Source organism: Thermus sp. LT1-2-5 (assembly GCF_040363165.1).
Classification (GTDB): Bacteria; Deinococcota; Deinococci; order Deinococcales; family Thermaceae; genus Thermus.
Genome location: NZ_BSRG01000004.1, coordinates 1 through 107,890 on the forward strand (window position 1 = coordinate 1; position 107,890 = coordinate 107,890).

At 66.3% G+C, this 107,890-nt stretch carries 112 protein-coding genes, 3 tRNA genes, 1 pseudogene and 1 CRISPR repeat array (1 of these 117 cut by a window edge); of the genes and pseudogenes, 40 read left to right on the forward strand and 76 right to left on the reverse strand.

Annotation, left to right across the window (positions count from 1 at the left end; all coding sequences use genetic code 11):
• Positions 1–213 precede the first annotated feature (213 nt).
• From ABXG85_RS05000 to ABXG85_RS05010, 3 genes are read right to left on the reverse strand one after another with little or no spacing between them, the layout of a single operon-like run.
• Positions 214–1,005, reverse strand: coding sequence for a carbohydrate ABC transporter permease (locus ABXG85_RS05000; protein ID WP_353512629.1), 792 nt, complete (start codon positions 1,003–1,005; stop codon positions 214–216).
• Between the two features lie 26 nt (positions 1,006–1,031).
• Entirely contained in the window at positions 1,032–1,922 is an 891-nt protein-coding gene (locus ABXG85_RS05005; protein ID WP_353512630.1) for a carbohydrate ABC transporter permease, read from the reverse strand.
• Between the two features lies 1 nt (position 1,923).
• On the reverse strand, positions 1,924–3,219 hold the full coding sequence (locus ABXG85_RS05010; protein WP_353512631.1) for a sugar ABC transporter substrate-binding protein: 1,296 nt from the start codon (positions 3,217–3,219) through the stop codon (positions 1,924–1,926).
• Between ABXG85_RS05010 and ABXG85_RS05015 the strand changes: the two genes are divergently transcribed.
• Together ABXG85_RS05015 and ABXG85_RS05020 are read left to right on the forward strand one after the other, a co-directional pair.
• A complete protein-coding gene (locus ABXG85_RS05015; protein WP_353512632.1) occupies positions 3,220–3,795 on the forward strand; it encodes a GNAT family N-acetyltransferase in 576 nt (191 codons plus the stop codon).
• On the forward strand, positions 3,782–4,960 hold the full coding sequence (locus tag ABXG85_RS05020; RefSeq protein ID WP_353512633.1) for an SLC13 family permease: 1,179 nt from the start codon (positions 3,782–3,784) through the stop codon (positions 4,958–4,960). The genes ABXG85_RS05015 and ABXG85_RS05020 overlap by 14 nt, the downstream gene beginning before the upstream one ends.
• Here ABXG85_RS05020 and ABXG85_RS05025 read toward each other — a convergent pair.
• The 6 genes from ABXG85_RS05025 to ABXG85_RS05050 form a co-directional block, all read right to left on the reverse strand.
• Complete coding sequence (locus tag ABXG85_RS05025; protein WP_353512634.1) at positions 4,952–6,256, reverse strand: amidase; 1,305 nt, start codon at positions 6,254–6,256, stop codon at positions 4,952–4,954. The two genes, ABXG85_RS05020 and ABXG85_RS05025, sit on opposite strands and share 9 nt — an antisense overlap.
• On the reverse strand, positions 6,237–7,466 hold the full coding sequence (gene thiI / locus ABXG85_RS05030; protein ID WP_353512635.1) for a tRNA uracil 4-sulfurtransferase ThiI: 1,230 nt from the start codon (positions 7,464–7,466) through the stop codon (positions 6,237–6,239). The genes ABXG85_RS05025 and thiI overlap by 20 nt, the downstream gene beginning before the upstream one ends.
• Entirely contained in the window at positions 7,466–7,894 is a 429-nt protein-coding gene (locus ABXG85_RS05035) for a DNA mismatch repair protein MutT (RefSeq protein WP_353512636.1), read from the reverse strand. The genes thiI and ABXG85_RS05035 overlap by 1 nt, the downstream gene beginning before the upstream one ends.
• 9 nt (positions 7,895–7,903) lie before the next feature.
• Positions 7,904–9,943, reverse strand: coding sequence for a molybdopterin-containing oxidoreductase family protein (locus ABXG85_RS05040; protein WP_353512637.1), 2,040 nt, complete (start codon positions 9,941–9,943; stop codon positions 7,904–7,906).
• 4 nt (positions 9,944–9,947) lie between these two features.
• A complete protein-coding gene (locus ABXG85_RS05045) occupies positions 9,948–11,489 on the reverse strand; it encodes a carboxylesterase/lipase family protein (protein ID WP_353512638.1) in 1,542 nt (513 codons plus the stop codon).
• 655 nt (positions 11,490–12,144) lie between these two features.
• Entirely contained in the window at positions 12,145–13,095 is a 951-nt protein-coding gene (locus tag ABXG85_RS05050) for an IS110 family RNA-guided transposase (protein ID WP_353512639.1), read from the reverse strand.
• Positions 13,096–13,333: 238 nt separating this feature from the next.
• A CRISPR array of direct repeats spans positions 13,334–13,686; the repeat unit is 36 nt; unit sequence GTTGCACGAGATGCTTCCCCGTCAGGGGATTGCGAC.
• Positions 13,687–13,774: 88 nt separating this feature from the next.
• Here ABXG85_RS05050 and ABXG85_RS05055 point away from each other — a divergent pair.
• Together ABXG85_RS05055 and ABXG85_RS05060 are read left to right on the forward strand one after the other, a co-directional pair.
• Positions 13,775–14,401: a ribonuclease HII gene (locus ABXG85_RS05055; RefSeq protein ID WP_353512640.1), complete on the forward strand. Its 627-nt coding sequence runs from the start codon at positions 13,775–13,777 to the stop codon at positions 14,399–14,401.
• Positions 14,402–14,416: 15 nt separating this feature from the next.
• Positions 14,417–14,887, forward strand: coding sequence for a DUF4384 domain-containing protein (locus tag ABXG85_RS05060; protein WP_353512641.1), 471 nt, complete (start codon positions 14,417–14,419; stop codon positions 14,885–14,887).
• Here the strand turns inward: ABXG85_RS05060 and ABXG85_RS05065 are convergent.
• The 13 genes from ABXG85_RS05065 to ABXG85_RS05125 form a co-directional block, all read right to left on the reverse strand.
• Positions 14,884–15,936: a 3-dehydroquinate synthase gene (locus tag ABXG85_RS05065; protein ID WP_353512642.1), complete on the reverse strand. Its 1,053-nt coding sequence runs from the start codon at positions 15,934–15,936 to the stop codon at positions 14,884–14,886. The genes ABXG85_RS05060 and ABXG85_RS05065 overlap by 4 nt on opposite strands.
• The gene (locus tag ABXG85_RS05070) at positions 15,914–16,468 is read right to left on the reverse strand and encodes a shikimate kinase (RefSeq protein WP_353512643.1); all 555 of its coding nucleotides are present in this window, start codon (positions 16,466–16,468) and stop codon (positions 15,914–15,916) included. Before ABXG85_RS05070 ends, ABXG85_RS05065 begins: the two co-directional genes overlap by 23 nt.
• A gap of 19 nt (positions 16,469–16,487) precedes the next feature.
• Positions 16,488–17,639: a chorismate synthase gene (gene aroC, locus ABXG85_RS05075; RefSeq protein ID WP_353512644.1), complete on the reverse strand. Its 1,152-nt coding sequence runs from the start codon at positions 17,637–17,639 to the stop codon at positions 16,488–16,490.
• A gap of 54 nt (positions 17,640–17,693) precedes the next feature.
• On the reverse strand, positions 17,694–19,949 hold the full coding sequence (locus ABXG85_RS05080; RefSeq protein ID WP_486401642.1) for a secretin N-terminal domain-containing protein: 2,256 nt from the start codon (positions 19,947–19,949) through the stop codon (positions 17,694–17,696).
• Positions 19,950–19,960: 11 nt separating this feature from the next.
• Complete coding sequence (locus ABXG85_RS05085) at positions 19,961–20,893, reverse strand: competence protein (RefSeq protein ID WP_353512646.1); 933 nt, start codon at positions 20,891–20,893, stop codon at positions 19,961–19,963.
• A complete protein-coding gene (locus ABXG85_RS05090) occupies positions 20,890–21,492 on the reverse strand; it encodes a type IV pilus inner membrane component PilO (protein ID WP_353512849.1) in 603 nt (200 codons plus the stop codon). Before ABXG85_RS05090 ends, ABXG85_RS05085 begins: the two co-directional genes overlap by 4 nt.
• Complete coding sequence (locus ABXG85_RS05095; RefSeq protein WP_353512647.1) at positions 21,482–22,105, reverse strand: flagellar protein FliT; 624 nt, start codon at positions 22,103–22,105, stop codon at positions 21,482–21,484. Before ABXG85_RS05095 ends, ABXG85_RS05090 begins: the two co-directional genes overlap by 11 nt.
• The gene (gene pilM / locus ABXG85_RS05100) at positions 22,098–23,231 is read right to left on the reverse strand and encodes a type IV pilus assembly protein PilM (RefSeq protein ID WP_353512648.1); all 1,134 of its coding nucleotides are present in this window, start codon (positions 23,229–23,231) and stop codon (positions 22,098–22,100) included. Before pilM ends, ABXG85_RS05095 begins: the two co-directional genes overlap by 8 nt.
• A 186-nt stretch (positions 23,232–23,417) precedes the next feature.
• Positions 23,418–24,422, reverse strand: a complete 1,005-nt coding sequence (locus ABXG85_RS05105; RefSeq protein WP_353512649.1) for a homoisocitrate dehydrogenase — start codon at positions 24,420–24,422, stop codon at positions 23,418–23,420.
• 51 nt (positions 24,423–24,473) lie between these two features.
• Complete coding sequence (locus ABXG85_RS05110) at positions 24,474–24,992, reverse strand: DUF5317 domain-containing protein (RefSeq protein WP_353512850.1); 519 nt, start codon at positions 24,990–24,992, stop codon at positions 24,474–24,476.
• Positions 24,993–25,018: 26 nt separating this feature from the next.
• Entirely contained in the window at positions 25,019–26,401 is a 1,383-nt protein-coding gene (locus tag ABXG85_RS05115; protein WP_353512650.1) for an HD domain-containing phosphohydrolase, read from the reverse strand.
• Positions 26,402–27,098: 697 nt separating this feature from the next.
• Positions 27,099–27,174: transfer RNA gene (locus tag ABXG85_RS05120), tRNA-Phe, on the reverse strand.
• A gap of 1 nt (position 27,175) precedes the next feature.
• A tRNA-Asp gene (locus tag ABXG85_RS05125) sits at positions 27,176–27,252 on the reverse strand.
• Between the two features lie 65 nt (positions 27,253–27,317).
• On the opposite strand from ABXG85_RS05125, the gene ABXG85_RS05130 reads away from it, so the two are divergent.
• The gene (locus ABXG85_RS05130; RefSeq protein ID WP_353512651.1) at positions 27,318–27,683 is read left to right on the forward strand and encodes an SRA domain-containing endonuclease; all 366 of its coding nucleotides are present in this window, start codon (positions 27,318–27,320) and stop codon (positions 27,681–27,683) included.
• Here the strand turns inward: ABXG85_RS05130 and ABXG85_RS05135 are convergent.
• On the reverse strand, positions 27,646–28,404 hold the full coding sequence (locus ABXG85_RS05135; protein ID WP_353512652.1) for a type III pantothenate kinase: 759 nt from the start codon (positions 28,402–28,404) through the stop codon (positions 27,646–27,648). The genes ABXG85_RS05130 and ABXG85_RS05135 overlap by 38 nt on opposite strands.
• Entirely contained in the window at positions 28,405–28,827 is a 423-nt protein-coding gene (locus ABXG85_RS05140; protein WP_353512653.1) for an OsmC family protein, read from the reverse strand.
• A 48-nt stretch (positions 28,828–28,875) separates the two neighbouring features.
• Here ABXG85_RS05140 and ABXG85_RS05145 point away from each other — a divergent pair, with 48 nt between their 5' ends.
• Entirely contained in the window at positions 28,876–29,973 is a 1,098-nt protein-coding gene (locus tag ABXG85_RS05145; RefSeq protein WP_353512654.1) for an N-acetylmuramoyl-L-alanine amidase, read from the forward strand.
• Here the strand turns inward: ABXG85_RS05145 and ABXG85_RS05150 are convergent.
• Positions 29,970–30,734, reverse strand: a complete 765-nt coding sequence (locus ABXG85_RS05150; RefSeq protein WP_353512655.1) for a serine/threonine-protein kinase — start codon at positions 30,732–30,734, stop codon at positions 29,970–29,972. The two genes, ABXG85_RS05145 and ABXG85_RS05150, sit on opposite strands and share 4 nt — an antisense overlap.
• A 58-nt stretch (positions 30,735–30,792) precedes the next feature.
• Between ABXG85_RS05150 and ABXG85_RS05155 the strand changes: the two genes are divergently transcribed.
• The gene (locus tag ABXG85_RS05155) at positions 30,793–31,548 is read left to right on the forward strand and encodes a patatin-like phospholipase family protein (RefSeq protein ID WP_353512656.1); all 756 of its coding nucleotides are present in this window, start codon (positions 30,793–30,795) and stop codon (positions 31,546–31,548) included.
• Positions 31,545–32,351: a signal peptidase I gene (lepB, locus tag ABXG85_RS05160; RefSeq protein WP_353512657.1), complete on the forward strand. Its 807-nt coding sequence runs from the start codon at positions 31,545–31,547 to the stop codon at positions 32,349–32,351. The genes ABXG85_RS05155 and lepB overlap by 4 nt, the downstream gene beginning before the upstream one ends.
• Here the strand turns inward: lepB and ABXG85_RS05165 are convergent.
• The 24 genes and pseudogenes from ABXG85_RS05165 to ABXG85_RS05280 all read right to left on the reverse strand — a co-directional run bounded on the left by ABXG85_RS05165 (position 32,344) and on the right by ABXG85_RS05280 (position 55,296).
• A complete protein-coding gene (locus ABXG85_RS05165; RefSeq protein WP_353512658.1) occupies positions 32,344–32,907 on the reverse strand; it encodes a LutC/YkgG family protein in 564 nt (187 codons plus the stop codon). The genes lepB and ABXG85_RS05165 overlap by 8 nt on opposite strands.
• Positions 32,897–34,291 (reverse strand): LutB/LldF family L-lactate oxidation iron-sulfur protein, encoded by a 1,395-nt coding sequence (locus ABXG85_RS05170; RefSeq protein ID WP_353512659.1) that lies wholly within the window; start codon positions 34,289–34,291, stop codon positions 32,897–32,899. The genes ABXG85_RS05165 and ABXG85_RS05170 overlap by 11 nt, the downstream gene beginning before the upstream one ends.
• Positions 34,281–34,991: a (Fe-S)-binding protein gene (locus tag ABXG85_RS05175; protein ID WP_353512660.1), complete on the reverse strand. Its 711-nt coding sequence runs from the start codon at positions 34,989–34,991 to the stop codon at positions 34,281–34,283. Before ABXG85_RS05175 ends, ABXG85_RS05170 begins: the two co-directional genes overlap by 11 nt.
• Before the next feature lie 8 nt (positions 34,992–34,999).
• Positions 35,000–36,214: a cysteine desulfurase gene (locus ABXG85_RS05180; protein WP_353512661.1), complete on the reverse strand. Its 1,215-nt coding sequence runs from the start codon at positions 36,212–36,214 to the stop codon at positions 35,000–35,002.
• A gap of 35 nt (positions 36,215–36,249) precedes the next feature.
• Positions 36,250–36,645 (reverse strand): DUF302 domain-containing protein, encoded by a 396-nt coding sequence (locus ABXG85_RS05185; protein ID WP_353512662.1) that lies wholly within the window; start codon positions 36,643–36,645, stop codon positions 36,250–36,252.
• A 53-nt stretch (positions 36,646–36,698) separates the two neighbouring features.
• On the reverse strand, positions 36,699–36,932 hold the full coding sequence (locus tag ABXG85_RS05190) for an SHOCT domain-containing protein (protein ID WP_353512663.1): 234 nt from the start codon (positions 36,930–36,932) through the stop codon (positions 36,699–36,701).
• A gap of 21 nt (positions 36,933–36,953) precedes the next feature.
• Entirely contained in the window at positions 36,954–39,356 is a 2,403-nt protein-coding gene (locus ABXG85_RS05195; protein WP_353512664.1) for a heavy metal translocating P-type ATPase, read from the reverse strand.
• Positions 39,341–39,844 carry a DUF305 domain-containing protein gene (locus ABXG85_RS05200; protein WP_353512665.1) on the reverse strand — a complete coding sequence of 168 codons (504 nt, stop codon included), beginning with the start codon at positions 39,842–39,844 and terminating at the stop codon, positions 39,341–39,343. The genes ABXG85_RS05195 and ABXG85_RS05200 overlap by 16 nt, the downstream gene beginning before the upstream one ends.
• A gap of 11 nt (positions 39,845–39,855) precedes the next feature.
• On the reverse strand, positions 39,856–40,140 hold the full coding sequence (locus ABXG85_RS05205) for a metal-sensitive transcriptional regulator (RefSeq protein WP_353512666.1): 285 nt from the start codon (positions 40,138–40,140) through the stop codon (positions 39,856–39,858).
• Positions 40,141–40,142: 2 nt separating this feature from the next.
• A complete protein-coding gene (locus tag ABXG85_RS05210; protein ID WP_353512667.1) occupies positions 40,143–40,343 on the reverse strand; it encodes a CopZ family metallochaperone in 201 nt (66 codons plus the stop codon).
• A gap of 93 nt (positions 40,344–40,436) precedes the next feature.
• The gene (locus ABXG85_RS05215) at positions 40,437–40,739 is read right to left on the reverse strand and encodes a Rieske (2Fe-2S) protein (protein ID WP_353512668.1); all 303 of its coding nucleotides are present in this window, start codon (positions 40,737–40,739) and stop codon (positions 40,437–40,439) included.
• Between the two features lie 57 nt (positions 40,740–40,796).
• Positions 40,797–42,092: a Fe-S cluster assembly protein SufD gene (gene sufD / locus ABXG85_RS05220; protein WP_353512669.1), complete on the reverse strand. Its 1,296-nt coding sequence runs from the start codon at positions 42,090–42,092 to the stop codon at positions 40,797–40,799.
• A gap of 58 nt (positions 42,093–42,150) precedes the next feature.
• A complete protein-coding gene (gene sufB / locus ABXG85_RS05225) occupies positions 42,151–43,557 on the reverse strand; it encodes a Fe-S cluster assembly protein SufB (protein ID WP_353512670.1) in 1,407 nt (468 codons plus the stop codon).
• Positions 43,554–44,306 carry a Fe-S cluster assembly ATPase SufC gene (gene sufC / locus ABXG85_RS05230; RefSeq protein ID WP_353512671.1) on the reverse strand — a complete coding sequence of 251 codons (753 nt, stop codon included), beginning with the start codon at positions 44,304–44,306 and terminating at the stop codon, positions 43,554–43,556. Before sufC ends, sufB begins: the two co-directional genes overlap by 4 nt.
• 88 nt (positions 44,307–44,394) lie before the next feature.
• Entirely contained in the window at positions 44,395–47,157 is a 2,763-nt protein-coding gene (locus tag ABXG85_RS05235) for a hypothetical protein (RefSeq protein WP_353512672.1), read from the reverse strand.
• 88 nt (positions 47,158–47,245) lie between these two features.
• The gene (aceA, locus tag ABXG85_RS05240; RefSeq protein ID WP_353512673.1) at positions 47,246–48,562 is read right to left on the reverse strand and encodes an isocitrate lyase; all 1,317 of its coding nucleotides are present in this window, start codon (positions 48,560–48,562) and stop codon (positions 47,246–47,248) included.
• Between the two features lie 107 nt (positions 48,563–48,669).
• Positions 48,670–50,001, reverse strand: a complete 1,332-nt coding sequence (locus ABXG85_RS05245) for an FAD-dependent oxidoreductase (RefSeq protein ID WP_353512674.1) — start codon at positions 49,999–50,001, stop codon at positions 48,670–48,672.
• A 43-nt stretch (positions 50,002–50,044) separates the two neighbouring features.
• Positions 50,045–50,725 (reverse strand): ABC transporter ATP-binding protein, encoded by a 681-nt coding sequence (locus tag ABXG85_RS05250; RefSeq protein WP_353512675.1) that lies wholly within the window; start codon positions 50,723–50,725, stop codon positions 50,045–50,047.
• Positions 50,725–51,867, reverse strand: a complete 1,143-nt coding sequence (locus ABXG85_RS05255; RefSeq protein WP_353512676.1) for an ABC transporter permease — start codon at positions 51,865–51,867, stop codon at positions 50,725–50,727. Before ABXG85_RS05255 ends, ABXG85_RS05250 begins: the two co-directional genes overlap by 1 nt.
• Positions 51,868–51,911: 44 nt before the next feature.
• Positions 51,912–52,184, reverse strand: a pseudogene (locus ABXG85_RS05260) (NIPSNAP family containing protein).
• Positions 52,185–52,193: 9 nt separating this feature from the next.
• Entirely contained in the window at positions 52,194–53,543 is a 1,350-nt protein-coding gene (locus ABXG85_RS05265; RefSeq protein ID WP_353512677.1) for an FAD-binding oxidoreductase, read from the reverse strand.
• A gap of 9 nt (positions 53,544–53,552) precedes the next feature.
• Entirely contained in the window at positions 53,553–54,035 is a 483-nt protein-coding gene (locus tag ABXG85_RS05270; protein ID WP_353512678.1) for an MFS transporter, read from the reverse strand.
• Positions 54,036–54,082: 47 nt separating this feature from the next.
• Positions 54,083–55,042 (reverse strand): aldo/keto reductase family protein, encoded by a 960-nt coding sequence (locus ABXG85_RS05275; protein ID WP_353512679.1) that lies wholly within the window; start codon positions 55,040–55,042, stop codon positions 54,083–54,085.
• A 44-nt stretch (positions 55,043–55,086) separates the two neighbouring features.
• Positions 55,087–55,296, reverse strand: coding sequence for a CDGSH iron-sulfur domain-containing protein (locus ABXG85_RS05280; RefSeq protein ID WP_353512680.1), 210 nt, complete (start codon positions 55,294–55,296; stop codon positions 55,087–55,089).
• A 102-nt stretch (positions 55,297–55,398) separates the two neighbouring features.
• Here ABXG85_RS05280 and erpA point away from each other — a divergent pair, with 102 nt between their 5' ends.
• The 4 genes from erpA to ABXG85_RS05300 all read left to right on the forward strand — a co-directional run bounded on the left by erpA (position 55,399) and on the right by ABXG85_RS05300 (position 60,060).
• The gene (erpA, locus tag ABXG85_RS05285) at positions 55,399–55,779 is read left to right on the forward strand and encodes an iron-sulfur cluster insertion protein ErpA (protein ID WP_353512681.1); all 381 of its coding nucleotides are present in this window, start codon (positions 55,399–55,401) and stop codon (positions 55,777–55,779) included.
• 130 nt (positions 55,780–55,909) lie between these two features.
• Entirely contained in the window at positions 55,910–57,778 is a 1,869-nt protein-coding gene (locus tag ABXG85_RS05290; protein ID WP_353512682.1) for a peptide ABC transporter substrate-binding protein, read from the forward strand.
• A 74-nt stretch (positions 57,779–57,852) separates the two neighbouring features.
• Entirely contained in the window at positions 57,853–58,863 is a 1,011-nt protein-coding gene (locus ABXG85_RS05295) for an ABC transporter permease (protein WP_353512683.1), read from the forward strand.
• A 9-nt stretch (positions 58,864–58,872) separates the two neighbouring features.
• Positions 58,873–60,060 (forward strand): ABC transporter permease, encoded by a 1,188-nt coding sequence (locus ABXG85_RS05300; RefSeq protein WP_353512684.1) that lies wholly within the window; start codon positions 58,873–58,875, stop codon positions 60,058–60,060.
• 39 nt (positions 60,061–60,099) lie between these two features.
• On the opposite strand, the gene truA is transcribed toward ABXG85_RS05300, so the two are convergent.
• From truA to ABXG85_RS05325, 5 genes are all read right to left on the reverse strand, one after another.
• Positions 60,100–60,864, reverse strand: a complete 765-nt coding sequence (truA, locus tag ABXG85_RS05305; RefSeq protein WP_353512685.1) for a tRNA pseudouridine(38-40) synthase TruA — start codon at positions 60,862–60,864, stop codon at positions 60,100–60,102.
• A gap of 9 nt (positions 60,865–60,873) precedes the next feature.
• Positions 60,874–61,923 (reverse strand): ABC transporter ATP-binding protein, encoded by a 1,050-nt coding sequence (locus ABXG85_RS05310; RefSeq protein ID WP_353512686.1) that lies wholly within the window; start codon positions 61,921–61,923, stop codon positions 60,874–60,876.
• Complete coding sequence (locus ABXG85_RS05315; RefSeq protein ID WP_353512687.1) at positions 61,902–63,452, reverse strand: ABC transporter permease; 1,551 nt, start codon at positions 63,450–63,452, stop codon at positions 61,902–61,904. Before ABXG85_RS05315 ends, ABXG85_RS05310 begins: the two co-directional genes overlap by 22 nt.
• A 3-nt stretch (positions 63,453–63,455) precedes the next feature.
• A complete protein-coding gene (locus ABXG85_RS05320; RefSeq protein ID WP_353512688.1) occupies positions 63,456–64,457 on the reverse strand; it encodes an iron ABC transporter substrate-binding protein in 1,002 nt (333 codons plus the stop codon).
• Positions 64,458–64,519: 62 nt separating this feature from the next.
• On the reverse strand, positions 64,520–65,296 hold the full coding sequence (locus ABXG85_RS05325; protein WP_353512689.1) for a metalloenzyme: 777 nt from the start codon (positions 65,294–65,296) through the stop codon (positions 64,520–64,522).
• 71 nt (positions 65,297–65,367) lie between these two features.
• On the opposite strand from ABXG85_RS05325, the gene ABXG85_RS05330 reads away from it, so the two are divergent.
• Positions 65,368–65,958, forward strand: a complete 591-nt coding sequence (locus tag ABXG85_RS05330) for a DUF981 domain-containing protein (RefSeq protein ID WP_353512690.1) — start codon at positions 65,368–65,370, stop codon at positions 65,956–65,958.
• A 75-nt stretch (positions 65,959–66,033) separates the two neighbouring features.
• Complete coding sequence (locus ABXG85_RS05335) at positions 66,034–66,462, forward strand: OsmC family protein (RefSeq protein WP_353512691.1); 429 nt, start codon at positions 66,034–66,036, stop codon at positions 66,460–66,462.
• Here ABXG85_RS05335 and ABXG85_RS05340 read toward each other — a convergent pair.
• From ABXG85_RS05340 to ABXG85_RS05350, 3 genes are read right to left on the reverse strand one after another with little or no spacing between them, the layout of a single operon-like run.
• The gene (locus ABXG85_RS05340; protein ID WP_353512692.1) at positions 66,459–67,214 is read right to left on the reverse strand and encodes a zinc ribbon domain-containing protein; all 756 of its coding nucleotides are present in this window, start codon (positions 67,212–67,214) and stop codon (positions 66,459–66,461) included. The genes ABXG85_RS05335 and ABXG85_RS05340 overlap by 4 nt on opposite strands.
• The gene (locus tag ABXG85_RS05345; protein WP_353512693.1) at positions 67,202–67,825 is read right to left on the reverse strand and encodes an MBL fold metallo-hydrolase; all 624 of its coding nucleotides are present in this window, start codon (positions 67,823–67,825) and stop codon (positions 67,202–67,204) included. Before ABXG85_RS05345 ends, ABXG85_RS05340 begins: the two co-directional genes overlap by 13 nt.
• Complete coding sequence (locus ABXG85_RS05350) at positions 67,822–68,514, reverse strand: sulfurtransferase (protein ID WP_353512694.1); 693 nt, start codon at positions 68,512–68,514, stop codon at positions 67,822–67,824. The genes ABXG85_RS05345 and ABXG85_RS05350 overlap by 4 nt, the downstream gene beginning before the upstream one ends.
• Before the next feature lie 98 nt (positions 68,515–68,612).
• On the opposite strand from ABXG85_RS05350, the gene ABXG85_RS05355 reads away from it, so the two are divergent.
• Positions 68,613–69,077, forward strand: coding sequence for an Hsp20/alpha crystallin family protein (locus ABXG85_RS05355; protein ID WP_353512695.1), 465 nt, complete (start codon positions 68,613–68,615; stop codon positions 69,075–69,077).
• Positions 69,078–69,117: 40 nt separating this feature from the next.
• Here the strand turns inward: ABXG85_RS05355 and ABXG85_RS05360 are convergent, their stop codons facing one another.
• Positions 69,118–70,188 carry a cystathionine beta-lyase gene (locus tag ABXG85_RS05360; RefSeq protein WP_353512696.1) on the reverse strand — a complete coding sequence of 357 codons (1,071 nt, stop codon included), beginning with the start codon at positions 70,186–70,188 and terminating at the stop codon, positions 69,118–69,120.
• Between the two features lie 20 nt (positions 70,189–70,208).
• Positions 70,209–71,144, reverse strand: coding sequence for a tRNA (guanosine(46)-N7)-methyltransferase TrmB (gene trmB, locus ABXG85_RS05365; protein WP_353512697.1), 936 nt, complete (start codon positions 71,142–71,144; stop codon positions 70,209–70,211).
• Between the two features lie 51 nt (positions 71,145–71,195).
• On the opposite strand from trmB, the gene ABXG85_RS05370 reads away from it, so the two are divergent.
• Both ABXG85_RS05370 and ABXG85_RS05375 read left to right on the forward strand, forming a co-directional pair.
• Positions 71,196–71,432, forward strand: coding sequence for a hypothetical protein (locus tag ABXG85_RS05370; protein WP_353512698.1), 237 nt, complete (start codon positions 71,196–71,198; stop codon positions 71,430–71,432).
• Positions 71,433–71,441: 9 nt separating this feature from the next.
• Positions 71,442–72,389 carry an HD-GYP domain-containing protein gene (locus ABXG85_RS05375; protein ID WP_353512699.1) on the forward strand — a complete coding sequence of 316 codons (948 nt, stop codon included), beginning with the start codon at positions 71,442–71,444 and terminating at the stop codon, positions 72,387–72,389.
• Here ABXG85_RS05375 and ABXG85_RS05380 read toward each other — a convergent pair.
• The 3 genes from ABXG85_RS05380 to ABXG85_RS05390 are packed head-to-tail and all read right to left on the reverse strand — an operon-like array spanning position 72,386 to position 75,874.
• A complete protein-coding gene (locus ABXG85_RS05380) occupies positions 72,386–74,173 on the reverse strand; it encodes a menaquinone biosynthesis decarboxylase (RefSeq protein WP_353512700.1) in 1,788 nt (595 codons plus the stop codon). The genes ABXG85_RS05375 and ABXG85_RS05380 overlap by 4 nt on opposite strands.
• Positions 74,174–74,219: 46 nt before the next feature.
• Complete coding sequence (locus tag ABXG85_RS05385; protein WP_353512701.1) at positions 74,220–74,558, reverse strand: YraN family protein; 339 nt, start codon at positions 74,556–74,558, stop codon at positions 74,220–74,222.
• Positions 74,546–75,874: a PASTA domain-containing protein gene (locus ABXG85_RS05390; protein WP_353512702.1), complete on the reverse strand. Its 1,329-nt coding sequence runs from the start codon at positions 75,872–75,874 to the stop codon at positions 74,546–74,548. Before ABXG85_RS05390 ends, ABXG85_RS05385 begins: the two co-directional genes overlap by 13 nt.
• Positions 75,875–75,918: 44 nt before the next feature.
• Here ABXG85_RS05390 and ABXG85_RS05395 point away from each other — a divergent pair, with 44 nt between their 5' ends.
• The 15 genes from ABXG85_RS05395 (at position 75,919) to ABXG85_RS05465 (ending at position 88,425) form a co-directional block, all read left to right on the forward strand.
• Complete coding sequence (locus ABXG85_RS05395; protein ID WP_353512703.1) at positions 75,919–76,461, forward strand: NAD(P)/FAD-dependent oxidoreductase; 543 nt, start codon at positions 75,919–75,921, stop codon at positions 76,459–76,461.
• Between the two features lie 42 nt (positions 76,462–76,503).
• Positions 76,504–77,295 (forward strand): isoprenyl transferase, encoded by a 792-nt coding sequence (locus ABXG85_RS05400; RefSeq protein ID WP_353512704.1) that lies wholly within the window; start codon positions 76,504–76,506, stop codon positions 77,293–77,295.
• A gap of 144 nt (positions 77,296–77,439) precedes the next feature.
• Positions 77,440–78,570, forward strand: coding sequence for a homocitrate synthase (gene lysS / locus ABXG85_RS05405; protein WP_353512705.1), 1,131 nt, complete (start codon positions 77,440–77,442; stop codon positions 78,568–78,570).
• 113 nt (positions 78,571–78,683) lie between these two features.
• A complete protein-coding gene (locus ABXG85_RS05410) occupies positions 78,684–79,934 on the forward strand; it encodes a 3-isopropylmalate dehydratase large subunit (RefSeq protein WP_353512706.1) in 1,251 nt (416 codons plus the stop codon).
• The gene (locus ABXG85_RS05415; RefSeq protein ID WP_353512707.1) at positions 79,927–80,418 is read left to right on the forward strand and encodes a LeuD/DmdB family oxidoreductase small subunit; all 492 of its coding nucleotides are present in this window, start codon (positions 79,927–79,929) and stop codon (positions 80,416–80,418) included. Before ABXG85_RS05410 ends, ABXG85_RS05415 begins: the two co-directional genes overlap by 8 nt.
• A gap of 9 nt (positions 80,419–80,427) precedes the next feature.
• The gene (locus ABXG85_RS05420) at positions 80,428–80,748 is read left to right on the forward strand and encodes a TFIIB-type zinc ribbon-containing protein (RefSeq protein ID WP_353512708.1); all 321 of its coding nucleotides are present in this window, start codon (positions 80,428–80,430) and stop codon (positions 80,746–80,748) included.
• Positions 80,742–80,906 (forward strand): lysine biosynthesis protein LysW, encoded by a 165-nt coding sequence (gene lysW / locus ABXG85_RS05425; RefSeq protein ID WP_039455264.1) that lies wholly within the window; start codon positions 80,742–80,744, stop codon positions 80,904–80,906. The genes ABXG85_RS05420 and lysW overlap by 7 nt, the downstream gene beginning before the upstream one ends.
• A gap of 50 nt (positions 80,907–80,956) precedes the next feature.
• Positions 80,957–81,802, forward strand: coding sequence for a lysine biosynthesis protein LysX (gene lysX / locus ABXG85_RS05430; RefSeq protein WP_353512709.1), 846 nt, complete (start codon positions 80,957–80,959; stop codon positions 81,800–81,802).
• A complete protein-coding gene (gene argC / locus ABXG85_RS05435) occupies positions 81,795–82,829 on the forward strand; it encodes an N-acetyl-gamma-glutamyl-phosphate reductase (RefSeq protein WP_353512710.1) in 1,035 nt (344 codons plus the stop codon). Before lysX ends, argC begins: the two co-directional genes overlap by 8 nt.
• Before the next feature lie 10 nt (positions 82,830–82,839).
• Complete coding sequence (locus ABXG85_RS05440; protein WP_353512711.1) at positions 82,840–83,649, forward strand: [LysW]-aminoadipate kinase; 810 nt, start codon at positions 82,840–82,842, stop codon at positions 83,647–83,649.
• 4 nt (positions 83,650–83,653) lie between these two features.
• Positions 83,654–85,213: a 1,4-alpha-glucan branching protein gene (locus ABXG85_RS05445; RefSeq protein WP_353512712.1), complete on the forward strand. Its 1,560-nt coding sequence runs from the start codon at positions 83,654–83,656 to the stop codon at positions 85,211–85,213.
• Positions 85,214–85,217: 4 nt separating this feature from the next.
• Complete coding sequence (locus ABXG85_RS05450) at positions 85,218–86,093, forward strand: nitrilase-related carbon-nitrogen hydrolase (protein ID WP_353512713.1); 876 nt, start codon at positions 85,218–85,220, stop codon at positions 86,091–86,093.
• Positions 86,080–86,925 (forward strand): NAD+ synthase, encoded by an 846-nt coding sequence (locus tag ABXG85_RS05455; RefSeq protein WP_353512714.1) that lies wholly within the window; start codon positions 86,080–86,082, stop codon positions 86,923–86,925. Before ABXG85_RS05450 ends, ABXG85_RS05455 begins: the two co-directional genes overlap by 14 nt.
• A gap of 98 nt (positions 86,926–87,023) precedes the next feature.
• On the forward strand, positions 87,024–87,446 hold the full coding sequence (locus tag ABXG85_RS05460) for a CoA-binding protein (RefSeq protein WP_353512715.1): 423 nt from the start codon (positions 87,024–87,026) through the stop codon (positions 87,444–87,446).
• 1 nt (position 87,447) lies between these two features.
• On the forward strand, positions 87,448–88,425 hold the full coding sequence (locus ABXG85_RS05465; protein WP_353512716.1) for an A/G-specific adenine glycosylase: 978 nt from the start codon (positions 87,448–87,450) through the stop codon (positions 88,423–88,425).
• On the opposite strand, the gene ABXG85_RS05470 is transcribed toward ABXG85_RS05465, so the two are convergent.
• Both ABXG85_RS05470 and ABXG85_RS05475 read right to left on the reverse strand, forming a co-directional pair.
• Positions 88,342–89,040 carry an FAD-dependent oxidoreductase gene (locus ABXG85_RS05470; protein ID WP_353512717.1) on the reverse strand — a complete coding sequence of 233 codons (699 nt, stop codon included), beginning with the start codon at positions 89,038–89,040 and terminating at the stop codon, positions 88,342–88,344. The genes ABXG85_RS05465 and ABXG85_RS05470 overlap by 84 nt on opposite strands.
• A 38-nt stretch (positions 89,041–89,078) precedes the next feature.
• A tRNA-Trp gene (locus tag ABXG85_RS05475) sits at positions 89,079–89,154 on the reverse strand.
• 67 nt (positions 89,155–89,221) lie between these two features.
• On the opposite strand from ABXG85_RS05475, the gene ABXG85_RS05480 reads away from it, so the two are divergent.
• Positions 89,222–90,031: a C40 family peptidase gene (locus ABXG85_RS05480; protein WP_353512718.1), complete on the forward strand. Its 810-nt coding sequence runs from the start codon at positions 89,222–89,224 to the stop codon at positions 90,029–90,031.
• On the opposite strand, the gene ABXG85_RS05485 is transcribed toward ABXG85_RS05480, so the two are convergent.
• The 3 genes from ABXG85_RS05485 to ABXG85_RS05495 form a co-directional block, all read right to left on the reverse strand.
• Positions 89,985–90,905, reverse strand: coding sequence for a nitroreductase family protein (locus ABXG85_RS05485; protein WP_353512719.1), 921 nt, complete (start codon positions 90,903–90,905; stop codon positions 89,985–89,987). The genes ABXG85_RS05480 and ABXG85_RS05485 overlap by 47 nt on opposite strands.
• A 9-nt stretch (positions 90,906–90,914) precedes the next feature.
• Complete coding sequence (locus tag ABXG85_RS05490) at positions 90,915–91,418, reverse strand: DUF2939 domain-containing protein (protein ID WP_353512720.1); 504 nt, start codon at positions 91,416–91,418, stop codon at positions 90,915–90,917.
• Between the two features lie 78 nt (positions 91,419–91,496).
• Entirely contained in the window at positions 91,497–92,567 is a 1,071-nt protein-coding gene (locus ABXG85_RS05495; protein ID WP_353512721.1) for a prepilin peptidase, read from the reverse strand.
• 230 nt (positions 92,568–92,797) lie between these two features.
• On the opposite strand from ABXG85_RS05495, the gene ABXG85_RS05500 reads away from it, so the two are divergent.
• Positions 92,798–94,333 (forward strand): carboxypeptidase M32, encoded by a 1,536-nt coding sequence (locus ABXG85_RS05500; RefSeq protein ID WP_353512722.1) that lies wholly within the window; start codon positions 92,798–92,800, stop codon positions 94,331–94,333.
• On the opposite strand, the gene ABXG85_RS05505 is transcribed toward ABXG85_RS05500, so the two are convergent.
• The 4 genes from ABXG85_RS05505 to ABXG85_RS05520 are packed head-to-tail and all read right to left on the reverse strand — an operon-like array spanning position 94,330 to position 97,365.
• Positions 94,330–95,400 carry a YbfB/YjiJ family MFS transporter gene (locus tag ABXG85_RS05505; protein ID WP_353512723.1) on the reverse strand — a complete coding sequence of 357 codons (1,071 nt, stop codon included), beginning with the start codon at positions 95,398–95,400 and terminating at the stop codon, positions 94,330–94,332. The two genes, ABXG85_RS05500 and ABXG85_RS05505, sit on opposite strands and share 4 nt — an antisense overlap.
• A complete protein-coding gene (locus tag ABXG85_RS05510; protein ID WP_353512724.1) occupies positions 95,390–96,142 on the reverse strand; it encodes an ABC transporter permease in 753 nt (250 codons plus the stop codon). The genes ABXG85_RS05505 and ABXG85_RS05510 overlap by 11 nt, the downstream gene beginning before the upstream one ends.
• Positions 96,135–97,037, reverse strand: coding sequence for an ABC transporter ATP-binding protein (locus ABXG85_RS05515; protein WP_353512725.1), 903 nt, complete (start codon positions 97,035–97,037; stop codon positions 96,135–96,137). Before ABXG85_RS05515 ends, ABXG85_RS05510 begins: the two co-directional genes overlap by 8 nt.
• Positions 97,038–97,041: 4 nt before the next feature.
• On the reverse strand, positions 97,042–97,365 hold the full coding sequence (locus ABXG85_RS05520) for a nucleotide pyrophosphohydrolase (protein WP_353512726.1): 324 nt from the start codon (positions 97,363–97,365) through the stop codon (positions 97,042–97,044).
• A 22-nt stretch (positions 97,366–97,387) separates the two neighbouring features.
• Here ABXG85_RS05520 and mgsA point away from each other — a divergent pair, with 22 nt between their 5' ends.
• Positions 97,388–97,765 (forward strand): methylglyoxal synthase, encoded by a 378-nt coding sequence (gene mgsA, locus ABXG85_RS05525; protein ID WP_353512727.1) that lies wholly within the window; start codon positions 97,388–97,390, stop codon positions 97,763–97,765.
• On the opposite strand, the gene ABXG85_RS05530 is transcribed toward mgsA, so the two are convergent.
• Positions 97,762–99,246: a YifB family Mg chelatase-like AAA ATPase gene (locus tag ABXG85_RS05530; protein ID WP_353512728.1), complete on the reverse strand. Its 1,485-nt coding sequence runs from the start codon at positions 99,244–99,246 to the stop codon at positions 97,762–97,764. The genes mgsA and ABXG85_RS05530 overlap by 4 nt on opposite strands.
• 87 nt (positions 99,247–99,333) lie before the next feature.
• On the opposite strand from ABXG85_RS05530, the gene ABXG85_RS05535 reads away from it, so the two are divergent.
• The gene (locus ABXG85_RS05535) at positions 99,334–100,428 is read left to right on the forward strand and encodes a Fic family protein (RefSeq protein ID WP_353512729.1); all 1,095 of its coding nucleotides are present in this window, start codon (positions 99,334–99,336) and stop codon (positions 100,426–100,428) included.
• On the opposite strand, the gene ABXG85_RS05540 is transcribed toward ABXG85_RS05535, so the two are convergent.
• The 3 genes from ABXG85_RS05540 to ABXG85_RS05550 are packed head-to-tail and all read right to left on the reverse strand — an operon-like array spanning position 100,410 to position 103,247.
• A complete protein-coding gene (locus ABXG85_RS05540; protein ID WP_353512730.1) occupies positions 100,410–101,549 on the reverse strand; it encodes an MFS transporter in 1,140 nt (379 codons plus the stop codon). The two genes, ABXG85_RS05535 and ABXG85_RS05540, sit on opposite strands and share 19 nt — an antisense overlap.
• A 1-nt stretch (position 101,550) precedes the next feature.
• A complete protein-coding gene (locus ABXG85_RS05545) occupies positions 101,551–102,363 on the reverse strand; it encodes an EamA family transporter (protein WP_353512731.1) in 813 nt (270 codons plus the stop codon).
• Positions 102,360–103,247, reverse strand: a complete 888-nt coding sequence (locus tag ABXG85_RS05550; protein WP_353512732.1) for a DMT family transporter — start codon at positions 103,245–103,247, stop codon at positions 102,360–102,362. Before ABXG85_RS05550 ends, ABXG85_RS05545 begins: the two co-directional genes overlap by 4 nt.
• A gap of 179 nt (positions 103,248–103,426) precedes the next feature.
• On the opposite strand from ABXG85_RS05550, the gene ABXG85_RS05555 reads away from it, so the two are divergent.
• From ABXG85_RS05555 to ABXG85_RS05565, 3 genes are read left to right on the forward strand one after another with little or no spacing between them, the layout of a single operon-like run.
• Complete coding sequence (locus ABXG85_RS05555) at positions 103,427–104,554, forward strand: NAD(P) transhydrogenase subunit alpha (protein WP_353512733.1); 1,128 nt, start codon at positions 103,427–103,429, stop codon at positions 104,552–104,554.
• Positions 104,554–104,856 (forward strand): proton-translocating transhydrogenase family protein, encoded by a 303-nt coding sequence (locus ABXG85_RS05560; protein ID WP_008630585.1) that lies wholly within the window; start codon positions 104,554–104,556, stop codon positions 104,854–104,856. The genes ABXG85_RS05555 and ABXG85_RS05560 overlap by 1 nt, the downstream gene beginning before the upstream one ends.
• The gene (locus ABXG85_RS05565) at positions 104,856–106,208 is read left to right on the forward strand and encodes an NAD(P)(+) transhydrogenase (Re/Si-specific) subunit beta (RefSeq protein ID WP_353512734.1); all 1,353 of its coding nucleotides are present in this window, start codon (positions 104,856–104,858) and stop codon (positions 106,206–106,208) included. Before ABXG85_RS05560 ends, ABXG85_RS05565 begins: the two co-directional genes overlap by 1 nt.
• Positions 106,209–106,249: 41 nt before the next feature.
• Here the strand turns inward: ABXG85_RS05565 and ABXG85_RS05570 are convergent, their stop codons facing one another.
• Positions 106,250–107,356: an E3 binding domain-containing protein gene (locus tag ABXG85_RS05570; protein ID WP_353512735.1), complete on the reverse strand. Its 1,107-nt coding sequence runs from the start codon at positions 107,354–107,356 to the stop codon at positions 106,250–106,252.
• A gap of 20 nt (positions 107,357–107,376) precedes the next feature.
• Between ABXG85_RS05570 and ABXG85_RS05575 the strand changes: the two genes are divergently transcribed.
• Positions 107,377–107,890, forward strand: the 5' portion of a protein-coding gene (locus tag ABXG85_RS05575; protein WP_353512736.1) for an aminopeptidase. It continues 557 nt past the right edge of the window; only the first 514 of its 1,071 coding nucleotides appear in the window; the start codon lies at positions 107,377–107,379; the stop codon falls past the right edge of the window.

Below are 107,890 nucleotides of genomic sequence, written 5' to 3' on the forward strand. Positions count from 1 at the left end.
ACTGGTGGAGCTGGGGGGCAGGTGGTTCGTCCTCAACCTGGCTCCCCATCACGAGACCGCGGCGCGCCTCCTGGGGGCCGGGCGATATTACCTGCTGGAGTGAAGGGGGTGCGGAATGTGGGTTTAGGCGCTGGAAGGCTTCCGCCTCGAGGCCCGTGGCGCTTCCCCGGTGGGGGAGGCGGAGGCAAGCAAGTACCTCGGACAAAACCTCCTTCATCCCTTAAGGCCGGTCAACACCACCCCTTCAATGATCTGCCTTTGGAAGAAGAAGAAGACCAGGAGCACGGGAAGTACGGCTAGGCTGGATGCTGCCATGATGAGGTTCCAGGCAGTGCCTGCTTCCCCCGAGAACAAGGCAATGCCTACGGGGAGCGTACGCATTTCTGGCGTTTGGACCACTATGAGCGGCCAGAGGAAGGCGTTCCAGTTGCCCAGGAAGGTAAAGATCCCCAGGGCAGCTAGAGCAGGCCTTACCAGAGGAAGCCCAATGCGCCAAAAGATCCCGAACTCGCTAAGGCCGTCAATTCTCCCCGCATCGAAGAGATCTTGGGGAAGTGTTTCAAAAAACTGGCGCATTAGGAAGACCCCAAACGCGGTGATGAGACCGGGGAAAAGGAGGCCCCAATAGGTGTTTATCCACCCCCTCTCCGCGCTCATCACGTACCAAGGGATTACCAGCATTTCCGTGGGAACCATGAGGGTGGAAAGTATGAGAACGAAAATCACTTGTTTTCCAGGGAAACGCATTCGGGCCAAGGTGTAGCCCGTTAGGCTATCGAAGAAGAGCACCGAAAGCGTCGTTAGGGTTGCCACCAGAAGGCTGTTCCCAAACCAACGCAAGAAGCCGGTTTCTTCCAAAACGATGCGATAGTTTTCCCAAGTGAGTTCCCGTGGAAGGAGGCGCAGCTCGAAGATCTCAGGAAAGGGTTTTACGGAGGTGAGAACCATCCACACGAAGGGGAGGGCCATGACGCCGCTTCCCATGAGCAGAAGGAAGAGGGCCATTAGGCTGAGTAACCGTTGGCGAAGGCTCATAGCTCCACCCTCCGCGTGAGGATTTTGAGCTGCAACAGGGTGATGAACAGGATTATGGCGAAGAGGAGTACGGTAACGGCTGCGGCGTAGCCCAGCTGGAACCGGAGAAACGCCAGCTGATAGATGTAGAGGGCTAAGGTCAAGGTGCTGTTGAGGGGGCCTCCTTGGTCGGTGAAGTTTAGGTTGACCACTTGGGTGAAAAGCTGGAGGTACCCGATGGTGCCGATGACCACGGAAAACACCAGGACCGGATTGAGCAGGGGCCAGGTGATATAGCGAAAAAGCTGGAAGCCCTCGGCCCCGTCAATGCGAGCAGCTTCGTAGTACTGGCGTGGGATGCTTTCCAAGCCTGCCAGGAAGAGAACGATTTGGAACCCTAGGTTTTGCCACACCACCACCCCGGTGACTGTGGGAAGCGCCTGGGCAGGGCTCTGCAGGAAGGGCTGAGGAGGAATGCCCAGAAGGCTGAGGAGCTCGTTCACTAGGCCGAAGTGGGGCGAAAGCATCCAGCTCCATACCCAGGCCACGGCCACTGCCGGGGTGATATAGGGTGCGAAATAAATGGCCCGAAAGAGCTCGCGTCCCCAGGGTACGGCCCTGAGCAGGAGAGCTAGGCTTAAGCCTAGGCCAATCTGCGCGGGAACTCCCAAGAGGGTGTAGAGGAGCGTATTCCACAAAGCTCGCTGAAGGAGGGGGTCGTCTAAGAGGCGGGCGTAGTGCTCTAGGCCAACAAAGTTCCGTTGCGACGGATCGGTATGCCATTGGTAGAAGGAAAGCCACAACGCCTGAAAGGCAGGCAAAATACGAAAGTACAAGAAAAAGGCCAGCGGGATGACTAAGAACGCAAAGGCCCACAACGCCTCCCGCTGACTCAAGCGTAGCCTCACCCTACCTCCAGAACTGGTCCAGGATCTTTTGCTCCTCTGAGGCGGCTAAGCGCAGGGACTGCGCCGGATCCATGTTTTGAAGGAGAGTGCGGTTGATGGCGTCCACCATTACCTTTCGCTGGGCTGCTTCGTCTACAAAGGGGGTAGCCTTGGCGTAGGCCAGGCTTAGGACAAAGGGGCCATATACTGGGTGCAAGGAAAGTTTGGGATTGCGAATAAGGTTTTTGCTGGCGGGAAGTTCTCCTACCTTCTCCAGCCAGTAGCGTTGTGTTTCCTCTGAGGTGAGGAAGGCTAGGAACTTTAAGGCGGCTTCCCGCTTTGCCCCCGTGGCTAGGGGGGTTAACCCGTGCATCCAGAAGGAACCAAAGTTGGCCTTACGTCCACCGGGTTTTTCCAAAGGGAGTTCTGCCACGCCCCAGTTGAAGCGGGCTCCTTGTTGGATCGTCCCTATGGCGAAGGAGCCGTCTATGATCATGGCGATCCGGCCTGCGATGAAGCCGTCTCTGTATCCATTATTTCCAGGGAAGAAGCCGGAAACACCGATTTCGTGCCTACGAACCCAATCCGTGTAGAAAGTGAGGGCACGGATTCCCGCTTCGCTAAGGTAGAGTACCCGTCGGCTGTCCTCGGAGTAGGGCCTACCCCCAAATTGGCGTATCAAGACTTCCCGGACCAAATGATGGTCTTGGCCATCGGGGGCGATTCCGTAGCCGATTTGGGTAAAGCGTCCGCCTTGCTTAACCGTCAGCCTTTTGGCCACGGATAGAAATTCTTCCCAGGTCCTTGGAGGGCCAGAGATCCCATTCTGCCGGAACAGATCTTTGTTGTAAAAGAGTGCCAGACTTCGCACTGCTGTGGGTATGCCGTAAAACCTCCCCCCTATCTTTGCTGCTTGGGCCATGGAAACGAAATCCCTTTCAATCCTTTGCCCCCATTCCTCCGGCAGCGGGGCCAGGTAGCCAGCCTTAACCCATGTGGGTGCCCATCCGTAGTAGAGGTTGACTACGTCTGGCCCCTGGCCCGCGGGAATGGCTGCGGCTACTTTTTGCTGAAAGGCGTCGTAGGGAAAGGTTTGGTGAAGAACCTTAATCCCAGGGTTTTCTGCTTCAAAGCGGCGGATGAGCTCGTCGATCGCTTCCACCTTGCTTTTAAATTCGTATTGCCAATAGGTAATGGTTACAGGTTGGGAAAAGCCCATGGAAAAGGCGAGAATCGCCAAGAAACCGAGCTTTTTCATGATCGCCTCCTTTGGTACCGAGGTTAACATAGAACGACCCTTCTTGTCCATAATGGCCATATGTGGGCTTTCCCCTCCCAGTTTCTTGGTCGGTATGTGCGTTTGGAGCCCTTAAGCCTAGCCCACCTCGAGGGCTTCCTCGCCCACTACGATCCCGAGGTCTACCGCTTCCTGAGCCGCATCCCCCTAGCCCCCACGGAGGAGGACCTTAGGGCCCACCTGGAGGCCCTCCTCTCCGAGCCCGGCCGGGTGAACTGGGCGGTCTACCTGGGAGAGGCCCTGGCGGGGCGCATCTCCGTCATCGGCCCGGAGCCCGAGCACGGGAAGCTGGAGATCGGCACCATGATCTTCAAGCCCTTCTGGGGCAGCCCCGCCAACAAGGAGGCCAAGTACCTCCTCCTCCGCCACGCCTTTGAGGTCCTGGGGGCGGAGCGGGTCCAGTTCAAGGTGAACCGGAACAACGAGCGGAGCCAAAGGGCCTTGGAGTCCCTAGGGGCGGTTAGGGAGGGGGTGCTTAGGAAAAACCGCAGGCTTCCCGATGGGACCTTTCGCGACGACGTGATCTACAGCATTCTGCGGGAGGAGTGGCCCCAGGTGAAGGCCCGCCTCGAGGCCCGGCTTTATGGAAGCCCTTAGCCTTTTGGTGGTCCTCCTCGCCTATCTTGGCCTCGCCCTGGGAGGGCTTCCCGGCTTCCGCATGAACCGGGCGGGGGTGGCCCTGGTGGGGGGGAGCTTTCTCCTCCTCCTTGGGACCTTGGACCTAGAAGAGGCCTGGCACGCCCTGGACGCCGAAACCCTGGTCTTCCTCTTCGGGGTCATGGTCCTAAACGCCCAGCTTTCCTACGCCGGCTTCTTCGGTCTGGCGGCGGAGGCCCTCCTGCGCCTGGCCAAAAGCCCCTTTTCCCTCCTCGTCCTCCTCACCTTCGGGGCCGGGCTCCTTTCCGCCCTCTTCCTCAACGACACCATGGCCCTCCTCCTCACCCCCTTGGTGGTGCGGGTGGTCCAGGGGCTTGGCCTGAACCCCGTGCCCTACCTCCTCGCCCTCATGGGGGCGGTGAACACGGGAAGCCTCCTCACCCCCACGGGCAACCCGCAGAACATCCTGGTGGCGAGCCTCTCTGGCCTCGGCTACCTGGACTTTTTGGGGCGGCTTTGGCCGCCCGCCCTCTTGGGCCTGGGGCTTCAGGTCCTCCTCCTCGCCCTCCTCTACCCCGAGGTGCGCTCCTTGAGGCCCCTGCCGCCCCTTCCCCCCTTGCGCTACCGCCTGCACCCGGCCCTCCTCTGGAAGGGCCTCGCCGTGGCCCTGGGCCTCCTTTTGGCCTTCCTCCTGGGCTACCCCATGGCCCAGGGGGCCTTGGTGGCGGCGGGGCTTCTCCTCTTCACCCGAAGGCTTCGCTCCGAGCGCTACTTCCAGCGGGTGGACTGGGAGCTTTTGGTGATGTTCGGCGGGCTTTTCCTCCTCACGGAAGGGGTGAGGCGCCTGGGCCTGGCCGAGGCCCTCCTGCCCTTGGCGGACCAACCCTTGGGGCTTCTCCTGGCCGCCACCCTCCTTTCCCTCCTCATCTCCAACGTGCCCGCGGTGCTCCTCCTCGCCCCCCTGGCCCATGGCCCCGAGGACTGGCTCCTCCTGGCGGGGGGAAGCACCTTGGCGGGAAACCTCACCCTCCTCGCCAGCGTGGCTAACCTCATCGTGGCCGAGGGGGCGGGGAAAGGAGGGGTGCGGGTGGGCTTTGGGGAGCACCTCCGCTTCGGCCTTCCCCTTACCCTCTTGAGCCTGGTCCTGCTTTACGCCCTACTTTAGGCGTTCCTCCAGCCAGCCCCCAATGGCGAGCACCTTGCCGTCCTCGGCGTAGGGCCCCACCACCTGGAGCCCCACGGGCATCCCCTCCACCCGGGCGAAGGGGAGGGCGAGGGTGGGCACCCCTAGGAGGCTAAAGGGAAGGGTGAGGGTGATGAAGGCTTCCCGGTGGCTTTTCCTGCCCGATTCCAGCTCCACCTCCTCCGTGCCCAAGGGAGGAGCGGGAAGGGGTTGGGCGGGGAGGAGGAGGGCGTCCACACCCCTTAGGGCCTTCATGAGCTCCAGGCGCAGGGCTTCCCGCTCCGCCACGGCGTCGCGGTAGTCCTTCTCCGTGAGGGCGAGGCCTGCCAGAAGGGCGTCCCGCACCGGGGGGGAGAAGCCTTCTGGGTATTCCTTCAGGGCCTTCTCGTGGATGCGGGCGGCCTCGTAGCGCACCAGGCGGGTGTAGACCTCGTAAACCCCCTTGAGGGGCAAGGACACCTCCTTCACCTCCGCGCGGAGGGTGGGGAGGTCCTCCAAGAGCCTCAGGAAAGCCCGCCTTACCCCGTGGCCCAGCCTGCCCTCCAAGAAGTCCAGGGGAACGCCGAAGGTGGGGTTCTGGGGGGCCTCTAGGGGAATGCTTTCCCCCGCCAGGATCTCCGTGAGGAGGTGGGCGTCCCGCACCGTTTTGGCCAAGGGGCCGGCGTGGTCGGTGGAGCGGGAGAGGGGCAGGGCCCCTTCCAGGGAGATGCGGCCATAGGAGGGCTTGAAGCCCACCACCCCGTTGAAGGCGGCGGGGATGCGGATGGACCCCCCGGTGTCCGTGCCCAAGGAGGCGAGGCCGATGCCCAAGGCCACGGCCACGGCGCTCCCCCCGCTGGAGCCTCCCGCTTGGCGGGTGGGGTCCAGGGCGTTGCGCACGGGGCCCGTCCAGGGGTTTTCCCCGGTGATCCCCAGGGCGATTTCGTGCATGTTGGTCTTGGCGAAGACCAGGGCTCCCGCCTCCTTCAGGCGCCGCACCGCCTGGGCCTCCTCGGGGAGGGGGGGTAGGGGGGCGCGGGTCCCGGCTCGGGTGGGCATGCCCTTCACGGGGAAGAGGTCTTTGACCGTGAGGGGCAGGCCGTGGAGGGGACCCCGTACCTGACCCCGCTTGAGCTCCTCCGTAAGGGCTTCCGCCTCCCGGCGGGCCGCCTCCTCGTCCAGGTAGGCCAAGGCGTTGCGGTCGGCGAAGGCCCTGGCCCGCTCCAGCGCCTCCTCCAAAAGGGCCAAGGGGGTGGTTTCGCCCCGTTCCAGAAGGGCTTTAGCCTTGAGGAGTTCCATGCTCCATTATAAAAGCCTTTTCCCCCGCCTCTCCCAGGGGCTTCCGCCCCGGCCAGGCGTAGGCGAGCACCTCCCGCTCCTTCAGGGCCAGGGCGAGGAGCTCCTCCGTGGGGAGGCGCTTTTCGGTTTCCAACACCACCTCCAGCCTGGCCCGGGTCACGGGGTGCTTGGGGGCGAAGAGGGTGCAGCACTCCTCGTCCGGGAGGATGGAGATGGGATAGGTGCCGATGCGCTTGGCCTCGGCCATGATCTCCTGCTTATCCCACCCAATAAGGGGGCGGAAGACGGGGAGGGTGGCTGCCTGGTTCACCACCTGGAGGTTTTCCAGGGTCTGGGAGGCCACCTGGCCCAGGCTGTCCCCCGTGCAAAGGGCCAAGGCCCCCTCTTCCCGGGCGATGGCCTCGGCGATGCGGAGCATGTAGCGGCGGTAGAGGACCACCCGGTAAGGGGTGGGGGCCTCTACGATGATCTGCCGCTGCACCTCGCTGAAGGGCACCAGGTGGAGGCGGATGCGGTGCTGGAAGCGGGCAAGGCGCTCCGCCAGGGCCATGGCCTTCTCCCGGCTCGCCCCGGAGAGGAGGGGGAAGGGGTGGAAGTGGACGAGCACCACCTCCGCTCCCCGGCGCATGAGGCGGTAGGCGGCCACGGGGGAGTCTATGCCCCCGGAGAGAAGGGCCACCACCTTCCCGGAAACCCCCGGGGGAAGCCCCCCGGGCCCCGGGTGGCGGGCCACCTCCAAAAGGGCCGCCCCCGGGAGGATGCGCACCACGAACTCCCGCTCCGCCCCCTTGAGCCGCACCTGGGCCCCCGTCCTTTCCTTCACGAAGGCCCCCAGGTGCCGCTCTATCTCGGGGGAGGTGAGGGGGAAGCTTTTGTCCGAGCGCTTGGCGGTGATGCGGAAGCTCGCGAAGCGCTCCCCCGCCAGGACCTTCTCCAGGGCGCTTTCCAGGGCGGGGAGGCTTGGGGGCACCCGGAGGACCCGGGCGAAGCTTTCCACCCCCAGGGTCGTGCGGAGCCGCGCCTGGGCCTCGAGCCAGGCCGCCTCCTCCAGGCGGAAGAGGAGGGCCATGGACCAGTCCGCCTCCAGGGTGGCCCCAAGCCCTCTAAGGGCTTCCCGCACGTGGGCCTTGGCCTTCTTCAGGAAAAAGGGGCGGTTCTGCCCCTTCAGGGCCAGCTCGTGGAAGAGGTTCACCAGGACCAGGGTTTCCATCATGGGCAAAGCCCCTTCACCGCCAGGTAAAGCCGGCTGCACAAGGAGCCCCGCCGGGCCGCCTCCTCGAGGTCCTCCGGGCGGCCAAAGCGGAAGGCGGCGTAGTAGGTCTTGCCCGGCTTGGGCTCGGGGAGTCGGGGGGGCGCAAGGAGCCGCCCCTCAAAGACCCAAAGCTCCAGGGTGTAACGGGGCCTCTCCTCTACCCCGAAGGCCAGGGGCTTGGCCTCGGCGAGGGCTGTGCCCAGCTTCTCCCGGGCCACGCGGGAGGCGGCCTCCTCCAGGGTTTCCTCCCCTTCTAGGGTCACGGCGGGAAGCCCCCAGGCCCCCCCGAACTCGGGGTCGTCCTCGGGCCGCAGGACGAGGAGAAGCCCCTCCTCCCCCCAAGCGGCCAGGGCCACGGAGCGCTTCTGCAAAGGCCCCTCGCGCACCCTCCTAGCCTAGCAGGATTGTGGCCCAGGCGCAAATCCCGCCAGGCGCAAGGGTTCCACCTCCACCGGGGTGCTGTGGAAGGTGCTCCCGCCCCCCAGGTCCGTGAGCCCTTCCCCGGTGAGGTGGTTCACCCCTTTGCCGTCGGGGGCCCACCGCTCCCACCAGGTGCCCTCGAGGACCACCACCCCGGGCCTGGGGGCCTCGCTCACCCGGGCCTTGCGGGTGATCCGCCCCCAGGGGGAGCGGATGTGGACCAGCATCCCGTCGGCAATCCCCCGGGCCCTTGCGTCCTCGGGGTGGATGAGGAGCAGGGGCTCCCCCCCTTCCGCCGCCACCAGGGCCTCCACGTTCCCGTAGGTGGTGTTGAGGAAGCGGTGGGCGGGCGGGGTGAGGAGGATTAGGGGGTATTCCGGCCGGGGCTCCGTGGGGATGACCTGGGGAGGGGGGCTAAAGCGCACGGGGCCTCGGGCGAAGGGCAGGAAGGGCTTGGGGAGGTTGAGCTTGAGGAAGCCCTCCCGCTTGAGCCGTTCCAGGGTGATCCCCTCCAGGTAGGGGTGGTCCGTGGCCAGGAGGCTTTGGGCCACCTCCTCGGCGCTCCAGTAGAGGGTGGGCTCCTTCAGGCCGAGCCGCCTGGCCAGCTCCCGGAAGACCCAGGTGTTGGGCCTCGCCTCCCCTTCGGGCTCGGCCAAGGGCTCGTTCCAGGAGAGGTAGTAGTGGCCGTAGCTGGTGTAGAGGTCGGGGTGCTCGTGGAAGAGGGTGGCGGGGAGGAGGTAGTCGGCGAAGAGGGCGGTTTCCGTCCTCACCTGTTCCAGGACCACGGTGAAGAGGTCCTCCCGCTCCAGCCCCGCCCGCACCCTTCCCGTGTTGGGGGCCACCACCAGGGGGTTGCTGTTGAAGACGAAGAGGGCCCGGATGGGCGGGGTGAGCTCGGTGAGGGCGGTGCCCAGCTGGTTCATGTTGATGGCCCGGGCCTTGGGGTTGGGGCGGAAGTAGCCCTCGTGGGGGTGGCCTCCCTCCAGGAGGTGCCGCCCCCCAAGGAAGCGCTTGTTTAGGGGAAAGGCCCCGCTGGTGGAGAGCATGGCCCCGCAGCCCGGGTAGCGCCAGGCCCCGAGGAGGGCCGGGAGGAGGATCACCGCCCTGAGGGCGTTTCCGCCCCCCGGGTGGCGGGTCATGCCGTAGCCCACCCGCAGGAAGACCCGTTTGGCCTCGCCCAGCTCCCGGGCCAGGGCCTCTATGGCCTCCTTGTCTATGCCGGTGAGGGCGCTCGCTCGCTCGGGAGGCCAGGCCTCCGCCTCCTGGCGGAAGGCCTCCACCCCCGTGGCCGCCTCCTCCAGGTAGGTCCAGTCCACCAGGCCCTCCCGGAAGAGGACGTGGGCCAGGGCGTAGGCCAAGGCGGCGTCGGTGCCGGGGCGGATTTTGAGGTGGAGGTGGGCGAAGCGGCTCGTGAGGTTCTCGTAGGGATCGATGTGGACCACCTTGGCCCCCCGGGCCTTGGCCTCCTTGAGGAAGGGGGTGAGGTGGCTGTGGGTGGAAAGGCTGTTGATGCCCCAAAGGAGGATGTAGCGGGCGTTTTCCGGGAGGTCCTCGAGGTCAGGGGCGAGGCGGGGCCCGTAGGTCATCTCCCAGGCGGCGCTCCCCGCGGTGGCGCAGATGGTCTCCAGGAGCTCGCTGGCCCCGATGGCCCGGAAGAAGGCCAGGGGGTGTTGGTTTTCTATGAGCCCCATGGTGCCGGCGTAGTTGTAGGGGAGGACCGCCTCGCCCCCCTCGCGGTCCAGGATGTCCCTGAGCCTTTCGGCGATGGCGTCCAAAGCCTCTTTCCAGGAGACCCTTTCGAACCGCCCCTCCCCCTTGCGCCCCACCCGGCGCATGGGGTAGAGGAGCCGTTCCTTCACCCTCTCGGGGTAGCGGTAGGTCTTGGCGCAGGCGAAGCCCCGGGTGATGGGGTGGCGGGGATCCCCCTCCACCCGCACCAGGCGGCCTCCCTCTAGGGTGAGGAGGAGGCTACAGGCGTCGGGGCAGTCCAGGGGGCAGGTGGCGCGGGCCCTCATGCCCCTATAGTAGGCCAAGGGCCTCGAGGGGGCCGCACCGCGCCTCATAGGGGTCGGGGAGAAGTCCTAGGGGGACGTCCAGCCGCAGGAGGTACCCCTCCCGGTAGAGGGGCCAGCGGGGCCATCCCTTAGGCTCCCCTTCCCGGGCAAAGCCCGTCCAGTAGCGGCGCATCCGCTTTCCCAGCCACTCCCCCTTTTCCCAGGCCTCCGCCCCCAGGAAGAGGGGGAGGAAGGGGGGCGCGTGGAGGTGGCCAAAAAGGGGGGCGAGCTCCAGGCCGTGGAAGCTTCCTAGCCCCTCGAGGCCAGGGACGCGGAAGGTGAAGAGGTAGGCGTAGGTGGGGGCGTGGGGGCTCTGCAGGCGGGCCGCCTGCAGGGAGGGGCAGAGGAGGGTGAGGTCGGTCTGGAGCTCCCCCCAGGCGGCTTGGGGGTTCGGGTGGCGCCTTCGGTAAACCCCAAGAAGGGTTTCCGCTTGGTCCGGGGAGAGCCCGGATTCCTGAAGCCTCCTCCGCGCTTCCTCCCAGTCCCGGGGCCCCAGGAGCCCCTGGAGGGCGGGGAAGGTGACCTCCTCGGCGTTGGCCCCGGCGATGAGGGGGATGCCCTGGGCTTTCCCTTGCCGGAGCGCCTCCTTGGGGTCTTGGGGCAGGAGGGGGGAGCGGTGGGGCTTGAAGGGCCCCGTGCGGAAGACGGAGGGCCGGGAGAGGAAGCGGCCCATGGCCTCCAGGGTGGCCTCGCGGGGGAGGAGGCGCTCCAGGGGCAGGCCCCGCAGGCAGGCGAGGTCCTTTGGGTCGCAGCCCCGCTCCTTGGCCCAGGCCTCCCCGAAGGGGAAGTCCTCCTCCAAGGGCCTCGTGTAGGTGCACCCCCCGGACTGGAGAATGGCCCGGTGGAAGAGCCCCTGGGCCTCGGGGGTGGCGAGGAGGGTGCAGACCAGCATGCCCCCGGCGGACTCCCCGAAGAGGGTGACGTTCTTTGGGTTGCCCCCGAAGTGGCGGGCGTAGCGCTGCACGAAGCGCAGGGCCTCGAGGACGTCCAAAAGGGCATAGTTCCCCACCGCCCTCGGGTCTTCCTGGGCCAGGGCGGGAAGGGCCAAAAAGCCCAGGGGCCCCAGGCGGTAGTTGGGGGCCACCACCATAACGCCCTCCTGAACCAGGCGGTGCCCCCGGTAGATGGGTTCGGCTCCGGCCCCCGAGGTGAAGGCGCCCCCGTGGAGGTAGACCATGATGGGAAACCCTTCCGGGGGCGGGGCCTCGAGGGGGAGGTAGAGGTTCAGCACCAGGCAGTCCTCCCGTTGTGGCGGGATGGGCCCGCCGAACCACTCCGTGATCCCCGGCGTTTGGGGGCAGGCCACCACCTCCTGGCCCACGCCTGGGGGCCAGGCCTGGACGGGTTCGGGCGCCTTGAACCGCTCCGCCTTAGCGTAAGGGAGCCCATAGAAGGCGATGGCCTCGCCCTCTATCCGCCCCTGGGCCTTGCCCAAGGGGGTATGGACGGTGAAGCCCTGCGCCAGGGCTATTCCGAACAGGACCAGCAACCCCACTTTCTTCGGCATATTGCAATCTTATACCTGGTTCACGTTCTATAGCCAAGACCCACGGGGAGTTTTGCCCGCAACCCCGGGTAGGGAACCCTTTCCGTGTATCCGCCGAGGAGGCCGGTAAGTCCCCTGGGCTACCCTGGGGATGCTCCCCAGGGTACGGCTCCGGTGGCTGCGAGATGAGATAGTTGCTTCCCTAATCTGCCTAAATACGACCGAACAGGCATGTTTGACACTTCCCCAAAGCGAAAGGTTGATGCCAGGCTCCTTCTTGCCCTGTGTTTGGACTTGGTCAACGTTTCCGGTCTTGTGCTATACTTGGGGTGTCGGCCCTGGCCGACGGGGTTCTTGAAAGCCAGTTTTTCCCTTGAGGAAGGCGAATATGCGCTTTTCCCTTCTCATCGACCCTTCCGCAAGTGGCTTGCGAACGGGTTAAACCCCCAAAAACCGCCCTTATACGGCGTGTGCATATTCCAAGCTTCATCTTTCTCACAAACCCCCCTCCAGGAGTGCCGTCCAGGACGTAGCAGAAAAGGGGGTGCCTTGCACGAGATGCTTCCCCGTCAGGGGATTGCGACTTTCGCAACTCTTCAAAGAACTTTTCCTTGGGCTTTTCGACGGGGGTTGCACGAGATGCTTCCCCGTCAGGGGATTGATACGGTCTTCTTAGTCAAGCCACCGGTTCCAGCCGACCGGCGTAGTAGGCCCTGAGCCGCCCCATCATCCGCCGCAAAAGCTTGTGGGCCACCGCCAAAAGGGCCTGCTTCTTCCGCTTGCCCCGGGAAAGCAACCGGTGGTAGAAGGCTAGCATCTCCGGGTCATGCCGCACCGCCACCAAAGCCCCCATGTAAAGCCGCTTCCGCAAGAGACTAGGCCCCTTCTTGGAAAGCCGGCTCCGCTCCACCGTCTTCCCCGACTCCTCCCGCTCCGGGATGAGCCCGGCGTAGGAGGCCGCCTCCTTCGCCCGGCCCCAAAGGTGGGGCGGCACTAGGGCCAGCACTGCCGCCGCCACCTGGGGACCTACTCCCGGGAGCGCCAGGAGAACCCCGGACTCGGGGAAGGTTTCCAGAAGGGCCCGGATTCTTTCCTCCACCTCCTCTAGGAGCTCCCGTACCAAGGCCAGCTCCCTCTGGAGGAGGGCCATGACCCCCTGGCTTCCCGCCCACGTGGCGGCCTCCCGTTGGTTCAGGATGGCCCTTTCCCGCCGGGCCAGGTCTTCCTGGTACCCCACCAGGGCCTTGAGCTCTTGGAGGGCCTGGGGGGGAGGGGTGTAGGCCCGGAGTTCCTCCCGGTAAACCTGGGCGTAGCGGGCGAGGAGGAAGGCGTCTTGGCGGTCGGTCTTGTTGCGCTCCGCCATGGCCTTGCGGAAGGCGGCCAGGTGGTAGGGGTTGACCAGGGCTACGTGGAAGCCCCTGGCCACCAGGAGGTTGAGGAGGGGGAGGTGGTAGACGCTGCTGGGTTCCAGGGCCACCCAGGTGGGGCGGTGGTGGGCCAGGGCGGAGAGGAGGGCTTGGCGGCCTTCCTCGGTGTTGGGGAAGCGGAGACGGGTGGGTTTGGCAGAGGGGGAGACCAAGGCCAGGTCCAGGTGGGGTTTGCTGACGTCAATGCCTGCGAAGAGCATGCTTTACCTCCTTTGCTAGACTGAGGGAGGTGGCCACCCGACCCCGTGTGCCGTCCATGTGGATGCGGTCGTGGAAGACCGGGATACGGTGCGGCAGGGAGGCCGGGGCGGGTGGCTACCCATCAATCCCGCGGGCGTGGTGGCCCGGCAACCTGAGCGGTAGAGCCTCCCTCATGGGGGAAGATACATGCGACCTCCACGGAGGCCTTAGCGATGGCCTCGCGGGCCAGCTCCTCCGGTTGCACGAGATGCTTCCCCGTCAGGGGATTGCGACCGCAAAACCACGGGGTCGCCTTCCAGGAGGGAGAGAAGTCGCAAGTTGCACGAGATGCTTCCCCGTCAGGGGATTGCGACTCCCAGCGACCCCCCTTCTCCCAGAGCCTGATTATGACGTTGCACGAGATGCTTCCCCGTCAGGGGATTGCGACAAGGCCACCATTGGGTCCTTTGCGTGCCTCACAAAGGACCGCGCGGGTTGCACGAGATGCTTCCCCGTCAGGGGATTGCGACGGGTGGAAGAAGTGGGTAATGGCGGCCGCTGCCCATAAAGGCAGGGTTGCACGGGATGCTTCCCCGTCAGGGAATTAGCACCGCCCCCTCAGGCCATGCCTCCTGGGCGGGGGCTTTCTGAGCCCGCTTTACCGCCCCGGGGCCTTGGGGTAGGCTCTTCGGGGGAGCCGTGGAGCCTATAGAGGCCGTTTTCTGGCGGAAGGGTTTGCGGGTGGCGGGCTTGGATGAGGCGGGCCGGGGGGCCTGGGCGGGGCCCATCGTGGTGGGGGCCGTGGTCCTGCCCCCGGGCTGCTACCCCTTTCGCGACTCCAAGCTCCTCACCCCCAAGGCTCGAGCCCGCTGGGCGGAGGAGGTGAAGCGCCTGGCCCTGGCCTGGGCCCTGGGGGTGGCGGAGGTGGAGGAGGTGGACCGGCTTGGGGTGCTACAGGCCACCTTTTTAGCGGCGGAGCGGGCGCTTCGGGCCCTTTCCCTGCCCCCCCAAGCCCTGGTCACGGACTACCTGGCCCTTTCCACCCCCCTTCCCCTCCTCGCCCCGCCCAAGGCCGAAGAGAAAAGCCCCTCCGTGGCGGCGGCCAGCATCCTGGCCAAGGTGCATCGGGACGCCCTCATGGAGGCCCTTGACCGCCTTTATCCCGGCTACGGCTTCGCCCGGCACAAGGGCTATGGCACGGAGGAGCACCAAAGGGCGCTTTGGGCCCTCGGGCCTTCCCCCATCCACCGTCGGCGCTTCGCTCCCGTGGCCCAGGCTCCCTTAAGGTTTTCTGAAGGCGAGGGGGAAGGGGAGGGCGTAGCCTAGAGAGAGGAGGTGTCTATGCGCTTCTTGGCCCTGTTGCTTGCGGGGCTCCTTTCGGGGTGTACGGTTACCCTTCAAGGGGTTTCCCTCTCCTACCGTTTGGACTTCGCCCCTGCTATCCGCTATTTCGCGCCGGACCGGGGGCCAGGAGCCACGTACTTTTTAGGGGAAGAAGTGCGGTTTTTCCTCACCCTGGATGCTCCCGGCTGGATTACCCTGGTGGTCCTTGACCCCGATGGCCGCACGTATACTCTGGATAACTTCCACTTATCTTCAGGGACGCACGTGCTGCCTCCCGGGGCCTACCGCTACGTCCTTACGCCCCCCAGGGGCCTTCACCGGGTGCGGGCTGTTTATACCGATCGTTATCCGGGTTCGCTGCGCTTGGAGGGGCTTTACACCGATTGGGATGCCCGCTTGAGGGTATATCTGGAAGCCTCGAGGGCAAGCCGGTACCAGGTGGCTGAAACCCACTTCTACGTGTACTAGTCGTGGCGGTTTCCGAAGCCCTCGCGGGCTAATATCCCTTGCCACTCGGCGTACGCCTCTTGGAGAAGGCTTTCGGGAAGGGGCCTTACTTCAAGCCTGCCTAGGTCTAAGGGGACTACCCAGTGAAGGCTTTCGGAGAGCTTTTTCTTGTCGCGCAGGAGATAGGGTACGAGGGTAGCAAAGGGTACAAGGGGAGTCGGGGGCGGTGCTAGCCAACGGAGGAGCCGAAGCACGAGGGGTGTGAGGTCTCTACCACCCAGGGCCCGGCCCAACAGGGCGGCGAAGAGGAGGCCGTAGGCCACCGCCGCCCCGTGGGAGAGGGTGTGGCGGGTGTGGGCCTCGAGGGCGTGCCCCAGGGTGTGGCCCAGGTTCAAAAGCCTTCTTTCCCCCTTCTCCAGGGGGTCTTTTTCCGTGATGGCCACCTTTACCGCCACTGCCCGGGCCAAATAGTCCTCCAGGCGGGGGCTTTCTGGGGTGAGGCCCTCCACCTGGAGAAGAGCCTCGTCCCCCTGGATGAGCCCGTGCTTGAAGGCCTCTACCAACCCCTCCTTGAAGGTGGCGGGGGGGAGGGTTTTAAGCGCCTTCGTCTCGGCATAGACCCCCAAGGGGAAGTGGAAGGCCCCCACCAGGTTTTTGCCCTCGGGGAGGTTGAGGCCTGTCTTGCCCCCCACGCTGGCGTCCACCACCGCCAAGGTGGTGGTGGGAAAGGCCAGGTAGGGAATCCCCCTCAGGTAGGTGGCGGCCACGAACCCCCCCAGGTCCGTGAGGGTGCCCCCGCCCACCACCAGGAGGGTGGCGTTCCGGGGAAGACCCCGCGCCGCCAGGAAGGAAAGGGCCTTTCCGTAGACCCCAAGCGTCTTTGCCCCTTCCCCCCCTTCCAGGCCCAGGCGGTGGACCACGCCCAGGGCCTCCGCCACCTCCAGGGCGAAGGCCTCCACCTGGCGGTCGTAGAGGAGGGCCAGGGGGCCTTCCACCCGCACCTCGGCCAAGACGCCCTCCCCAATGAGGATGGGGTAGGGCACGGGGTTACGAACGTTTAGCCTCTGCATACGCCCAAAGCTTTGCGACGATTTCCTCCACTACCTCCTCCACCTGCCGATGGTCGGTGGACACGTGCACGTGGGCCTCCTGGTAGATGGGGGTGCGGGCCTCGAGGAGGGCGCGGATGCGCTCCAAAGGGTTTTCCACCTGCAGAAGGGGCCTTTCCCCCGGTTTCCTCGTGGCCCGTTCCAGGATGGTTTCCGGGCTGGCCCAAAGGGCCACCACCGGACCCCGGGCGAGGAGGAGGGACCGGCTTTCCGGGTCCACGAAGGTGCCCCCGCCTAAGGAAAGGACCAGGAAGTCCTTGGCCACCAACTCCCGCACCGCCTCCTTCTCCATGCGGCGGAAGGTTTCCTCGCCCAAATGGCGGAAGATGTCGGGGATGGAAAGGCCGGTGCGCCTTTCGATGTAGCGGTCCAGGTCTATGAAATGAAGCATGAGGGTGCGGGCCAACTCCCGCCCGATGCGGCTTTTCCCCACCCCCATGAAGCCGGTGAGGCTGACGAAGGTGGCGGGGCGGGGGACCTCGAGGCGGGCCATGGACCTATCCTACGCCCCGCTAGTAGCGGAGGGCCCGTTCCCGGTAGCGGTCCACCCGCTCCTGGATCTCCTCCAAGGTGTCTCCGCCAAACTTCTCCAGATAGGCCTGGGCCAAGACGATGGCGGAAAGGGCACATAAGATCACGCTGGCGGCGGGCACCGCGGTGGTGTCCGAGCGCTCGCGGGCGGCGTCTTTGGGCTCGTGGGTTACCACGTCCACCGTGGGCAGGGGGCGCATGAGGGTGGCGATGGGCTTGAGGGCGGCCCGCACCACCAGCTCCTCCCCAGTGGTCATGCCGCCTTCCAGGCCTCCAGCCCGGTTGGTCTTGCGGTAAAAGCCTCGCTCTGGGCTCCAGTAGATGGCGTCGTGCACCTCCGAGCCCCGCTTCATGGCGTTCTCAAAGGCGGGGCCGATCTCCACCCCCTTGACCGCAGGGATGGAGAGGGCCATCTGGGCTAGGCGGCCGTCCAGCTTCCGGTCCCAGTGGACGTGGCTCCCGAGGCCGGGCACCAGGCCCCGGAAGCGGGCCTCGATAACCCCGCCCAGGGTGTCCCCTTCCGCCTTGGCCTGGTCAATGCGGCGGATCACCTCGGCCTCCGCCTCGGGGTCGGTCATGCGCACCGGGCTTTCCTCTATGCGGGGCACAAGTTCCCAGGCGAAGGGAACCTGGCTCCACACCCCCGCCATCCCCGGCACGTACCCCACCCCCTCGACTCCCAGGAGGGAAAGGAGCTTCATGGCCACCGCCCCCACCGCCACCCGCATGGCGGTTTCCCGGGCGCTGGCCCTTTCCAGGACGTCCCTTAGGTCCTTGTGCCCGTACTTGATGCCCCCCGCTAAGTCGGCATGGCCGGGGCGGGCGGCGGTGAGGGCCTTTTTGCGGGGTTCGTGACCGGGGGCGGGGTCCATGATCTCCAGCCAGTTGCGGTGGTCGGCGTTCCGGATGGCCAAGGCCACGGGGGCCCCGGTGGTGCGCCCGGCCCGCACCCCGGCCCGGAACTCGATGCGGTCCGTTTCGATGACCATGCGCCGCCCCCGGCCATAGCCCTTTTGCCGCTTTTCCAGCCAGGGGTTGATGTCCTCCTCCGTGAGGGGTAGCCCGGCGGGAAGCCCTTCGATGATGGCTAAGAGCTCGGGGCCGTGGGACTCGCCTGCCGTGAGGAACCTCATGGGGACATTGTAAAGGGGGCGGGAACTTCCCGCCCCCCTCGGGCCCAGGGCCTTTTAGGGGTTTTGGGCTCCTTCCCGGGCTACGTTGGCGGTGATGACCACTAAAAGCTCCTTCTCGGTAGTTTCGTTGGTGCGTTGCTTGAAGAGCTCCCCGATAAGGGGGATGTCCATGAGGAGGGGCACGCCCTGTTGCGTCTGGTTGGTTTCCTGGGAGGTAAGGCCCCCCAGGACCACGGTCTGCCCGTCCCGCACCCGGAGGGTGGTGGTCACCACCTGCTTGGTGAAGCGGTCCACGTCCCCGTCCACGGGGTTACGCTGGACGTTGCCGGAAACCTCGGCCTTGATGTTCAGGAGAATTTGCCCGTCGGCGGTGATCTGGGGGGTGACTTCCACGATGATGCCCACGTCAAAGGGTACCCGTTCTACTTGATCGTTCACCACACGGCGGATGAAGAAGGTTTCGCCCGACTGCAACCGCGCCGTCTGGTTGTTGAGCACCAGTTGGTTCACGTCTCTCAGGGCCCGGGAAAGCCCTTGGCGTTGCAATGCGTCCAGGGTGGCCATGATGTTCAAGCTGGCGAGGCTACGGGTGCTATCAAAGATCAAAGAGAGACCGGAACTCAGGATGCTGGCCACCACGTTACCACCGGAAATGGTGTTCCACTGGATCCCCAGGCTGCGGCTCAGGTTGGACTGCACCTCCTGGATGCGCACCCTCAGGTTCACCTGGGGCACGGCCTGGTCTAGGCGGGGGATGAGCCCTTCCACCAGGGCCAGGTCCTCCTGGGTCCCGGTGACGATGAGGGTGTTGGTGCGCTCGTCCGCCACCACCGTGGCTGGGCGGCGGGCGGGCTGGGCCTGCCCCTGCCCTTGGGCCTGTTGGGCCTGGAGGGCCTCCTGGAGGACTTTAGCCAGCTCGGCGGCCTTGGCGTTGGAAAGCTGGTAAGCCCGCTGGAAGACCGGGGGGCCCTGTTCGGGGGCCCGGTCGATCTGGGCCAAGAGGTTTTGCACCTCGGCGAGCTGCTTCTCCGTGCCCCGCACGGAGAGGACGGGCTGGCCCGGCACGGTCTGGACCACGATCCCCGGAACCTCCCGGGCCAGGAAGGGGGCTACCTTCTCGGCGTCGGCGAAGCGCAAGGGGTAGAGGCGCCGAACGGTGGCTTCCTGGGCGGGAGCCACCTGGGCGGGCACGTCCGCCGCCTTGAGAAGCTCGGCGAAGAGGGCTTGGTCCGCCTCCGTGGCCTCTAAGAGGAGGGCCTTGGGGTTGCCGGGGATGTTCTCCAGGCGGGCCTGGGGAAGCTCCTTCTCCAAAAGGGGCTTGAGGCGCTCTTGGGCCTCGAGGAAGGTGAGGTTTTGCAGGGTGTAGACCCGGCGCACCTTGGCCGGGGGCTTGGGGACGTCGGCGGCCTTGAGGAGCTCGCCCAAGCGGGCGTGGTCTTCCTCCGTGGCCAGGACGAGGGCCTTTCTGGGGTCCGTGGGCACCACGCTGATTTGGGCCCCCGGCACCTGGCCTTGGAGGAAGGCGAGGAGTTCGGGGAAGGTGGCGTGTTCCAGGGTATAGGTTCGCTCCAGGCGGGGCTTAGGCTGGGCCAGGGCAGGGAGGGGCCGGAAGTCAATCCCTGCCCGTTGCAGGATGTCGGAGAAGCGGGCGTGCTGCTCCGGGGTGGCCAGGACGGAGAGGATGGCCTTAAGGCGGCCGCCTTCCTCCACCACGATCCAGTTCACGTTGAGCCCGGCGGCCTCCCGGGAGAGGAAGGGGAGGAGGTCGTTCTGGACCCAGGTTTTGGCCCCCTCAATGTTGACCACGGTGCGCGCCTGGCCCTGGGCGTCCACCTCGGTTCGCCGATAGGCCACCTCGGGGATACCCACCACGTAGGGCCTCCGCTCCGCCGCCCCGGAGCGGCTTGGGGCGTCCACCAAGGCGGTGATCACCTGGTTGGGGGCCACCACCACCACGTCCGGGGGCAGGAAGAGGTAGTCCAGGTTGAACTGGGCCCCGTAGGTGGCGAAGAGGAGGTCCCAGACCTCGCGGAAGGGCTTCCCCTGGAAGTCTAGCTTCACGTTGGGCAAGGGGGGCTGGGCCTTGGCCGGGTCCCCTGAGGCGTCGTAGGCCCGGTAGATGAGGGGCTGGAGGCCCACGCTCTTGGCCAGGGCTTCCAGGACCACGTCCAAGGGTAGGGTGGCCCCGGCCCGCACCTGGCTTTCCGAAACCTTCAGGTCCACCTTGGCGGCGAAGCGGGGCTCGTCGGGAAGGCTCCCCGCCAGGGCCACGAGGCTTAAGACCAAGGGAACTAAGGTAAATGCCTTCATAAGCGATGTTCTCACTGACCACCTCCCGCTTGTGCCTGCAAAATCGTCATGTCCAGGGTTTCTTCCTTCAAAGCCAAGGTGATGCGGTCGCCTTCTATGCGCCGCACCACCGCCTCGGTTCCGGGGATGGGGCTACCCACGGGCAACACCAAGTAGCCCTCCTTGCTTTCCAAAATGGCCACGCTCACCGGGCCCAAGAGGGTGCCGGATAGCTTTAGGCCCTTCTCCTCCACCAGGGCCTCGAGGGGGGTCTTGGAGGGCGAGGGGGCCTCGGGCGCCGTTGCGGTTTCTTGGGGAGCCTCCTCTTGGGCCAGGGGCGCTTCCAAAAGCGCCGCCGGGGGGGTCACGGCCACGCCCGTTTCCACCGGGGCTGCGGGGACCGCCGCCTTGGGAGCGGGGGTGAGGACCTTGGGGGCGGGAAGGGCCCCTTGGGTGCCAGGAAGGGGCCTGGGGGAGGTGGTTACCCGGGGCGTGGGCAAGGGGGTGCCCTGGCTCACGCGCACCGGGGCTCCCGTGGGCACCGGCTCCGGCCGAAGGATCGGGGTGGGCGTAGGGGAAGGCGCCTGCGGCGGGGCCTCCACCACCAGGGGTACGAAGGGGTTCGGGGGCGGAGCCTCCGGTTTAGCTTGGGGCACGGGCAAAGGAGCGGCCTGGGCCTTGGTGGGAGCCTGGGGGGTGGTGGGGGTCGGGGAAGGGGCGGGGGTGGCGGGTTGGTTCGGCGCAGGCTCGCTCAGGGGAGGGATGGGCGGGGCCTCGAGGGTTTTAGGGGTTTCCTCAACGGGGGCTTGGGGCACCTCCGCCGTTACCGGAATTTGAGCCGGCAGGTAGAACCCCACGTACCACAAACTGATGGCGCTTACCAGGAGCAGGCCTGCAAGGAGAATTTTGGTGGACTGGGGAAGGTTCCGCCAGGCCTGGGCGAGGCGCGCAAGGGCTTCCTTCACCGCTCACCTCCTTGGCCTTGCTGGCCGGAAGGCGTGCTGGCGCTCTCCAGATCCTTGGCCAGCATGTAAAGGGTCAGGGTCAGGCTAGTGTTCAAGAGAGGGTTCAGGTCTTGACCCTGGACGCTCAGGTTGATCCCGGAAAGCGAGCTAAAGCGGGAGAGGCTTTCTAGGCGCCTTAGATAAGCATACGTTTCCGGGAAAGGTGCCTCCAAGGATAGGGCCAGGTTCACCGCCCGCACCTCGGGCACGGGGGCTGAGGTGGGAGAGCGGTTGAAGGACCGCACCGTTACCCCGCTGCGCAGGGCCTCGCCCAGGATCTCGTTCAGCACCTGGGCTAGCCGCTCTTCCCGGGGAAGCGCCCTAAGGAAGGCTTGGCGTTCCGCCTGGAGCTGGGCGATGGCCGCCCTAAGCTCGGGGAGGGCCCGTTGCGCCTGGCGGCCCCGGTCCCGCTCGGGGATGAGGGTTTGGATCTCCTGGCGCACGGCCTCGGTTTCCTGCCGGAGGGGGACGATAAGGGAGAAGTACCAGAGGAGGGCCACCACCAACGTGAGAACGATGGCGATGAGGGCCCACTCCCGTTGCCCCAGCCTAGCGAGCACCTTGCTCACCCCCTACTGCGCCCACCCGGGCGCTAAAGGTGTAAAGCCCTCGGTTCTGGTCCAAGGAAGCCCCCTGGAACTCGATGCCGAAGCGGGGCGAGGTTTCAAAGGCTTGGATGAACCGCACCAAGGCGTTCTGGTTCAGGGCTTCTCCCTGCAGGGTGAACTCCACCCGCACCTTTTTGCCGTCAAAGGCCCCGTTTTGCGCTTGTTGCGCCGCTTCTTCTTCCGTGAGGGCCCGGGTGGCCACGGACCGGAGCGCCACACCGAAGCGCCCCCCTTCCCGGGGGATTTGGTTGATGAAGGCTGCCAGGTACTCGGACCAAGGTATGAAGTTCTTGCGCAGGCTCTCCCGGATGGCGAGCAGGGCCTCGAGGGCCCTTCTCTCCTGTTGCAGGCGGTTTTGTTCCTGGATGAAGGGCCTTAGCGCCTCCACCTCGGCCCTTAGGGCGTCCCGCTCTTCTTTGGCCAGGGAAAGCTCGGTGTAAGCGGTGTAGTGGAGGAAGCCCAGGGTGAGGAGGACCACCAGGGCGAATAAAGCCGCCGCCAGCCGCCACCAGCCGGGCTCCACCCGGCGGCGCAGGTTCTTGGGCAGGAGGTTTAGCCTAATCAAGCGGACTCACCCCCCTTAGGGCCAGGCCCATGGGCACCATGAGCTCGGGCCCCGCTTCCCGTAGCCTTTCCAGGTCAAAGCGCTTGGGGTCCACCTGGATGCTTGCCCAGGGGTCGGGTACCTGGAAGTTGACGCCTAAGGTGTCGGTGAGCAAGGTGGCGAGGCCCCTTAAGCGGCTTCCGCCCCCGTAAAGGTAGCCCATGTCTGGCTGAATATCCCCCAGTTGAACCCTGAAGAACTCAAGGCTGCGGCGGATTTCCTGCGTCAGGTCTACGAGAACGGGCCGGATGGCGTCGTAGATGCGGGCGGGGCTGTACCGCTCCCGTTCGGCGTCAAAGTCCAAGAGGAGCTCCTCGTCCTCGGTGGGGATGGTGGCGAGGCCGTAGGTGCGCTTGACGTCCTCCGCACTTAGGAAGTCCAGACCAAAGCTTTTGGCGATAGCCTCGGTAAAATCTTTTCCAGAGAGGTTTAGAACACGCACGGCTAAAGGACGGTCTCCTCGGGTTAGGACCAGGCTAGTGCTTTCCGCCCCGATCTCTACCGCCACCACGATGCGGTCAGGCTCTTTGTTGAGCTCTTCTTCCAGGGGGTAAAGCCCCGCAAATGGTTTGACATCCAGCACCAAGGGGGTAAGCCCCGCCTCTCGTAAGGCCTCTATGAGGCTGGCCACGGCCTCCTGACGGGCCGCCGCCACCATCACCTCCATCTGTTCCCCTTCCGCCACCTCGGCCAAGGGGTCCAGGGGGGCGAAGTCCAGGATCACCTCGTCTATGGGAAAGGGAATGTAGCGTTCCGCCTCCCAACGCACCGCCTCCTCCATCTCCTTAGGAGGCATTTTAGGTACCTGGAGGGTGCGCAGGATGACGGCGGGGTTAGGTACGGCGCTCACCACGTACCGTTTTTTGGTCCGGGCCTCTGCGAAGAGTTCACGAATCTCCTGGGCTAAGGCCCCAGGTTCCTTGACCACCCCGTCCACCACCGTACCCGGAGGAATGGGGCGGATGGCGTAAGCCCGTAGGGCCGGGGGGTGACCCGAAAGCTCTACTAGCTTAAGGCTAGAAGCCCCTACCTCGAGGCCCAAGGCTTCCACTCGAGGTCTAAATAGCTTGCTCAAACCCGAGAACACGGTGCCTCCTTACTAGGCTACGTTGGGAACCCAAACCAAGGTCATAGGCGAACCTAACCCTACTCTATACCGCTTAGGGCAGTTTAGGGAAGAGGCCCTAAGGGTACATGGTATTAGTTTACCTTGTTTCCACCAAAAAAATATAAATCCCTCCCCTGGATCGGGAAGGGTGTAGGACGCTTTCGTTTAGAGGGTCTTGAGCGCTTCCACCACGGCGCGGGTAAAGGTTTCCGTGGTGGCGTCGCCCCCCAGATCGGGAGTGCGGGGCCCTTTTTCCAGGACGAGGTCCACGGCCTTTTCCACCTTTTTGGCCGTTTCCTTTTCACCTAGATAGTCCAGCATCATGGCGGCAGAGAGGATGGTGGCGGTGGGGTTGGCGATGCCCTTGCCGGCGATGTCGGGGGCAGAGCCGTGGACGGGTTCAAACACCGCCGTGGTGTCCCCGATGTTGGCGGAAGGAGCCAGGCCCAACCCCCCCACGAGCCCGGCGGTGAGGTCGGAGAGGATGTCCCCCAAGAGGTTGGTGGTGACGATGACGTCAAAGCGCTCGGGGCGCATGACAAGCTGCATGGCGCAGTTGTCCACGATGATGTCTTGCACGTTCACCAGGGGGTAGTCCTTGGCCACTTCCTGTACCGTGTCCAGGAAGAGGCCCTGGGTCACGGGCAGGACGTTGGCCTTGTGGGCGATGTGGAGCGTTTTTCGGGGGCGGCTTTCGGCGAGCTTCAAGGCCACGCGCCCGATGCGCTCGCTAGCCTTTTTGGAAATCACGGCGTCGGCGATGGCCACATCCAGGTAGCGCCGTTCCTGCTCCACGTAAAGGCCTTCTGTGTTCTCCCGCACGATGATGAGGTCCACCCCGGGGCGGCTACCAGGGATGGGGCGGCTTTTGGCGGGGCGCACGTTGGCGTAAAGGTCTAGCCGCCGCCTCAAATAGCGAATGGCCCCAAAAAAGCCCGGCACCTTGCGGGTGGGGCTGGTGGCGGCTCCAAAAAGGGTGGCGTGGCAGGAGAGGATCTTTTCTACGGTTTCCTCTGGGACGGAAGTCCCTCTTCGCTCAAAGGTTTCCCAGCCAGCTTCGGCCTCCACGAACTCCAGAGGAAGCCCCGTGGCCTCCAAAACCTTCCTGGCAGCCGGCACCACCTCGTGGCCAATCCCGTCCCCTTCAATCAGACAGATGCGGTACGCCATCTTGCCTCCTGGTCAGGGGTATCCCCCCTCCATATACACTACACCGAACGGCTAAGCCCGCAGGAGAAGGAGGGCCCACACCAGGGCCAGGAAGCCCAGAACCCTTAGGGCCTGGGCCCGGCGGGGGAGGCGGGGGTGGCTTGCCCGTAAGGCGCCCTCCACCACCACCCCGGTGATCCCAGCCAGGATGAAGAGGTCCCCCAGGCTTACCACCTTGCGCAAGGGGGGTAAGGGGATCACGTCGCCCAGGAAGGACAGGCGGGTAGTTTCGTCTAAAAGGGCGTGCACCGCATCGCCCTTGGCCTTGACGATGGGCACGAAATCCCCGAGGCCCGCCCGCTCCAGGGCCTCGGCGCTTACGGGCATGTGCCCTTCGTTGGCGAAGATCACCATGGTGTTCAGGATGAGCCCCACCAGAACCAGGTAAAGGCTTTTCAGGTGGCGGTTTTGGTAAAGGCCATAGCCCACCAGGAAAAGCACCAGCGCCTTGGCCAGGGGGCCAGCCCATGCGGGCTGGAAGACCCCTTGGTAGGTGCCATAGGCGAGCCCGCCCTCCGCTAAAGCCGCCAGGAGGAAGGCCCACGGGGCCTTTAGGTCTATTCCTCCGAGGTCCTTTGGCCGGGCTCCGAGGGCGAGGGCGAGGCCGAGGCCGAAGAGAGCTGCGGCGAGGTAGAGCGTGATACGGATCCCTCCTTTGCTGCGATGTAGGTTGCGCGGTCGCGCCAGACGGGGTTTTGCTCCCAAAGCTGGGTGAAAAGCTGAACGAGCTCGGGGTCAAACTGGCGGCCCGAATTTTCTTGGATTTCCTGTAGGGCTTGCTGAGGAGATAGCGCTTCCCGGTAGGGGCGCCCGGCGGTCATGGCCTCGTAGGCGTCTGCTAGGCCCACGATCCGGGCTTCTTCCGGGATCTTGTGCCCGGCGAGGCCCTTGGGGTAACCCCGCCCGTCCCAGCGCTCGTGGTGGTGCAGGATGACCCGGTAGACCAGGTCGTCGAAGGCCACCTTCCGGGCGGGGGAAAGGAGTTCCACTCCCTTTTGTGGGTGGCTTTGGATGAGGGCGTACTCCGCCTCCGTGAGCTTCCCGGGCTTTAGGAGAACGGCCTCGGGGATGGCGATCTTGCCGATGTCGTGCAGCCTCGCTGCCCGGTAGATGTCTTGGGCCTTGGCCTGGTCCTTATATAAGGCCAGGGCTAGGTCCCGGGAGATGTCCGCCACGCGCTCGGAATGGAAGCGGGTTTCTTTTTCTTTGGCCTCCAAGGCGTTCATCAGGACTTCCAAGGTGGTGTCAAAGGCCTGCTCCAAGCGCACCTTTTCGTCCCAGTAAAAGCGGCTGTAGTAGAGGGGAATGAGGAAGAAAAGAATGGTCCACCCGCCCCAGTTGGCGATAAGCGGGGTTTCATAGGCGCGGGCGAGGAGGAGGGCGAGGGGGGAAAGGAGCATATAGCTAAGCGCAGACCAGCTCATGTTCTTGCGCCAGATTTCCCGTAGGGGTGTTTTTGATTCCAGGTGGATGGCGAATGCGACCAGGGTGGAGTTAACTGTAAAGAGGGTAAGCGATGATAAGGCTATGCCAAATCCTGCGCTAAGGTTCCAATTTCCTAACCACAAGGTGTTTTCCTGGAAAAAGGTCCACACCAAAGCCGCAAGGGCAGTAGCTAGGCCATCTTGGGATCGGTTAAAAAGCTCTTTGTACCAAACGCTGCCGCCCCATTGCGCCAGAAAAGCCGCCAAGGGTGCTACCCACGGAGGGGTGAGCACCACCAGCGCTAGGGCAAAGAGAAAAAGCTGGCTCATCCCTGCGCTAAGAGGAAGACGAACTTCCACCCTAACGCTCCAGAAGACTAATAAACTCCAGAAAACAAGGTCCCAGACGCTTAGGCGAAGAGGTGCGTCTTTATACGCCCAAATAAGGTAGCCTTCAAGCAGAGCAAAAGCGAGGCAACTGGCAGTAATAAACAAAAATATAGGTAGGGGGGGCATTTCCAAACCCTTTTGGGTAAAAGAGCCCTTTTCGCTTGGCTGCGCCACGTCCCAAGCATAGCATAATCAGGCTTAAGGTAAAGCAAAAGGAAAACTGGCCAGATTTCTGGCCAGTTTTCTTACCTCCAGTGATAAGTAGCTCCAGCCGCAAGTCCGAGAGCGATCAGAGAGCCGATAAGGGTCAGAACCTTAGCGATGAGCTTCTTCATCTTCATCCCTCCTTTTCCTTAGCTTCCGGGGGGTCGGCCCCGTTTGCTTGTCTTTTACTTTAGGGGGGGCGGTCAATACTGTCAAGAGGGAAAGAATAAGTATGGGCACGATGAAAACTGCCGATTTGCTTACAAAAATCTGGAACCTATCAGAATTATACCACCCAGCTTAGCACACCACCTGCCAGCTGGGTAGGGTGCCTAGCTCGGGGGGGAACCTTCCGGGTTGGGGGAAATACCCAAAAAACCAACAAAGAGGCCCGTGGGGCTAGCTACCCCACGTGGCCCCAATGGCCCGCTTTAAATGCAACCCCAGAATACACCGGCAATACCCAAAAATGCCAAAGCCGCCGAAAATTTACTGCCCCAAATACACACCCGGAATCCAAAGATTTCGCCGCGGGTTCCCACCCCCTTCAGGGGTAGTTTAGCAAATAGCTTGCGGTGGCAACCCATGCAAAAGGAAACCGCCCCCTAAGGGCGGCTTCTGGTGCCGAGGGGCGGAATCGAACCGCCGACACTGCGATTTTCAGTCGCATGCTCTACCAACTGAGCTACCTCGGCCTGGCGGCCCCGACGGGACTCGAACCCGCGATCTCCCACGTGACAGGCGGGTGTGTTAACCAACTACACCACGGGGCCTTAGATGTTTGCCGGGTCGGGGGCGTCCGACCGGGCACTTAGGATGATAGCCGGGGGAAGGGGAAGTGTCAAGCTTGAGCTGGAGCGAGGTCTTCGCCCTTCACGGCACCCGGCGGGGGATTGGGCGGGCAAGCCTCTTGGTGGACCGGGGCGAGTCGGGGTACCGGAACGTCTTCCTGCCGGATGGCCGCATCCTCTACATGGGAGAGGGGAAGCGGGGACACCAGGAACCCGTCGGGGGAAACTTGCGCCTTCTCCTGGCGCACCGGGAGGGCCTGCCCTTGCGGGTTTTTCTCCGGGAGCGGCCTGGGGTGTGGCGGGACCTGGGGTGGTACCGGGTGGCGGGGTGGCGGTATGCGCTTTTACCCGAGGAGGGGCGGTACGTGTACTGGTTTACCCTCGAGCCCGGTGGATGCGAAGAAGCCCCTTGAGGGTGAGGTCCTCGTCCACCACGTCAAAGGAGGGGCAGAGGTCTTTGAGGGTGCCGGCAAAGCCCCCGGTGGCGATGACCAAGGCTTCCCCCGCCTCCTCCTTGAAGCGGCGCACCATCCCCTCCACCAAGGCGGCGTAGCCCAGGACGAGCCCCGAGCGCAGGGCGTCCAGGGTGTTCTTGCCCACCACCCCCTTGGGGGGTACCAGGTCTATGCGGGGCAGTTTGGCCGTGCGGGCGGCGAGGGCATCGGCGGCGGTTTGTGGGCCGATGGTGATGGCCCCGCCCAGGTAGCGGTTGGGCGCTTCCACCAGGTCAAAGGTGGTGGCGGTGCCGAAATCCACCACGATGTAGCGGCCCGTGGGGCTGGGGTAGCCTAGCGCCCCCACGGCGTTCACCAGGCGGTCGGCCCCCGCCTCCTTGGGATTGTCAAGGAGGACCTCGAGCCCCGTGGCCTCGGCGTCCACCACCTGGGCCCGGATGCCAAAGAGCTTCTCTATGGCCTCTTTCATCTCCCGCTCCACCGGGGGGACCACGCTGGAAAGGAGGGCTGCCTGGGGTGGGGGGAGGCTATCTAGGGAAAAGAGGTTTTTCAGGAGGACCCGGTACTCGCTTTCCATCCGCATCCGGTCGGTGTGGATGCGGAAGTGGGCCACCAGGTCTTCGCCGGCAAAGACCCCGAGGGCGGTGGAGGTGTTGCCGATGTCTACCGCCAGGAGCATCTAGCCTTCCTCTTCCTCGGTCCAGGGTTCCAGGACAACTCGGGTGGTGATTTCGGCGTTGAGGTTGGCGGAAACGGAGCAGTACTTGGTGTGGGAAAGGTGGACGGCCCGTTCCAGGGCCTCGAGGGTCACCTTGGGCCCCGAGGCGATGTGGGTCACGGTGATGTGGGTGTAGCGGCGGGGATGGGTTTCCGCCCGCACGCCCTCCACCTCCACCCGGTAGCGGGCGAGGGGTTGCTTCTTCTTGCGCATAATGTCCACCACATCGTAGGCGGTGCAGGCTCCCAGGGCCATGAGGAGGAGCTCCATGGGGCGGGGCCCGGTGGCGGGCTGGTCCCCGTCGATCATCACCTTATCCCCCTGCTCGTTTACCCCCAGGAAGCGGTGCCCCGTGAGGTTGTAGACCACTACCTTCTTCGTCATGAGCCGGATTTTACCAAGCCCTCAGCGTTGCCGCTAGAATAGGCGTGAATGCGGCTTCTCGCCTGGGTTCTTCTCTTATGGAGCTTGGCCTACGCCTTTCCCCGGGTGGGGGTGCACGAGGGCTTCACCCGTCTGGCCTTTGACCTTCCGGGCAAGGAGGTGGCCTACACCCTTTCCCAAGAGGAAAACCTCTTGGTCTTGGTCCTCACGGGGGTGAGCGCCGAGGCCAAGGACCAAGTGGTGAATTCCAAGGAAGTGGCCTCGGTGCAGACGGTGCCCGAGGCGGGGCGGGTTCGGGTCCTGGTGCGCCTAAAAGGGCCGGTGGAGGTGCAAACCCACCGCTACAGCGACCCCGAGCGCCTGGTGGTGGACCTGAGCCTCAAGGCTTCCGCCACCCCCTCCCCTAAGCCAAGGCCCGAGGCGCCCCCCAGCGCCAAGGCGCCCAAGCCCCCTAGGCCCGTGGTTCTCTTGGACCCGGGCCACGGGGGGGTGGACCCGGGGATGGTGGGGTATGTGGTGGAGAAGGAAGTGGTGCTGGACGTGGCCCTTCGCTTGAAGCGCCTTCTTGAGCGGGAGGGGATTGAGGTGCGCCTCACCCGGGATAAGGACATGCACCTTTCCCCGGACAAGCGGGAGGACCTCTCCCGCCGGGCGGCCATGGCGGATAGTTCCCAGGTGAACCTCTTCATCTCCATTCACGTGAACGCCACCCCCACCCGCACCGCCCAGGGGGTGGAGGTCTTCTACTTCGGCCGGGCCCAGGACCCCCGGGTTCTGGCCCAGGTTATTCGGGAAAACGGGGGCGGGGACCTGGGGCAAAGGCTCACCCGGGAGGCCCAGAGCGTGGCGGAGCGGATCCTCACCGACATCGTGGCCCAGGCCAACCAACGCTACAGCCAGCGCCTGGCGGAGACCCTGGGGCGAAAGCTTTCCCAGGCCACGGGGAGCCCTTACCGGGGGAGCTTCCCCGGCGACTTCTTCGTCCTCCGCTACGCCAAGGTGCCGGCGGTTTTGGTGGAGATCGGCTTTGGCGACCACCCGGTGGAGGGGCGGCGGCTCGCCGACCCCGCTTACCGGGACAAGGTGGCCCAGGGGCTTTTGGCTGGGGTCCTCACCTTCTTGGCCAACGGGGCCTTCGCCCGCTAGAAGGGGAGGGCTTCCAGGGCCTCCTTGGCGGTGGAGAACCGCTCCGCTGGGTTTTTGGCTAGAAGACGTTCCAGAAAGGCTTGTTGCCCGGCCTCGAGGCCGGGGACGGCGGGGATGGGGCCTTGCAGGTGGCCCAAAAGCACCTCCTCCGGGGCTCCCACGAAGGGGTGTTCCCCGGCCAGGATCCAGTAGAGGATGACCCCGGCGGCGTAGACGTCCGCCTCGGGGCCGGGGCTTTGCCCCAGGACCTGCTCCGGGGCTAGGTAGGGGAGGGTGCCCACCCTGAGGGGTTTTTTGAAGGCCTCCAAGGCGGGCCCCGAGAGGTCGAAGTCTACTAGCCTGGCCTCGTCCGTGCCCGCCACGATGATGTTCTCCGGCTTCACGTCCCGGTGGACCAGGCCCTGCTCGTGCATGTGGGCCAGGGCGGAGAGGAGTTGGCGGAAAACGAAAAGGGCCCGCTTGCGCTCGGGGCGGCGGAGCATCCAGCGGCCCAGCTCCTCCCCGGGGGCGTAGGCCAGGAGGAGGGCGGGGCCCTCTTCCAGGTTGAGGGCCTCGAGGACAGGGTTGATGTTGGGATGGGAGAGCCTTCTTCCCACCCATAGCTCCCGGTCCCTTCGGGCCTGGGCGCCTTGGGGGAAGACCTTGAGGGCGTAGGGGGTACCGAAGCGGTCAAAGGCCAGAAAAACGCTAGCCAAGGCCCCTTGGCCTAAGAGCCGCACCACCCGATACTTTTCCAGGAGTACCTTCCCGGTGAGGCCCACCCCCCTCACTATACCCGCCCCTCACCTCTTTCACCCAGGGTCCCTTTAGGATTTTCCCGTGCGCGGGCTTGTGCTTTCCGGCGGCGGGGCTAGGGGCCTCGCCCACATTGGGGCCTTGGAAGTGTTCTTGCAGGCGGGGCTCGAGTTCCAGGTGGTGGCGGGCACCAGCATGGGGGCCATCGTGGGGGCCTTTTTCGCCGCTGGGCTTTCCCCAGGGGAAATCCTGACCATCGCCCGTAAGACCCCGTGGCTTGGCCTCTTGGGCCTTTCCCCTCGGGAAGGGCTTTTTTCCCGGCGGAAGCTCAAGGACTTCCTGGCCGAGCACCTGCCCCCCACCTTCGCCCAGCTCAAAAAGCCCTTGGCGGTGACCGCGGTGGACGTGCGCTCGGGAAGGCTCCTTTTCCTCACCCAAGGCGACCTTCCCAGCGCCGTCCTGGCCTCCGCCGCCTACCCGGGCCTCCTTGCCCCGGTGGAGCGGGAGGGACGGCTTTTGTTTGACGGGGGGGTCTTGGACAACCTGCCCGTGGACGCCGCTCGGCTCCTGGGGGCCACGGAGGTCTACGCCGTGGACGTGACCCCGGAGCGCTCCCTGGAGGAAAGCCCCCGGGGGCTTCTGGCCCTGGCCCGGCGGGCGGTGGACCTGATGCAGTTCCACCTCACCTCCGTGCGCTTAAGCCTTTACGCCCCCGAGGTCTACGTGCGGCCTTCCCTTCTAGGAGTGGGCATTGAGGACTTCCGCCGCCTGGAGGAGATCGTGGAAGCGGGGCGCGAGGCGGCCAGGCGCGCCCTTGGGGGTAGAGTAGGAGGGGTATGAAGGCCTTTTGGGAATACCTTTTCAAGGAGTGGTTTCGCCAGGTGGGGGAGGCCCTTTTGGTGGCCTTCCTGGTCACCACCTTCGTCTTCACCACCGTGGGGGTGGTGGGCCAGAGCATGTTCCCCACCCTGAAAAACGGGGAGCGGGTCCTGGTGCCCAAGTGGGAAACCTGGCTGGTGCGCTTTGGCCTCCGGGAGTGGCGCCGGGGGGAGATCGCCATCCTCAAGCCTCCGGAGGGCACCCCCTACGCCACTGCCCGCTTCCCCGTGCTGGGCTTTTCCTTCCGCGCCTTCTTCATCAAGCGCATCGTGGCGGTGCCGGGGGACGAGGTGTACGTGGAGCGGGGGGTGGTCTACGTGAACGGGACTCCCTTGGACGAGCGGCACATCACGGACCACCTCTCCCCCTGGCCCGACTCCTTCCCGGGGGTTTGCTACAAGGACGGGCGCATGACCCGGATCATCACCCAGCAGGGGGACTTCCCCGTGGAGCTCCTTCCCGCCTACCTGAAGCCCCTTAGGGAGATGCTCCTTCCCCCCTCGGAGGAGGTTTTGGCCAGGAGCCGGTTCGCTGAGGCCTGCGAGGTGGGGAAGATTAGGTTGAAGAAGGGCTATTACTTCGTCATGGGGGACAACCGCACCCTGGGGGGCAGCGAGGACTCCCGCACCTTTGGTCCCGTGCCGGTGGAGGCCATCGCCGGGCGGGCCAGCTTCGTCTGGTGGCCCCCCTTCGTGCGGGAGGAGGGGGGATGGCGCCTGAACCTCCGGCCCCTTTCCCCACCCCCCGCCTACCAGGTCAGGTGAGGACGGCCACGATGAGCCTTCCAGGCCCATGGACCCCCTTCACCATCACCTGGCCGATGTCCGCGCTCTTGGAGGGGCCGGAGTGGAGGCCGAGGGCGCTGGGCAGGGTTTTCAGGTCCTGGAAGGCGGCGAGGAGGGTGGGGTAGACCCGCTCCCTTTCCACCAGGACCAGGTGGGTGGGGGGGAGGAGTTGCGCCCGGCGCCCGTCGGCGCTGGAGAGGGCCAAGGTGCCCGTTTCCGCCACGGCGAAAAGCGCCCAGGAAACCCCCAGGGGGGCTTCCTCGGGGGGGAGGGGGGGGAGGCCTTCCCGGAAGGGGGCGGGTACCCCCTGGCCGAAGGCCACCCCGGGAAGCCCCTGGGCCAGTTCCCTCAGGAGGGCCTGGGCTCCTTCGGGGGAAAGCAGGTGGGCCTCGGCCCCGTTTTCCCCTAGGCGCTCCAGGAAGAGGGGGATGGGATCCTCGGGGAAGGGCAGGTGGGGGTGTTCGGGGAGGAAGGCTTTGGGGCGGTCTTCGAGGGCCCGCTTGACCCGGCTTAGGATGCGGCTTCTAGCGTCCATGGGGTTCCTCCATCTCCCGCCAAAGCTGGTGGAAGGGCTTGGGGCTTGGCTTTAGGGGGCCCCTTCCCTCCGTCCAGGCCCTGAGGAGGGGGAGGAGGTCCTGGGGGAGGGGGAGGCCCCGCAGGGCCTTGGAGAAGAGGCGGTAGAGGGTGGGGCTTTCCATGACCCTGCGGTAGGCGGCGAGGGCGGCCTTTTCCCAGGCGGGGCTTAGGCCCTCCGCCACCGCCCGGTGCCGCCAGGTGAGGAGGAGCTTGGGGATGGGGATCTTCACCGGGCAGGCCTCGAGGCAGGCCCCGCAGAGGGTGGAGGCGTAGGGCAGGGGGTAGGCCTCCTCCAGGGAAAGGAGGCCGGGGTCCAGGACCGCCCCGATGGGCCCGGAGTAGACGTAGCCGTAAGGGTGGCCCCCGGTTTGCCGATAGACGGGGCAGGCGTTGAGACAGGCCCCGCAGCGGAGGCACCTGAGGGTTTCCCAGGCCTCGGGGTCGGCCAAGAGGGCGGTGCGGCCGTGGTCCACCAAGACCACGTGCACCTCCTCGGGGCCCTCCTCCCCCTCCCGGGCCGGGCCCTGGATGAGGGAGACGAAGGTGGAAAGGCGTTGTCCCGTGGCCGCCCGGGCGGTGAGGGGGAGGAAGAGGGCCAGGTCCTGGAAGCGGGGGAGGAGCTTTTCTATGCCCACGAAGGCCACGTGGACCTTGGGCAAGGAGGTGGAGAGGCGGATGTTCCCCTCGTTTTCCATGAGGGCCAGGGTGCCGGTTTCCGCCACCAGGAAGTTGGCCCCACTGATGCCGAGCTCGGCACTGAGGAAGGCCTCCCGGAGGACCTTGCGCGCCACCTGGGCCAGGGCCTCGGGGGAGGCGTCCAGGGGCGTGCCGAAGCGCTCGTGGAAGAGCTTTTGGATCTCTTTTAGGGAAAGGTGGATGGCGGGGCCCACGATGTGGCTTGGGGGCTCCCCCAGGAGCTGGATCAGGTACTCCCCCAGGTCGGTCTCAAAGACCTCCACCCCCAAGGAGGCCAAAAGGGGGTTGACGCCGAGCTCCTCCGTGAGCATGCTCTTGGCCTTCACCGCCCGCTTGACCCCGTGCCGCTCCACCACCGCCCTTAGGAGGCGGTGGGCGTCCTCTGGGGTTTCCGCCCAGTGGACCTGGACCCCGTTTTCCCGTAGCCGCTTTTCCGCCAGCTCCAGGTAGTGGTCCAGGTGGCTGAGCACGTGGTCCTTGAGGGCCTTGGCCCGCTCCCGCCACTCCGCAATGGGCACCTCGGCGTAGGCCCTAAGGCGGTTCCGCTCGAAGTGCAGGGTGGCCCCCGTCACCGCCTCCCGCACCCCAGGCTTCTCCCTTAGGAGCCGGGCCGCCTCCTTGGGGTAAAGCTTCGCCTTAGCCCGCATACGCCTCCCAAAGCAAGGTGGCGAGGGGCGCCACCTTCAGGTTCACGCCCTTCTTGGCCAGCCGCCCCGCCAGGTGGAGGAGGCAGCCCGCATCCGTGGAGGTGAGGACCTCCGCCTGGGGCAGGGTAGCGATCTTGCGGTCCGCCATGGCCAGGGAGACCTCGGGGAGCTTCACGGAGAAAAGCCCCCCAAAGCCGCAGCACTCCTCCGCCGCCTCCCAGGGCACGAGCTCCGCCCCGGCCTCCCGCAGGAGGAGGAGGGGCTCTTCCCGCACCCCGAGCTCCCTGAGGGCGTGGCAGCCGTGGTGGTAGGCGATCTTCTTTCCCCGAAGCCCTTCCCCGAGCTTTTCCACCCCCAGGACCCGCACCAGGAAGGCGGAAAACTCATAGGTTCTCTCGGCGAGGTCCAGGGCCTCTGGGTGGCCGGGAAGGAGCTCGGGATAGTGGTTCTGCACCATGCTGGCGCAGCTTCCCGAGGGCAGGACCACGTAGTCGGCTTCCCGGAAAATCTCCAGGTGCCTTTTGGCCAAGGGCCTCGCCTCCTCCCAGTGCCCGGCGTTGAAGGCGGGCTGGCCGCAGCAGGTCTGGCCTTCGGGGAAGTCCACCTCCACCCCCAAGGCCCTGAGAAGCCGCACCGCCGCCACCCCGGCCTCGGCGAAGAACTGGTCCGCCAGACAGGTGATGAAGAGGGCTACCCGCATCCTTCCTCCTAGACCCAAGCGGCCATCTTGCTGCGGATCTTGAGGAGGGCTTCCACCAGGCGGTCCACGTCCTCCTTCGTGTTGTAGAGGTAGAAGCTCGCCCGGGCGGTGGCGGGCACGCCCAGCTTGCGGTGGAGGGGTTGGGCGCAATGGTGGCCGGCCCGCACGGCGATTCCCTCCTGGTCCAGGAAGGTGGCCAGGTCATGGGCGTGGAGCCGGCCCAGGGTGAAGGGGATGACCCCGCCCCGGTCCTCCCCTTTGGGGCCATAGACCTTGAGGTCCGGCACCTCCTCCAGACGCTCTAGGGTGTAGGCCAAAAGGGCCCGGTCGTGGGCGAAGACCCTTTCCATGCCCACCTCCATGAGGTAGCTTGCGGCTTCTCCCAGGGCAATGGCCTCGGCGATGGGCGGGGTGCCCGCCTCGAAGCGCTGGGGGGGTGGGGCGTAGGTGGAGCGGTCCACGTACACTTCCCGGATCATCTCCCCGCCGCCCAGGAAGGGCATCATCCCCTCGAGGACCTCGTACCGCCCCCAGAGCGCCCCCGCCCCCGTGGGGCCCAGCATCTTGTGGCCGGAAAGGGCGAAGAAGTCCGCCCCCAGGGCCTTCACGTCCACGGGGAGGTGGGGGGCGGACTGGGCCCCGTCCACCACCACCAGGGCCCCCGCCTCCTTGGCCCGCCTGGCGATCTCCGCCACGGGGTTGATGGTGCCCAGGACGTTGGACATGTGCACCAGGGAGACCACCTTCACCCGCTCCGTGAGGAAGCGGTCCAGGGCGGAGAGGTCCAGCCTTCCCTCCTCCGTGATGGGGATGGCCTTCACCTTGGCCCCGGTGAGGCCCGCCACCAGGTGCCAGGGCACGAGGCCGGCGTGGTGCTCCATCTCCGTGACCAGGATCTCGTCCCCTTCCTTCAGGTGCCTCAGGCCCCAGGCGTAGGCCACCAGGTTCATGGCCTCGGTGGTGTTGCGCACGAAGACGATCTCCTGGGGCTCGGCGTTCAAGAAGCGGGCCAGGCGGCGCCGGGCCTCCTCGTAGGCCTCCGTGGCCTCCACGGAAAGGCGGTAGGCGCCCCGGTGGACGTTGGCGTTCTGCTCCCGGTAGTAGCGCTCCAGGGCCTTCAAGACCCGGAGGGGCTTTTGGCTGGTGGCGGCGGAGTCCAGGTAGACCAGGTCAGGTTTCCCCGTGAGGAGGGGAAAGTCCTTCTTAAGGTGGCTCAGGTCCATGCCCCAAGTCTAGCCCGAGGGCATGGACCCGTGGGTTAGAGCCGGGCGAGGGCCTGGGTAAGCCGCTTCTTCGCCTCCTCCGCCACCGGCCTTAGGGCCTCTTGCGTGGCCTGGGGCAGGAGGCGGAACATGCCCTCGGGGTCTTGGATGAGGACCTCCACCCCCTCCTTCCCCTCCTTCAGGACCACGTTGCAGGGGAGGAGGAGGCCGATTTCCTCCTCCGCTTCCAGGGCCCGGGCGGCCAAGCTAGGGTTGCAGGCCCCTAGGATGAGGTAGGGGGGCCTTTCCAGGCCCAGGCGGGCCTTGAGGGTGGCGGCCACATCGATTTCCGTGAGGATGCCAAAGCCCTCCTCCTTAAGGGCGGCCTCGAGGCGGGAGCGCACCTCCAGGAGGCTTCCCTTTAGCGTCTTGCGCAAGGCCAGGCCTTCCATATACCCTCCCCCTGTAGTTTACCCTGCCCCCTTGGCGGTAAGCAAAGCCTTCCTCAGGCCAGGTCGCGCTTCATGCGCTCATAGGTTTCCCGGTCAATCTCCCCCCGGGCGTAGCGCTCCCGGAGGATCTCCAGGGCTCGGTCCTCCCGCTTGGGGGCGAGGGCCCGGGCCACCAGGTAGGCCCCCAGGACCAAGAGGCCCACGAGGAGCAGGGGGTAAAGGAAGCCCCAAAGCCCCCAGCCTAAGCCCATGTGAGGTCCATAAAACCCGTGTGCCATAGCCCACATCGCTTCACCTCCTTCCCCAGGCTACGCCTCGGCGGTTAGCCGGGGGTAAAAGCGCCGAAGCCTTAGGGAGTTGGTAAGGACGAAGAGGCTGCTTAAGCTCATGGCCGCAGCCGCCAGCATGGGGTTTAGGAGCAGGCCATACACGGGGTAGAGGACCCCAGCGGCCACGGGGATGAGGAGGACGTTATAGGCGTAGGCCCAGAAGAAGTTGAGGTAGATGGTGCGCAGGGTCTTCCGGGCCAGAAGGATGGCCGCCGGCACCAGGAGGAGGTCCGGCTTCAGGAGGATCACGTCCCCCGCTTCCAAGGCGATGTCCGTCCCCGTGCCCATGGCGATACCCACGTCCGCCTGGGCCAAGGCGGCGGCGTCGTTGATCCCGTCCCCCACGAAGACCACCCGGTGGTCTTCCTCCTGGAGCTTTCGCACCGCCTCCACCTTGCCCTCGGGGCGCACCCCGGCCAGGACCTCGCCCACCCCCACCGCCTCCGCCACCTTCCGGGCCGCCTGGGGCTGATCCCCGGTGAGGAGGACCACCCTTAGGCCCAGCCGCTTGAGGGCGGCCACCGCCTTCTGGGCTTCCGGCCTGGGCGGGTCAAAGACGCCCAAGGCGGCGAGGCAAGCCTGGCCGTCCGTGAGGTAGAGGAGGGTGTAGCCCTTTTCCGCCAGGGCCTTTGCCTCCTGGGGTAAGGCCACCCCCAGCCGGGCGAGGAGGGCAGGGCCGCCCAGATAAAGCCGCCTTCCCTCCACCACCCCTTCCACCCCTTCCCCGGGGAGGGCCCGCGCCTCCTTGGCCTCGGGAAGGGCAAGCCCTTGGGCCGCTTCCCGCACCGCTTGGGCGATGGGGTGGGTGCTTTGCTCCAGGGCGGCCGCTAGGCACAAGGCTTCTTCCCGGGAAAGGGCGAAGGGGAGGATCTCGGTGAGGGTGGGGCGGCCCTGGGTGAGGGTGCCCGTCTTGTCCAAAAGGGCGGTATCCGCCCGGGCCAGGGCCTCGAGGGCCGTCCCCTTGCGGAAAAGGAGGCCCAGCTGCGCCGCCCGCCCCGTGGCCACGGCGATGGCCGCCGGGGTAGCGAGGCCCATGGCGCAGGGGCAGGCGATGAGGAGAACGGAAAGCGCAGCCACGAAGGCGTGGGAAAGCCCGGGGCCAAAGAGGAGCCAAAGGAGGAAGGTGAGGAGGGCAACCCCTAGCACGCCCGGCACGAAGAGGGCGGCGATGCGGTCCGCCACCTCCTGGACCTTGGGCTTGTGGGCCTGGGCCTCTTCCACCATGCGGGCCATCTGGGCGAGGAGGGTGGCCTCGCCCACCCGGCTGACCCGCACCAGGAGGACCCCTTCGGCGTTCACCGTGCCCCCCACCACCTCGTCCCCCGGCTCCTTGGCCTTGGGGATGGGCTCCCCGGTGAGCATGGACTCGTCCACGTGGCTTTTGCCCTCCACCACCACCCCGTCCGCCGGGATGCGCTCCCCGGGCAAGACCCGCACCAGGTCCCCGGGGATCAGGGCCTCGGCGGGGATTTCCTTCTCCTCCCCATCCTGGAGGACCCGGTTCTCCTCCCCATCCTGGAGGACCCGGGCGGTCTTGGGCCTTAGGGCGAGGAGGCGCCGTATCGCCTCCGAGGCCTTTCCTTTGGCCCCTTCCTCCAGGTGTTTGCCCAGGAGGATGAGGGCCAGGATCACCGCCCCCGCCTCGAAGTAGAGGTGGCGGGCCTCCTCCGGAAAGGCCAGGGGGAAGAGGAGGACCAAAAAGGAGTAGAGGTAGGCGCTTCCCGCTCCCAAGGCCACCAGGGTGCTCATGCCAAGGGAGCGGTGGCGGGCCTCGGCTAGGGCCTGGCGGAAAAAGCGCCTCCCAGCGTAGAGCACGGGAAGGGCAGCTAGGGCTTGGAGGAGGGGAGGGAAGGGGGGGAGGGGGAGGACCATGGGGCCCATGGCCAAAAGGAGGGTGAGGAGGGCGAAGGGCAGGGCGAGGAGGAGGTCGCTGCGGTAGGTGGGGCCCTCTTTCCTCCCTTCCTCCTCCACCGCCAAGGGCTCGTACCCCGCTTCCCGGATGGCCTGCCGGATGCGGGCGAGGCTAAGGGTGTCGGGTAGGTATTCCACGAAGGCCTTTTCCGTGGCTAGGTTGACGCTTACGGAAAGCACCCCGGGAAGCCTCCTTATGGCCCGCTCCACCCGGGCCACGCAGCTGGCGCAGGTCATGCCCTTCACGGGGATCTCGCTACGGGCCACCACGGGCTCGTAGCCCGCCTCCTCCACCCGCTTGAGCACCTCCTTGAGGTCCACCCCTTCTTGCAGGCGCAAGAAGGCTTCCTCGGTGGTGAGGTTGACCCGGGCCTCCTCCACCCCCTCCGCCCGCTTCAGGGCCCGCTCCACCCGCGCCACGCAACTGGCGCAGGTCATCCCCTTGACGCCCACCTTCACTTCAAGAGCCATAGCCTAAAGGCGTGCATCTCCTGGATCTGGGCCAGGACAATGTCCCGGGCCAGATCCAAAACCCGGCGGTCCTTGGCCTCGGTGAGGGCGGAAAGGGCCATCTCCACCGCCCCCTTGTGGTGTAGGAGCATGAGCTCCACGAAGGCTTGGTCCGGGTTGCCGGCGGCCTGGAGCTTGGCCATCATGGCGGCCATCTCCTTCTGCATGGCCGCATAGGCCTCTTGGTCCAAGCCGCCAAGGCTGACGAGCCAGGCGCGCATCTGGGCGATCTCCTGGGCCTGGTCCTTGAGGATGGCCTGGGCCCAGGCCCTGACCGCCTGGTCCTTCCCCTTTTCCAAGGCGTAGCGGGCCATGGCCAAAGCGCCCTCGTGGTGGGCGATCATGCCGGAAAGGAAGGCCCTTTCCGGGCTGGACTGGGGGGCGGAGTGGGCGTGCTGGGCCCAGGTGAGGCCCAGGATCAGGGGTAAAAGCAGGGTCAAAAACCGCATAAAGCTCCTCCCTAGCGGTACTTCAGGGCTTCCATGAGCTCTTCCACGATCTCCTCCACGTCCCCCCGCTCGTGGGCGGTGGCCACGTGGTCCCTGAGGTGGGCCCTTAGGACCATCTCCCCCACCCGGTCCAAGGCGCCTTCCACCGCCTTGATCTGCTTGAGGACGTCCACGCAGTAGACGTGGGGGTCTTCCAGCATGCGGAGGATGCCCTCGAGGTGGCCCTTGGCGGAAAGGAGGCGCCGCTTGGCCTCTTCCCGCACCTTGGGGTCGAGGTGGAGGTGGCCTTTAGGCATGGCTACGCCAGGGGGAAGGCCCGGTAGCCTTCTTCCTCCACCGCCCGGACGAGGGCCTCCACCTCTGCGGTTCCTTCCACCAGGGCTTCGCCCTTTTCAAGGGATACCTCGGCCTTCTCCACGCCGGGCACCTTCATGAGGGCCTTTTTCACCGCCATCACGCAATGGTTGCAGGTCATGCCTTCCACCTTGAGCTTTAGCATCCTTGTCCTCCCCCTCCCACCCCAGGTGGGGTGGGTATTCCTACCCTAACCCCAACCTCCCCACCCCGTCAAGGAAAAACGCCACCCTCGGGTCTAAAGGTCCAGCAAGACGGTGTCCCCTTCTATGCGGGCGGGGAAGACCTTTACGGGCCGTGGGGCGGGAAGGGTCTGCTTGCCCGTCTTCAGGTCGAAGCGGGCCCCATGCCGGGGGCAGACGATGGCCCCTTCCTCCACCTCCCCCTCGTGCAAGGGACCGTCGTCGTGGGTGCAGACGTCCTCCAGGGCGAAGACCTCCTCCCCAGTGTAGAGGAGGAGGATGGGCTTTTTGTGCTCGGGGCGCCTTAAGACCAGGCGGCCGCCTTGAAACTCGCTAAGCTTGGCCACGGGTGTCCACATAGCCTAGAGCATAAAAGAACGCCGGGCACCCCTAAGGGGCCCGGCCCAAAAGGGCTTCTAAAGCCTCACCTTTTCCTCTATCACCGCCTCCAGGTGGGCCCTTAGGGCTTTTAGGGGGATGCGGGTGAGGACGTCCGCCAGGTGGGCCTTCACCAAGAGCTCCTGGGCCAAGGTGCGGGGCAGGCCCCGGGACTGGAGGTAGAAAAGCTGCATCTCGTCCACGGGGGCGGTGGTGCTCCCGTGGGTGCAGCGCACGTCGTTAGCCCCGATTTCCAGCTGGGGGATGGAGTCCACCCGGGCGGTGGGGGAGAGGATGAGGTTGCGGTTGGCCTGGTAGGCGTCCGTCTTCTGCGCCCCCCGCTCCAGCTTGATGAGGCCGGAGAAGACCGCCCTGGCCTCGTCCTTCACCGCGCCCTTGTAGAGGAGGTCGCTTCGGGTGTGGTGCTCCACGTGGTGCTGCAGGGTGTAGTGGTCAAAATGCTGCCGCCCGTGGCCGAAGTAAAGCCCCAGCATCTCGCTTTCGCCGCCGGGGCCTAGGAGCTCCGAGGCCACCTCGCTGCGGGCGTAGGTGCCCCCCAGGTTCACCACCAGGTCGTTTAGCCCGGCGTCCCGCTCCAGGAGGGCCCGCTGGCGGTGGAAGTGCCACACCCCCTGGCCAAAGGTCTGGATGTGGGCGTGGCGGAGCTTGGCCCCGGGGCGGAGCACCATCTCCGTGGCGGAGAGGTGCAGGGTGGGGGCAAGGTCAGGGGAGAGGTACTCCTCGATGTAGGCGGCCTTGGCGTTGTCTTCCAGGAAGAGGAGGCTCCGCCCGGCGGAAGCTTTTTCCCCTTCCAAAAGCACCTTGAAGACCCCAAGGGGCTTTTCCACCTCCAGCCCCGCTGGCACGTAAAGGAAGGCCCCGTGGGTGAAGAGGGCGCTATTTTGCGCAGCGAATTTGTCCTCGGTGTAGACCCCGTGGAAGAGGGCGCTTTCCACCTTGGCCGGGTGGGTCTTTAGGGCCTCGGTCAAGGAGGTGAAGACGAGGCCTTTGGCCGCAAGTTCCTCGGGCACCTCGGCGTAGACCAGGTCGGGCCCCACGAAGACCAAAAAGCCGGAGACGTCCGTCTTCTCCAGGCGGCGCCGCACCAGCTCGGGAAGCTCATTCCGGGAAAGCCTTAGGCCCCTGGGGGCTTCCACCTCTTGCTCCAAGGGGGCCTCGGAGAGGTCGGTGTAGCGCCAGTTCTCGTCCTTCTTGCTGGGGTAGGGGAGTTTGGCGAAGGCCTCGAGGGCCTTTAGCCTTTTTTCCAGAAGCCAGGCGGGCTCGCCTAGGGCCTGGGAAATGGCCTCCACCCGCGTCTTGTCCAGTACCTGCATCCTGCCTCCTCGCAAAAGGGGAAGAGGCCTTTAGGCCCCTTCCCAAGGCCTTGGGCCTTTAGCCGACCGAGCCCTCCATCTCCAGCTCGATGAGCCGGTTGAGCTCCACGGCGTACTCCAAGGGAAGCTCCTTGGCGATGGGCTCAATGAAGCCCCGGACGATGAGGGCCGCCGCCTCGTCCTCCTTGAGGCCCCGGGACTGGAGGTAGAAGATCTGCTCGTCGTTGATCTTGGACACCGTGGCCTCGTGCCCCACGTGGGCGGAGTCTTCCTCGATCTCGATGTAGGGGTAGGTGTCCGTGCGGCTTTCCGGGTCGATGAGGAGGGCGTCGCACTCCACGTTGGCCTTGGCGTGCTTGGCCCCGTCCAGGACCTTGACCAGGCCGCGGTAGCTGGCCCGGCCTTCGCCCTTGGAAATGCTCTTGGAAACAATGGTGCCCGAGGTGTGGGGGGCACCCAGGAGGATCTTGGCCCCGGTGTCCTGGTGCTGCCCGGTCTTGGCGAAGGCGATGGAGAGGATCTCCGTGCGGGCCCCGGGCTCCAGGAGGTAGCTGGAGGGGTACTTCATGGTGACCTTGGAGCCCAGGTTGCCGTCCAGCCACTCGTGGAAGGCGTCCCCGTAGACCAGGGCCCGCTGGGTCACCAGGTTGTACATGTTGGTGGACCAGTTCTGGATGGTGGTGTAGCGGCTCCTCGCCCCCCGCTTCACCACGATCTCAATGACCCCGGTGTGGAGGCTTTCCGTGGAGTACATAGGGGCGGTGCAGCCCTCGATGTAGTGCACCTCCGCCCCCTCGTCCACGATGATGAGGGTGCGCTCAAACTGGCCGAACTCGGGGGTGTTCACCCGGAAGTAGGCCTGCAAGGGGAGCTCCACTTTGACCCCCGGGGGCACGTAGACGAAGGAGCCCCCGGACCAGGCGGCGGAGTTCAGGGCGGCGAACTTGTTGTCCTCGGGGGGGACCACCTTGGCGAAGTACTCCTTGAAGAGGTCCTCGTACTTCTTCATGCCCTCTTCAATGGCCACAAAGATGACCCCCTGCCGTTCCAGCTCCTCCCGCACCCGGTGGTAGACCATCTCCGAGTCGTACTGGGCTCCCACCCCGGCCAGCACCTTGCGCTCCGCCTCGGGGATGCCCAGGCGCTCGTAGGTTTTACGGATCTCCTCCGGGACCTCTTCCCAGCTCTTGGCGTCCCGCACCTCGGCGGGTTTTACGTAGTAGACGAGGTTGTCCAGGTCCAGGCCCGAGAGGTCGGGGCCCCAGGTGGGCATCGGCTTCTTCTGGAAGATTTCCAGGGCCCGCAGGCGGAACTTCAGCATCCACTCGGGCTCACCCTTGTGGTAGCTGATGGCCTCGATGACCCGGCGGGTAAGCCCCCGCTCGGCCACGAAGACCGGTTTAACCTCGTCCACGAAGTGGTACTTGTACTCCTCGCCAATGGTGCTCAGATCAATCTGGCTCATGCCCCCTCCTTTACCCGTTCCCGCAGCCACTCGTACCCCTTGGCCTCCAGCTCTAAGGCGAGCTCGGGGCCGCCGGAGGTTACCACACGCCCATCCATCATCACGTGAACTTTATCGGGCTGGATGTAGTTCAGGATGCGCTGGTAGTGGGTGATGACCAAGGCGCCGAAGTTGGGTCCCCGCATGGCGTTCACGCCCCGGGCCACCACCTTAAGGGCGTCGATGTCTAGCCCCGAGTCCGTTTCGTCCAGCACCGCATAGCTGGGTTCCAGGACCAGAAGCTGCAGAATCTCGTTCCGCTTCTTCTCCCCGCCCGAGAAGCCGTCGTTGAGGTAGCGGGAGAGGTAGCTCTCGTCCCAATCCAGGATCTCCAGGGCCTTCTTCACCTTGCCCCAGAACTCCGCCACCCCCACCTCCCGGCCCAGCTTGGCCTGCAAGGCCAGGCGGAGGAAGTTGGCGATGGTCACCCCTGGCACCTCCACTGGGTACTGGAAGGCCAGGAACAGCCCTTTGCGGGCCCGCTCGTCCGGGGAAAGCTCCAGGATGCTCTCCCCGTCCAGGAGGATGTCCCCCTTCTCCACCACGTACTCGGGGTCGCCGGCCAGGATCTTGCCCAGGGTGCTCTTGCCTGCCCCGTTGGGGCCCATGAGGGCGTGCACCTCTCCCTTGGGGACCACCAGGTTCACGCCCTTGAGGATGGTCTCGCCGTCAATGGAAGCCCAGAGGTCGCGGATTTCCAGCTGGTTCATGCTTCTGCCTCCTAAGGCCGGGCCGCACCCTTACTGCGACCCGTTCGCAGTAAGAGTATAGCCCCTCCGCCTCCAAAAGTATAGTGATTTAGTCGGGATTTGCCAGGTGAAAGCCTAGGGCCTCGGGGAGGGCCAAGGGGCCAGGAGCAAGGCGGGTCTCCAGCTCGGGGCAGAAGCGACCGAGGGCGCGGCCAAGCTGGAAGCGGAAAGGTTCGGGTAGGCTTCCTTGGCGGGCCTCGGAGAGCTTCTGCCAAGCGGCCTCCCGTTCCCCAAGCCCCAAAAGGGCCAGCACCTCCACGGCTCGAGCCTGGGCCAAAAGGCCGGGGTCCTCCAAGGGGGGGAGGGCCACGATCTGAGCCAGGGCCTCGCCGAAGCTCCCTTCCCGGGCCAGGGCCTCGGCGTAGCCTAGGCGGGCCTGGGCCCTAAGGTAGGGGTTTTCCAGGCCCAGGAGAGGTTTGAGCAGGGCGCGGCCTTCCTCAGGGGGGAGGAGGAGGGCGAGGAGGCTCGCCGTATCCAGGCGCAAGGCGGTGTAACGGTCCGTAGCCTCCTCCGGGATTTCCCAGAGGAGGTCCTGGAGGAGGCGGAAGGCGGTGGGGGCGGAAAGCCCCCCTAGAAACGGGGCCCGGTAGGGCTGGCCCGTCTCCAGGAGGAGGTAGGCGGCCCCCAAGCGGAAGAGCGTACGCAGGTGGCGGTAGCGGGCCTCCTTGGGGCGCTCGCGGGTGGTGCGGAAGTAGGCCTCGGCCCGCCGGAGGTAGCCCAAGGCTTCAAAGGCCCGGCCCCGGGCGGCCTCGAGGATCCCCGCCTCGCTTTCCACCCGGGCCCGGGTAAAGGGGTCTTCCGCCTCCGCCAGGGCCTTTTGGATAGCGGCTTCCGCCTCGCCGTAGCGGCCCAGGCGCCGAAGAAGGGTGGCGTAGCGGGCCCGCACCCGGGCCACCTCGTCCTTGGGAGCCCCGGCTTCCTCCAGAAACCTTAGGCCCTCCGCCATGCGGCCCTCCGCCTCCAAGCGGCCCAGGCGCATGAGGAGGTCCCCCATCTGGTAGCGGGCCCGGCCCAAGAGGAGGGGGTCGTGGCCCACCTGGGCCAAGGCGGCCAGGGCCTCCTCGTAGCGACCCAGGTCCTTGGCCACCAGGCCCCGCCAAAGCTGCACCCGGTCCCGTAAAAAAGGCGCTACGGGCAGGCCCTCCGCCTCCTCCACCAGCTTGGCCGCCTTCTCGTAATCCCCCTTCCAGCGCTCCACCGCTGCCATGACCAGAAGGCCCTCCGCCTGGGCGGTCTCGTCCAGGTGGAGGAGGTCCTCCTTGGGGGGTAAAAGCTCCTCTGCCTCCCGATAAAGGGCGGCGTCCGCCTTGGCCTCCGCCCCCTTGATGCGGGCCCAGGTGCGTAAAGCGGGGTCTTCCGCCTGGGAAAGGACCTTTAGCGCCTCTTCCGCCTCCGGGTGAGCGTACTGGCCCAGGACAGCCCGGTAGCGCACCACCACTGCCGCCAAAGCCTTTAGGTCTTCCTTTGGCCAGGTTTGGGCTTCTGGCCAAAGGCCTGGTAGGAGGGCTAGGCGGGCGGGATCTTCTTGTAATAGTTCCAGAAGTATCTTCCGCTCCCCGGCTTTGTGGGCGTGGTAGAGCCTGCGGAAGAGACTTTCCTTGGGGAAGTATTCCAGGGCGAGGCGGTGGAGCTCCTGGGGGGCCTCCTCGGGGAGGAAGGTGCGCAGCGAGGGGCGCACCAAGCCTTCCCCTACCCAGTCCAGAAGGGCCCGCTCCGCCTGGGAAAGCTTCTCCAGGGGGCGCCCCAAGGCCTTTTCCAGAAGCTCCAAGGGAAAGGCGGGGTCGGCCTCGGGGCTAAAGGCGGCGAGGGCCTGGAGGAGGGGTCTTAGGGTGGGGTCGTCCTGGATGGGGGTTTTGGGATCGTGCTTGGCCGCTTCCAGGAGGACCAGACGGGAGAGTTCCCCGAAGTTGCGGCCTGCCTGGTTCACCAGGGCCTCGAGGCGTTCCGGGGGTAGGTGGGGAAGGCGCTCCCGCACGAAGCGGCGGGCTTCTTCCCGACTCGGCGGGGAAAGGGGCTGGTAGGGGAGGGTGGGGGGTGGTTCGGAGAGGGCGGCTAGGTAAGGCGCCTGCAGGGCCTTGAGGAAGGGTTCAAGCCAGGCCGAAAGGCTCCGTTTGCTCCCGTCTGGCCCCCGCAAGGGGAGGCCTTCCAGGGTTCCTTCCGCCTCGGCCCGAAGCAGCACAGGCCGCCCCCGCCTGTTCAGGGCCCGGGCCAAGAGGGTCAGAACCTCTTGCGCCAGGGCCCCTTGCAAGATGTAAGGCTGGGTGGGGGAAAGCTGGGCCAAAAGCCCCCGCACCTCCTCGCCCACCCCTAAGGTTTCCGCCAAGGGTACCAGGGCCTGGGCCAGTTCCCCCCCCAGGTTGAGGAGCACGGGCTCCCTTCCTGGCAAGGCGGAAAGGGCCCGGGCCAGGGCGGAAAGGAGGACGCCTTTGCCGGTGGCCGGACCCCCCACCACCACCATCTGGGGCCGGCCTCCCGCCTCCAGCTCCTTGAGGAAACGGCGGAAAATGCGCCGCTTGTCCCGGCCCAAAGCTTTGCGGGCGCTTTCCAAGAAGAGCTCCGCTGGCGGAGGCGGAGGGTTGAAGCCAGCCTCCCGGTAGAGGTCGGCGATGACCCCGTAGAGGCGCTCCTTCTCCTCGGGGCTTCCCAAGTCCTTGTAGAGGATGTTGCGCACAGTGCCGGCCCTGCCGCCCCGTTCGGTCATGAGGGCCTCGAGCCAGCGCAAGGACCCCCGCTTACCCCGGTGGTCCCGGCCCCGGAGGTGGGGCCTTAGCTCCTCCAGGTAGCGGAGCCAGGGTGTAGGTGCTTCGGCCATAGTATCTACACCATTTTAACTGAGTCTCTCTGGTTTTTACAAGCAAATGGCCGCCCCCTGCAAAGGGGCGGCCTAAAGTAGGGTTCCCTTAGTGGACCGGCTCGTTGAACTGGGCCTCCTCCGTGGAGCCCTTCAGGGCCAGGGTGGAGGCCTGCCCTTGGGTTAGGGCCAGGACCACCTCGTCGAAGTAGCCCGCCCCCACCTCCCGCTGGTGCTTGACGGCGGTGAAGCCCTGGGCTTGGGCCAGGAACTCCTTCTGCTGGAGCTCCACGAAGGCGGGCATGCCCCGGGCCTTGTAGCCCTTGGCCAGCTCCCAGGTGTAGTAGTTCAGGGTGTGCCAGCCCGCCAGGGTGATGAACTGGAACTTGTAGCCCATCTCCCCCAGCTCCCGGTTGAACTTGGCGATGGTTTCGTCGTCCAGGAACTTCTTCCAGTTGAAGGAGGGGGAGAGGTTGTAGGCGAGAAGCTTGTCGGGGAACTCCCGCTTCACCGCCTCGGCGAACTTGCGGGCCTCCTCCAGGTCGGGCTTGGAGGTTTCCATCCAGATGACGTCAGCGTAGGGGGCGTAGGCCAGGGCCCGGGCGATACCCGCCTCGATCCCGTTCTTCACCCGGTAGAAGCCCTCGGGGGTGCGCTCGTCCTTAAGGATGAAGGGGCGGTCGCGCTCGTCGATGTCGCTGGTGATGAGGGTGGCGGCCTCGGCGTCGGTGCGGGCGATGATCACCGTGGGCACCCCCATGACGTCCGCCGCCAGGCGGGCCGCCTGCAGGGTGCGGATGTGCTGGGAGGTGGGCACCAGGACCTTGCCCCCCAGGTGGCCGCACTTCTTTTCCGAGGCCAGCTGGTCCTCGTAGTGGATGCCGGCGGCCCCCGCCTCGATCATGGCCTTGGTGAGCTCAAAGACGTTGAGGGCTCCACCAAAGCCCGCCTCGGCGTCGGCCACGATGGGCACGTACCAGTCCCGGCTCACCTTGCCCTCAGAGCGCTCGATCTGGTCGGCCCGCATGAGGGCGTTGTTGATGCGCTTCACGATTTGGGGCACGGAGTTGTAGGGGTAGAGGGACTGGTCGGGGTAGGTCTGCCAGGCCAGGTTGGCGTCCGCCGCCACCTGCCAGCCGGAGAGGTAGATGGCCTCGAGGCCCGCCCGCACCATCTGCACCGCCATGGCCCCGGTGTAGGCGCCAAAGGTGTGGACGTAAGGGCGCTCGTGGAGGAGCCGCCAGAGCTTTTCCGCCCCCCGTTTGGCCAGGGTGTGCTCTATGGGGATACTGGGCCTGAGGCGCACCACGTCCTCGGGCCGATAGTCCCGCTTCACCCCCTTCCACCGGGGGTTGGTCGCCCACTCCCGCCTAAGGGCCTCCGCCTCTTCCCGCATCTCCGGGGTCAGCATGCTGAGGGGTTCCACGCTTCCACCTCCGAGGACCAGTCTGGAGTCTGGAAGAAGTTTGGTGTAGTGTGTAAGGCCCGGAGGCCCACACGGGCCTTTGGTGTGAACGAGGGTTTTCTACACCGCTAGCGAGCCTGCTGGGCGGCGATGAGGAGGGGGTCCCAGACGGGGCTATAGGGGGGCGCATAGGCCAGGTCCAGGGCCAGGAGGTCCTCGAGGGTGCTCCCGCGGTGGAGGAGGGCGGCCAGGACATCCACCCGGAGGGCCCCGTGCCCGTGGGCCACCACCGCGCCCCCCAAAAGCCTCTCCGTCCCCTCCTCGTACACCAGCTCCACCCAAAGGGGCGCGCTTCCCGGGTAGTAGTGGGCCCCGTCCCGGCTTTGGATGAAGACCTTCTTGGCCCGGTACCCCTCCTTCAGGGCGGCCTCTAAGGAGAGCCCCGTGGTGGCCACCGCCAGGCCGAAGGCCTTGAAGATGGCCGTGCCCACCACCCCGTGAAAGCGGGCTTCCTTGCCGGCGATGACGCTTCCTGCGGTGCGGCCATGCTTGTTGGCCACGTCGCCCAGGGGAAGCCAGTAGGGGCGCTTAAGCACCTGGTGGAAGCTTTCCGCCACATCTCCGGCGGCGAAAACCCCATCCAGGTTGGTGCGCATCCGGTGGTCGGTGGCGATGGCCCCCGTGGGCCCTAGGGCCACCCCCATGGCCTGGGCCAGTTCGGTGTTGGGCCGCACCCCCGTGGCCACCAGGACCAGATCCGCCGGCACCACCCCCTCCGAGGTCTCCACCGCCTCCACCCGGCCTGCGCCCCTTAGGGCCAGGACCCGCACCCCGGTCCAGACCTCCACCCCGTGGCGTTCCAGCTCCTTTCTGAGGAGGGTTCCCACCTCCTCGTCCCAGTGGGGCAGGGGGCGTTCCTTGGCCTCCAGGAGGGTGACCTCGAGGCCCCGCTTGCGGAAGGCCTCCGCCACCTCGAGGCCGATGTACCCCGCCCCCAGGATGGCGGCCCGCCGGGCCCCTTCCAGAGCTTTCAGAAGCCGCTCCCCGTCCTCCATGCTCCTCAGGGTGTAGACCCCTGCCTGCTCCGTGCCGGGAATGGGGGGGATGCTGGGCCTGGCGCCCGTGGCCAGGACCAGGTACTCGTAACGGTCTTGGAAGGTACGCCCCTCCCGGTGATCGAACACCGTGAGGACCCGGCCCAAAGGGTCTATGTCCACTACCTCGTGGTGGGTGTGGACCACGACCCCTTGCTTGCGAAACTCCTCCGGGGTGCGGGCGACCAGCTTGGAGAGGCTTGGGATCTCCCCCGAGAGCACATACGGCAGGCCGCAGGCCCCGTAGGAAACCCATCCAGACTTCTCGTAGACCACCACCTCCAGCTCGGGATTTTCCCGCTTGGCCTTGGCAGCGGCGGAAGCGCCTCCCGCCACCCCGCCCACCACCACCATGCGCTTGCCCATGGGGGGTATTTTGCCACAAGGGGCTTGGGCCAAGTGTCCCGGTCTACGGCGCCTTCCAGGGTACCTCTTCCCGAAAGAGCCTTCCCCCCCTCAGGTGGAGGATGCGCTCCGCCCGGGCGGCCAGTTCCAGATCGTGGGTTACCAGGATGAGGGTGCGCTCCTTCCCCGCCTGGAAGAGGAGGGCCGCCACCTGCTCCTTGGACTCGGCGTCCAGGTTGCCCGTGGGCTCGTCGGCGAAGAGGATGGGGGGGTCCAGGGCCAGGGCCCGGGCCAGGGCCACCCGTTGCTGTTCCCCGCCGGAAAGGCGGCTCGGGAGGTGGTGGGCCCGGGGGGAAAGCCCCACCCCGTCCAAAAGCTCCAGGGCCCGGGAGCGCCTTTTGGCGGGGGGCCAGCCCGCAAGGAGGAGGGGGAAGGCCACGTTTTCCCAAGCGGTCAGGGTGGGGATGAGGTTCCACTGCTGGAAGACGAAGCCCATGTGCCTAAGGCGCGCCTCCGCCCGCTCGTCCTCGGAAAGGCGGTGGAGAGGGGTTTCCCCCAGGTAGACCCCACCTTCCGTGGGCAGGTCCAGCCCGGCGAGGAGGTTGAGGAGGGTGGTCTTGCCGCTTCCTGAAGGCCCCACCACCGCCGTGGCTCCTTGGGGGAAGGCGTAGGTGAAGCCTTGGAGGGCCACCACCTCCTTCTCCCCTTGCCGGTAGCGCTTGGTCAGGTTCTCGGCCCGAAGCATCACACCCTCCCCAAGGCTTCCACCACCGGGATGCGGCTTGCGTGGTGGGCGGGAAGAAGCCCGGCCAAAAGCCCCAGGCTTAGGGCCACCAGGAGGGCAAAGAGGGAAAGCCTGGGCGTCACCGCAGAGAGGGCCAGGCCCACCTCGCTTTGGGTGTAGAGGTTGATGGCCTGGGATACCGCCCCGCCTAGGGCGAGCCCCCCCACCCCGCCCAAGAGGGCTAGGAGGAGGGCTTCCAGCACCACGAGCCGGAAGATAAAGCCCCTTCTAGCCCCCAAGGCCCGCATGACCCCGAACTCCCGCGTGCGCTCGTAAACGGACATCATCACCGTGTTGGCCACCAGGAGGCCCCCCACCGCCAAGGCCACCAGGCTGATGCCGAAGCGCACCAGGTCGCTGATCCTCAGGGCCCGCTCGGCGAAGCGCATCACCTCCCCCGTGGTCTGGGCCTTGAGGCCGGGAACCGCTCCCTCTAGAGCCCGGGCCACCTCCTCCGCCTTCTGCCCCGGGCTTAGAGCCACCAGGACGGCGCCCACGTTTTCCGTGCCCAAAACCGTCTGCAGGGCCTTCAGGGGGGCGAAGATGAGGTTGTCGGCCAGCCCCCCGGTTTCCTCCAAGATCCCCTCCACCCTAAGGGTCACCTGGGGGGAAAGGCGCAACGGGCTTCCTAGGGCCAGCCCGGTCCGCTGGGCCAGCTTGGCCCCCACCACCGCCCCGCCTTCCGAGGGAAGGAGGCGGCCCTCCTTGGCCCTAAGCCCAGGGTAGAGGAGGTCGGGGCTCACTCCTGGGGGAAGCCCTTGGAAGAAGAAGCTGCTTTGCGGGTCAAGGCCGCCCCGGGCCAGGAAGAGGGTGGGGATCACCGCCTGCGCCCCCAGGGCCTGGGCCGCCCGCCGTAGCGCCTCCACCTGGGCGGGGGTGATCTCCGGGTAGGCGCTAAAGGCCAAGCCCTCGCTCCCTTCGGGCACCACCTGGATGGCCGGGCCCACCCGGGAAAGCTCCTGGAACAGGGCGCGCCGAAGCCCCTCCCCGAAGGAGAGGAAAAGGACCATGCTGGCGGTGGCGATCAGGACTCCCAGGAGGGTGAGGAGGCTCCGCACGGGCCGGGCCAGGAGGTGGCGCAGGACCAGGTAGAAGACTTCCATCCCCCTAAGCCTACCCCCGGGAGGCGAAAGGGGCGTGGCGGAGGCTACAGGAGGCGCTCCACAAACTGGGTTTCCACCGCTTCCAGGAAGACCCGGGGGTTCACCTTCTGCCTTTCCGGGTGGTTGTAGTAGGCCTCCTCTGCCCGGGCGAAGTCCTCGTGGGCCACGAACCAAAGGAAGTCCCGGTCGGAAAGTCAGTAGGCCCCGAGGATCTCGAAACCCAGGGCCCTTCGCAGGGGGACGATGGTCTCCAAAAAGACCTTTTGGAATTCCTCCTTGGCCCCCTCTTTTAGGCGGTAGCGGCGCATCTGGACCATAGAGGAAGTCTAAACCACCTTGCCCGGGTTCAGGAGGCCCTCGGGGTCTAGAAGCGCCTTGAGCCGCCGCATCCAGTCCAGGGCGGGGCCGTGCTCCAGGGGGAGGTACTTCCGCTTCCTTAGGCCCACCCCGTGCTCTGCGGTGCAGGTGCCCTCGAGTTCCAGGGCCTTTTTTACCAGCTTTTCCGCGTAGGCCTCCGCCTTTTCGTAGTCCTCGGGCAAGACGGGGACCAAGGTGTGGAAGTTGCCATCCCCCACGTGGCCCAGGATGTTCCCGGTGAGGCCCATCTCGCTTAGGAGCCCTTGGGCGTAGCGCACCGCCTCGGGGAGGCGGGAAAGCGGCACGGCGGTGTCCGTGATCAAGAAGCGGTGGCCGGGAAAGAGGTGGACCAGGGCCCAGTAGGCCTGGTGCCGGGCCTCCCACTGCCTCTTCCGCTCCTCTTCTGTCTTGGCCACCTCCACGGCCAAGGCCCCCGCCTCCCGCATGAGCTCTAGGGCCAGGGCGCTTTCCGCCTCCAGGGCTTCCCGGGTGGAGGAGTGGAACTCCAGGAAAAGGGCGGGGCGCTCGGGGAAGTCCGCCCCCAGGTAGCGGTTGAGGGCCTTTAGGGCGAGCTCGTCCAAAAGCTCCAGGCGGGCTACGGGAAGCCCCGTGGCCATCACCCGGTAACTCGCCTCCGCCGCCTCCTCCACCCCGGGGAAGAAGACCCTTAAGGTGTGCACGTGCTCCGGCAGGGGGTGGAGGCGGAGGGTTAGGCGGGTGATGACCCCTAAGGTCCCCTCTGAACCGAGGAAGAGGTCCTTGAGGTCGTAGCCCGCCGAGGTCTTGCGCACCCCCCGCCCGAGCTCCAGGACCTCTCCGCTCGCCAGGACCACCTGGAGGGCCAGGACGTTTTGCCGCATTCCCCCGTAGCGCACCGTGGTGGTGCCGCTGGCGTTGGTGGCGGCCATGCCCCCTAAGGTGGCGTCGGCCCCGGGGTCCACGGGGAAGAAGAGGCCCGTGCCCTTGAGGGCCTCGTTGAGGGCCTTGCGGGTGAGGCCGGGCTCCACCACGCAGAGGAAGTCCTCGGGCTGGACCCGAAGGACCCGGTTCATGCGGGACATGTCCAGGCTGATGGCCTCCCCCAAGGGCAAAAGGGCGCCCTCCAGGCTCGTCCCCGCCCCGAAGGGGATGACGGCTATGCGGTGTTCCCGGGCCCAGGCGAGGGCCTTTTGCACGTCCTCTACCCCTTCCGGGTAGACCACGGCCAGGACCTCCCCTTCCGCCGGGTACCCCTCGTCCTTGCCGTGGCGCCGCCTTTCCGAAGGGGAGGTTTCCACCCTGCCGGGCAGGAGGCTCTTTAGGGCTTCCACCTTGTCCATGGGGAAAGTTTAGTCCGCCTTGGCGTCAGGGAGGAGGGTTTCCACCTCCCGCACCTGGGGGAAGAGGTAGCCGGAAAGCCCCCAAAGCACCCCCAGGCCCCCGAAGAGGAGGAGCATGAAGGCGATGCCCTCCCCCTGCCCTAAGCGGGACTCAAAAACCCGGTCGGCTAGGGGCCCGGAAAGAACCATGGCCAAAGGGGTGGCGAACCAGGCGATCATGCGCCGGGCGGCGAAGACCTTGCCCTGGACCGCCAGGGGTACCTTAGCCTGCCAGATGGCCTGGTTCGAGCCGTTCAGGAGGGGGATAAAAAACGCCTCCATGAAGGCCAAAAGCGCCCACCCCATGGGCCCTTCCACCACCCCCATGAGGGCCAGGGCCAGGCTGGAAAAGGCCATGCCCAAAAAGACCCCGTGGACGCGCTGCTTGGGACCGCCCCACACCGAGAGGAAAAACCCCCCCGCCGCCCCGCCCAAGCCCGAGGCGGAGCGCACCAGGGCCTAGCCTACCCAGAGAAGGCGGAAGGCGGCGAAGCCCGCCACTAGGCCTCGCCCTTTAGGATGGCTTCAATCTTCTCCAGGGCTTCTTTGGGCAGGTCCACCCCGGCTGCGCCCAGGCTTTCCCGGATCTGTTCGGGCCGCGTGGCCCCGGTGATGGCGCTGGAGATGCCGGGGAGCCTTAGCACCCAGGCCAGGGCCAGCTGGGTGCGGGTGAGGCCCAACTCCTCCGCCACCGCCTTGAGCTGCAGCACCTTCTTGCGGTTTTCCTCCGTGAGGTAGCGGGCCCGGAACTGGTCGTAGCGGGCGAAGCGGCTGTCTTCGGGGATCCCTTCGTCGTACTTGCCCGTGAGCATCCCCTGGGCCAAGGGGCTCCACACCACCAGCCCCAGGCCGAACCGCTCCGCCTCGGGGAGGATCTCGTTTTCCAACCGTTCCCGGTAGAGCATGGAGTACTGGGGTTGCTCCACGATGGGCGGGTGGAGGCCGTTTGCCTTGGCGAAGGCCACCGCCTCGGCGATGCGGGGAGCGGGCCACTCCGAGGTGCCCCAGTAGAGGGCGTAGCCCTTCTCCACGATGGTGTGCATGGTGTAGACGATCTCCTCCATGGGCACCTCGGGATCGTAGCGGTGGGCGAAGAAGAGGTCCACGTAGTCGGTCTTCAGCCGCTTCAAGCTTTTGGTGATGCTCTCCAGGAGGTGCTTGCGGCTCAGGCCCCGGTCATTGGGGTCTTCCGACATGGGCCAATAGGCCTTGGTGGAGAGGACCAGGGTGTGCCGGGGGAACTCCTGGAGGACCTCCCCCATGATCTCCTCCGCCAGGCCCCGGGCGTAGACGTCGGCGTTGTCAAAGAAGTTCACCCCACCCTCGTAGGCGATCTTGACGATTTGGCGGATGGTCTCCTTGTCCTTGACCACGTCCCCAAAGGTGACCCAGGCCCCCAAGGAGATTTCGGAAACCTTCAGGCCCCACTTGCCGAGCTTTCGGTAGCGCATCTCACCCATGGCAAAGAGGAGTCTACCCCTTGCGCCCGCAATTGACCAGTGGGTCAGTTTCCTTCTACCTCCAGCACCCCGCCCTCCGCCTGGAAGCCAAGGGCCTTGTGGGTGCCGTCGCAGAAGGGCTTCTTGGCCGAGCCCCCGCAGCGGCAGAGGAAGACCCGGGGTTTTTCCAGGATTTCGTCCTTATCTCCTATACGTATACGAAAACGGGCACCTGCCAAACGAATGGGTCCGTTCTCCAGGAATTCCAGGCGCATGTCCCTATGCTACTCGAGGCCCAGGGTTAACGGCGGGTATGAGAGTTATGGCACCTTCTCTTACCCTTGCTGTGCTAGGCTACAGGGTAAGGAGGTTGGGGAATGGTAGAAACGCAGGAAGCAGTTATCCGCATTACCCCGTTGGCGGCGGAAAAGGCTAAGGAGATCCTGGCCCGGTACGGCAAAGAGCACGCAGCCATCCGGGTCTACATCAAATCCGGAGGGTGCTCTGGCTTCCAGTACGGCATGGCCGTAGACGAGCGGGAGCTGGAGGGGGACACCTTTGTGGAGATGCACGGGGTGCGCCTAGTGGTGGACCCCATGTCCTTACCCTACCTGGTGGGCTCGGAGATCGACTGGGTGGAAAGCCTCATAGGGGGTGGTTTCACGGTGAATAACCCCAACGCCGCCAGCACCTGCGGCTGCGGCCACTCCTTCCGCACCAAGGACCAGGAGGGTGAGGCCCGCACTTGCGGCCACTAAGCCCTTTTCCCCATCCATATAGGGGCTTGGGTTCAGGCCCCTTTATCTTTGCCCCATTGACCTTCAGAGTGGGCGCCGTATAATGGCCTCGGCCACTAAGAAGAGTGCCGCACACACGAAAGGAGGCCGTATGAGGAAACTAGGCAAACTGGCTGTACTCGGTTTAACTGCCTTGGGTCTTGCCCTGGCAGGGCCCCAGGACAACAGCTTGGTCGTCGGGGCCTCGCAGGAGCCCCGGGTGCTGGCGGGGGACTTCCTTTCCGTCATCTCCAACCAGGCTATAAAGAGCGAGATTGAGGGCTACCTCTTCGCCCCCTTCATCGGCTTTAACGCCGACAGCCAGAACTTCCCGGTCCTGGCCACCGAAGTGCCCACGCAACAAAACGGGCGCCTCCGGGTGGTGGATATTGGCGGGGGCAAGAAGCGGCTGGAGATGGACCTCACCATCCGGCCCGACGCCCGCTGGTCCGACGGCCGCCCCATCACCACGGACGATGTGGCCTTCTACTACGAGGTGGGCAAGGCTAAGGGCATGCCTACGCTGGACCCGGACTACTGGGAGCGGGTGCAGCTTCGGGTTAAGGACGCCCGCAACTTCACCGTGATCTTTGAGCCCGCCTACTACTACGACACCTACGGCTCTCCCATGGGCTACGCTCCCAAGCACATCATGGGCGCAGAGTGGGAGCGGGTGAAGGCTGCGGCCCGCAACCTGGATCCTGACAAGGATGCGGAGCGGCTCAACGAGCTCTACCGCAACTTCTTCCTCAAGTTCGCCACGCCCCAGGCCCTGAACCGGGGGGCCATGGTCTACTCCGGGCCCTTCAAGCTCAGGCGCTGGGTGCCGGGCAACTCCATTGAGATGGAGCGGAACCCCAACTTCCCCATCAAGCCCGAAGGTGGGGAGAGCAAGTACGTGCAAAAGGTGGTTTACCGCTTCATCCAGAACACCAACTCCCTCCTCGTGGCCATCATCGGGGGTTCCATCGATGCCACCTCTAGCGTCTCCATCACCTTCGATCAGGCCCGCAGCCCCCAGCTTGCCCGGCGCGCTCCTGGTCGCTTTGACATCTGGTTCGTGCCCGGGGCCATCTGGGAGCACATCGACATCAACAAGTTTGAGAACTGCCAGACCGTGCGCGACCTGGGCCTGAACGACAAGCGCACCCGCCAGGCTATCCTCCACGCCCTGAACCGCGAGGGGCTGGTGAGGGCCTTCTTTGACGGGCTTCAGCCCGTGGCCCACACCTGGATTGCTCCCGTCAACCCCCTCTTCAACCCCAACGTTCGGAAGTACGAGTTTGATCTGAAGAAGGCGGAGGCCCTCCTGGCGGAGATGGGTTGGCGCAAGGGACCCGACGGGATCCTGCAGCGCACCGTGGGCGGGCGCACCGTGCGCTTCGAGATCGAGTACGTGACCACCGCGGGCAACGTGGTCCGGGAGCGCACGCAGCAGTTCTTCGCCGAGGACCTGAGGAAGATCGGCATTGCCGTTAAGATCAACAACGCCCCTTCCGCCGTGGTCTTCGCCGACGACTACATCCAGCGCGCCTCCGAGTGCAAGTGGACGGGGATGTTTGAGTTCGCTTGGATAGCTAACCTCCAAGAAAATGCTTTCCTCTTCCAGTACCGGAACCTGAACACTGGGGCCGTTATGGTTCCCACCAAGGAGAACAACTACCAGGGCCAGAACATCGGCGGCTGGCGCAACGACGAGTTTGACCGCCTCACGAGCCAGGCGGTGCTGGAGTTCGACGAGGCCCGCAGGAAGCAGCTCTTTGCCCGGGCGCAGGAGATCTGGGCTGAGGAGCTTCCTGCCCTGCCCCTCTACTTCCGCTCTAACCCCTACGTGGTGCGCCAGGGCCTTGTGAACTACGTGTCCAGCGCCTACGCCGGCGGCTTCGGCTACCCCGGCTGGAACGCCTGGGAAATCGGCTGGGCCAGCCGTGGGGCCGTGAAGAAGTGGGACCAGGCGAAGTACGCCCTTTCCATCAAGTAGCCCGGGTGGTATAGTGGGGCCCGCTGGGGTTAACCCCAGCGGGCTTTTTAGTGCCATAAACGGGAGGTACAAGGGTGTTTGCCTACACGGTGCGCAGGCTTTTGCAGATGATCCCTTTGCTTCTTGTGGCCAGCGTGGTGATCTACGCCCTTTTGGCCCTACAGCCGGGGGACCCTTTGGAGGAGCTTAGGCGGCAAAACCCCCGCATCACGGCGGAGCAGTTTGAGGCCTTGAAGCGGGCCTACGGCCTGGACAAGCCCCTCTACATCCGCTACTTCAAGTGGCTTTCCCGGGCGGTGCAGGGGGACTTGGGCTATAGCCGCACTTATGGCATTCCGGCGGCAGAGTACATCTTCGTGCAGCGGCTACCCAAGACCCTGCTCCTTTCGGGCCTGGCCCTTACCCTGGCCTTGCTGGTGGCCATCCCCGTGGGGGTGTTTTCCGCCGTACGCCAGTATTCCCTAGCGGACTACTTCATCACCTTTTTGTCCTTCGTGGGGTTTTCCATGCCGGTGTTTTTCCTGGGCATCCTCCTTCTTTACCTCTTCGCCATCTGGCTGCCCGATCACATCCCGGGTTTTCCCCGCTTCCCCACGGGGGGCGTGCCTGGGGTTCTGTGGGAGGACGTGCGCTCGGGGGTGGTGAGCTTTTGGGAGTTTATTGGGCAGTGGGCTTGGCACCTGATCCTCCCCGTCATCGCCCTGTCCTCCTTGCAGATGGCGGAGTGGACCCGCTTCATGCGGGCTTCGCTTCTGGAGGTTCTTTCCCAGGACTACATTCGCACCGCCCGGGCCAAGGGGCTTTCCGAGCGGGTGGTGCTCTACAAGCATGCGCTTCGGAACGCCCTTATTCCCATTGTCACCCTGGTGGGCTTGGCCATCCCGGGGGTTTTGGGCGGGGCCACCATCACCGAAACCATCTTTAGTTACCCGGGTATGGGCCGGGCCATCTTTGACGCCTTGGTGGAGAAGGACTACAACGTGGCCATGGCCGCCTTGGCCTTCTTGGCCCTGATGACCGCCCTTTTCAACCTGCTGGCGGACCTTGCCTACGCGGTGGTGGATCCCCGCATCCGCTACAGCTAGAGGTGAACCATGGCGACCGCAACCGCAACCGCTAAACCCAGGACCTTCTTCAGCCTTTTCTGGCGCCGCTTGCGGCGGCACAAGATGGCCATGGCCGGCTTGGTGGTCATCGTTCTCCTAATCTTGATGGCTATCTTCGCTCCCTGGCTGGCCCCGTATGACCCCACGGCCCAACCCACGGGGGAGGACGTGGGCCAGTACTACTTCAACCCCCCTTCCCGGGAGCACCTTTTGGGCACCGATGACCTGGGGCGGGACGTGCTTTCCCGCATCATCTACGGTTCCCGCATCTCCCTTTTGGTGGGCTTTGCCGTGGCCTTTTCCAGCGTGATCCTGGGAACCATTATGGGGACGCTGGCGGGCTATTTCTCTGGGCGCCCCTTACGCTTTTACCTTGGCCCTTTGCGTCGGGAGCGGGAGGGGTTTTACCCCTGGAGCTTCGCCCTTTGGCGGGTGGTTTCCTGGTTCCTCTACTACGGGGTGCTGTACCTGGCCCTTTCCATCGCCTGGGCCTTGGCCCAAGACGGCATCCGGGCGGGAAGCGTGGGGAGTTACCTGGGCTTTGGGCTCACCCTAGCCTTGGTGCTTTGGGCCGCCTGGTTTGGGCTTAAAGGGCAGATCCGGCTAGACCTGGACGTGGCCATCAGCCGCCTCATCGACTTCATGCTCACCATCCCCACCCTGCCCTTGCTCCTGGTGCTTTCCGCCCTCCTGCGGGACCCTGGGGTCAAGGTGGGGCAGTGGGCCCAGGGGGTTTTCGGGGATGCGGCTAGCGTCTTTATCATCATTACTATCCTGGTGCTTTTCGGGTGGTTGGGCACGGCTAGATTGGTGCGGGGGAACATCCTCTCCCTGCGGGAGCAGGACTACGCTACCGCCGCTCAGGCCCTAGGGGCTACGGACGCCCGCATCATGTTCCGCCACCTTGTGCCTAACACCCTGGCTCCCCTCATCGTCCAGGCCACCCTGCAGGTGGGCGGGGCGATCCTCACGGAGGCGGCCCTTTCCTTCCTGGGCTTTGGCATCCAGCCTCCGGTGGCCACCTGGGGCAACATGCTGACCAACGCCCAGGAATACATCTTCACCGCCCCCTGGCTGGCCTTGCCCCCGGGCTTCATGATCTTCATCACCGTCTTGGCCTTTAACTATCTGGGGGACGGCTTGCGGGATGCTTTGGACCCGCGGAGCCGGCTCTAACCCTTCCGGGCACAAGGGGCCGGGTGCGCCGGCCCCTTTTCACTTTGGGGTGAGGCGGTCTTCCGGGTAGGCCGCCTCCACGAAATAAAGCCCGTGGGGCGGGGCTGAGGGGCCGGCGAGGCGGCGGTCCTGGGTTTCCAGGATGGCCCTTAGGCTTTCCGGGGAGCGTTTGCCTAAGCCCACTTCCAGAAGCGTTCCCACCATGCCCCGCACCTGCCCCCGGAGGAAGGCTGTGCCCCGGAAGTAGAAATGGACCTCGAGGCCCCCTTCTCCCTCCACCACCCCAAGCTGCGCCTCCAAAAGCTCCCTCACCCCCTCCCGCACCTCCTCCTTGGCGAAGCCTAGGAAGTTGTGCCGCCCCAGGAGAAGGGGAAGGGCTTCTTCCACAGCCTTTAGGTCCAAGGGGTGCCGCACCCAAAGGGCCCGGTGGCGAAGAAGGGGCGAGGGGTGGGGCCTTAGCAGGACCCGGTAGCGGTAGGCACGCCACAGGGCGTCCTTGCGGGCGTGGAAGTCCCCCGCCACCTCCCTTGCGCTATGCACCTTGAGGTCCTCGGGGAGGAGGCGGTTTAGGGCCTCGGGGATTTTTTCCACGGGGATACGGCTTTGCAGGTCAAAGTGGAAGGGCATGGCCAGGGCGTGGACCCCAGCGTCCGTGCGGCCGGCGGCCACCGCCTTGGGGAGGGCGCCGATGGCGGAAAGCACCTTCTCCAGCTCCCCTTGCACGGTGCGCAAACCCTCCCTTTGCCGCTGGAGCCCGGCGAAGTGGGTGCCGTCGTACTCGGCGAGGATGAGGATGCGGCGCACGTTCTAAGCTTAGTCCGTGCCCACGGGGGTCTTGGGGCTTTGGCCCTCCAAGGCTACCCCTTCCCCCGCCACCCGCACCGCCACCACATCCCCCACCCGGAAGGGGCTTTCCGGCCCCTCTTGCACCAAGACCTCCCGCTCCGGGGCGAGGAGGCGCACCCGGTAGGTAAGGTCGTGCCCCTTGAACTCCCGGGCCACCACCTGTCCCAAGGCCCCGCCCTCCTCTGGGGGGGCGAGCCGCAAGGCCTCGGGGCGCAGGGAAAGGAGCAGGGGTCCGTGGGCGGGCTCGGCCAAGGGCACGGGGCCCAGGCAGGTTTCGGCGTAGCGCCCCTTCCCCTCCCCGGAGAGGAGGTTGGTGCGCCCCAGGAACTGGGCCACAAAGGGGGTCTTGGGCCTGAGGTAGACCTCCTCTGGGGTGCCCACCTGCAAAAGCTTGCCGTCCCGCATCACCCCCAGGCGGTCGGCGAAGGAAAGGGCCTCCTCCTGGTCGTGGGTGACCAGGATAGCGGTGGTGCCCGTTTCCTTGAGCACCTTGCGCACCTCTTCCCGGGTGGCGGCCCGGAGGCTTGCGTCCAGGCTAGAGAAAGGCTCGTCCAGGAGGACGAGCTTAGGGCCGGGGGCCAGGGCCCGGGCCAGGGCCACCCGCTGCTGCTGCCCGCCGGAAAGCTCCTGGGGCTTGCGGTGCTGGAAAAGGGTCATGCCCACCCGCTCCAGGGCCTTCTGTGCCCGGAGCAGGCGGTCTTTCCCCTTGAGCCCGAAGGCCACGTTGCCCAAGGCGGTGAGGTGGGGGAATAGGGCGTAGTCCTGGAAGACAAAGCCGATGCTCCGCCTTTCTGGGGGCAGGTGGGTGATGTCTTGGCCCTCCAGGACCACCCTTCCCCCGTCGGGGCTCTCTAGGCCGGCGATGACCCTAAGGAGGGTGGTCTTGCCGCAGCCCGAAGGCCCAAGCAACGCCAGGATCTCCCCGGGGTAGACGGCGAGGTTTATCCCCTTGAGTACCTCGTGCTCCCCGAAGCGTTTGCGGATGCTCTCGAGGGCTAAAAGCGGCGCTCGGTCCAAAGCAACACCCCCACAAAGGCCGCCGATAGGAGGGCGATGAGCAGGGCGAAGGGGGCGGCCTCAGCGAACATGGCCTCTTGAGTGTAGCTGAAAACCCGGGTGGCCAAGGTGGCGTAGCCCATGGGGGCCAGGAGCAGGGTGATGGGGAGCTCCTTCACCGCCCCGATGAAGGCCAAGGCTCCCCCCGCCACCGCCCCCCGCCAAAGCAGGGGGAAGGTGACGCGGAAAAAAGCCCCCGTGGGGGTTTCCCCTAAGGTCCTAGCCGCTTCCTCCAGGCGCCTTGGCACCTGGAAAAGCGCTCCCCGCACCGGGCCCAGGCTTTCCGCCAAGAAGTGGAAGGCCAAAACTAGGACCAAAAGGGGCAAGGTGCCGTAGAGGAAGGGGAGGCTTCGCAGGCTAAAGAAGATCCAGGCCAAGGCGAAGGCCAGGGGTGGGATGGCATATCCCAGGTAGGCCAGGCGTTCTAGCATTCGCGATAGGCCAAGGGGGTAACGCGTTGCCAGGTAAGCGATGGGTAAGGCCATGCCTACGGCCAGGAGGCTTGCGGGTAGGGCTGCAAAGGCGGAGTGTAGGAAGGCCTCGCCAACCCCGTAAAGCCTTTCTATGGGGAAACGTTGGGCTAGATGGAGAAGGACAAAGAAGGGAAAAATAAGACCCAGAAAGAGGGGTAGGGTCAGAAAGACGTAAGCCAAAGGGGTGAAGGAGCCCAAGCGGACAGCTTTTTCTTTTCGGGCCGTACCCCGACCTGTGCGTCCCAGGGTGAGCCGTTGGAGGAGGCGTCCTTCTAAGGCGAGAAGCCCACCTGTGAGGAACAAAAGCATTAGGGCCAGCCAAGCGGCGTAAATTCGGTCAAATGCTGCATTGTATTGCAGATAAATGGCGTAGGAAAAGGTTTCGTAGCGAAGTAGGCTCACCGTTCCGAAATCCCCCAGAACGTGGAGTCCTACCACGAGGTAGCCCGAGAGTAAGGCGGGCAGGAGTTGGGGAAAAGCCGCCCGAACGAAAGCTTGCCAAGGTTTAAGCCCCAAAGTTCTCGCCGCTTCTTCTAGCGTGGGGTCCAGCCCTAAAAAGGCGGCCCTTAAGGAAAGGAAGAGGTATGGGTAGGTGAAAAGGGAGAGGATAAGGAGGGCCCCCCAGTAGCCTTCTGGTCGCGGCAAAGGAAGCAGGCTCGAGGGCCCTGTGGCCGCCAGGTATACGTATGCCCCCACATATCCCGGGATTGCCAGGGGCAGGGTGAGGAGTACGGCGAAAACGCGCTTGCCCTTTAGGTCGGTGCGGGTGGTGAGGAAGGCAAGGGGCAGGGCGAGGAGGGTAGTAAGGGCCAGGACCCCCACGAGGAGGGCCAGGGTGTTGCGGAGGAGCTCCAGGTTCTTGGGGCGGAGGAGGATTTCTTGAAGGGTGCTGGGATCGGCCTCCAGGGCCCGCAGGACCAGGTAGACCAGGGGCAGGGCCACCCCGCCTCCCGTGAGGGAGGCGGGGATTAGGAAAGGTAGAAGCCCTGACCGATGAGGTAAATCTCTGACGCTCAAGGCCTAGAGGATCCCCAGTTCCCGCATGAGCCGCAGGGCCTGTTCCAAGGGGAGTTGCTCAAAGTCTAGGTTTGGAGTTTTCTTGAGGGCTTCCTCCAAGGGCAGGAGCCTGGGGTCAGGAACCACGTCCTGAACCACAGGGTACTCCCCGATGTTCCCCACAAAATACTGCTGACCTTTTGCGGAGAGTAGGTAAGTGAGGAAGCGGGTGGCTGCAGCCAGGTTCCGGCTATTGCGATGAATGCCTGCGCCCGTCACCAAAGCCAAGTTCCCCACATCGCCGTTTCGGAAGGAGGTCATCGCCACTTGGAAACCGGCCCGCTGGAAACGCAACACATAGTAGTGGTTGGTGGAAGCGAGGTCGATTTCCCCTGCCCGGATGGCGTCGACCATGGCTACGTTAGAGGAACCATAGCTCTTGGGGTTCAGGGCTTTGAACTCGGTCAACCAGCGGCGGGCCGTCTCCTCTCCGTGTAGGAGGATGATGGCGGCCACCATATCCTGGAAGCTGGAGTAGGTGGGGGTCCAGCCGATTCGCCCCTGAAGCCCTTTTTCCTGAACAAAACGGGGTAGGTCTAGCAGGCTTTGGGGAAGCTCCTCAGGCTTGAACTTTTGCGGGTTATAAGCCAGAACCCTTAGACGAACGGTTACGGGTACCCACCGCTTGGAGGCGGGAATAAAGCCCGCTGGCCGCTTGAGGATGCTTTCGCTAAGTGGACGTAGCAGGTTTAAGGCTGCCGCCCGGCCCAGGGCTCCGGAAGTGTTGAGCCAGACTACGTCTGCTGGGGATCGGTCGCCTTCCTCTTGGAGCGCGGCGAGGATTTGCGCGTCCGACCCGTAGCGGACTTGTACCCGGATGCCGGTTTCTCGCTGGAACTGTTGCACTAGGGGACCAACCAAGCTCTCGCCTCGGCCCGAGTAAATCGTAAGGGTTTGCTGTTGGGCCAAGCTCAGACTGAGGCTTGTTAGGCCGACCAAAGCCAGAAGAAAGGTTCTGCGCACCATAGCACCTCCTTGGGGAGAGGGCGCCCTCTCGGGGGATAGTTTAAGAGGGGGTAGGTGAAAAGTCAAGTATTCCGCTCGGATTTTGTAAGTTTAGAAGTGATAATCGTTTGCAATAAAGGAAACACCCCGATCAGATCCTTGGGCCAGAAAGGGGTTTCCCCAAGGTAAACCAGGGGCACAGGGTTCCGGGTGTGCTGGGGGTGCCAGGGTTCCTCAGCGTTTCCGTGGTCTGAGGTGAGGAAAAGCTCCCCGCCTTCCGCCAGGAAGCCCTTAAGGAAGAGGGCAAGCTCCCGGAAGCGCTCGGGCAAGGTTTCGGGGGCGCGGTGGGCGGCCAAATCCAAGGCCCAGTACTCCAGGACCACTAGGTCCCAAGCCCGGGCCAAGGCCGCTGCCTGCGCCCCCTGGCCGTAGGGGTCTTCCCAGAAGCCGGGGGGAAGGGCCAGGGGGTGGCCCAGGGGAAGGAGGGGAAGGCCGGCGAGCCTGGCCGCCTGGGCGAAGGCGGAAAGCATCTGCCTGCGTCCCTCCGTGGCCCGCTTGAGGTATTCCGGCCGATAGGCGTTGGCGTGGAGGACCTTTAGGCCCTTTTCCCGGGCCCAGGCGTAGAGGCTTCGCCGGAGGAGGGGCCTGAGCCTGGGGCTCGGAAAGGGCCCTTGATGGTGGCCGAGGAGCTGGGCGGCGTTTTCCCCGGTGAGGAGAGCGGTCTGCCCCGTGCCCGACTGGGGCAGGCCCTCCACCCCTAAGGTGGCGTCCAGGGGCTTTGGGGAGAGGTCCAGGAGGAGGGGGAAGAGGTCCTCTAGCGCTTCTCCTAGGCCCAGGCCGTCCACGAAAAGGAAGAGCACCTTCCCATCCTAAAAGGGGGACATTCATCCTGTAGGGTAAGCGCTACCTTGAACGTAGGAGGTAAAGAGGTATGGGAAGCTACAATCCGCTGGTTTTCGTGCTCGGGTTAGTGACGGCAGCAGGGGTTTCGGGGGTGGCTTACCTCCTCGCCTTGGCCCGGGGTGGGGACGAGAAGACATTGGGGCGGCTTTACGGCCCCCTCTTTTTCGCTCTAGGGGTTTTCGCCCTGGGGGCTGTAGCCCAGCTTTACTGGACTAACTGGGCAGGCCGCTCGGTGCCCCAGTATACGGAGCTTTTCGGAGTGGCCACGGGCCTTTTCGCCTTGATGATGGTTCTGGCGGGGTTTTACCTTTACCAGGGGTTTGAGCTTAAGGCCTTGGCCTGGCCGTCGGCTTTCCTCGGGCTTTACTTCCTACAGGGGGCGCGGGCGGTTTTGGACTTCGGTTTAACCCGGAATCCACCCCTCACCGCCATTATGTGGGGGGCAGCTGGGATGGCGGCGATCGGCATTCTTTTTTACGCCTATAGCCGCCCGGAAGCGCGGCGCGCCTGGGCGTATCTGGGGGCTTTGGTCCTGGGCCTGATGGCTCTGGGTGCCTTTCTCACCGGCTTTATGGCCTACTACGACCACATCGCCAGCGCCGTGGGGGGCGGAGGCTAACAAGGCAAAGGATTTGTGTCCCCATGCCCAAAGCGCTTCTGGGCATGGGGTAGTCTTTGCACGAAGGAGGGTAGTATGCCGATACGCAAGGCAAATGCGGTATGGGAAGGCGGACTCCGCCAAGGCAAGGGTCTTATGCGGCTCCAGAGCCAAGCCTTTGAGGGGCCTTACTCCTTCCCCTCGCGCTTTGAAGAAGGAGAGGGCACGAACCCGGAAGAGCTCATCGCCGCGGCCCATGCGGGCTGCTTCTCCATGGCCCTGGCTGCGAGCCTGGAACGGGAGGGCTTCCCCCCCAAGCGGGTTTCCACCGAGGCCAAGGTGCACCTGGAGATGGTGGAAGGAAAGGCCACCATCACCCGGATTGAGCTCCTGACCGAGGCGGAGGTGCCCGGGATTAGCCCGGAGAAGTTTCAGGAGATTGCCCAGGCGGCCAAGGAGGGTTGCCCTGTTTCCCGCGCCCTAGCGGCGGTGAAGGAGATCACCCTCCAGGCCAAGCTGGTCTAGGCCTCCCCCTTCCAGAGGAGACGGCCACAGGAGGGGCAGCGGGTGAGCTGCCCCTGGACCACTTTTTGCGCCACATGGGTGGGTAGGACCACGTTGCACCCCTCGCAGCGGAAGACCTGGCCCTGCCGGGCCATGCGCACGATGCCCATCCCCTTGCGGGCACGGCGGATGGCCTCGTACTCCTTGAGGACGGGAGCAGGGATGCCCTGGGCCAGGGCCTCCCGCTCCTCGAGGCGGGCGGCGATCTCCGCCTTCAGCGCCTCCACCCGCACCCGGTTGGCCTCCAGCAGCTCTTCCAGCTTGGGCCTTAGCTGGGCGAGTTCCGCCTCGAGGCGGGCGATCTCGCCCTCCAGGCTCTCCATGGCCTCCATGATGGGGGTGGAGAGCTCCAAAAGCTCGCGAATGCGGTCTTTGATCTGCTGGATGCGGTTTTCGTACTGGGTCTGTTCCCGGGCGCTTTGGGCTTGGCGTTGCTCCGCCTCCGCCTGCTTCTCCTTGGCGGTGAGGTCTTCGATGTCCAGGCTGTGGCGGTTGTACTCCTTTCGGAGCTCCGCCTGGCGCTCCAGGAGGTCGGCCAGCTCCTCTTCTAAGGCTTCCACTTGGGCTTTAACGGCAAGGAGCTCCTCGGGGAGGCTTTCCGCCTCCTGCCTGAGCCTGTCTATTTCCAGGTCCTTTTCTTGGAGCCCGAAGAGGGCCTTGAGCGCCTCGAGTTGTCCCCGGTGGGGAGCGTCCGGCCCGTTCACGCTTCCCATTCTAACCCTGTGAGGAAGGGGTTCGTGCGGGCCTCCAGGGCCAAGGTGGTGGGAGGCCCATGCCCGGGGAGGACCTGGGTTTCGGGCGGCAGGGAAAGAAGGCGCTTTAAGGAGGCGAAAAGGGCTCTTGGGTCCGATCCAGGCAGGTCGTAGCGGCCGATGCCTCCCCGGAAGAGGAGGTCCCCGGAATACACCGCCTGGCCCACGGGGTCAAAGAAGGCCACGTGCCCGGGGCTGTGGCCCGGGAGGTGGAGGACCTTTAGCCCGAAAAGCTCCATCCCCTCCGCCAGGGGTTCCACGGGCAAGGGGGGCTTGGGGATGGCGAAGCCCCAGGCTGCGGCCACCTCCTGGGCCCGCTCGTAAAGGGGAAGGTCCAGGGGGTGGAGGTAAACGGGCAGGCCATAGGCGGCCACCAAGGGGGCCACCGCCCCCACGTGGTCAAAGTGGGCGTGGGTGAGGAGGATGGCCTTAGGGGTGAGGCCCGTTTGGGCCAATAGGGCCAGGATCCTCTCCGGCTCGTCCCCGGGGTCTATGAGGACCGCCCCTTGGGGGGTTTCCACCAGGTAGCCGTTTTCCGCTAGGGGGCCTAGGACCAGGCGATGGGGGTTCATGGCTCCGTGGGCAGGCCCTCCTGTAGCCACTCGTGCATGGAGCCCAGGTAGTTGCGCGCCCTCACCCCGAGGCTTCGCAGGATGAAGAAGGCCACGGCGCTTCGGGCCCCGGAGTGGCAGTAGACCCCTACCTCCTGGCCCGGGGTCAGGCCCAGCCTCTCCAGGAGCCCTTCGGGGTTGAGGAAGAGCTCTAGGGGGGCGTTTTGGCTCCCCGGGATGCGGCCGCCCCGGGGGCAGCAAGGGGGGTGGACCTTGCCCTGGAACTCCTCGGGGCTTCGCACGTCCAGGAGGAGGGGATGGCGGGCGGCCTCGTCGGCGGTGAGGAGCCAGTCGCGGCGCAAGCGGGCCTGGGTTTGGCTGCGCTCGGGCTTGGGCTCCTCCTTCTCCGTGGCGTAGGGCTCCCAGCCCTCGGTCCAAAGCTCCACCTCGAGGCCCCCAAGCCCCAGGAAGAAGGCGGTGCGGCAAAGCCGGCTCGTGAGCCCCTCGTCGTAGAGGACCACGGGGCTTTGGAGGCCAAGGCTTTGGAAAAGCTCGGTGAGGCCCGCCTCCAGCGCCGAAAGCTCCGCCTCTTCCCGCAGGCGGAGCTTGGGGGCGGAGAGGTCCAGGTGGCGGGCCCCCGGCAGGTGCCCGGCCTCGTAGGCGGGCCGGGGTCGGGTGTCTACGAAGAGGGCGTTTGGGGGAAACTCCATGCCCTTGATTATAGGGGGCGCAAGGGTAGGCGCTTCCGGGTAAGGATAGTTGACAAGAAAGGACGCAGGTGATATAAGTGTTAGTGGAGGTGATGAGTATGGCCCTGGTGCGTAGGGATGCTCGTCCTGCGGAGATCACGCCCTTTAGGACCTGGGGTCCCCTCTCCCTCTTGGAGGAGGCCAATCGGCTCTTTGAGGAGGTCTTGGGCGACTTCGGCCGGCCCGTGATGGCCTACGTGGCCCCCGCCGACCTCTACGAGACGGACGAGGCCTTGGTTCTGGAGATGGCGGTGCCGGGCCTCGCCCCGGAGGACCTGGAGGTGAGCCTCGAGGGCAATAAGCTCACCATCCGGGGCCAAGTGAAGCCGGCCCAGGATGCCCAGGTGCGCCGCTACTACCTCCAGGAGATCCCCCACGGCTCCTTCGTGCGCACCTTCACCCTGCCCGTGGAGGTCAAGGGGGACGAGGCCAAGGCGGAGTTCCGCCACGGCATCCTGCGGCTCACCCTGCCCAAGGTGGCGGAGGCCCGGGCCAAGCGGATCCCCATCCAGGTGGTCCAGTAAGGGACTAAAGGGCGAAGGCCCCCGGGGAAGCCCGGGGGCTTTAGGCTTTCCGCAGGGCCTCGCCGAGGCGCTTTAGGGCCTCCTCCAGGACCTCGGGGTAGGTGGCGAAGTTGAGGCGCACGTAGCGGTCATACCCTTCCCCGAAGGTCTCCCCGGGGTTTAGGGCCACCCGGGCCTCCTTGAGGAGGTAGGCGGCGGCCTTGGGGATCCCCGTGCCGAGCCAGGCCAGGTAAGTCCCTTCCGGGGGGAAGTGGACCAGGCCCAGTTCCTTGGCCCAGGCGGCCACCCGCTCCCGGTTGGCCTTCAAGAGGGCCAGGGTTTCCCGCAGCCAGGGCCCTCCCTCCTTTAGCGCCGCCTTCCAGGCGGCCATGGCCAAGACGTTGGGGAAGGTGTGGGGGAGGTGGCGCTTTAGGGCTTCCACCAAGGGTTTGGGCCCCACCACAGCCCCCATGGGCAGCCCCGCCAGGTTGTAGGCCTTGCCCGGGCCCAGGAGGGTGAGGGTGCGCTCGGGGAGGAGGTGGGCTAAGGGCACGTGGGGCCGCTCAAAGGTGAGGGGGGCGTGGAGCTCGTCGGAAACCAGGATGAGGTCGTGCTTGCGGGCGATGGCGGCCAGGGCCGAGAGCTCCTCCTCCGTGAAGACCCGGCCCGTGGGGTTGTGGGGATGGCAGAAGAGGAGGAGGCGGCTGGCGAAGGCCAGGCGCTCGAGGCCGGAGAGGTCCAGGCGGTAGCCCTCCTCCGTTTCCCGCAAGGGGTTGGCGAGGAGGGTGCGCTTCTGCTCGCGGATGGCGGCGAGGAAGGGAGGGTAGATGGGGAGTTGGGTCAAGACCCCTTGCCCGGGGGCGGTGAAGGCGGCCACGGCGGCGTAAAGCCCCACCACCACCCCGGGCAGGAAGGCCACCTCCCCCTGAAGGCCCGCCGCCTGGAGGAGGAGGTCCTTGAGCTCGGGGTCCCCCTCCCGGGGCGGGTAGCCCAAGAACCCTTCCGCCCGCTCCTTAAGGGCCCGCACGATGGGCTCGGCCACGGGGAAGTCCATGTCCGCCACCCAAAGGGGCAAGACGTCCTCGGGGTAGGCGCTCCACTTCAGGGAGTCCTTGCGGGGGGGTAGCGTCATGGGTTTATCTTACCCGGGGCCTAGGTGTGGTCCTGGACTAGCCTCAGGCCCAAAGCTTCCAAGCGTTCCACCAACGCCCGCACCGCCCCCTTTACGCCTTCGGTGATGAGGGGGCTGCCAAAGCGGCTCACCCCGGCGTAGATGCCGTGGGCGCTTGGCCGCACCTCCAGGATCAGGTCTTGGGTGAGGTCTTCCTCCTCCACGTGGGTGAGGACGTAGAACCCCTTCGCCCCCTTGGCGGCCTCCAAAAACACCGCCACCCCGCCCGAGAGGGGCACGGGGGTTTTGCCGAGTTCCAGGGCCTCGGGCAGTTTTCCTTCCATCAGGGCGTGGGCCACGGCGTACCTCCTTATGGGGGGCCAGGGGTTGGGGTCCTCCCCCATCTTGGTGAAGACGGCGTGGAAGAAGGCGCGCCCCGCCTCCCGCCACTTGAGGGCGTACTTGGTCCTCAGGTGGGCCTCGGGGGGCGGCTTCACCTCCACCCGGTAAAGCCCCGTCCGGGCCGCCTCCTCCAGGGCGAAGCGGAAGTAGTCCTCGTGGTCCGTGGTGAGGAAGAGGCTTCCCCCTTCCCACAGCCGGGTGGAGAGGCGGCGGAAAAAGCCCTCCTGGAGGAGGCGCCTTTCCTGGTGCCGCTTCTTGGGCCAGGGGTCGGGGAAGTTGACGATGACCGCCTCGAGGCTTCCCGCCGGCACCAGGTTCCTCAGGGCGAAGGGGCCCTCCCCGTGGTAAAGGCGCACGTTGGCCACCCCGTGGCGGCGCATCCTCCTGTAGGCCTTTAGGACGCTTGCCGCCGAAACCTCGGCCCCCAGGATGAGCCAGTCCGGGTGGGCCTGGGCGAGCTCCAGGGTGAAGCGCCCGTCCCCGAAGCCGATCTCCAGCACCAAGGGACCTTCCCGGCCGAAGAGGTCCTTTGGGGAGGGGGGCCAGGCGGGAAAGAGGGCGGGGCGCACCAGCACGAGGGGGCATTATACGGTGTTTTCAAAGGCTTTTCACAGGGGGTGGCCAAGATGAGGGTGGGAGGCGATTATGGCCCTATTTGGAAGCTTGGATTGGGGGTGGGGAAGACCGCCTTGGCCAAGAGCCTCCTGGGGGAGGAAGCCCTGACCACGGAGGCGAAGGCCAGGGAGGACCTGGGCAAGGAGACCACCACCGTGGCCCTGGACTTCGGGACCCTGGTGGTGGGGCCTTACCGGGTCCACCTCGAGGCCCGGGAAACCGCCCGCCGCCTAAGGGACCTTCTCTAAGGGGAAACCATGCGGCTCATGGTAGTGGACGACGACCCCTTGCAGCGCCGCCTCCTCATGCGGGCCTTGGCCCCTTTAGAGGCGGAGGTGGTGGAGGCTAGAAACGGGCAAGAGGCCCTGGACCTCTTCCGGGACAGGTTTCCCCACGTGGTCCTCACCGATCTCCACATGCCCGTGATGGACGGGCTCGAGCTCACCCGGCGGGTCAAGGCCCTGGATCCCCTCCTTCCCGTCCTCCTCCTCACCGCCGATGGGGAGCGGGAGGTGCGCCTAAAGGGGATCGAGGCGGGGGCCGACGACTTCCTGAACCGCCCCGTGGACCTGGCGGAGCTTCGCCTGCGGGTGAAGGGGCATCTGGAAAGGCGGCGCCTGCAGGAGCGTTTGGAGGACTTGGAACGCACCCTCCTCGCCCTCATGCGGGCGGTGGAGGTGAAGGACGCCTACACCGCCGGGCATGGGGAGCGGGTGGCTCGCTACGCCCTCTGGACCGCTGAGGAGCTGGGGGCGAAGGGGGCGGAGCTGGACGAGCTCCACCTGGGCGCCCTTCTCCACGATGTGGGCAAAATCGGCATCCCCGACCACATCCTGCGGGGGAGCTACACCCTGACGGAGGCGGAGTGGCGCCTCATCCGGGAACACCCGGTAAAGGGGGACGAGATCCTAAAACCCCTTAAGGCCCATCCCCGCCTGCGCCCCTACGTGCGCTGGCACCACGAGAAGCTGGACGGCTCCGGCTACCCGGACGGGATCACGGCGGTGCCCCTCTTGGTCCAGGCGGTGGCCGCCGCCGACATCTACGATGCCCTCACCAGCGTCCGCACCTACCGGGCCCCGGCCAAGCCCGAGGAGGCCCTGAGCGTTTTGGAAAAGGAAGCGGCCCAGGGCAAGCTTTCCCGCGAGGTGGTGCGGGCCTTTAAGAGCGCCCTTTTGCGCAACCGCGCCCTGCGTAGCGCCTAAAACCCGTACTCCTCCCAGCGGGCTTCCACCAGGGCCTTCACCTTGGGGTCCATGCGGATCTTCTCGGGCCAGACCCGCTGGAAGCCCTCCTCGGGGAGCTTTCGGGTGCCGTCCAGGACCAAGACGGGCCCTTCCGCCCCGGGCATCACCCGCGCGTCCCGTTCGGGGTCGATGTTGTTGAGCACGGCCCAAAGGAGCTCCTCCGGGGTAAGGGCGGTGTCGGCGTCGGTGAGGAGGAGGAGGCGGATGCCGGCGCTTTGGGGTGTCCGCAAAAGCCGCTCCGCCACCTCCCAGGCCTGGTGGGGCCTCCGCTTCTCCAGGGCCACCCCCCAAAGCCCGGGCCACTGCCCCTGGGCCAGGACCTCATTGTCTTCAGGAAGCTGGGCGTGGGCTTTGGGGGTGAAGGGCACCTCGCCCCCCTCCTCGGGGAGTTTCCGCGTGCCGTCCAGGAGGAGCTTGCCCCCAAAGGCGAAGGCCCGGGCGCTATGGTCCAGGACGTCGATGGGGCCCCTAAGGAGGAGGGTGTCCCGGCCCGGGAGGGCGTGCTTTAGGGCTTCCAGAAGCGCGGCGAAGCCCGGCTTCACCGGCACCTCGGCGTCCACCGCCACGATCACCTTGGCGAACATCATCTGCCCCAGGCCCAGCATCCCGTAGGCCACCTTGTAGGCCTGGCCCGGGTACTCCTTCCTGAGGCTCACGTTCACCCAGTTGTGGGCCACCCCCTCGGGGGGCATATGGTAGTCCACCACCTCGGGGAGGACCAGGCGCAGGGCGGGGAGGAAAAGCCTTTCCGTGGCCTCGATGAGGTAGGCGTCCTCCATGGGGGGCATCCCCACGATGGTGGCGGGGTAGATAGCCCCCTTGCGGTGGGTGAGGGCGGTGACGTGGAAGCGGGGGTAGCGGTCTATGGGGGTGTAGAAGCCCGTGTGGTCGCCAAAAGGGCCCTCTTCCACCAGGGGTTCCTCTGGGTCGATGTAGCCTTCCAGGACAAACTCCGCCTCCGCCGGTACCGGAAGGTCCACGGTGAGCCCCTTGGCAAGCTCTATGGGGGCCCCCCTTAGGAAGCCCGCCAGGTGGAACTCGCTCACCCCCGGTATGGGAGGCAGGGGGGCGGTGGCGGCGTAGGTGAGGATGGGGTCTCCCCCTAAGGCCACGGCCACCTCCAGCTTTTTTCCCAGCTTCCTCGCCTTTTCCAGGTGGCGGCGGCCCACCTTGTGGAGCTGCCAGTGCATGGCGGTGCTCCGCTTGTCCAGGACCTGCATGCGGTACATCCCGAGGTTGAGCTCCCCCGTTTCCGGGTCCTTGGTGATGACCAGGGGCAGGGTGAGGAAAGGCCCCCCGTCCAAGGGCCAGCACGTGAGGACGGGAAGGCGGCTTAGGTCCACCGCCTCGCCCTTATAGACCACCTCCTGCACCGGGGCTTGGTGCACCCGCCGGGGGAAGAAGCCCTTAAGGAGGGGGAGCTTGGGCAAAAGCCTCAGGAGGGCGGAAAGCCCTCCCTTGCCCGGGTTCAGGGCCAAAAGGGTTTCCACCTTCTCGGCCAGCTCGTCCAGGTCCTCCACCCCCAGGGCGAAGGCAGCCCGCTCCCGGGTTCCAAAGAGGCCGATGGCCACCGGGAAGTCCTTGCCCACCACCCGCTCGAAGAGGAGGGCGGGGCCGCCTCCTTTCACCATGCGGTCGGCGATCTCGGTGATCTCCAGCTCGGCGCTCACCGGGACATGGATGCGCTTGAGCTCGCCCCGGGCTTCCAGGGCCTTTAGGTAGGCCCGCAGGTTCCTAAACACGGGCCTAAGCTTACCCAAGGGGCCTAGGGTGGGGGAAGGGCACCGCCTACACTTCCAAAACCAGGTGCTCTAGGCGGAAGGCCTTGGGGGTGCCGTGGACCAGGACCGCCTCCAGGCGCACGGGAAGGTCGTCCCGGCCCAGGAGGTAGCGGGCGCTTTGCAGGAGGCGGTGGAGCTTTTGGGGAGTGATGGCCTCGAGGGGGGTGCCGAAGCGCCCGGAGGCCCGCTGCTTCACCTCCACCACCACGTAGACCCCCTCCTTTTCCAGGAATAGGTCCACCTCTCCAAAGGGGGTGCGGCGGTTGCGCCCCAGGAGGCGGTACCCCTTCCGCAGCAGGTAGGCCAGGGCTACCTCCTCCGCCCACCTCCCCTTCACGGCGCCCACTCTTGGAAGAGAACCCCGTCCAGGTACAAGCGGAAGCGGGCCTCCCCCCGCACCGGGTAGGTGCCCTGGAGCCTAAGCCCCGCCTGCCCCACCCCCTCGTACACCACCCGCTCCCCGTCCGCATCCAGGAGGGTGAGGCGCACCTCCCGCCCCTCCGCCTCCTGGGGGAGCTCCAGCTCCAGGTGGGCGCTTTCCCCGGGCGGGGATGGGGGGGCAGGGGGCAGGAGGACCTCGCCCCGCCCCGCCACCCTAAGGCGCACCCCGCTCCCCTCGGGCATGGGGGTGCCAGGGGCGGGCTCCTGGGCGATCACCGTGTCCTGGGGAGCTCCCGAGGGCACCTCTTCCACCTCCGCCTTGAGCCCGGCGGCGTTGAGGAGGAAGAGGGCTTCCTGGCGGGAAAGCCCCACGAGCCGAGGCAAGGGCCAGGTGGAGCCCGGGGAAGCCCCTTGGGAAACGAGGAGCCACACCCCACCCCCGGGGGCCAAGGGGGTGCCGGCGGGGGGGAAGGTGGCGAGGACGGTGCCTAGGGGCTTTGGGCTTTGCGCTTGGGCCACGCCCGCCACCTGGAAGCCCAGTTCCTTAAGCCGGGCTTCCGCCTCTTCCTGCCTTTGGCCCGCAAGCTCGGGCACCGGGTTGAGCCGGGCCTGGTTCAGGGTGAGGCGCACCGTGCGGCCGGCCCGGAGGCGGGTGCCGGGCGGGGGGTCTTGGGCCAGGACCACCTCCTTGGGCTGGGTGGGGTCGTTCCCCTCTTCCACCGCTAGCCTCAGCCCCGTGTCCTTGAGGAGGAGGAAGGCTTCCCGGGCGCTTTTGCCCACCAGGTCGGGTACGGTGTACTCGGGGGGGTTGAAGTAGCGGTAAAGCCCTTGGGAGAGCAAAAAGACGCCAAGGGCTAGGAGGAAAGCCCCGGGGGCCACCCCCAGGAGGCGGGGCCGGGGCCTGGGCTTGAGGGGGGCGGCCTTTTTCCCCAGGGGCCAAGGGGAGAGGTAGGCCACCCCGTCTTCCCCCATGGCCAGGTGCTCCCGGCCAAAGCCCAAGGGGGCCAGGGCCTCGAGGGCCTTTGGGGGCGGGGCCTTGCGGGAAAGGGCCTTTTCCGGGAAGAAGGCGTAGTGGCGGCCCGGCTTGGCAGAGACGTGGGCCTCGAGGAGGCCGAGCTCCATGAGGCGCTTTAGGGCCGCCCGGTAGCGGTAAAAGCGTTCCTTGTCCTCGGGGGTCTTCACGTCGAAGAAAAAGACAAGCCCTCCCTCCACCCGGTAGAGGGTGATCCCCTCCCGGCGTTCCAGGGTTTCCAGCACCGGGTAGCGGTCGTCCAGGACCATGCGCCGCCGATTATACCTTGGACCGCCTTATACTCTAAGGCGCTATGTGGGATGTGCTCGTGGTGGGCGGTGGACCCTCGGGCCTTTCTGCGGCCTTATTTTTGGCCCGGGCGGGCCTAAAAACCTTGGTACTGGACGGAGGCCGCTCCCAGGTCCTCCAGGTGAGCCGGGTTCCCAACTACCCAGGGCTTTTGGACGAGCCTTCCGGAGAGGAGCTCCTGGCCCGGCTCAAGGCGCACGCCGAGCGCTACGGGGCCGAGATACGCCCCGGGGTGGTGAAGGGGGTGCGGGACCTGGGGGGGGTCTTTGAGGTGGAGACGGAAGAAGGGGTGGTGGAGGCGGAGAGGCTTCTCCTTTGCACCCACAAAGACCCCACCCTGCCCTCCCTCCTGGGCCTTAACCGCAGGGGCACCTTCATCGACACCGACGAGGGAGGACGTACCAGCTACCCCCGGGTCTACGCCGCCGGGGTGGCCCGGGGCAAGGTGCCGGGCCACGCCATCGTGAGCGCCGGGGATGGGGCCTACGTGGCGGTGCAGCTCATCTCCGACCTCCGGGGCGAGCCCTACAAGGACCACGCCAAATAGGGGCTTCCCATTCTCATCCTTCCCTCGTAGGGTGGGAAAGGTATGTTCCGCCGCCTCCTTTCCCTCACCCGTCCCCTTTACTGGGCCTACGAGCGCCGCCTGCACAAGGAGGTGAGCAAGGGGCCCATGCCCCGCCACCTGGGCCTAATTCTGGACGGGAACCGCCGCTACGCCAAGGCCTTGGGGCTTTCCCCCACCAAGGGGCACGAGTTCGGGGTGCACAAGGCCTACGAGGTCCTGGAGTGGTGCCTGGAGATGGGCATCAAGACCGTCACCGTGTGGGTTTTTTCCACCGATAACTTCCGGCGCTCCCCCGAGGAGGTGGAAGAGCTCATGCGCCTTTTCGTGCGGGAGGCGGAACGGATGGCGGAGGACCACCGCATTCATCGCCACCAGGTGCGGGTGCGGGTCATCGGGCGGCGGGAGGGGTTTTCCGAGGAGGTGCTAAGGGCCTTGGAGCGCCTGGAGGAGGGTACCCGCCACCACCAGGGCATGGTGCTCAACATCGCCATGGGCTACGGGGGGCGGGAGGAGATCGTGGATGCGGTGAAGAGGTTGCTCCTCGAGGCGGAGGAAAAGGGGCTTACCCCGGGCCAGGTGGCGGCCTCCTTGACCCCTGAGGAGATCGCCCAAAGGCTTTACACCGCTGGGCTTCCCGACCCCGACTTCATCATCCGTACCTCGGGGGAGGTTCGGCTTTCGGGGTTTTTGCTCTGGCAGTCCGCCTACTCCGAGTTCTACTTCACCGACGTCCTTTGGCCCGAGTTCCGCAAGATCGACTTCCTCCGCGCCCTACGGAGCTACCAGGCCCGGGAGCGCCGCTTCGGGCGTTGACAAAATGCGGGGCTTCGTATACCCTTACAGGCAAGATGCTGGCCCGTGCCAAAAAACTCGGCCGCCGGGGGGTAGGATAACCCTCTGAGGGTTCCTTATCCCCCGGCCCGAGTTCGGGCCGGTTTTCTTTTTCGGGAGGGGCGCATGCGGGAATGGAAGATTATAGACTCCACCTTGAGGGAAGGTGAGCAGTTTGAGCGGGCGAACTTTTCCACCCAGGACAAGATTGAGATCGCCAAGGCCTTGGACGAGTTCGGCGTGGAGTATATAGAGGTCACCACCCCCATGGCCTCTCCCCAGTCCCGCAGGGACGCAGAGGTCTTGGCCTCCTTGGGCCTCAAGGCCAAGGTGGTGACCCACATCCAGACCCGCCTGGATGCGGCCAAGGTGGCGGTGGAAACCGGGGTGCAGGGGATTGACCTCCTCTTCGGCACCAGCAAGTACCTGCGGGCGGCCCACGGTCGGGACATCCCCCGGATTATCCAGGAGGCCCGGGAGGTGATCGGCTACATCCGGGAGCACGCCCCCCACGTGGAAGTGCGCTTCTCCGCCGAGGACACCTTCCGCTCCGACGAGCACGACCTCTTGGCGGTGTACGAGGCCATCGCCCCTTACGTGGACCGGGTGGGCTTGGCGGACACCGTGGGCGTGGCCACCCCAAGGCAGGTCTACGCCCTGGTGCGGGAGGTGAGGCGGGTGGTGGGGCCCCGGGTGGACATCGAGTTTCACGGCCACAACGATACGGGCTGCGCCATCGCCAACGCCTACGAGGCCATTGAGGCGGGGGCCACCCACGTGGACACCACCATCCTGGGCATCGGGGAAAGGAACGGCATCACCCCCTTGGGGGGGTTTTTGGCCCGCATGTACACCCTGCAGCCCGAGTATGTGCGCAAGAAGTACAAGTTGGAGATGCTCCCCGAGCTGGACCGCATGGTGGCCAAGATGGTGGGGGTGGAGATCCCCTTCAACAACTACATCACCGGGGAGACCGCCTTCAGCCACAAGGCGGGGATGCACCTCAAGGCCATCTACATCAACCCCGAGGCGTACGAGCCCTATCCCCCCGAGGTCTTTGGCGTAAGGCGCAAGCTTATCATCGCCTCCAAGCTCACGGGCCGCCACGCCATCAAAGCCCGGGCGGAGGAGCTGGGCCTCCACTACGGGGAGGAGGAGCTTCACCGCATCACCCAGCACATCAAGGCCTTGGCGGACCGAGGGCAGCTTACCCTCGAGGAGCTGGACCGCATCCTGAGGGAGTGGATCACGGCATGAGCCCACAAGCGTACGTCCTTGAGGATGCCGAGGAAGGTACCTCCCTAAAACGCCTTGCGGTGGAGGGGAACTGCGGTACGGCGTCCCTTGGGGTGGAGAGATAGGAGGGCAGAATGGGCTTGACCCTAGCGGAAAAGATCCTTTCCCACAAGGCGAGGCGCCCGGTGCGGGCGGGGGAGCTCGTGGTGGTGGAGGTGGACCAGGTGATGGTGGTGGACTCCATCGCCGGGAGCTTCTTCAAGCGCCTGGAATACCTGAACGCCACCCCGCGCTACCCTGAGCGGGTTTCTATTGTCATCGACCACGTGGCCCCCGCAGCCAACCTGGAGGTGGCCAAGGCGCAAAAGGAGATCCGGGAGTGGGGCAGGCGCCTGGGCATCCGGGTCTTTGACGTGGGGAGGGGGGTCTGCCACCAGGTCCTCATGGAAGAGGGGCTCGCCCAGCCGGGCTGGATCGTGGTGGGCTCGGACTCCCACTCCACCACCTACGGGGCGGTGGCCGCCTTCGGCACGGGCATGGGGGCTACGGACATCGCCCTGGCGGCGGCGAGTGGGCGCACCTGGCTGAGGGTGCCGGAGAGCGTCAAGGTGGTCTTCCGGGGGAGGCTTCCCCAGGGGGTCACGGCCAAGGACGCCGCCTTGGAGATGGTGCGCCGCCTGACCGCCGACGGGGCCACCTACATGGCGGTGGAGATCCACCTCGTGGACGGGGCGGAAAGCCTTTCCCGGGGGGAAAGGATGACCCTGGCCAACCTCACGGTGGAGGCGGGGGCCAAGGCGGGGCTTGTGGTGCCGAGCGGGGAGATTTTGCAGATGTACCAGGTGCCCGAGTGGCTCTACCCCGACCCCGACGCCCAGTACGTGAGGGAGGTGGAGATCGACCTTTCCGCCCTCACCCCCAGGGTTTCCGTCCCCTTTTACGTGGACAACGTGCACGAGGTGGCCCAAGTGAAGGGCAAGCGGGTGGACCAGGTCTTCATCGGCACCTGCACCAACGGGCGGCTCGAGGACCTGAGGGCGGCGGCGGAGGTGCTTAAGGGGAAGAAGGTGGCCCCCTGGGTGCGGCTTTTGGTGGTGCCCGCCTCCAGCCAGGTCCTGGAGGAGGCGGCCAAGGACGGGACCCTCCTCACCCTCCTGCAGGCGGGGGCCACCATCGGCACCCCGGGGTGCGGCCCCTGCATGGGGCGGCACATGGGGGTCTTGGCCCCGGGGGAGGTGTGCGTTTCCACCTCCAACCGCAACTTCCGCGGGCGCATGGGGGCCCCGGACGCCGAGATCTACCTGGCAAGTCCCCGGGTGGCGGCGGCCAGCGCCGTGGCGGGCTACCTGACCACGCCGGAGGAGCTAGAGGTGAACCATGCCTAGGGTCTGGAAGTTCGGCGACCAGATCAACACCGATGACATCCTGCCGGGGAAGTACGCCCCCTTCATGGTGGGGGAGGACCGCTTCCACCAGTTCGCCTTCGCCCACCTAAGGCCCGAGTTCGCCCAGGAGGTGCGCCCCGGGGACCTCCTGGTCTTCGGCCGGAACGCCGGGCTTGGCTCCAGCCGCGAGTACGCCCCCGAGGCGCTAAAGCGCCTGGGGATCCGGGCGGTGATCGCCAAAAGCTACGCCCGCATCTTCTTCCGCAATCTGGTGAACCTGGGGATCATCCCCTTCGAGTCGGAGGAGGTGGTGGATGCGCTAGAGGACGGCGAGGAGGTGGAGCTGGACCTGGAGCGGGGGGTTTTGCAAAGGGGAGGGGAGCGCTTTCTCCTCCGCCCCCCACCCCCCTTCCTCCTAGAGGCGCTCAAGGAGGGGTCGCTTCTGGACTACTACAAGAAGCACGGGCGCTTCCCGGGGGAGTAAACTCTGGTCATGGAGGACCTAGAGATCGTCTGTCCGGTGTGCGGCGAGGCCAGCGTGGTGCTGGCCGAGGACCTGGAGACCCTCGAGGTGGGGGACGTCTTGGAGTGCGAGGCCTGCGGGGCCTTTTTGGAGGTGACCTCCCTGGACCCCTTGGAGGTGGAGGTGACGGAGGAGGGCCTGGAGGGCTTCTTCGTGGACTGCCCCCGTTGCGGCTACACCTTTGAGGTGTCCGAGGAGGACCAAGGCCAAGAGGTGCAGTGCCCCGAGTGCGGCTTTAGCTTTGTCCCCGACTGGAGCGAAGTGGAAGAAGAGGAGGACGAGGAATGGTAGCCACGTGCCCGGAGTGCGGAGCCGAGATCCGTTTGGAGAACCCCGAGCTGGGGGAGCTTGTGGTCTGCGAGGACTGCGGCGCCGAGTTAGAGGTGGTGGGGCTTGACCCCTTGCGCCTCGAGCCCGCCCCCGAGGAGGCGGAGGACTGGGGCGAGTGAGCCCATGAAGCCTCGGGGAAGGCCAGAAGGCCTTCCCCCTTTCTAAAGCCATGCTGGCCATCCTTTACGACCGCATCCGCCCCGACGAGAGGATGCTCTTTGAGCGGGCCGAGGCCCTGGGCATCCCCTACAAGAAGGTGTACGTTCCCGCCCTGCCCATGGTCCTGGGGGAAAGGCCCAAGGAGCTAGAGGGGGTCACGGTGGCCCTGGAGCGGTGCGTGAGCCAAAGCCGGGGCCTGGCTGTGGCCCGCTACCTCACCGCCTTGGGCATCCCGGTGGTCAACCGCCCCGAGGTGATGGAGACCTGCGGGGACAAGTGGGCCACCAGCGTGGCCCTGGCCCGCTTTGGGGTGCCCCAGCCCAAAACCGCTCTCCTCACCGATACCGAGGAGGCCCTAAAGCTCATGGAGGCCTGGGGTTACCCCGTGGTCCTCAAGCCGGTGATCGGGAGCTGGGGGAGGCTTCTCGCCAAGATCACCGACCGGGAAGCGGCGGAGGCCATCCTGGAGCACAAGGAGGTTCTGGGGGGCTTCCAGCACCAGCTCCTCTACCTGCAGGAGTACGTGAAAAAGCCCGGGCGGGACATCCGGGTCTTCGTGGTGGGGGATAGGGCCATCGCCGCCATCTACCGCAAAAGCCCCCACTGGATCACCAACACCGCCCGGGGCGGCCAGGCGGAAAACTGCCCCCTCACCGAGGAGCTCGCCGAGCTTTCCGTGCGGGCGGCCCAGGCCGTGGGGGGCGGGGTGGTGGCCATCGACCTCTTTGAGTCCGAGCGGGGGCTTTTGGTGAACGAGGTGAACCACACCATGGAGTTCAAGAACTCGGTGCACACCACGGGGGTGGACATCCCCGGGGAGATCCTGCGCTACGCCTGGGAGGTGGCCCGTGGATAGGAGGACGATCTCCATCGTGGGGGCCTCGGGGTACGCCGGAGGGGAGTTCTTGCGCCTGGCCCTTTCCCACCCCTATTTGGAGGTGAAGCAGGTGACCTCGAGGCGCTTCGCCGGGGAGCCCGTGCACTTCGTCCACCCTAACCTCCGGGGGAGAACGAGCCTCAAGTTCATCCCCCCGGAAAAGCTGGAGCCCGCAGACATCCTGGTCCTGGCCCTGCCCCACGGGGTCTTGGCCCGGGAGTTTGACCGCTACGCCGCCTTGGCCCCCATCCTCCTAGACCTCTCCGCCGACTTCCGCCTGAAGGACCTCGAGCTCTACCGCAAGTACTACGGGGACCACCCCAGGCCCGACCTCCTGGGCCGCTTCGTCTACGCCGTCCCCGAGCTCCACCGGGAGGCCCTAAAGGGGGCGGACTGGATGGCGGGGGCGGGGTGCAACGCCACCGCCACCCTCCTTGGGCTCTACCCCCTCCTCAAAGGGGGGGTGCTGAAGCCCTCGCCCATCTTCGTCACCCTCCTCATCTCCACCTCCGCCGCCGGGGCCGAGGCTACCCCGGCAAGCCACCACCCGGAAAGGGCGGGCTCCCTCCGGGTCTACAAGCCCACGGGCCACCGCCACACCGCCGAGGTGGTGGAAAACCTCCCCGGCCGCCCCGAGGTCCACCTCACCGCCATCGCCACCGACCGGGTGCGGGGCATCCTCATGACCGCCCAGTGCTTTTTGCAGGACGGCTGGAGCGAGCGGGACGTGTGGCAGGCCTACCGCGAGGCCTACGGGACCGAGCCCTTTGTCCGCCTCGTCAAGCAGAAGAAGGGCATTCACCGCTATCCCGACCCCCGGTTCGTCCAGGGCACCAACTACGCCGACATCGGCTTTGAGCTGGAGGAGGACACGGGCAGGCTGGTGGTCATGACCGCCATCGACAACCTGGTGAAGGGCACCGCCGGCCACGCCCTGCAGGCCCTGAACATCCGCATGGGCTGGCCGGAAACCCTGGGCCTGGACTTCCCCGGGCTCCACCCCTAGGAGGCGCACCATGATCGTGGTCAAGGTGGGCGGCGCAGAAGGCATCGACTACGAGGCGGTGGCCAAGGACGCGGCTTCCTTGTGGCGGGAAGGGGTGCGGCTCATCCTGGTCCACGGAGGGAGCAGCGAAACCAACAAGGTGGCGGAGGCCCTGGGCCACCCGCCCCGCTTCCTCACCCATCCCGGGGGGCAGGTGAGCCGCCTCACGGACCGCAGGACCCTGGAGATCTTTGAGATGGTCTACGGCGGCCTGGTGAACAAGCGCCTGGTGGAGCTTTTGCAACGGGAAGGGGCCAACGCCATCGGCCTTTCCGGCTTGGACGGGAGGCTTCTTGTGGGCCGCAGGAAGACTGCGGTGAAGTACGTGGAAGACGGCAAGATCAAGATCCACCGCGGGGACTACACGGGCACGGTGGAGGCGGTGAACCGGGCGCTTTTGGACCTCCTCCTAGGGGCGGGCTACCTCCCCGTCCTCACCCCGCCCGCCCTGAGCTACGAGAACGAGGCCATCAACACCGATGGGGACCAGATCGCTGCCCTCCTCGCCACCACCTACCAAGCGGAGGCCCTGGTCTACCTCTCCAACGTGCCAGGGCTTTTGGCCCGCTACCCGGACGAGGCCAGCCTGGTGCGGGAAATCCCCGTGGAAAAGGTGGAAGACCCCGAGTACCTGGCCCTGGCCCAGGGGCGGATGAAGCGCAAGGTCATGGGGGCGGTGGAGGCGGTGCGGGGTGGGGTAAAGCGGGTGGTCTTTGCCGACGCTCGGGTGGAAAACCCCATCCGGCGCGCCCTAGCGGGGGAGGGCACCGTGGTACGCTAGGCCCATGGCGCGCTTCGCCCTGGTCCTCCACGCCCACCTCCCCTACGTGCGGGCCCATGGGGTCTGGCCCTTTGGGGAGGAAACCCTTTACGAGGCCATGGCCGAAACCTACCTGCCCCTATTGCGGGCCTTGGAAAGGCTTTGGCAAGAAGGGGTGGAGGCCCGCTTCACCTTGGGGATTACCCCCATCCTGGCGGAGCAGCTGGCGGATCTTCGCATCCGCCAAGGGTTTTCCGCCTATGCCAAAGACCGCTTGGAGCGGGCCCAAGGGGACTACCTCCGCTACCAGGGCACCCACCTGGAAAAAAGCGCCCGCCACCAGGTGGCCTTCTGGGAACTCACCCTGGACCACTTCCATTCCCTTTCCGGGGAGCTCCTGCCCGCCTTCCGCCGGGCCCAGGACCGGGGGCAGGTGGAGCTCATTGCCTCCAACGCCACCCACGGCTACTCGCCCCTCCTCGGCTACGACGAGGCCCTTTGGGCCCAGATCAAGACCGGGGTGGCCACCCACCGCCGCCACTTCGCCCAGCACCCCACGGGCTTTTGGCTCCCCGAGATGGCCTACCGTCCCAAGGGGCCTTGGAAGCCTCCGGTGGAAGGCCCTCCAGAGGGGCCTAGGGCTGGGGTGGATGAGCTCTTGATGCGGGCGGGTATCCGCTACACCTTCGTGGACGCCCACCTGGTCCAGGGGGGTAAGCCCCTTTCCCCCTATGGGGAGGCCAGCTTGGGGCCGGTGGAAAGCGGGGAGGCCACCTTTTACGTGCACGAGCTGGAGTCGGGGCTTCGGGTTCTCGCCCGCAATCTGGAAACGTCCCTCCAGGTTTGGAGTGCCGACTACGGCTACCCGGGGGAAGGCCTTTACCGCGAGTTCCACCGCAAGGACCCCCTTTCCGGCCTCCACCACTGGCGGGTTACCCACCGCCAGGCGGACTTGGCCGCCAAGGCCCCCTATGACCCCGAGGCGGCCTTCGCCAAGGTGCGGGAGCACGCCGCCCACTTCGTGGCCCTGGTGGCCCACCTCGCCCGCCGCCATCCCCATGGGGTCATCCTGGCCCCTTACGACGCCGAGCTTTTCGGCCACTGGTGGTACGAGGGGGTGGCTTGGCTCGAGGAGGTGTTGCGGCGCCTGGCCCGGGCAGAAGGGGTGAAGGCGGTGACGGCCAAGGAGGCGGTGCAGGGGCCCGCCGTGCGCACCGCCTTACCCGAGGGGTCCTGGGGCCGGGGCGGGGACCATCGGGTCTGGCTCAACGAGGCCACCTGGGACTACTGGCGGCAGGTCTACCGGGCGGAAAGGGCCATGCGGGAGGCGGTGCGGCGGGGAGTGCTGCCGTCCCAGGTGCTGCAGCAGGCCATGCGGGAGCTTCTCCTTCTGGAGGCTTCCGATTGGCCTTTCCTCATAGACACCGGCCAGGCCAAGGAGTACGCCGAGGAGCGGTACCGGGCCCACGCCGAGCGCTTCTTCCGCCTTCTGAGAGGGGTTTCCCCGGAGGAGCTAAAGGAGCTCGAGGAGCGGGACAACCCCTTTCCCGAGGCGGACTTCAGGCTTTACCAGGAGCTAGGATAAGGCTGTGGTCCGGCACGCCATCCTCCAGTTCCGGCCGGAAAAGGGAAGGTTGCGGGAGAGCCTGGCCCGCCTCAAGGAGGCCCTAAGCCTCCTCAGGCCCCATGCCCCCGAGGTGGTGGTCCTCCCCGAAACCGCCCTCACCGGCTACTTCCTGCAAGGTGGGGTGCGGGAGCTTGCCCTGACCCGCCACGAGCTCTTGGAGCTTCTCTCCCAGGTGCACCGGGAGGTGGGCTGGGAGGGGCTTTTGGACGTGGTGGTGGGATTTTACGAGCGGGACGAGGGGGCTTACTACAACAGCGCCGCCTACTTGGAGCTTCCCCACCGGGTGGTCCACGTTCATCGCAAGGTCTTCCTCCCCACCTACGGGGTCTTTGATGAGGAGCGCTATCTGGCCCGGGGGCGGCGGGTGGAGGCCTTTAACACCCGTTTCGGCCGGGCCGCCATCCTCATCTGCGAGGACTTCTGGCACTCCGTCACCGCCACCATCGCTGCCCTGGACGGGGCGGAGGTCATCTACGTGCCGGCGGCAAGCCCGGCCAGGGGCTTCCAGGGGGAGCGCCCGGAGAACGTGGCCCGCTGGCGCACCCTGGCCCAGGCGGTGGCGGCGGAGCACGGGGTCTACGTGGTCCTGGCCAGCCTGGTGGGGTTTGAGGGGGGGAAGGGGATGAGCGGGGGGAGCCTGGTGGCGGGCCCCGAGGGGCGGATTCTGGCCGAGGCGCCCCTTTTTGAGGAGGCGGCCTTGCTCTTCCTCCTGGACCGGGAGCGGATCCCCCCGGTGCGCTACGATAGCCCCCTCCTTTCCGACCTCGAGGCGGGCCTACCCCTTCTGCTCCCCGACCTCACCCGGGTTCTCAACGGGAGGCGGCATGAGGCTTCTTGAGGCGCCAAAGGCGCACGAGGTGTTGGAGCTCAACTGGCCCCTGGTGGCGGACTTCCTCACCCGCTTCATCCGGGAGGAGCTGGCCTGGCGGGGGTACGCCAAGGCCCTGGTGGCGGTCTCGGGGGGGGTGGACTCCGCCACCACCTTGGCCCTGGCGGTGCGGGCCCTGGGGCCGGAGAACGTCCACGCCCTTTTCCTGCCCCATCGGGACTCGAGTCCCCTTTCCCGGGAGCACGCCCACCTGGTGGCCCAGACCTTTGGTGTGGCCCTGGAGGAGGTGGACATCACCCCCATGGTGGAGGGGTACGCCGCCCTTACCCCCGACCTCACCCCCCACCGCAAGGGGAACGTCATGGCCCGGGCCCGGATGATCGTTCTCTTCGATAAGTCCGAGGCCTACAAGGCCCTCCCCCTGGGCACGGGCAACAAGACGGAGCGCCTTTTCGGCTACTTTACCTGGCACGGGGACGACACCCCCCCCGTGAACCCCTTGGGGGACCTCTACAAGACCCAGGTCTGGCGCTTGGCGGAGTACCTGCGGGTGCCCGAGGCGGTGGTGAAAAAGCCCCCCACCGCCGACCTCATCCCCGGCCAGACGGACGAGGGGGACCTGGGGGTGCGCTACCTGCGGGCGGACGTAATCCTGGAGCACTACCTCAAGGGCTACCCCGACGCCTACATCCTGAGCCTGGGCTACACCGAGGAGGAGGTCCGGCGGGTCAAGGAACGGGTGAACCGCACCCACTGGAAGCGGGCCCTGCCCACCGTGGCCCTCCTTTCCTCCACCGCCATCGGGGAGTTTTACCTGAGGCCCTTGGACTTTAGGCTTTAAGCTATGGCGCGGCAGGTGGGTAAAGCGGGAAAGACGCTAGCAAAAGGCTCTGGTGCCCCAGAGAGGGTGGCGGAGCTTTTGGAAAGGAGGATAAAGTGATGGACGACCGGGCGTTGCGGGCCTATCTGGAAAGGGCCCGGACCATTGCCGTGCTCGGGGCCCACAAGGACCCTTCCCGCCCCGCCCATTACGTGCCCAAGTACCTCTGGGGAGAGGGCTACCGCATCCTGCCCGTAAACCCCCGCTTCGCCGGGGAGGAGCTCTTTGGGGAGAGGGTAGCGGCAAGCCTTGCCGAGCTTCAGGGCCCGGTGGACATCCTGGACGTTTTCCGCCCCCCTTCCGCCCTCCTGGACCACCTCCCGGAGATCCTCGCCCTAAGGCCCGGCCTGGTCTGGCTCCAGTCGGGGATCGCCCACCCCGGCTTTGAGGGGGCCCTCAGGGAGGCGGGCATCCCCGTGGTGGCGGACCGCTGCCTCATGGTGGAGCACAGGCGCCTCTTCCGGGGCCCCATTCCCCTCTAGCGTGGAAGCCTGGCAGAAGGCCCTCCTCGCCTGGTACCGGCAAAACGCCCGGCCCCTTCCCTGGCGGAGGGAGAAGGACCCCTACCGCATCCTGGTTTCCGAGGTCCTCCTGCAGCAGACCCGGGTGGCCCAGGCCATCCCCTACTACCGCCGCTTCTTGGAGCGCTTTCCCACCCTAAAGGACCTGCGGGAAGCCCCCTTGGAGGAAGTCCTAAGGGTGTGGCAGGGGGCGGGCTACTACCGAAGGGCGGAGCACCTCCACCGCCTGAGCCAGGAGGTGGAGGCCCTTCCCCCAAGCTTCGCCGAGCTTACGAAGCTTCCTGGCCTGGGCCCCTACACCGCGGCGGCGGTGGCCGCCATCGCTTTTGGGGAAAGGGTGGCGGCGGTGGACGGGAACGTGCGGCGGGTGCTCGCCCGCCTCTTCGCCCTGGAAAACCCCTCGCCCCGGGAGCTCTTTTCCCTGGCCCAGGGGCTTCTCCCTAAGGGGGAGAGCCCCGGGGAGTGGAACCAGGCCCTGATGGAACTTGGGGCTTTGGTCTGCCTACCCCGGAAGCCCCTTTGCCCCGTCTGCCCCCTCGCCGCCTTCTGCCGGGGCAGGGAGGACCCTGGGCGCTACCCCAGGCCGAGGAGGCGGGAGGTGCGGGAGGAGCGCCTCGCCGCCTTGGTCCTCCTGGGGAGGCGGGGGGTGTACCTGGAGCGCCTTGCGGGCCGCTTCCGGGGGCTTTACGGGGTGCCCCTTTTGCCGGAAGGGGAGCTTGCGGCGCGGGCCCAGGCCTTCGGCGTGGCGCCCCGGTACCTGGCCGAGGTGCGCCACGCCCTCACCCACCGCCGGCTTCGGGTCTTGGTATACGGCGCCCCGTGGGATGGGGAGGGGGAAGACCCGAAGGCCAAGCCCTTACCCAAGCTCATGGAGAAGATACTCCGCCAGGCGCTTCCCCTCCTGGCTCATGAGGGCGTAGTCCCCTTCCCGGACGCATAGGCCCAGGGCGTGGAGGCCTTCTAGGCGCTTTAGGCGGAAGGTTTCCTCCTCCCACTCCTCGGGGTGGAAGGCGTGGTAGCGCACCCGGTAGCCCGGGGTGGTGGGGGTTTCGGGAACCTCCCTTTCCCTTTCCAGAAAGCGGAAACCCAAGGCCTTCAGGCTCTCGAAGAGGTCGGGGTAGCTCGCCTCGGAGAGCCTCCCCGCCTCCTCCTCCACCTCCCCGAGGAAGAGCCTGGCCTCGAGGAAGCTTCCCACCGCCAACACCACCCGCTCCGCCCAGGCGGGGGGGCCTTCCCAGGTCCTCACCCCCACCACCCGTTCCCCGTCCAGGAGGAGCCCCGTGGCCGTGGCCTGGAAGAGGTGGAGGCCCTTTTCCGCCTCCAAAAGGTACTTGGCCCGGGCGTGGAAGGCCCAGACCCGCTCGTCCTTTGGGTCGTAGGCCCTTTCCAGGAGGCTTCCTTTGGGAAAAGGGGGCTTGGGGGGGAGGAAGGGCATCATCACCGAGTCCAGACTCTGGGTGAGGAGCCCCACCTCCACCCCGGCCTGGGCCAGGTGCCAGGCGGCCTCGCTCCCCGCAAAGCCTGCGCCCACGATAAGAACCTGGTAGCGCCGCATGGCCTTATGAAAAAGGCCCTCCTCGAGGGAGGGCAGTTTGGCGGGCCGTGAAGGACTCGAACCTCCAACCCCCGGTTTTGGAGACCGGTGCTCTGCCAATTGAGCTAACGGCCCCCGCCTTGGGGATTGTAGCACACCCCTGGCGCCAAGGGGAAGGGGGCAAGAGGCGTAAAATGGTTCCATGCCCCGCCTCCTTTGCGCCCTGGCCTTCTTCCTTTTCGCCTTCGCCCAGGAGGCCACGCACCTGGTGGTTCCCGGGGACACTCTCTTTTCCCTTGCCCGCCGCTACGGGACCACGGTGGAGGAGCTCATGCGGCTCAACGGGTTGGAAAGCTTCCTCATCCGGCCAGGCCAAGTGCTGAAGGTGAGGCCCAAGGAGGCCCCTGTCCACGTGGTGGCCCCCGGGGACACCCTCTTTTCCCTTGCCCGCCGCTATGGGACCACGGTGGAGGAGCTCATGCGCCTCAATGGCCTCGTCTCCCCTGAGCTCAAGGTGGGGCAGGCCCTCCGGCTTCCCGCAAACGCCCAGGAGGCCCCGCCTGCCCCAGGGGGGGAGGTGGAGGGGGAAGAGGAGTGGAACCCCGAAAGCCCCCTCTTGCGGGCGGTGCTCCGCTACCTGGGGGTGCCTTACAAGTACGGGGCCAACTCGCCTTTAGCCCTGGACTGCTCCGCCTTCGTGGCCCAGGTGTATGCGGAGCTGGGCGTGGCCCTACCCCGCACCACAAGGGAGCAGTACCAGGCCCTCGCCCCCGTGGATACCCTCCGCCCTGGAGACCTGGTCTTCTTTAGTTTCGGGGGCAAGGAGGTGGATCACGTGGGCCTCTACCTGGGCCGGGGGGTTTTCGCCCACGCCTCGAGCTACGGGAGCCGGGTGGTGATAGAGAGCCTCGAGGCGCCCTTCTACCAAAAGGTCTACCGGGGGGCGCGGCGGGTGGTACAGGAGGCTACGGCCAGTCCGGGATCTCCCTCCGGGCCTTCCTCAGGGCGGTGAGAAGGGCTTCTCCTGGCCTCCCTTCGCCCCGGAAAGCCTCCTGTTCCCGCTCCAGCCAGGCCTCCCCGGGGCGGAAGAGCACCCCCCTCGCCTCCCGAAGCGCCTCCTCCAAAAGGGCCCCAAGGGAGTAGAAGGGGGCCCCTGGGGGGAGGTCGGGGTCGAAACCCTGGCGGGATAGGGCCCTGCCGTAGGGCCTTTCCCGCGCCTCCATGGTGCCCCCTTGGGCGAAGTAGCGCCTTAGGACCCGGTTCCAGTCCCCCACCCGGCTGTAGGGGGCCATGGCCTGGTAGGCCTCTTCCAGGTCCGCCTGGGTGTAGGGGCGGTAGCGGTCCTCATGGACCACAAGCCTCCTGGGAAGCCTCGGCCGTGGCGGGCCTTCCTCGTCGGGCACGCCCACTGCCAGGCCCGCCACGGGAAGGACCCCGGGGGGAAGCCCCAGGAGGTCTAGGAGGGCCTCTACCCCGTTCAGCACTCCGCCGATAAAGCAGACCCCATAGCCCAAGCTCTCGGCGGTGAGGGCCAGGTAGGCCCCGGCCAGCCCGGCGTCCAGGATGGCGAAGTGGAGGGCGGTCCGGGGCCAAGGGGCCATGGCCTGCCCCCGGTGCGCCAGAAGCTTTTCCAGGCGGTGGACGTCCGCCAGGAGGAGGAAAAACTCCGCCGCCTGCCGGATATGCTCCTGCTCCCCAGAAAGCCTGGCGATCTCGTCCCGGAGAGCGGGGTCCTTGACCCGGATCACGGAGTAAAGCTGGGCGCTGGCGTCCGTGGGGGCCCGCTGCAGGGCGAAGAGGAGCCTGTCTAGGTCCTCCTCGGGGATGGGCTCGGGCTTAAAGCGGCGGGTGCTACGCCGTTTGGCCAGGACTTCCAGAAGGTCCACGGAGGCATCCTACTGCAAGGGGACCTCCAGCCGCACCACCTTCCACCCGAAAAGCCCCTGCCGCTCCAGGTAGAGCCGGCTTTCCGGGTCGTCCTTGTGGTGGATGTAGGCGGTGCGGAAGTCCAGGTACCGTAGCCGCCAGTTCTTCACCTCCTCCTTGGGGGCCTGGCCGGGCTCGGCCCCTGTGCCCAGGGCGGCGAGCCCCTCGGGGGTGAGGAGGGCTTCCACAAAGGCGTTCACCAGGCCCGCGGCGAAGAGATAGGCCAGGCCGGCGAAGGGGTTGTTCTCCGCCTCCTTGGCCGCCTCCTGAAGCATGTGGGCGTTGATCTGGGCCTTAAGCCCCTCCCGCACCCGGGGGAAGTCCACCATGCGTTCCAGCCGGGCCCGGTCGCCCGCCAGGATGGCGTTTTGCAGGTGGCGGAGGAAGAGGTAAGGCGAGGCCCAGAGGTACGCGCCCAAGGCTGCGCCCACGAGGACCAGGGCCGAAAGGGCGATCCATAGGGGTTTCTTCATGGCTCCTCCTAAACCTTCCTAAAGCCTGGGTAAAAGGATAAACCCATTCCTTCTACAGAATACAGGCCATAAGCCTCGCTAGTAAATTCCAAGAAAGCGCAAATATGCCTCCCAGATAGCCTGACCGAAGAAGAAGGCCGTCACCCCCCCGAGGGCCAGGTAGGGCCCGAAGGGGATTTTGCGTTGGCGGAAGAGGAGCCCGGCCAAGGCCCCGGCCAAGACCCCGAGGAAGAGGGCCAAGAAGGCGTAAAGCCCAAGCCAGGCGCCCAAGGCCCCCAAGAGCTTCACGTCCCCGTAACCCAGGGCCACGGGCTCTTCCTCTTCGCCTTCCGGTACGGGCCTAAAGGCCCAGTAAAGCCCCCCAGTCAGGGCCAGACCCCCGGCGGCGAGGAGGGCCCCTTTTAGGCTTTCCAGAAAGTCCAGGCCTAGGGCGGGGGCAAGGAGGAGGGCCAGGGGCAAAAGGGGCAAGGTCAGGCGGTCCGGCAGGACCACGGGCTTTCCGGTGCGCCCGGAAAGGGCCCAGGTGAGAAAGGCTAAGGCCATCCCCACCCCGGGGCCCAAAAGCGCCCCGAAGAGGGCCGCCATGTGCACCTGGTGGGGCCCCACGGGAACCTCGGCCTGGCCCTCTTGAAAGCGCCTTAGGAAGAGGTTGGCGTACCCGGCGATGAGCCCAAGCCCCCCCGCGGCCAGGAGGGCCCCGTCCAGGGCTTCGCCCAAGGGGAGGGGAAAGGAAAGGAGCCAAGCCCCAAGGAAGCCCAGGAAGAGGAGGCCGTAGGTGAGGGCGTCGGGAAGCTCAAAGGTGTCCAGGTCGATGAAGGAGAGGGCCACCAGGAAGCCCAAAAAGGCGAAGACCAAGACCGCCTGCGCCGAGGGCGGGTAAAAGAGGGCGGCCAGGAGGAAAAGCCCCCCCGTGAGCCCCTCCACCAGGGGGTAACGGGGGCTTATGGGCTCACCGCAGTAGCGGCACCGCCCTTTAAGGGCCAGGTAGGAAAGGACGGGAACGAGGTCCAAGGCGGAAAGCCTGTGGGCGCAGTGGGGGCAACGGGAAGGAGGGTAGACGATGGACTCCCCCTTGGGCAGGCGGTGGATGACCACGTTGAGGAAGGAGCCCACCAAAAGGCCCAAGACCAAGGAAAAGAGGGGCCACATGGGGGCATTTTACGGAATATGGGCCTTGGCCTTTGAGGTACAGGGGGATGGCCTGGGAAGTCCCAGGGAGGTTTCCAGGAGGTGGCCTTGGGAGCCTTCCCGCCGCCCAAAGCCCCCGACAGGCCAAGGCGCCTTTCGGGCTCGGCCTGCTTCGTCCGCCCCAGGGCCTGCCCTTGGGCAGTTGGGAGGCCATTGGCTCCGCTTTCACACCTCAGGTGTAGGATGCTTCCGTGACGCCGGAAGTTGCTTACCAAAACCTCTTGGAGTTCCAAAGGGAAAGCGCCTACCTGGCCTCCTTGGGGGCCTTGGCCGCCTGGGACCAGCGCACCATGATCCCCAAGAAGGGGCACGAGCACCGGGCCCGGCAGATGGCTGCCCTGGCCCGGCTTCTCCACCAGCGCATGACCGACCCCCGCATCGGGGAGTGGCTGGAGCGGGTGGAGGGCTCCTCCTTGGTGCAAGACCCCCTTTCCGATGCGGCGGTGAACATGCGGGAGTGGCGCCAGGCCTACGAGCGGGCCCGGGCCATTCCCGAGAGGCTCGCCGTGGAGCTGGCCCAGGCGGAAAGCGAGAGCGAAAGCTTCTGGGAAGAGGCTAGGCCCCGCAACGACTGGCAGGGCTTTTTGCCCTACCTGAAGCGGGTCTTCTCCCTGACCCAGGAGAAGGCCCATATCCTCTATGCCCTTCCCCCCGCCCCCGGGGACCCGCCTTACGGGGAGGTGTACGATGCCCTTTTGGACGGATACGAGCCGGGGATGCGGGTTCAGGCGCTCCTTCCCCTCTTCGCCGAGCTCCGGGAGGGGCTCAAGGGGCTTCTGGACCGCATCCTGGGTAGCGCCAGACAGCCCAGGACGGAGATCCTCCACCGCCACTATCCCAAGGAGGCGCAGCGGGCCTTCGCCCTCGAGCTCCTCCAGGCCTGCGGGTACGACCTCGAGGCCGGCCGCCTGGACCCCACGGCCCACCCCTTCGAGATCTCCATCGGCCCGGGGGACGTGCGCATCACCACCCGCTACTACGAGGACTTCTTCAACGCCGGCATCTTCGGCACCCTGCACGAGATGGGCCACGCCCTCTACGAGCAAGGCCTTCCCAAGGAGCACTGGGGCACGCCGCGGGGGGAGGCGGTCTCCTTGGGCGTGCACGAGTCGCAAAGCCGCACCTGGGAGAACCTGGTGGGCCGCTCCCTGGGCTTTTGGGAGCGCTTCTTCCCCCGGGCGAAGGAGGTCTTCGCCAGCCTCGCCCACGTGAACCCGGAGGAATTCCATCTTGCCGTGAACGCCGTGGCCCCCTCCCTCATCCGGGTGGAGGCGGACGAGGTCACCTACAACCTTCACATCCTGGTGCGCCTGGAGTTGGAGGTGGCCCTCTTCCGGGGCGAGCTTGCCCTAGAGGACCTTCCCGGGGCCTGGGCGGAAAAGTACCGGGCCTACTTGGGTGTGGCTCCCCAGGATTACAAGGACGGGGTCATGCAGGACGTCCACTGGTCCGGGGGGCTTTTCGGCTACTTCCCCACCTACACCTTAGGCAACCTCTACGCCGCCCAGTTCTTTAAGCGGGCGGAGGCGGAGCTTGGGCCCCTCGAGCCCATGTTCGTCCGGGGGGAGTTCCGGCCCTTCTTGGACTGGAGCCGGGCTAAGATCCACGCCGAGGGGAGCCGCTTCCGTCCCAAGGCCTTGGTGGAGCGGGTGACGGGGGAGGCCCCAAGCGCCAAGCCCTTCCTCGCCTACCTGGAGCGCAAGTTCGCCGCCCTCTACGGCTTCTAGCCCCGCCGGGGCCAGACGGGGGGGAGGGCTAAGGCCAGGAGGAGGCTTCCCACCCACAAGGCCCCCTCCCCCCGGCCCAAGGCCTCGGCGCCCAGGCCCGCCAGGGTGGGGCCCAAGGCTTGGCCCAGGGCGAAGGCCGCCGTGGAAAGCCCCATGGCCCGGGGCCAGGCGGAGGGGGGCAGGAGGCTACGGAAGGCCTGGGTGATGGCGGTGATGACCCCCAGGAAGGCCAGGCCGAAGAGGAAGGCGCTGAGCCCGGGAAGCCCTTGGGCCAAGGGGGGGAGGCTTCCCAAAAAGAGCACCAGGAGCACGTGGAAGAGCCCCCGCCTTCCCCCCACCCGCTCCACCCAGGGGCCCCAGACCACCCCGGTGAGGAGGGCGCCTAGGCCGAGAAGGGTGAAGAGCAGGGTCCAGTCCCCCACCGCCGTGGTCACAAAGGTCATGTAGCCGATGTACCCCGCCCCGTACAGGCCGTAGGCCAGGAGGAGGGGAAGGATGGGCTTAAGGCTTCCTTCCCCCCGGGCGGGGGGCGGGGGCTCCTTGAGCGCCCCCCAGGCCCAAAGGGGGGCCAGGGAGAGGAGAAAGGCCCCAAGGCCAAGCCACCTCCAGGCCCCTTCCGGCGTGTCCGCCCCCAGGAGGAGCCAGGGGGCGAGGAGGAGGCCAAGACCCACCCCGCCGTAATAGGCGCCCAGGGCCCGCCCCGAGCTTCCCAGGGCCATGAGCAAGGCGGCGCCCCCCACAAAAACCAAAGCGCCTAGAACGCCTTGGAGAAACCTTAGGGCGAAGGCCAAGGCGTACCCACCCGCCCCGGTGAGGGCCAGGACCCCTCCTTGGAGGAGGAGGGCCAGGAAAAATCCCCTGCGGTAGCCGAGCCATGCGAGAAGGCGATGGCTCAAGAGGGCCCCCAGGAAGTACCCCAGGGTGTTGGCGCTCCCCAAAAGCCCCCCTTGGGCGTAGGAGAGCCCCCAAGAGCCCTGCATAAGGGGAAGGACCAGGGCGTAGGCGAAGCGCCCCAGGCCCAGGGCCACCCCGGGCCCCAGGGCGAGGAGGAGCGCCCTAATAGCCATGGAGGAGACCCAGACGCTTGGCCCGGCGCACCGCCCGCCGGAAGAGGAAGAGGCCCACGCCTAGGTAGGCCAGGCCGTTCAGGAAGGCGAGGCCCAAGGCCCAGGGATCCAAGGGGGCCCCTTCCGCCAGCATCCCCCGGGCCAAAGCCGCTCCCGGGGCTAGGGGGAGGAGGGCGAAAAGGCCCGTGCCCGGGGCCTGGAGAAGGAAGAGGAGCAGGAACTGGGAAAGCCCGAGAAGCTGCCCCACCCGCTTGTAGAGGAGGGCTAGGCTCCCCATGGCGAAGCCCAGGCCGTACCCTCCGAGGAGCACCGCCAGGAAGGGGAGGATGACCCCGGGGGCGAAGGCGAGCCGGGCCCCGGTGAGGGCCATGAGGACCAAGGCGATGAGGAAGACCAATAGGCCCTGGGAAAGGAGCCCCGCCAGGTTCCGCACCAAAAAGAGGGGGATGGGCCCGTAGGGGGTGAGGAAGACCTGCTCCAGGGTGCCCGTCTGCGCCTCCTCCATGAGGCCGAAGGCGAGGCCGTTGTAGGCGGCAAGGGTAAAGGTCCAAAGCAGATAACCCACCAAGACCGCCTCCAGCCTTCCCCCAAACTCTGCCCCCGGCCCCGCCAGGAACCGGGCCCCGAGGAAGAGGAGGTAAAAGATGAGGCTCAAGGTGACCACCGCTCCCAGAAGCTCCAGGGGGTAGCGGCGGAGGTAGAGGAGATTGCGCCAGAATTCCGCCAGGAAAAGGTCAAGCATGGCCCACCACCTTCAAAAAGACCTCCAGGAGATCCGCCTCCGCCCTGGCCACCCGCTTGAGGGGGAGGGGCTTGAGGGCCTCGAGGACCTGCCAGAGGGCCTCCCCGTTCCCGCGGAAAAGGAAGGGCCCATCCCCTTCCACCCCCAGGGTGCGGAGCCGGGCCAAGACCCCTTCCGGGACGGGGCCCTCTAGCTCCAGCACGTAGTGGTCCCCGGCGAAGCGGGCGAGGAGGGACTTCTTTTCCCCTTCCAGCACCACCTCCCCTTGGTGGATGATGGCGATGCGGTCCGCCAGGGCCTCGGCCACCTCCAGTTGGTGGGTGGTGAGGAGGATGGCCTTGCCGCTTTGCGCCAGGGCGCGGATCTTCTCCCGCACCAAGAGGGCGGTTTCCACGTCCAGGCCCAGGGTGGGCTCGTCCAGGAGGAGCACCTCGGGATCGTGGATGAGGGCCTGGAGGAGGGCGAGCTTCTGTTGCATGCCCCGGGAGAGGTGGCGCACCTCGGTGTGGGCCTTTTCCAAGAGGCCGTACCCTTCCAAGAGGGCCAGGGCCCGCCTCCTAGCCTCCTTCAGGCGAAGCCCCCGGGCCACGCCGAAGTAGACCAGGTTCTCCAAAGGGGTAAGTCGCCAGTAAACGTTGCGGTTGCCCTCCAGCACCGCCCCCAGGTGGCGGAGGGCCTTGGGGTCTTGGAAGGGGTCGTGGCCCAAGAGGCGCACCTCCCCCTCATCGGGAAGGAGGAGGCCGGAGAGCATCTTCACCGTGGTGGTTTTGCCGGCCCCGTTTTTGCCCAAGAAGGCTAGAACCTCCCCGGGGCGCAGGGCGAGGCTGACGCCGCGCACCGCGGCGAGGGCCCCAAAGCGCTTCACGAGCCCCCGGGCCTGGAGAAGGGGTTCCATGGTCCTAGTCTAGGGGTCTCCAGCGGGTGGCGTCCCGCTTTTGGTACTTTTCCATGGCCTTGCGGAAGGCCTCTTCCAGGTCAATCCCTTCCCGGTTGGCCAAGGAGATGAGGACGAAGAGGAGATCGGCCAGTTCCTCCGCCAAATCCCCTTCCGCTTCCCCTGGCTTGGGCTTCTTGCCGTGACGGTGGGCCAAAACCCGGGCCACTTCCCCCAGCTCCTCCGCGAGGCGGGCCAGCATGAGGAGGGGCGGGAAGTAGCCCTCCTTGAACCGGGAGATCCAAGCGTCCACCTGGCGTTGCGCCTCCTTAAAGGTGAGGGGCTCCATGCCCCAAGCGTACAATGCCCCCATGCGGGCCCTTGCCCTCATCGCCCACGATGCCAAGAAGGAAGCCATGGTGGACTTTTGCCGGAGGCACCGGGAGCTTTTGGCCCGCTTTCCCTTGGTGGCCACGGGCACCACGGGAAGGCGCGTGGAGGAGGCCACGGGGCTACAGGTGGAGAGGCTCCTTTCCGGCCCCTTGGGCGGGGACCAGCAGATGGGGGCCCGGGTGGCGGAGGGGCGGATTTTGGCGGTCCTCTTCTTTCGGGACCCCCTCACCGCCCAGCCCCACGAGCCCGATGTCCAGGCCCTCTTAAGGGTCTGCGACGTGCACGGGGTACCCCTCGCCACCAACCCCATGGCGGCGGAAGCCTTGGTTCCGTGGCTTGCTTCCCTGGTGGGCTAGAGGGTCCTGCGGTAGGCCAGGGCCTCGGCCACGTGGGCTTCCTCTACCCTTTCCGCCTCGAGGAGGTCGGCGATGGTGCGGGCCACCCGCAAGAGCCGGTCGTAGCTCCTGGCGGAAAGGAGGAGCTTCTTGGCAGCAGACTGCAGAAGGGCTTCGGCCCCCGGGGTGAGGCGGACGTGTTCCCGTAGGGCCCGGCCTGCAAGCTCCCCGTTGGGCCTTCCTTGGCGGGCGAGCATCCGCTCCCGGGCCCTTAGGACCCGTTCCCGCACCGCTTGGGTACCTTCCCCCTCGGGGGCGCGGGAAAGCTCGCTTGGGGTGAGGCGGGGCACCTCCACCACCAGGTCAAAGCGGTCCAGAAGGGGCCCGGAGATGCGGCCTGCGTAGCGTTGGCGGGCAGAGGGGGTGCAGGTGCAGGGCCGTTCCGGGTCCCCGTACCAGCCGCAGGGGCAGGGGTTCATGGCCGCCACCAGGAGGAAGCGGGCGGGGAAGGTGAGGCTCGCCCGGGCCCGGGCCACGGTGACCACCCCGTCCTCCAAGGGTTGGCGGAGGGCCTCGAGGGCATCCCGGGAGAACTCGGGAAACTCGTCTAGGAAGAGGACGCCCCGGTGGGCCAAGGAGACCTCCCCGGGCTTAGGGATGGCCCCGCCCCCGATGAGCCCGGCGTAGCTCACCGTGTGGTGGGGGGCGCGGAAGGGGGGCGTGCGCACAAGGCCCTTCACCGGCTTCCCCGCGGCGGAGTGGATGCGGGTCACCTCCAAGGCGGCCTCCCGGGAGAGGGGCGGGAGGAGGAAGGGCAGGCGCCGCGCCAGCATGGTCTTCCCCGAGCCCGGGCTTCCCACCAGGAGGAGGTGGTGGTAGCCGGCGGCGGCGATCTCCAGGGCCCGCTTAGCCTTGGCCTGCCCCTTCACGTCCCGGAGGTCCAGGACCTCCACCGCTTCCGCAGGGTCTTCGGGATGGGCGGGGGGGAGGTGGTCCTCCCCCCGCAGGTGGGCCACCGCCTGGGCTAGGCTCTCCGCCCCCAGGGCCACCACCCCTTCCACCAGGGCCGCTTCCTTGGCGCTTCCTTTGGGGAGGAGGAGCTTCTTGCCCTCGGCCAGGGCGGCCAGGGCCAGGTTCACCGCTCCCGGCACCGGGCGGAGGGTGCCGTCTAGCCCCAGCTCCCCCGCCACGGCCAGGCCGGAGAGGGCCTCCCAGGGCACCACCCCTTGGGCCGCCAAGAGGCCCAAGGCGATGGGGAGGTCAAAGTGGCTCCCCTCCTTCCTCAGCTCCGCCGGGGCCAGGTTGACCACCACCCGGGCCTGGGGGTAGGGAAAGCCGGCGTTCTTCAAGGCGGCCCGCACCCGTTCCCGGCTCTCCTCCACCGCCTTGTCCGGGAGGCCCACCAGGGCGTAGGTGGGAAGCCCGGGGCTAACATCCACCTCCACGGTCACCGGAACCGCGTCCAGGCCGAAGAGGGCGTAGCTTCGCACCTGGGCTAGCATGTAGGGAGTTTAACGAAAGTTTGTTAGTTTGCCAAGGGGGGAGGCCTTTTCCTATCAGTGGGGTTTTTGCGATAAGATTGGGATCGGATGCCACGAGAAGCCAGAGCCGCATATAACAAACTTCGCCGCGCCCTGGAGGAACGGCTGGTCCTCCTCCGCCGCTTCGGGGGGATAGACCTTCACCTGGTCCAGGTGGCTAATGAGGAGTGGCTTTACATGCTTCAGGAAGACACCCGTCATTCCCTGGCTATAGAAGGCTATTTCGCCACGGAGCGGGAACTCCGGGACGTCCTCAAGGGGAAAAAGGGCGCCGTTGAGGTTTTGAACTACTTTCGCACGGCCCAGTTCGTCTACGAGCAGGCCCTTCAGGACCTGCAGGAGGAGGCTTGGCATCTGGACGTGGCCTTTGTGAACAACATCCACGGCCAGCTTTTCCGGGAAACGGATCTGGAGAAAGAGCGGGGGAGGCCTGCTGACGGGGTAGAGCGCCGCATCCAGGGGGCCAAGGTGAGGCCACCCTTGGAGGCGAGCGACTACCTTCGGGCCTTTGTCAAGGCGGTTCCCCAAATCCTACGACGGGACGACCTTCTGGAAGCCTTGGCCAAGGTCCACGTTCTCTTTGAGGCCATCCACCCTTACCGGGACGGAAACGGGCGGGTAGGGCGGCTTGTGCTCAACTATGTGGCCATCCGCAGCGGCCTGCCTCCCCTGGTGGTCAAGGGCCTCGAGGCCGAAGACCGCAACCGCTACTACAAGGCCCTGGAGCGAGCGGACCAAGGCTTCCAGCAAGGGTTTCCCCCGCCTACGCCCGAGGCTTTGGTGGAGGCGTTGGACTTGGGCGACTGGGTGCCCTTAGCTTCCCTCCTGGGGGAGTCCCTTCTCGCCCGCTTGGATAACGTCGTGGCCCTGGCCCTCTTGCGCTTTGCCGACCTCTTGCCCTTGGAGGAGGTGGCCCGGGCCCTGGGGGTGGCGAAGCCCATCCTTTACGTTTGGGTGGATAGGGGTAGGCTCGTGGTGTACCGTCGGGCGGGGAGAGGGCCTCTTCGCTCGCACCCTTGGCTCTTCCTGGGGACGCGGGAGCGGGCGGCTCCTTTACCTGAGCCGCTTCCTCCCGTTCGTCCGGACTGGCCTGAGCGGGTGAAGGACCTTCAGCGCCTCCTCTTTCACCCGGAGGACTTCTGAAGCAAGGGCAGGTAGAGCCCTAGGGCCAAAAGGAGCAGGAGGAGAAGCCCTCCAAAGGCCCACGCGTACCCCAGGCTTCCCACCACGACCCCCACCCCCCACTGCAGGAGGAAGGTGCCGCCGATGCCGAAGAGGTTCACCAGGGTGGTGCCCCGGCCCACCAGGTGGCCTGGCACCAGTTCCCGGGCCTGGGTGAGGGTGAGGATGTTGAAGGCTCCGAAGAAGCCTAAAAGGGCGTAGGCGGGGGCCAAGAGCTTAAGGAGGAGCAAAAGGAGGCCTAGGGCGAAGGCCAAGGCGGAGAGGAAAAGCACCCGGGCCGTGCCCAGGCGGTCCGCTAGGTACCCGGACACGAGGAACCCCAAGACCGCCATCCCCGAGTAGAGGAAAAGGAGGTTCCCCACCGCCACCGCCGCAAGCCCCAGGTGGTACCCGTACGCTCCCGCCCAAAGGGTCTGGAGGGCCAGGAAGCTCCCGGCGAAGGCCAGGGCCAAGAAGGCCACCCGGAGGAGCCTCCCGTTTCCCCAAACCTCCCTCAGCCCCCCACCCCCCCCGGCCTTGGGCCAGGGAACCCCCGGGGGGGTGTTCCGCACCCCCAGGTAGATGGCCAGGGCCACCCCCACCACCGCCAAGGCCGCGAGGAGAAAGACCCCCCGCCAGCCCAGGGCCTCCTTGAGGAGGGCTAAGGGCGTGGCCGCCAAAAGCCCCCCCGTGGCCCCGAGGCCCACCAGCAGGGTGGAAACCGTGGCGTAGGTTTTGGGGAACCAGAGGCTAAAGGCCTTGAGGGAACCCATGAGGGCCGCGGCCATGCCCACCCCGATGAGGGCCCGGCCCAGGGCCAAGACGGGAAAGCTCGGCGCCAGGGCGAAGACCACGCTCCCTAAGGCGGCCACCAGGAGGAGGGCCGGGGTCACCACCCGGGGGCCTACCCGGTCCAAAAACCCTCCTAAAGGGAGTTGCACCGCGGCGAAGGCTAAGTAGAAGAGGCTCGTCATGAAGCCGAGCTCCGCCGGCCCAAGCCCCAGGTCCTGGGAGAGGTCTTTGGCCAGCACCGCATTGGCCGAGCGGTAGAAGTAGGAGAGGAAATAGCCCAGGGTGAAAAGGAAAAACACCCGCGCCGCCATATCACCTCCGGTTTAAGGCTACCCCTAAAAGGATGAGGGCGCCGCCCCAAAGGGCCTCCGCCCGCAAGGGCTCGCCCGCCAAGGGCCAGGCGAAAAGGGCTCCGGCCACGGGTTCCAGCATGGCCAGCAGGGTGGCCTCCCGGGCGGGGACCAGCCGCACCCCTTGCAGGAAGAGGGCGAAGGGGAGGAGGGTCCCGAAAAGGACAAGGTACCCCACCGCGCCCCAGGCCTCGAGGTCCAAGGTGAGGAGGTGGGGCAGGTTTAGGAGGAGGACGGGCAAGGAGAGGAGGCTACCTACCCCGGTGGCCACCCCCAGGCTCACCAGGGGCGGGGTCTTTAGCCCCTGGGAGCTTGCGGCGTAAAGGGCGAAGGAAAGGGCGGCCAAAAGGCCAAAGGCCACGCCCCCGGGGCTACCCTCTAGCCCCTTTCTCCCCGCCACCAGGATGTAGGCCCCCAGGAGGGCCAAGGCCACCCCCAAAAGGGCCCGGGCGGGAAGCCTTTCCCGGCGGAGGAGGGCGTAGAGGGTGAGGAGGGCAGGGGCTAGGTACTGGAGGAAGATCCCGGTGGCTACCGTGGTGGTGTGGATGGCCAGGTAGTAAAAGGCCTGGGCCCCGGAAAGGGCGAAGCCCACGGCCAGGAGGCGGCGCCTTTCTTCCGGCCTTGGGGGGTGGTGGAGGACGAGGGGAAGGAGAAGGAGGAAGCTCAGGAGAAAGCGCAAGGGGATGAGGACCCCCGGGGGGATGCCCTCCATGAAACGCCCCGCCAAGGCCCCTCCCAGGCCCCAAAGGAGGGCGGCCAGGGCCACGAAGCTCACCGCCTACCCCCCACCACGGCCAGGCCCACGCCCAGGAGCAGGACCAAGGCCCCGAGGAGCACGGGAAGGCCGGGGAGCTCCCCAAAGAGCAAGAAGGCCAGGAGGCTCGCCCCCACCGGCTCGAAGAGGATGGCCAGGGTGACGAGGACCGGGGGGATGTGCCGCGTGGCCCAGTTGAAGCTGGTGTGCCCCACGAGTTGGGGCAGAAGGGCCATGAGGAGGATGTAGCCGTAGACGGCGGGGGGATACCCGCCGTACCTGCCCCCGAAGAGGTAAGGGAGGGGCAGGAGGACCAAGGCCGCCACGGTGTAGGCGACCCGAATGTACTCCAGGGTGGATAGCCCCCGCCGCTGGGCCTCCCGCCCCAGGAGGAAGTAAAAGGAAACCGCCACCGCCCCTAAGACCGCCAGGAGGTCCCCCAAGAGGGGGTTTTCCCCCCCGCCCCCCTCCGCGTCCCCGAGCCCGATGAGAAGCCCACCTCCAAGGGCCACGGCCACCCCGAGGAGGGTGGTGCCGGAGGGCTTCTCCCCGAAGAAGAGCCAGCCGAAAAGGGTGACCCAGACAGGGTTGGTGGTGACAAGGGCGGTGCTTGCCGCCACGGAGGTGTAGGAGAGGGAGGTGATCCAGAAGGCGAAGTGGAGGGCTAAAAAGACCCCGGCCCCCACGGCGAAGGGAAGCCCTTTTTTCTCCCGCAAGGGCCTGAGCCAGCCCGGGGCGAGGAGCAGAGCGGCAAAACCCAGGCGCCCGGCGCTCATCACCAGGCTGAAGGCGAGGCTCCGGTCTTGGGAGGCCTCGAGGCTTAGGCGCACCAGGATGCTGCCGAAGCTGATGGCCAGGATACCGGCGAGGAGCACGGCGAGGAGGGTGAGCCTCGAGGGGCGCATGGCGGTATTCTTCCACGAAAAGGCGGGGCTTGCGAAGGGCTTTTCCCCGCCCCTTGCGGGGTCCTTTGATGATAGGGTTCAGGAAGTGTAGGTTTCCTTCCGGGACGGTGTAAAGGAGGGCTTCCGCCTGGGACAGGCGTCCTTACCTGGATTGGTATACTGCCCCCGAAGGAGGTCCTATGGTGACCGTAGCGGTTCCCAAGGAACGGGCTCCCGGGGAAAGAAGGGTGGCCCTAGTGCCCGAGGTGGTGGCCCGCCTGGTGAAGGGGGGCGCCCGGGTGCGGGTGGAACGGGGCGCCGGGGAAGGCGCCCACCACCCGGACGCCGCCTACCAGGAGGCGGGGGCGGAGGTGGTGGAGCGAGGAGAGCTTCTAAAAGGCGCCAACCTCCTCTTCACCGTCCAACCCCCTCCGGAGGACCTCATCCAGGCGCTGGAGCCTGGAGCCATCGTGGTGGGCTTTGTCCAGGCCCACAAAAACCCCGACTTGGTACGCGCCTTAGCCGCCAAGAAGGCCACGGTGATCGCCATGGAACTCATCCCCCGCATCACCCGGGCCCAGAGCATGGACGCCCTCTCCAGCCAGGCCACGGTGGCGGGGTACCTGGCGGCGGTCCACGCGGCTAGGCTTTCCCCCCGCTTCTTCCCCATGCTCACCACGGCGGCGGGCACCATCCGCCCGGCCAAGGTGATGGTCATGGGGGTGGGGGTGGCGGGGCTCATGGCCATCGCCACCGCCAAGCGTCTGGGTGCCCAGGTCTTCGCCTACGATGTGCGCAAGGCGGCGGTGGAACAGGCCGTCTCCTTGGGGGCCAAGCCCATCGAGCTTCCCATCAGCGCCGAGGGGGAAGGCGGCTACGCCCGGGAGCTCACCGAGGAGGAGAAGCGCATTCAGCACGAGGCCCTGCGCGAGCACGTGGCCGGGATGGACGTCCTCATCACTACCGCCCAGGTGCCGGGCCGCCGCGCCCCCATCCTCCTCACCGAGGACATGATGGAAAGGCTCAAGCCGGGGACCGTGGTGGTGGACCTGGCGGCGGAAAGCGGGGGCAACTGCGTCCTCACCAAGCCGGGGGAGGTGGTGGAGGTGCGGGGGGTACGGATCTATGGCCCCTTAAACCTCCCCAGCGAGCTTTCCGTGCACGCCTCGGAGATGTACGCCAAAAACCTCTTCAACCTCTCTAGCCTCCTCATCGAGAAGGGCGAGTTTGCGCCCAAGTGGGAGGACGAGATCGTCCAAGGTGCGCTCCTGATGAAGGAAGGGGAGATCCTGCACGGGCCCACCAAGGCCCTTCTGGGAGGTGCGTGATGGAGTTCGGCTTCTGGTCCGCCCTTTACATCTTCGTGCTCACGGCCTTCTTGGGCTACGAGCTCATCACCCGGGTGCCGGTGATCCTCCACACCCCCCTCATGTCCGGGTCCAACTTCATCCACGGGGTGGTGGTGGTGGGGGCCATGGTGGTCCTGGGGCATGCGGAAACCGGCTTGGAAAAGCTCATCGGCTTCCTGGGCGTGATCCTGGGGGCAGCCAACGCCGCCGGGGGGTATGCGGTCACCGTGCGCATGTTGGAGATGTTTGAGAAGAAGCCCGGCAAGGGGGGTGGTCAGTAATGGACCTCATCCAGGCGGCCTACTTCGTGGTGGCCATCCTTTTCATCGTGGGCCTGAAGCGCATGGCCCATCCCACCACCGCCAAAAGCGGCATCGTCTGGGCGGGCTGGGGCATGGTCCTGGCGGTCTTGGCCACCTTCTTCTGGCCGGAGATGGGGAACTTCGGCCTCATGCTCCTGGCCTTGGCCTTGGGTTCCGTGGTGGCCTGGTGGGCGGCGGTGCGGGTGGCCATGACGGACATGCCCCAGATGGTGGCCATCTACAACGGCATGGGCGGGGGCGCTGCCGCCACCATCGCTGCGGTGGAGCTTCTGAAGGGGGCCTTTGAGAACGCTGGGCTCATGGCCCTGGCCATCCTGGGCGGGCTCATCGGCTCGGTGGCCTTCACGGGAAGCCTCATCGCCTTCGCCAAGCTCCAGGGCCTCATGCGGAGCCGCCCCATCCTCTTCCCGGGGCAGAAGGTGGTCAACGCCCTGGTCCTCTTGGTCACGGTGGTCCTGGGCTTTTCCCTCCTCTGGAACGACCCCACCTTGAGTATCGTCCTCTTCTTCCTCCTCGCCCTCCTGTTTGGCGTGCTCATGACCCTACCCATTGGCGGGGGGGACATGCCCGTGGCCATCTCCTTTTACAACGCCTTCACCGGCATGGCCGTGGGCTTTGAGGGCTTCGCCGTGGGCAACCCAGCCCTCATGGTGGCGGGCACCCTGGTGGGGGCGGCGGGTACCCTCCTCACCGTGCTCATGGCGAGGGCCATGAACCGCTCGGTTTGGAACGTGCTGGTGGGCGGGTTCGGCGTGGAGCAGGAGGCGGGGGAGGTCAAGGGGAGCCTCAAGCCCATCGACGTGGAGGACGCCGCCGTGATGCTGGCCTACGCCAACAAGGTGGTCTTCGTCCCGGGCTACGGCATGGCCCTTTCCCAAGCCCAGCACAAGGTGAAGGAGTTGGCCGACCTCCTGGAAAGCCGGGGCGTGGAGGTGAAGTTCGCCATCCACCCCGTGGCGGGGCGGATGCCAGGGCACATGAACGTGCTTTTGGCGGAGGCCGGGGTGGACTACGACAAGCTCAAGGACCTGGAGGAGATCAACCCCGAGTTCCCCACCGTGGACGTGGCGGTGGTCATCGGGGCCAACGACGTGGTGAACCCCGCCGCCCGCCGCCCGGGAAGCCCCCTCTACGGCATGCCCATCCTGGACGTGGACAAGGCCAAGAACGTCATCGTCATCAAGCGGGGGCAGGGGAAGGGCTTCGCTGGGGTGGAAAACGAGCTCTTCTACGCCGACAACACCCGCATGCTCTACGGGGACGCCCAGCAGGTCTTGACCCAGCTCACCCAGGCTCTGAAGAAGCTTTAGCGCCAAAGAAAGCCGCCCCGGGGAAACCCCGGGGCGGTCGTCTAAGCGAGCAGGAGCACGGGGTTTTCCAAGTAGAGGGCCACCCTTTCCAAAAGTTTCCGGGCCAGGGGGGCTTCCAGGCCCGAGGCGGCCAGGACCCCTTCTGGGGAGAGGAAGAGGCTTGGGCGGCCCGTGTGGAACTCTTCTTCCCCGGCGAAGCAGAGGAGGCCTTCGCCCGTTTCGCCCGTTTCTTGCCGGAAGAGGGCGAGGAAGTCCCCTAGGGGCCTTAGCCCCATGGCCGTTTCCCCCTCCACCCGGCCCAGGAGGGGCCTTAGGGGAAGTTCCAGTTCCGCTAGGGCCCTTTCTGCCCCTTTGAGGAGGAAGGGCAAGGGGTTTTCCGGCACCCCGTGGAACTGGGCAAAGGCCTTTAGGGCGTCTTGCAGGGGGGTGGGGTCGAAACGGCGGCGGTAGACCCTGAGGAGGGTGAAGGCGGGCGTAGCTGCGGTGGGGGCCCCTGGGATGGGGGCGGGGGCTGGGGGCGAGGGTTCGGGGGAAGGCGGGGCGGTTTCCTCAGCCAGGAAGTCCTCCTCGGCTAAAAGCGTTTCGGGGACGGCTTCTTCCTCGGCCAGGAAGGCGGCCAGCTCTTCCTCCAAGGAGCTTGGAGCGGTCTTCTCCGGTTCCGCCTCCTCGGACAAGAGGGCCTCGAGCTCCGCCTCCAGGGGGCTTGGGGCGGGTTCTTCCGGGGGAAGGGCCAGGTCCTCCTCGATGACAGGGGGCGGCTCCTCCGCCACCACCAGGGCTTCTTCCTCCAAGTCCAGGTCCAGGTCCATTTCCTCCAGGACCGGCTCCAGTTCCAAGGCCTCTTCCTCCAGCTCTTCTATCTGCACCGTGGGCGTCTTGGGGGGCTCGGGGAGGAGCTCCGAAAGGTCCACCCCTTCCTTCCCCAAGGCCTCTTGGGCCCGCCGCAGGTCTTCTTCCGGCAGGACGGGGGGCGGCTCCTCCGGCATGGGGGGCAGGTCCACCTCCCCCGCCATCACCTTGGCCAAAAAGGCCAGGATGTCCCGCTCCACGATGGTTCCCTCGGGGCCCGTGCCTTGGAGGCGGCGCCAGTCTATGCCGTTCTCCTCGGCCAGCCGCCTTGCCAGGGGCGTGATCTTGGGTTCTTCCATCTTGGCCCTATGATAACAGGGTGGAAGCGCGTTTTGCCGAGCTGTTGGCCGAGTACTGCCTCGAGGCGGGCCCAGGGGAGACCGTTTTGGTGGAGGCGGAAACCCCGGCCCTTCCCCTCCTTCCCCACCTGAAGCGGGCCCTGCTCCGGCGGGGGGCCTACCCCCTCTTCCGCCTCGCCTACCCTGGGGAGGGGCGGGACTTCCTCCTCCATGGGGGGGCATGGCTGGAGAGGGTCCCCGAGGTGGAATGGGCCCTTTACGAGAAGGCGGACAAGTTCCTTAAGGTCCTTTCCGCAGAAAACCCCTTGGAGATGGCCTCCTTGGACCCGGGGCTTGCCCTTAGGCACCAGCGGGCCTGGCGGCCCTTGCAGGAGATGCGGCTTGGCAAGCGTTGGACCCTCACCCTCTACCCCACCGTGGGCTACGCCGTGGGGGCGGGGATGGGCACGGGGGAGTTCCGGGCCTACCTCGAGGGGGCCCTTTTCCTGGACCGGGAGGACCCGGTGGCCGCCTGGCGGGACCTTTCCCGCTTCC

Coding starts and splice junctions, on each gene's coding strand:
- ABXG85_RS05535 (WP_353512729.1), top strand. CDS start 99,334: ATGCCACGAGAAGCCAGAGCCGCATATAACAAACTTCGCCGCGCCCTG.
- ABXG85_RS05010 (WP_353512631.1), bottom strand. CDS start 3,219: ATGGCCATTATGGACAAGAAGGGTCGTTCTATGTTAACCTCGGTACCA.
- ABXG85_RS05050 (WP_353512639.1), bottom strand. CDS start 13,095: ATGCTCTTCGCAGGCATTGACGTCAGCAAACCCCACCTGGACCTGGCC.
- ABXG85_RS05175 (WP_353512660.1), bottom strand. CDS start 34,991: ATGCGGGTAGCCCTCTTCATCACCTGTCTGGCGGACCAGTTCTTCGCC.
- sufB (WP_353512670.1), bottom strand. CDS start 43,557: ATGAGCCAGATTGATCTGAGCACCATTGGCGAGGAGTACAAGTACCAC.
- ABXG85_RS05275 (WP_353512679.1), bottom strand. CDS start 55,042: ATGGGTGAGATGCGCTACCGAAAGCTCGGCAAGTGGGGCCTGAAGGTT.
- ABXG85_RS05455 (WP_353512714.1), top strand. CDS start 86,080: ATGAGGCTTCTTGAGGCGCCAAAGGCGCACGAGGTGTTGGAGCTCAAC.
- ABXG85_RS05040 (WP_353512637.1), bottom strand. CDS start 9,943: ATGAGGGCCCGCGCCACCTGCCCCCTGGACTGCCCCGACGCCTGTAGC.
- ABXG85_RS05065 (WP_353512642.1), bottom strand. CDS start 15,936: ATGCAGAGGCTAAACGTTCGTAACCCCGTGCCCTACCCCATCCTCATT.
- ABXG85_RS05490 (WP_353512720.1), bottom strand. CDS start 91,418: ATGAAGAAACCCCTATGGATCGCCCTTTCGGCCCTGGTCCTCGTGGGC.
- ABXG85_RS05375 (WP_353512699.1), top strand. CDS start 71,442: ATGCGGCTCATGGTAGTGGACGACGACCCCTTGCAGCGCCGCCTCCTC.
- lysW (WP_039455264.1), top strand. CDS start 80,742: ATGGTAGCCACGTGCCCGGAGTGCGGAGCCGAGATCCGTTTGGAGAAC.
- ABXG85_RS05235 (WP_353512672.1), bottom strand. CDS start 47,157: ATGGCCGAAGCACCTACACCCTGGCTCCGCTACCTGGAGGAGCTAAGG.
- ABXG85_RS05530 (WP_353512728.1), bottom strand. CDS start 99,246: ATGCTAGCCCAGGTGCGAAGCTACGCCCTCTTCGGCCTGGACGCGGTT.
- ABXG85_RS05060 (WP_353512641.1), top strand. CDS start 14,417: ATGCGCTTCTTGGCCCTGTTGCTTGCGGGGCTCCTTTCGGGGTGTACG.
- ABXG85_RS05300 (WP_353512684.1), top strand. CDS start 58,873: ATGGCGACCGCAACCGCAACCGCTAAACCCAGGACCTTCTTCAGCCTT.
- ABXG85_RS05515 (WP_353512725.1), bottom strand. CDS start 97,037: ATGGAACCCCTTCTCCAGGCCCGGGGGCTCGTGAAGCGCTTTGGGGCC.
- ABXG85_RS05070 (WP_353512643.1), bottom strand. CDS start 16,468: ATGGCCCGCCTCGAGGTCCCCCGCCCCGCCACCTTCGTCAGCCTCACC.
- ABXG85_RS05255 (WP_353512676.1), bottom strand. CDS start 51,867: ATGGAAGTCTTCTACCTGGTCCTGCGCCACCTCCTGGCCCGGCCCGTG.
- ABXG85_RS05205 (WP_353512666.1), bottom strand. CDS start 40,140: ATGCCTAAAGGCCACCTCCACCTCGACCCCAAGGTGCGGGAAGAGGCC.
- ABXG85_RS05280 (WP_353512680.1), bottom strand. CDS start 55,296: ATGCGCCTGGAATTCCTGGAGAACGGACCCATTCGTTTGGCAGGTGCC.
- ABXG85_RS05105 (WP_353512649.1), bottom strand. CDS start 24,422: ATGGCGTACCGCATCTGTCTGATTGAAGGGGACGGGATTGGCCACGAG.
- ABXG85_RS05215 (WP_353512668.1), bottom strand. CDS start 40,739: ATGTGGACACCCGTGGCCAAGCTTAGCGAGTTTCAAGGCGGCCGCCTG.
- ABXG85_RS05360 (WP_353512696.1), bottom strand. CDS start 70,188: ATGACGCTACCCCCCCGCAAGGACTCCCTGAAGTGGAGCGCCTACCCC.
- ABXG85_RS05390 (WP_353512702.1), bottom strand. CDS start 75,874: ATGGTCCTGGACGACCGCTACCCGGTGCTGGAAACCCTGGAACGCCGG.
- ABXG85_RS05460 (WP_353512715.1), top strand. CDS start 87,024: ATGGACGACCGGGCGTTGCGGGCCTATCTGGAAAGGGCCCGGACCATT.
- ABXG85_RS05345 (WP_353512693.1), bottom strand. CDS start 67,825: ATGAACCCCCATCGCCTGGTCCTAGGCCCCCTAGCGGAAAACGGCTAC.
- ABXG85_RS05185 (WP_353512662.1), bottom strand. CDS start 36,645: ATGGAAGGCCTGGCCTTGCGCAAGACGCTAAAGGGAAGCCTCCTGGAG.
- ABXG85_RS05420 (WP_353512708.1), top strand. CDS start 80,428: ATGGAGGACCTAGAGATCGTCTGTCCGGTGTGCGGCGAGGCCAGCGTG.
- ABXG85_RS05350 (WP_353512694.1), bottom strand. CDS start 68,514: ATGGAGTTTCCCCCAAACGCCCTCTTCGTAGACACCCGACCCCGGCCC.
- lepB (WP_353512657.1), top strand. CDS start 31,545: ATGAAGGCCTTTTGGGAATACCTTTTCAAGGAGTGGTTTCGCCAGGTG.
- ABXG85_RS05265 (WP_353512677.1), bottom strand. CDS start 53,543: ATGGACAAGGTGGAAGCCCTAAAGAGCCTCCTGCCCGGCAGGGTGGAA.
- sufD (WP_353512669.1), bottom strand. CDS start 42,092: ATGCAGGTACTGGACAAGACGCGGGTGGAGGCCATTTCCCAGGCCCTA.
- ABXG85_RS05195 (WP_353512664.1), bottom strand. CDS start 39,356: ATGGCTCTTGAAGTGAAGGTGGGCGTCAAGGGGATGACCTGCGCCAGT.
- ABXG85_RS05335 (WP_353512691.1), top strand. CDS start 66,034: ATGCCGATACGCAAGGCAAATGCGGTATGGGAAGGCGGACTCCGCCAA.
- ABXG85_RS05080 (WP_486401642.1), bottom strand. CDS start 19,949: ATGAAGGCATTTACCTTAGTTCCCTTGGTCTTAAGCCTCGTGGCCCTG.
- ABXG85_RS05330 (WP_353512690.1), top strand. CDS start 65,368: ATGGGAAGCTACAATCCGCTGGTTTTCGTGCTCGGGTTAGTGACGGCA.
- lysX (WP_353512709.1), top strand. CDS start 80,957: ATGCTGGCCATCCTTTACGACCGCATCCGCCCCGACGAGAGGATGCTC.
- ABXG85_RS05000 (WP_353512629.1), bottom strand. CDS start 1,005: ATGGCCCTCTTCCTTCTGCTCATGGGAAGCGGCGTCATGGCCCTCCCC.
- ABXG85_RS05025 (WP_353512634.1), bottom strand. CDS start 6,256: ATGGAACTCCTCAAGGCTAAAGCCCTTCTGGAACGGGGCGAAACCACC.
- ABXG85_RS05440 (WP_353512711.1), top strand. CDS start 82,840: ATGATCGTGGTCAAGGTGGGCGGCGCAGAAGGCATCGACTACGAGGCG.
- ABXG85_RS05245 (WP_353512674.1), bottom strand. CDS start 50,001: ATGGGCAAGCGCATGGTGGTGGTGGGCGGGGTGGCGGGAGGCGCTTCC.
- mgsA (WP_353512727.1), top strand. CDS start 97,388: ATGCGGGCCCTTGCCCTCATCGCCCACGATGCCAAGAAGGAAGCCATG.
- ABXG85_RS05395 (WP_353512703.1), top strand. CDS start 75,919: ATGTGGGATGTGCTCGTGGTGGGCGGTGGACCCTCGGGCCTTTCTGCG.
- ABXG85_RS05570 (WP_353512735.1), bottom strand. CDS start 107,356: ATGGAAGAACCCAAGATCACGCCCCTGGCAAGGCGGCTGGCCGAGGAG.
- ABXG85_RS05415 (WP_353512707.1), top strand. CDS start 79,927: ATGCCTAGGGTCTGGAAGTTCGGCGACCAGATCAACACCGATGACATC.
- lysS (WP_353512705.1), top strand. CDS start 77,440: ATGCGGGAATGGAAGATTATAGACTCCACCTTGAGGGAAGGTGAGCAG.
- ABXG85_RS05505 (WP_353512723.1), bottom strand. CDS start 95,400: ATGGCTATTAGGGCGCTCCTCCTCGCCCTGGGGCCCGGGGTGGCCCTG.
- ABXG85_RS05340 (WP_353512692.1), bottom strand. CDS start 67,214: ATGGGAAGCGTGAACGGGCCGGACGCTCCCCACCGGGGACAACTCGAG.
- ABXG85_RS05510 (WP_353512724.1), bottom strand. CDS start 96,142: ATGCTTGACCTTTTCCTGGCGGAATTCTGGCGCAATCTCCTCTACCTC.
- ABXG85_RS05445 (WP_353512712.1), top strand. CDS start 83,654: ATGGCGCGCTTCGCCCTGGTCCTCCACGCCCACCTCCCCTACGTGCGG.
- ABXG85_RS05145 (WP_353512654.1), top strand. CDS start 28,876: ATGCGGCTTCTCGCCTGGGTTCTTCTCTTATGGAGCTTGGCCTACGCC.
- thiI (WP_353512635.1), bottom strand. CDS start 7,466: ATGGAAACCCTGGTCCTGGTGAACCTCTTCCACGAGCTGGCCCTGAAG.
- ABXG85_RS05470 (WP_353512717.1), bottom strand. CDS start 89,040: ATGCGGCGCTACCAGGTTCTTATCGTGGGCGCAGGCTTTGCGGGGAGC.
- ABXG85_RS05555 (WP_353512733.1), top strand. CDS start 103,427: ATGGTGACCGTAGCGGTTCCCAAGGAACGGGCTCCCGGGGAAAGAAGG.
- ABXG85_RS05135 (WP_353512652.1), bottom strand. CDS start 28,404: ATGCTCCTGGCGGTAGACATCGGCAACACCTCCACCGCCCTCGGGGTC.
- erpA (WP_353512681.1), top strand. CDS start 55,399: ATGGTAGAAACGCAGGAAGCAGTTATCCGCATTACCCCGTTGGCGGCG.
- ABXG85_RS05190 (WP_353512663.1), bottom strand. CDS start 36,932: ATGTGGGCTATGGCACACGGGTTTTATGGACCTCACATGGGCTTAGGC.
- ABXG85_RS05560 (WP_008630585.1), top strand. CDS start 104,554: ATGGAGTTCGGCTTCTGGTCCGCCCTTTACATCTTCGTGCTCACGGCC.
- ABXG85_RS05200 (WP_353512665.1), bottom strand. CDS start 39,844: ATGCGGTTTTTGACCCTGCTTTTACCCCTGATCCTGGGCCTCACCTGG.
- ABXG85_RS05290 (WP_353512682.1), top strand. CDS start 55,910: ATGAGGAAACTAGGCAAACTGGCTGTACTCGGTTTAACTGCCTTGGGT.
- ABXG85_RS05540 (WP_353512730.1), bottom strand. CDS start 101,549: ATGGCGGCGCGGGTGTTTTTCCTTTTCACCCTGGGCTATTTCCTCTCC.
- aroC (WP_353512644.1), bottom strand. CDS start 17,639: ATGAGGTTCCTCACGGCAGGCGAGTCCCACGGCCCCGAGCTCTTAGCC.
- ABXG85_RS05210 (WP_353512667.1), bottom strand. CDS start 40,343: ATGCTAAAGCTCAAGGTGGAAGGCATGACCTGCAACCATTGCGTGATG.
- ABXG85_RS05400 (WP_353512704.1), top strand. CDS start 76,504: ATGTTCCGCCGCCTCCTTTCCCTCACCCGTCCCCTTTACTGGGCCTAC.
- ABXG85_RS05020 (WP_353512633.1), top strand. CDS start 3,782: ATGGAAGCCCTTAGCCTTTTGGTGGTCCTCCTCGCCTATCTTGGCCTC.
- ABXG85_RS05495 (WP_353512721.1), bottom strand. CDS start 92,567: ATGTGGCCCCTCTTTTCCTTGGTCTTGGGCCTTTTGGTGGGCTCCTTC.
- ABXG85_RS05320 (WP_353512688.1), bottom strand. CDS start 64,457: ATGGTGCGCAGAACCTTTCTTCTGGCTTTGGTCGGCCTAACAAGCCTC.
- ABXG85_RS05370 (WP_353512698.1), top strand. CDS start 71,196: ATGAGGGTGGGAGGCGATTATGGCCCTATTTGGAAGCTTGGATTGGGG.
- ABXG85_RS05565 (WP_353512734.1), top strand. CDS start 104,856: ATGGACCTCATCCAGGCGGCCTACTTCGTGGTGGCCATCCTTTTCATC.
- ABXG85_RS05520 (WP_353512726.1), bottom strand. CDS start 97,365: ATGGAGCCCCTCACCTTTAAGGAGGCGCAACGCCAGGTGGACGCTTGG.
- ABXG85_RS05165 (WP_353512658.1), bottom strand. CDS start 32,907: ATGGACGCTAGAAGCCGCATCCTAAGCCGGGTCAAGCGGGCCCTCGAA.
- ABXG85_RS05550 (WP_353512732.1), bottom strand. CDS start 103,247: ATGCGCCCCTCGAGGCTCACCCTCCTCGCCGTGCTCCTCGCCGGTATC.
- ABXG85_RS05140 (WP_353512653.1), bottom strand. CDS start 28,827: ATGACGAAGAAGGTAGTGGTCTACAACCTCACGGGGCACCGCTTCCTG.
- ABXG85_RS05015 (WP_353512632.1), top strand. CDS start 3,220: ATGTGGGCTTTCCCCTCCCAGTTTCTTGGTCGGTATGTGCGTTTGGAG.
- ABXG85_RS05355 (WP_353512695.1), top strand. CDS start 68,613: ATGGCCCTGGTGCGTAGGGATGCTCGTCCTGCGGAGATCACGCCCTTT.
- ABXG85_RS05180 (WP_353512661.1), bottom strand. CDS start 36,214: ATGGACCTGAGCCACCTTAAGAAGGACTTTCCCCTCCTCACGGGGAAA.
- ABXG85_RS05250 (WP_353512675.1), bottom strand. CDS start 50,725: ATGCTTCGGGCCGAGAACCTGACCAAGCGCTACCGGCAAGGGGAGAAG.
- ABXG85_RS05170 (WP_353512659.1), bottom strand. CDS start 34,291: ATGCGGGCTAAGGCGAAGCTTTACCCCAAGGAGGCGGCCCGGCTCCTA.
- ABXG85_RS05480 (WP_353512718.1), top strand. CDS start 89,222: ATGCCCCGCCTCCTTTGCGCCCTGGCCTTCTTCCTTTTCGCCTTCGCC.
- ABXG85_RS05115 (WP_353512650.1), bottom strand. CDS start 26,401: ATGCCCCCCCTACCTATATTTTTGTTTATTACTGCCAGTTGCCTCGCT.
- ABXG85_RS05045 (WP_353512638.1), bottom strand. CDS start 11,489: ATGCCGAAGAAAGTGGGGTTGCTGGTCCTGTTCGGAATAGCCCTGGCG.
- ABXG85_RS05410 (WP_353512706.1), top strand. CDS start 78,684: ATGGGCTTGACCCTAGCGGAAAAGATCCTTTCCCACAAGGCGAGGCGC.
- sufC (WP_353512671.1), bottom strand. CDS start 44,306: ATGAACCAGCTGGAAATCCGCGACCTCTGGGCTTCCATTGACGGCGAG.